Origin of the sequence: Pseudomonas sp. BC42 (genome assembly GCF_021560055.1) — a bacterium.
Classification (GTDB): Bacteria; Pseudomonadota; Gammaproteobacteria; order Pseudomonadales; family Pseudomonadaceae; genus Aquipseudomonas.
The window spans coordinates 4575295-4688801 of the sequence record NZ_CP091067.1; the positions used below are offsets into that span (position 1 = coordinate 4575295).

Here is a 113507-nt window from a genome sequence, read left to right on the forward strand (position 1 = left end):
TGACCGTCGCCGAAGAGCTGCACTTTGGCCGCGCCGCCCTGCGCCTGCACCTTGCGCAACCACCGCTGACGCGGCAGATTTCGGCACTGGAAGCCGAGCTCGGGTTTCGCCTGTTCGATCGCACCAGCCGCACCGTCAGCCTCACCGCCCAGGGCCGGCACTTCCTGCCTTATGCCCGGGCGGTGCTGGAGCAGGTGGACCTGACCCAGGTCATGGCCGGCAAGCTGGCCAAGGGTTGCGCCGGACAACTGGCCCTGGGCTACGCCAGCTCCATCGCCCTGTCGGACCTGTTCAGCCAGGCGATCCAGGCCTTCGCCCAGCGTTTTCCCGACGTGCAACTGACCCTAGTCGAAGGCGCGTCGGTCAGCCAGTGGTCGCAGATTGTCGACGGACGGATCGATATCGGCATGGGCCGGATGCGGCCGCCCTGCGAACAGAGCGAAATCCAGGCCCTGTCCCTGGGAGACGAACCCCTGGTGGCGGCCATCTCCAGCGACAGCCCCCTGGCCGCCCAGGATCAGGTGACCCTGGCCGAGCTCAGCGAGCATCCGTTGATTCTGTTTCCCGCCGACTACGGCTCGGGGCTCAACGAAGCAATCGAACAACTCTACCGGCGCAACAGCCTGCCTCTGCGCCCCGGCCCCAGCGGTCGGCAGATCACCTCGATCATCGCCCTGGTGGCGGCCGGCCAGGGCATTGCCCTGGTGCCGCGCTGCACCCAGACCCTGGCCAAAAAGGGCGTGACCTACCGCCCGCTGACGGACCCCGGCGCCACCGCGCAACTGTTGGTACTGACCCGCAGGCAGGGGCGCAGCCAACTGGTGGAAGCCTTCATGGGGGTGCTCGACGAACTGCTGCAGGCGCAGCCGGAGACGGCCGGGCGCTAGTCCGGGCGCGCCGGGCCCCGGGCGGCCCCGAACCCCATCGGCCGCATGACTGGCGCTCGGCGCCAGCCAGCGTGCCGCTATCCGCCCCCGCTAGCGGCAGACCACCCGGGCCTCTGCCCTCCCCTGGGCAATCATCAGGTCGTTGCCGTTGGCGTCGTTGCCGACAAACTCATTGCTCTGGGCATACACCTGCCGATAGGCCTGGCCGTCGTAACGGTAGTAACTCAGGTATTGCTCCCCGGCACTGACCCGGGCCTGGGTCATCAGGTCCGGCAGGCCGTTGCAGGTGGTTGTCAGCACCGCCACCGGGCCGTCTTCGACCGCCAGCAGCGGCTCGGGAGGCGTCTTGCGCGCCAGGAACAGCCATTGATCCGAATTGACCTGATTGCCGCTCAGGCCACAGCTGACCAGCAGCAACGGGCCCTGGGGGCCGCGGCACGTCTGGGCATTGACCTGGCTCTCGGCACAGGTCGCGCTGATGGCCCTGGCGGCGTCGGCCCCCAGCAGCGCCAGTGCCTTGCTGGCGGGCGTCTCCCGCGGGTCGGCGCTGCACAGCCCCTTGCCGCTGGGCCATTGCCGCCGGGCACCGAGGTACAGCGGCGCCAGAACGGCAATCACCCGATCCAGCTCCCGCGCCAGGCACTGCGTATCCCGGCAGCGACCGATGGCCCGCTGCTGCCGGGCGATCTGCTCGTCGAGCTGCCACGGGGTGTAGACCACCGCGAGAGTGGCGTGCTGAAGAAACCGTGCCTTGAACAGCTTCTCCACCAGGGCCCCATCCTCACAGGTGCCCGCCGGCAGGGCCTGGCGCGCTTCCACGGCGCTGCGCTGCGCGGTCTCGTCGTCCGCGAACCCCAGCGCGTCGATATCCGCACAAGGCTTGAGCAACAACTGCGAGGAGAGGTAACCGCCAGTGGCTTGCTCACTGTGCGGTATCAGCCGCTTGCCGTCGGCCCAGGCCGGTGCGGCCAGCGCCAGCGCACAGGCCAACAACATCATGTTGCGTTTCATTGCGGCATTACCGTCCATTGATTTGACAAGCGCCTTGGCGCGGCTTGAACCGGCCCCGCGGCCGGGTGCCCGATGCAGCGGCGAGTGGCGGCTAGAGGCGCGTCAGCCGGGCAGCGAAGCGCCACCATCGAGTGTGCGAGCCAGGTCCAGGTGCGTGGCGAAGCATTCGCCGACATCGATCATCGCGCGGTGGCTGTGCTGGACCGAACCCTCCCGAGTCCAGAGAAACGGGTAGAAGGAAAAGCACTGATCGGCACTCAATGCCTGCACCTCAGCCTGCCAGCCATCCCAACGCAGGTCCTGGTAGAAAACGGCCAACTGGTCGCTCAGGGCCCAGGCGAGAAAGTCGCTGTAGCCCACCTCCAACGGCTCCCATTGCAGCGTATCGGGCGCCCAGTAGTACATCGCCCCCACATCAGCGCCCAGGCCGCCACCGTTGATGGCAAAGAACCCTCCTACGGCGTCATCAGCCACCAGCAAGGCCCCCTGTACGCGCCCCTCATTCCAATCGGCAAGATTGCGCGACAAGTGCCCATGCCCCGAACCCAGCACCCGCAGCCAGCCGTGATCGATCAACAGCCCGCCGGTTTCGTAGGCCATCGCTCCCAAGGTTGATCGAGTCGTGACTTGCAGCGCAGACAGCACCCTGGCGTTTGCGCTGGATGGGGGCAGTAGCTGATGGTCCAGACGGGTTTCTTCCAGCATCGTCTTGATCAAAGGCAACGCAGAATCGCCGCTGTTTATCAGATCTTCCAAGCTTCTCATCGACCGTTCCCTGGAAAAAGGAACGGATTATATCCACCTGGATGCAAGTGCGGAGCGGGTCATTGCGCCGGGTTGTCGACCCGTCGCCAGCGCCTGGTGCCGATCTGCCCGCTCTCCTCGGCGGGCAGCCGTGCAAAGCATTTTTTGAAACCTTTCATCACTGCCCGGAATTGCCTGAAACTGCTTCAGGCGCTTGTTCAACTGCCTTTGGCGGTTTTACACCAACCGCCTCCGGCGCTTTTGGAGACTGCACAGGCACTTGCTCCTGCAAGACCCTGGCGCTCTTGCGCTGCTCCTGGGCTTCAATCCAGTAAGGCAGCGTCACCATCATCACCTTGATGGCCTCAAGCCCAGCCATCCCGCCCGCCAAGTGGACGGGTTGCTTGTCGACATCTTTCATCGCCAGTTTTTGCTGCTGGCGCTCTTGCGCCCTCACCTGCCGCAGATTCTCCCGGTAGTCCTTGTAGTCAAGCGAGTAAGGCAACGTCGCAAATAGAAGGTTTGCAGAAGGCCAACCCGCAATCACAAGCATCAAGAGGCAGGCGACGAACATAGGCATACGACCACGAAAACGCAGGATCAACATTGAGATCGACATGAAACACAAGGTATAGAGCTGGAACGGAACGAGAAGAATGGCCAGGGATTCGCAAACTTCCCAATGGCACAAGACCCACAACGTCATTAACACCGATCACTCTCCATCATCTGAACACCACGGACATCCAGAGACTGCCGGGCGGGCTGTTGCACCCAGCAGCAAGCATCAGTACGCCTTTCAAAGGGCAGGTACTGGATTCTGAACGTTGTGCATAAACGGCCGATCATTCCTTTTGATCTCCTTGCAATGGGCCGCGGATCTTAGCGCATCTGCAAAGCAGGCATCGGGCAGCTTGCAGCGCAAGACGCTCGTGAAGGCTGCACAGAGATGACACTCAACGTCAGAACTCCTTTAGCAGCTTGCCCTGGCGTCTACCACGCGGCGCGCCCGGTCGCACCGCCGCGGTTGCCCACGATCCCAATGCAGCGCAAATCTGCCCGCCGAAAGCCAAAACAGGCACAACCACAAGATCCGTGGACCCAGGTTGAACCCTCAAAGGGGCCAGGAAGGCTTCTGATGGAATGATGAAGAGACGCGGGGATGACATGGACTCAGGGCACAACCGTTGCACCTGTAGCCAAAGACCGGAAAAGATGATCAGAAAAGCGCGTGGATGCGCGATGGAGAAGGTAACGAGAGACGGCCGGAGGTCATCAGCCTGAAATCTTCGGCCCGGAGGCAGTTCCAGACCTGAACATCAGAGAAATCATCTGATCGCCTTGCGCGGATTTTGCGCATGCCCAAACGAAAAAAGAGATCAAGCCGCTACGTGCTTGATCTCTCTTTGAAATATGGTCGGGACGGAGTGATTCGAACACTCGACCCCTAGCACCCCATGCTAGTGCGCTACCGGACTGCGCTACGCCCCGACTAGGCGTGAAACCTGTTTCACTTCTCAGGAAACGTTGAGGAATATACCGCAAGCTTTTGAAAAGTGGAAGTATTTAAAACAGAGAATTACTTCTTAAGCACCACAAGCACATCTTCCAATTCGGAAATCATCTGACGGATCAGTTGCTTGTACTGGGTGGTGTCGTCTTTGGCCTCATCACCGGAAAGGCGCAAGCGTGCACCACCGATGGTGAATCCCTGATCGTAGAGCAGCGCGCGGATCTGCCGGATCATCAGCACATCCTGACGCTGATAATACCGGCGATTTCCGCGGCGCTTGACAGGGTTGAGTTGAGGAAACTCCTGCTCCCAATAACGCAGCACATGCGGTTTGACCGCACAGAGCTCGCTGACTTCACCGATGGTGAAGTAGCGTTTACCCGGGATCACCGGGAGCTCGTCGTTATGACTTGGTTCCAGCATATGCCTCAACTCGGGCCTTCAACTTCTGCCCTGGACGAAAGGTGACCACACGGCGAGCCGTGATCGGGATTTCTTCACCCGTTTTCGGGTTGCGGCCAGGACGCTGGCGTTTATCCCGAAGGTCGAAGTTACCGAAACCGGACAATTTGACCTGTTCGTTATCTTCGAGAGCATGCCTGATTTCTTCAAAGAACAGCTCGACCAATTCCTTGGCCTCGCGTTTATTCAGGCCTAGCTCTTCGTAGAGACGTTCGGCCATTTCAGCTTTCGTCAGAGCCCCCATACGTCACTTCCTTAACGTGGCGTTCAACCTTTGTTCGAGCGAGGTGAGGATATTTTGCGTCGTGGAGTTCACCTCATCGTCATTAAGAGTGCGCGATGGATGCTGCCAGGTCAAGCCGACGGCAAGGCTTTTTCTATGCGGATCAATGCCTTTACCCTGGTACACGTCAAATAGCCTGAGGTCTGTCAGCCATTCACCTGCATTTTCACGGATTACGTCCAGAACAGCGCTTGCCGCAACATCACGATCTGCCAGCAACGCCAGATCTCGACGCACTTCTGGGAAGCGGGACAACTCGTGGAACTTCGGCAAACGCCCCTGAGCCACTTCGCTCAGAACCAGCTCAAACACATAAACCGGACGGTCAAGGCCCAGGGTCTTTGCCAACTCTGGGTGAATCGCCCCCAAATAGCCGATCTCGCGACCATCTCGCTCGATACGCGCAGTCTGGCCAGGATGCAGCGCTGGATGCTTGCCCGGAACGAAAGTGAATGTATCCAGAGCCCCTGCAATCCCCAACACGGCCTCAACATCCGCCTTGACGTCAAAGAAGTCCACGACATCGCGGCCTTGTGCCCAGCCTTCAGGCAAGCGACTGCCACAAACGACGCCCGCAAGCATTGGCTGCTGCTTCAACCCCTCCAACTGGCCAACGAAACGCAAGCCGCTTTCAAACAAGCGGACACGATCCTGTTGACGGTTCAAGTTGTGCTGAAGTGCCTTGACCAGCCCAGGCCACAAGGAAGAACGCATGGCCGCCATGTCGGCCGAAATCGGGTTCGCCAGCAGTAGCGGTTCGACACCCGGATTGAACAGTTCAAAGAGTTTTGGATCGATGAAGCTGTAAGTGATCGCTTCCTGATAGCCACGAGCAACCAACAAACGCCGCAATGCGGGCAGATCACCTTGCGCTTCCGCCTTGGCCTGAGGAGCCAGACGAGCCTGCGGATAGCGAACCGGCAGACGGTTGTAACCATAGAGACGCGCCAACTCTTCGATCAAGTCGACTTCAAGACTGATATCGAAACGATGGCTCGGCACTTCAACACGCCATTGCCCTGCTCCATCGGTAGTCACTGCCAGGCCAAGCCCGGTGAGCAGACGCTCAACCTCAGAACCATCCATCGCCATGCCCAACATCTGGGTAATGCGTTCAGCACGCAAAGTTACAGGCGCTACAGACGGCAAGTGCTGCTCACTGACTGTTTCAATGATCGGGCCGGCGTCACCGCCAGTGATCTCCAGCAGCAGACCGGTCGCACGCTCCATAGCTTCGCGAGCCAGCTGCCAATCCACACCGCGCTCATAGCGATGGGATGCATCAGTGTGCAGACCATAGGAACGAGCCTTCCCGGCAACTGCGATCTGATCGAAGAACGCGCTTTCCAGGAATACATCACGTGTGTTGGCGGTGACGCCACTGTGCTCACCCCCCATCACACCGGCGATTGCCAGGGCGCGGGTATGGTCAGCGATCACCAGGGTATCGCTACGCAGTGTCACTTCCTGGCCATCGAGAAGTACCAGCTTCTCGCCCTCTTCTGCCATGCGCACGCGAATGCCACCGTTGATCTCAGCGAGATCAAAAGCATGCAACGGCTGCCCCAGCTCAAGCATCACATAGTTGGTGATGTCCACCGCAGCATCGATGCTGCGTACATCGGCGCGACGCAGGCGCTCAACCATCCACAGTGGGGTCGGCTTGGAAAGATCGACGTTACGGATGACCCGGCCCAGGTAGCGTGGACAGGCGGCTGGAGCCAGGACTTCCACAGGGCGGACTTCCTCGTGGGCGGCGGCCACTGCCTTCACGTCCGGACGCTGGACTTTCGCCGCGTATAGTGCGCCGACCTCACGGGCCAAGCCGGCCAGGGACAGGCAGTCACCGCGGTTTGGCGTCAGATCAACCTCGATACTGGCATCGTCAAGATTCAGGTAGGCACGAATGTCTTCCCCCACCGGGGCATCAGCCGGCAACTCCATCAGACCGTCATTGCCTTCGCCTATCTGCAGCTCTGCCTGCGAACACAACATGCCGTTGGACTCAACGCCACGCAGCTTGGCTTTCTTGATCTTGAAGTCGCCCGGCAGCTCGGCGCCAATCATCGCAAATGGGATCTTCAGCCCTGTACGCACGTTGGGTGCGCCGCAGACCACCTGGAAGGTTTCCGCGCCATTGCTGACCTCGCACACACGCAGCTTGTCGGCATCCGGGTGCTGCTCGGTGCTCAACACCTCACCCACCACTACCCCACTGAAATCTCCGGCGGCTGGCGTTACGCTATCAACCTCAAGACCGGCCATCGACAGACGAGCAACCAACTCGTCGCGACTTACTTGCGGGCTAACCCAGCCACGCAACCATTGTTCACTGAATTTCATCCTGCTCTCCTAATAGATTCGTTACGGACGCGCGACTAGCGAAATTGCGCAAGGAACCGCAAGTCGTTGTCGAAGAACAGGCGCAAGTCATTGACTCCGTAACGCAGCATGGCCAGACGCTCGGCGCCCATGCCGAAGGCAAAGCCCTGGAACTCTTCCGGGTCGATCCCGGACATGCGCAGCACGTTCGGGTGAACCATGCCGCAACCCATCACCTCCAGCCAGCCAGTCTGCTTGCAGACACGGCAGCCTTTACCGCTGCACATCACGCATTCCATATCAACTTCAGCGGAAGGCTCGGTGAACGGGAAGTAGGAAGGACGGAAACGTACGGCCAGTTCTTTTTCAAAGAACACCCGCAAGAACTCTTCAATGGTGCCTTTCAGGTCGGCGAAGTTGATATCGCGGTCGACCAGCAGGCCTTCGACCTGGTGGAACATTGGTGAGTGGGTGATATCGGAGTCGCTACGATACACACGGCCCGGGCAGACGATGCGAATCGGCGGCTGCTGCGATTCCATGGTGCGGACCTGTACCGGCGAGGTGTGGGTGCGCAACAACATGTTCGCATTGAAATAGAAGGTGTCATGCATCGACCGGGCCGGGTGATGGCCTGGGATGTTGAGCGCCTCAAAGTTGTGATAGTCGTCTTCGACCTCAGGGCCTTCGGCAATGCCATAGCCAATATGGGTGAAGAACTGTTCGATACGTTCCAGGGTCCGTGTAATCGGGTGCAGACCACCGGAGGTCTGGCCACGGCCCGGCAGGGTTACGTCAATGCATTCGGCGGCGAGCTTGGCGCTGAGTTCCGCCTCCTCGAAAGCGGCTTTGCGCGCATTGAGAACCTCTGTCACACGCTCCTTGGCCACGTTGATCAGCGCACCGACTTGCGGGCGCTCTTCGGCAGGGAGATTGCCCAGGGTCTTCATCACCTGAGTCAGCTCGCCCTTCTTGCCAAGGAAGTGAACCCGGATCTGCTCCAGGGCGTTGATGTCTTCAGCGTGTTGCACGGCCTCAAGTGCTTGAGAAACCAGCGCATCCAGGTTTTCCATGTACAGACTCCAGATACAAAATAGGGGAAGAGCTTGAAGGCTCTTCCCCTATTTATGACGTTTAACACCAGAGCCCACGATAGGTGAGCCCGGATGACTGTCGGGGGTACTTAAGCCAAGGTGGCTTTAGCTTTCTCGACAATCGCAGCAAACGCCGCTTTTTCGTTCACTGCCAGATCAGCCAGAACCTTACGGTCGATCTCGATGGACGCCTTTTTCAGGCCAGCGATCAAACGGCTGTAAGACAGACCGTTGGTACGAGCACCAGCGTTGATACGAGCGATCCACAGAGCGCGGAACTGACGTTTTTTCTGACGACGGTCACGGTAGGCGTATTGGCCTGCCTTGATTACCGCTTGCTTGGCAACACGGAATACGCGCGAGCGAGCGCCGTAGTAGCCTTTAGCAAGTTTCAGAATTTTTTTGTGACGTTTACGGGCAATGACGCCACGCTTTACACGAGCCATGAGTTACTTCCTCTATTCTTGATCCAAAAATTAACGAAGGCGCAGCATGCGCTCGACTTTTGCCACGTCAGACGGATGCAGCAAGCTGCTACCGCGCAGTTGACGCTTACGCTTGGTCGACATTTTGGTCAGGATGTGGCTCTTGAAAGCGTGCTTGTGCTTGATACCGTTAGCAGTTTTCAGAAACCGCTTAGCAGCACCACTTTTGGTTTTCATCTTTGGCATGTTCGGATACTCCGCATTCAGTTGATAAACATAATCAGAAGGCCTGCCGTGCCCTGTTGATTACTTCTTCTTTTTCGGGGCGATGACCATGATCAGCTGGCGTCCTTCCATCTTAGGATGCTGTTCGACCGAACCGTACTCTTGCAGGTCAGCTTCAACCCGCTTGAGGAGTTCCATCCCCAGCTCCTGGTGGGCCATCTCACGGCCGCGGAATCGCAAGGATACCTTGGCCCTGTCCCCGTCACTCAGGAAACGTACCAGGTTGCGCAGTTTTACCTGGTAATCCCCTTCCTCCGTCCCTGGACGAAACTTGATTTCTTTAACCTGAATCTGCTTCTGGTTCTTCTTCGCAGCGGCAATCTGCTTCTTCTTCTCGAAGATCGACTTGCCGTAATCCATCACCCGGCAAACAGGTGGGACTGCGTCGGCGGAAATTTCCACCAGATCCAGCTTGGCTTCTTCAGCTATACGAAGCGCTTCATCAATCGAGACGATGCCAATCTGCTCGCCGTCAGCGCCAATTAACCGAACCTCGCGTGCCGAGATATTCTCGTTGATCGGGGCTTTCGGTGCAGCTCGTTTATCTTGTCTCATATCACGCTTAATAATAATTACTCCGAATCTTGGCGACCACGCCGGGAAACCGCTTGTGCGAGGAACGCCGAGAATTGGTCCACAGGCATCGAGCCCAGGTCTTCACCTTCACGGGTACGCACAGCGACAGTCTGCATCTCGACCTCCCGATCTCCAATAACCAAGAGATAGGGAACCTTGAGCAAAGTATGCTCGCGGATTTTAAAGCCGATCTTTTCATTTCTCAAGTCGGACTTGGCACGAAATCCGCTTTGATTGAGTGTTTTTTCCACTTCGAGGGCAAAATCTGCCTGTTTATCAGTGATATTCATCACCACGGCCTGAGTCGGAGCCAGCCACGCAGGGAACGCACCCTCGTAATGCTCGATCAGAATCCCGACAAAACGCTCGAAGGAACCGAGGATAGCCCGGTGCAACATCACCGGATGCTTGCGGCTATTGTCTTCGGAAACGTATTCAGCGCCCAAACGAATAGGCAGGTTGAAGTCAAGCTGCAAGGTACCGCACTGCCAGACGCGCCCCAAGCAGTCCTTCAACGAAAATTCGATCTTCGGACCGTAGAACGCACCCTCACCCGGTTGCAGATCGTACGGCAAGCCTGCGCTATCCAAAGCGGCAGCCAAGGCATTTTCCGCGCGATCCCACAAGTCATCGGAACCCACGCGCTTTTCAGGACGAGTGGAGAGCTTCATTTCGATGTCTTTAAAGCCGAAGTCGGCATAGACATCCATGGTCAGCTTGATGAAAGCAGCAGACTCGGCCTGCATCTGATCTTCGGTACAGAAGATGTGCGCATCGTCCTGAGTGAAGCCCCGCACGCGCATGATGCCGTGCAACGCACCTGACGGCTCGTTACGGTGGCAGGCTCCGAATTCGGCCAGGCGCATCGGCAGCTCGCGGTAGCTCTTCAACCCCTGATTGAACACCTGCACATGGCAGGGGCAGTTCATTGGCTTGATCGCGTAGTCGCGGCTTTCCGACTCGGTGGTGAACATGTTCTCGGAATAGTTGGCCCAGTGTCCGGACTTTTCCCAAAGGCTACGATCGACCACTTGGGGCGTCTTGATTTCCAGGTAGCCGTTTTCACGCTGCACCTTGCGCATGTACTGCTCAAGCACCTGGTACAGAGTCCAGCCATTGGGATGCCAGAACACCATGCCCGGCGCTTCTTCCTGGGTATGGAACAGGCCCAGGCGCTTACCGATCTTGCGATGGTCGCGCTTCTCGGCCTCTTCGATACGCTGGATGTAGGCGGCGAGCTGCTTCTTGTCCGCCCAGGCGGTACCGTAGACCCGCTGCAACTGCTCGTTCTTGGCATCACCACGCCAGTAGGCGCCCGAAAGCTTGGTCAGCTTGAAGGATTTCAGGAAGCGCGTGTTCGGCACGTGCGGGCCGCGGCACATGTCGACATATTCTTCGTGATAGTACAGGCCCATTGCCTGCTCATTCGGCATGTCCTCCACCAGGCGCAACTTGTAGTCTTCGCCGCGGGATTTGAACACTTCGATGACTTCGGCTCGCGGCGTAACCTTCTTGATCACGTCGTAGTCTTTCTCGATCAACTGCTGCATGCGCTGCTCGATGGCAGCCATGTCCTCAGGAGTGAAAGGCCGTTCGTAAGCGATGTCGTAATAGAAGCCTTCATCGATGACCGGACCGATGACCATCTTGGCAGTCGGGTACAACTGCTTGACCGCATGCCCCACCAAGTGAGCGCAAGAGTGGCGAATGATCTCCAGCCCCTCTTCGTCCTTTGGCGTGATGATTTGCAGGGTTGCATCGCTGTCGATCACATCACAGGCATCGACGAGCTTGCCGTTGACCTTGCCGGCCAAGGTGGCCCTGGCCAAACCGGCACCGATGGATGCGGCGACCTCAGCTACGGAAACCGGGTGATCGAATGAACGTTGACTGCCGTCGGGAAGAGTAATAGTGGGCATGGCGCCTCCTCTCCTAGTGGTGACCCCTACCAAAGGTCACGTGGGTTGGGATGAGCCAGTACGCGATTCAGTCCAGCCGTTCTGTAACAAACGCCTGCCTCACAGTGGCAAGAGCCTTGCGGCCAACCGGGAAACCGAACCAGAGTGACTGGGGTTCACATCAAAAATTAATGAGGCATAGACTGCGAGGGAAGTGAGATACCCAAAGCTTGAAAACACCCAAGCCGGGCATGCTAGCACAGATAAATCCCAGCATCGCGCGGCATGTTTCACGCCAGCCACTTTCCAGCCTTTTGTTGGCAGGAAAGTGAACTTGCGATGTACGCCGAGCCTCAAATACATCGAGAATCGTCGTCCTAGCCATCGACCTCAGGAGAACCCGCCCCATGCGCCTCAACCAACTGCTCGCCCTCGCCGCCCCGCTTGCCCTGCTTCTGCCGTTGAGCGCCCAGGCTGCCTGGCCTGCCGGAGCTCGCGCCGACTACATGAAGGACTGCACCGCCGCAGCCAGCCAAAACATCGATGCCAAAAGCGCCGAGAAGCACTGCGCCTGCGGTGCAGACAAGCTGAATGAAAAATTCACCACCGAAGAAATCAAGGAGCTGATGAGCAAAACCAAGCAACCCAGCGCAGAACTCAGAACCCGAGCGCTGGACGCCATCGCCGCTTGCCGAGTGGTCAAATAACTCGCACGCGCCGGAAATAGGCCGTGTCCCGACTATTCAACGAGCTTGAAACGCGGCTTTTTTCACAATTTACACAGCTTTTACGGTTTTTTTATCACCATTTGTTTTCCGCAAAAGCCGCTTAAACCGCGGCCTGCAGCCAACTTGGAGAGCAAAATACAGCGGCACACCAGGCAAAGAACTCCTACAGGGGGCTCCCAAGTCGAACATTTCGACTATGATAGCTCGGTGTGCCCAGTTGGCCTGAGCAGCACAGTACTACTGAAAATATATGTTTCTTGGAGATACACCATGTCTAATCGCCAAACCGGCACCGTAAAATGGTTCAACGATGAAAAAGGCTTCGGCTTCATCACTCCTCAAGGTGGCGGTGACGACCTGTTCGTACACTTCAAAGCTATTGAAAGCGACGGTTTCAAAAGCCTGAAAGAAGGCCAAACCGTTTCCTTCGTGGCTGAGAAAGGCCAAAAGGGTATGCAAGCTGCACAAGTTCGTCCTGAGTAATTTCTCAGCGAGCTAAAAAAACCCCGTACATGTGACGGGGTTTTTTGTGGGCGGGTAAAAAGCTACTCAGCCACAATTGACCCGATTCACCACCAGGCTAGCGTCCGTGTTGAGGTTCAAGCGGTCGGAGCGGTATTCCAGCGTGATCATGTCGTTAGGCTTGAGGAAGCGCGCATATTGCGCCCCAGAACGACTGCGAGCCTGCTCCAGCAGCTCTGGAGAAGCCTTCTTACCGATGGCGAATTCGGCAGCCGATGCTTCACAACGCGTGTGCCCGGACTCAGAGGCCACAGGTTCCTTTGTCGACCCGGCGGTGCTGCATCCACTGAGGACAACGGCGGCCAACAAGGTTCCGAATGAAGCGAGCTTCCAAGGCATGAAGCCTCCTTTTCAAAATTAAGCAGAGTTCGTGCGACAGTCGATTTCACGTTTGGTTTCAAAAACCAATGGCCTTTTGCCCTGCCCCACGGCTGGCGGACAAGTCTGCCTCAGCCATCGCCCCACTTTCACAGGACAATCGTCACTGAATATGAACGGCACTCAATAGATGTCGATATAGTCAAACGCCGGCTTCGGCCAGTTCTGCTTGAGCGCATTGAAGATCTGCATCACCCAGACCTCATCGCTGGCCGCCACGTTGCCGACGTAACCGGATCCCGCCGCCCAGGTTTCCAGGCGAAACAATAGGCCCTCGATCTCGGCACCACCCACTACCCCCGAAGAGATGTAAGCAATTCCGCCCTTGGTGACACGCAACTGGGTATGCACGCTGTCACTGGCCGAAGCCAGAAGCTGACGCACCGCCTCCAGGGTCAGGGCATCAGGCTGGTTCAAATCGATTTGCACGGTGGCTTCCTTGAGCGCAGGAAAAGCGCCAGTGTCGCACAGCACCTGCCTGATGCCTAAGTCGCAGTGCCAAACACCCGGCAACATGCTTAACTCTGCGCCGTAGCAAACACCAGCCCAGGTCCGGACCTGAGGCCCGCCTTATCCGAATTCGTGAGACCTTCATGGCAACCGTGAGTATTGACGCCGACATCAAAGCCAAATGGCCCCAGGGCCAGTGCTCCTACAGCCCGGGAAGCCCGGAAGAGTTGGCAATCATTGGCATAGATCTGCTGGTCAAGGAGCTGGGAACCCAGTCCGCCCGTGCATTCATCGCGCAGGTATTCGAGAAGTACCCTGCCGACCACCTGGGCGCCCAGGCCCCGGAACGGGAATAGAGCCCCGCAGGTCACGCCTGCGGGGCGCGACTTACTTGAGACGGGCCAGACGCTCGGTGAGCAGATCGAAGAAGCCCTGAGCATCGCCATTCTCAACCCAGAACACGTTCTTTTCCTGCTTCAGGCCGTCGTACCAGTCGACGATGGTCTGGCCGAAGGTCGGCCCTTCGCGACTGTCGATGACCATGTTGGCCTGGCGCCCGGCGAACAACTCGGGTTTCAGGAGGTAGGCGATCACGGTAGCGTCATGCACCGGGCCACCTGGAATCCCGTAGTGCTCCATATCCCCCTTGACGTACTCGTTGAGGATATCCCCCACCACTTTGCTGGCATTGTTGTTCAGGGCCGCGATTTTCTGCAGCCGCGCGTCACTGGTCAGCACCTTGTGAGTCACATCCAGGGGCAGGTAGGTCAACTTGACGCCACTCTTGAGCACCACTTCAGCGGCCTGCGGGTCGGCGAACAGGTTGAACTCGGCCACCGGCGTGATGTTGCCGCCGTTGAAATGCGCACCGCCCATGACCACCACTTCCTTGATGCCCTGGGTGATGTCCGGAGCCTGGATCAGCGCCAGCGCCAGGTTGGTCTGCGGACCGAGCATGGCGATGGTGACGCTGTGAGGCTTGGCCGCGCGCAGGGTGTCGATCAGGTAGTTGACCGCATTGCCCTTGGCCAGCGGCGCCTTGGGCTCGTGCACGGTCACCCCGGAGATGCCCTCCTTGCCGTGGATATTCTCGGCGTAGATCGGCGTGCGCAGCAGCGGCTTGGGCGCTCCTGCATAGACCGGCACTTCATCACGCCCCGCCCACTCACGAGCCAGTCGGGCATTGCGCGAGGTCTTGTCCAGGCGCACGTTGCCCGCCACCGTGGTCAAGGCACGGATGTGCAGCTCTTCGGGCGAAGCCAGGGCGAACAGCAGGGCCACCACATCGTCGGCCCCCGGATCGGTATCGATGATCAGATCGATTTTTTCCGCCGCCTGAGCGCCGGTAGCAGTGAGCAGGGACAAAAGCAGCAGACTCCGGAACCAGTGATTGAATAGCTGAGCATAGCGGTGCATGGCGCACTCCTTGTGCAGGGTATGAAAAAGCCTAGAAGGTCACCCCGGCAACCAGGGCGATGTTGCAATAGGGCTGGCACTCTCCCGTGCGGACCACCGCCCGGGCCTGTCGACAGAGCACCTTGAAATCCTCGTGACTGAGCAGTTTGCGCGCCCCCAGCTGGCCACCGAGGTTCAGCTCATCGAGCCCCGACAGAGGCTGCGGCCGCTTGAGCAGAATCTCCTCGGCCAGCACATGACTCTCCACCTGCATCTCACTGAGCAGCACCTTCAGCGTGCCGAGAAAATCGGGAACGCCATGGGTCAGGGCCAGGTCGATCAACTCGACGCCCGGAGGAACGGGTAAACCGGCATCACCGATCACCACGATGTCGCCGTGCCCCAGGGAGGCGATCAAGCGTGACAGGGCAATGTTGAGCAAAGGGGTCTTTTTCATGAGGGAACAAACGCCTGAACGTCGGACAGCGTGGGAATGGAAGGTTGTGCGCCAGCCCGGGTCACCGACAACGCCGCGGCGGCCTGACCAAAGCGGATCGCTTCGACCTCGCTCTTGCCGGCAGCCAGGGCCGCGGCAAAACCACCGACAAAGGTATCCCCCGCGGCCGTGGTGTCGACGGCCTTGACCTTGGGTGCCGGGAAATACTCACAACTGCGGCCATCGGCAAACAGCGCGCCCTGCGCGCCCAAGGTAATGATGACCTTGCCGGCGCCGGCGGCGATCAAGCGCCCGGCCGCCGCCTCGGCGCTCTCCAGGGAGTCCACGGTCACCCCGCTGAGTGCCGAGGCTTCGCTTTCATTGGGAATCAGGTAATCGATCGAGCCATACCACTGGCCCGGAAGCGGCGCGCTGGCCGGCGCCGGATTGAGAATCACTGTCTTGCCCAGCTCGCGCCCGCGCTTGAGGGTGTAGCCCACCGTCGCCATGGGTACTTCCAACTGACAGATGATCACATCGGCCTCCTGCAGCACCCGATCGAATCCTGCGACCTTCTCGGGACTGAGCAGACCATTGCCGCCAGCGACAATGACAATGGCGTTCTGACTGCTGTCATCGACCACGATCAGGGCCACGCCGCTGGAGCCATCGACCACGCTGACGGCCTGGCAATCGATCTGCTCGGCGAGCAAGGCGCCACGCAGTTGCTCGCCATAGGCGTCATCGCCGACACAGCCGACCATCGAGACCTGCGCCCCGAGCCGGGCCGCGGCCACCGCCTGATTGGCCCCCTTGCCACCGGACACCGTGGCGAAGGACTTGCCAATCAGCGTCTCGCCCCCACGGGGCAGGCGCTCGGCCCGGGTGACCAGGTCCATATTGAGGCTTCCCACTACCACTACTTTTGCTGGCATACATCGATACTCAATCATTTGGGTTCAGCGGTATTCGGCAAAGGCGCCGCCAAGCGGCGCCGTCGATTCCCGCAAGACAATATTCGGCGTCACGATGCGCTGGTCGACCGGCAACTCCCGCGAGGCGATCCGGCGCAGCAGCAACTCTGCCGCGGTCTCGCCCAACTGCAGGATCGACTGGCCGACCGTGGTCAGCGCCGGGTAGACATAGCGGCTCATGAGAATGTCGTCGAAGCCAATCACCGAGAGCTGGCCGGGCACGCGGATATTGCGCTCCGCAGCCGCCCGCAACACGCCGATACCCATCATGTCGTTGCCGGCGAAGATCGCGCTGGGCCGGTTCGGGCTATCGAGCAGTTGCGCCGCCGCGAGATAACCGCCAGTGCTGCTGAAATCACTCTCCAGAAGGCGCGAGGCAGGGACTGCAACCCCCGCCTCGCCCAACGCCTGATGAAAACCCGCCAGACGCAACTGCGCCACGCTGGTCTGGGCTGGCCCGCCAATGCAGGCAATGTCACGATGCCCCAGGTCCAACAGGTGCCGGGTTGCCAGGTAGGCACCGTATTGGTGATCGATGCGCACCAGGTCGGCATCCACGCCCTCCAGCCCGCGGTCGACAATCACCATCGGCGTGCGCACCCCGGCCAGGCCCTGGGCCAGGCCGCTGTCGCCTCCGGCGGAGGTCACGATCAAGCCGTCGATGCGTTTTTCCAGCAACACCCGCAGGTAGTTGCGCTGCTTCTCCGGGTTGTCGTCGGAGTTGCAGAGAATCACGCAATAACCGTTGCGCTCGCAGTAGTCCTCGATCCCCCGCGCCAGCTCGGCGAAGTACGGGTTGAGGCTGTTGGGCACCAACAGGCCGATGGTCGCCGTGGTCTTGGCCTTGAGGGAGCGGGCCACTGCACTGGGCACGTAGTCCAGGCGCTTGATCGCCGCCTCGACCTTGACCCGTACCTCTTCACTGACCGGGCGCGTCTTGTTCAGTACATGGGACACCGTGGTGTAGGAAATCCCCGCCAGCGCCGCCACATCCTTGATTGTTGCCATGAATCAAACCCGCCGATTGGCGCGCTGGCTGCGATAGGTGTCCAGCACCACGGCAATCACGATGACTGCACCGGTGATGATGCGCTTGGTCGGTTCGGATGCGCCGATTTGCGCCAGGCCTGCAGCCAGCACGGAAATAATCAAGACGCCGAAGAAGGTGCTGATCACCGAACCGCGTCCGCCCATCAGGCTGGTGCCGCCGATCACCACCGCGGCGATGACCTGCAACTCCAGACCGGAGCCCGCATTCGGATCCGCCGCTTCCAGGCGAGAAATTTGAAACAGTGCGGCGATGCCCGCCAACAATCCCATCAGACTGAACACCAGGATCTTGTAGGGCTTGGGGTTGATCCCCGCCAGGCGCACCGCCTCTTCGTTGGTACCGATGCCGATCAGGTAGCGGCCGAACACCGTGCGCGTCAGCACCGCCTGGGCCAGAAAGATAATCAGCAGGGCAATGATAAACGACGGCGAAATGCCGAAGGCAATCGGATTCGACAGCCAGGCAAAGGCGTCGCCGATATAGGCCGTGCGCGAGCCGGTCATCTGGTAGGCCACGCCCCGGGCCATTTCCAGCACGCCCAGGGAAACGATGAACGACGGAATGCGCCAGGCCACGGTGATCGATCCGGTGACGGTTCCCGCCAGCGCCGCACACGCCATGCCCAGCAACGCCGCAGGCACCACGCTCCATCCCCAGCCGAGGATCGCCACACTGACCGTCGAGGCGGCCAGGGCCAGCACCGAGCCGACGGACAAATCGATGCCGCCGATGATCAGAACAAAGGTCATGCCCACCGCCAGCACCATCAGGTCGGGAATCTGGTTGGCCAGGGTGCTGAAAGTGTCATAGGAGAGGAAGTGGCTGCTGAGCAGGGAGAACAGGACGATCATCCCCAACAAGGCCCCCGCCAGCCCCAGGTAAGTGCCGAGGCCGTAGTAATGGCCGCCTCGCTTGCCGCTTGCAGGTGCAGTTTTCATGGTGCATTCCTAGGCGCCGCTTCATTGAGCAGCGCATCTCGTTTCTGATAGCCGGCAAAAGCGGCGGCGAGCAATTCGTCCTGGGTCCAGCTGTCACGCTCGAAGGTGTCGATCAGACGTCCCGCAGACAGCACGCCGATGCGATCGCAGATCAGCATCAACTCGCGCAAGTCGCTGGACACCACCACCAGAGCCTTGCCCTGGCGGGTCAACTCGCCCAACAAACCGTAGATATCGAACTTGGCTCCGACATCGATGCCGCGCGTGGGCTCGTCGAACAGCAGCACCGAACAGTCACGCTCCAGCCAACGACCGATCACCACTTTCTGCTGGTTGCCACCGGACAGTTCACTGACGGGTTGCGCCGGGCTGGAACTGCGGATACGCATCGCGTCGATCTGCCGCTGGGCCAGCTGTTCCTCGTCCTGGCCGCTGACCAGGCCGCGGCGGGAAATGGCCGGCATGTTGCCCAGGGCGATGTTGGCGCTGATCGACTGGGTCAGCAGCAGGCCTTCACCCTTGCGATCCTCGGTAATCAGGGCGATACCGTTGGCCACGGCATCCACCGGCGAGCGAATGCTCACGGGCCGCGCCGGGGTCCCCAGGGCGATGCTGCCGCTGTCGGCCAGGTCGGCGCCGAAGATCAGGCGCAGCAGCTCGGTACGCCCTGCCCCGATCAGCCCGGAAATGCCGAAGATCTCGCCACTGCGCACCTCAAACGACACATCGCGGACCTTGTCCGAACGGCAGAGGTTGCTCACGGTCAGCGCCGGAGCGCCGATCTTGCGCTCGCCCAGATCGATATGCTCGCCCAGCTCGCGCCCCACCATCAGGTTCACCAGCTGTTCGCTGTTGTAGTTGGCCATGGGTTCGACACAGACCAGGCAACCATCGCGCAATACGGCAATGCGCTGGGCGACCCGGGCCAGCTCTTCCAGGCGATGGGAGATATAGATGATCGATACGCCCCGGGCCTGCAGACGAGCGATCTGCTCAAAAAGCATCTCCACCTCGCGAGCCGTGAGCATGGCCGTGGGCTCATCGAGAATCAGCACACGGCAGTCGCCGATCAGGTTGCGCGCAATCTCTACCATTTGCTGGTGACCGATGCCCAACTCACCCACCAGGGTGTCGGGATCGATGGCGTCCAGGCCGACCTGGGCCATGGCCTCGATCGCCGCCTTGCGCAGTTGCTTGCGGCTGATCCAGCCGCCGTTACTGGGCAGGTTGTCGAGAAACAGGTTTTCGGCCACCGACAGGGTTGGCAGCAAGTTGAGCTCCTGCATGACCATGCGGATACCCAGGTCCTCGGCCTGGGTGCGGCTCGCGGGGCGATAGTCCTGCCCGTTGAACTGCATGCGCCCGGTGGTCGGACTGACCAGACCACCGATAATCTTCGACAGGGTGCTCTTGCCGGCACCGTTTTCCCCGGTCAGGGCCAGCACCTCCCCGCGCAGCAGCGTCAGGTCGATGCCGGTCAATACCGGTTGTGCATAGGTCTTGCCGATACCGCTGACCGAAAGGACAGCGTTCGCAGCGGAAACTGACATAGGAAACTCTCCATGCGCTCACCCTTGCGGGTGAGCGCCGTTGTGCCGTCGCAACGACTACTTGGTGACCAGCTCAACCGGAGTTTCGATCACGCCATTGGCACCGCTGTCGACCTTCTCGCCCTTGAGGATCTTCAGCGCCGTCTCGATACCGAACACCGCCTGCTTGGCGGCGAACTGATCGGCAGTGGCCAGGACCCGGCCATCCTTGAGCATCGGCTTGATGGCGTTGATATTGTCGTAGCCCACCACCTGGACCTTGCCCGCCTTGCCGGCGGCCCGCACAGCGGACACGGCCCCTACCGCCATGCTGTCGTTGCCGGCCAGCAATGCCTTGAGATTCGGATACTCGCTGAGCATGGCCGAGGCGACGCGGTTGCCGGCGTCTATCTCCCAATCGCCCGATTGCAGCGACACCACCTTGATCTGCGCAGCCTCCATTGCGTCCTTGAAGCCGGCGGTGCGCTGTTGCGCGTTGGTGGTGGTGGAGACGCCTTCGATGATGCCCACTTCATCCCCGGCCTTGAGTTGCTTGGCCAGGTACTCGCCCACCAGGCGTGCGCCCTTGCGGTTGTCGGGCCCGACGAATGGCACGCTGAGGTTCTTGCTCTTGAGCACCCCGGGATCGAGCTGGTTATCGATGTTGATCACCGTGATCCCGGCGTCCACCGCCTTCTTGATCACCGGCACCATCGCCTTGGAGTCGGCGGGCGCGATCACCAGGGCGTTGACCTTGGAAACAATCATCTGCTCGACGATACGGATCTGGTTGGCGGTATCGGTTTCGTCCTTGATGCCGTTGGACACCAGGTCGAAATCGCCGGAGTGCTCTTTCTGATAAGCCTTGGCACCGTCTTCCATGGTCAGGAAGAACTCGTTGGCCAGGGATTTCATGACCAGGGCGACCTTGGGTTTCTGCGGGGTGTCGGCCAGAGCCGAAGAGAGAGGAAGGGCGGCGGATGCAGCGACCAGAACGGCGACAGCGAGTAGACGTCCAGCAAAGGGCAGCTTCATGGGTTCACTCCGATCTTATGATTATTGTGAGCAGCGTTCGCCCGGCGGGGCCACCAGGTTTCCAGCGGCGCTGGCCGGCGCCATGCCGCGGAAAGATAGACGATCATCGCTTCCCGAGCACCGCGCAAACGTTTGCGTAAAACGAACTATGCGAACCTCGCCAGAGTTTGTCAACGCTGTTCAAAGTGTGATCAGAGAGAGTGAGCAGCCATCCGCAGCCGGCCGCTTGGAGAAAGACCTGCCCGGGAAATGCGCCCGGACAGGCTGATGGTTCAGGCGGTGGTATTCACCAGGCCACCGGAGGAGGAGGACTCCTTGGCCAACTCTCGCACCAGGTTGCCCGAGACCTCTGCCAGGGCACCGTTGGTTTCGGCGATCTGCCCTTGAATGGCCATGACTGTCGTCTGCTTGGCCTCGGGGGTTGGGTAGTTGGCGGCCTGGGCGGCAGCCAGCTGCTGTTGCTGCTCCCGAAGTTGCTGCTGCAATTCCTGCATGCGCTTGAGCAGCATCTTGACCACGATGCTGTGGTTGTCTTCGCTTGCGCCTTCGCTTTCAGACTGTTCGGCCTGCTTGCTGGAACCGACCCGCAAAGCGCCCGACTCGTCGGTGCCCAGCGCACTAGACGCCTGCTCGGCGGTGGCGTCGCTCAATGCATCGATGGTTGCGGGGGTCTTACCATTGATCAGAATGGCTCCTGCCCCTGGAAATCCGACTGACAGTGACATGGGAACTCCTGGTGAAAAATCCTAGAAGGATCATCGACCGCCGCAGAACATTCTTTAATGAAAGTGCAAGAAGCCGCGCCAGGACCGGCGACGAGCACTTTCGGATTGCCGAACACGGTGCTGCACAAATGTTCGGAAACCCGGACGCCGCCTGACTCAACGCGACCATAAACAGAAATAAAATTGATATAAATCAGTAACTTAAAATACTTATCCGACCAAGGTAGTGCTGGTACAGATCCTGCTCAACCCTCGCTGCCTCGGCGCAAACAGATCTGCCGCCGTGGTGTTTCTAGATGAACCTGCATCAGCACCGTCTCACTACTAGAGAGAAAATAATGAAATCTGCCTTCAAATCCTTCGCACCGGGCGCTTTGGCCCTCCTCCTGCTTCTGCCTGCCGCCCTGCAGGCCAAAGAAGCTGAAACCCAGCAGAAACTCGCCAACGTCGTGGTCCTCGCCACCGGCGGCACTATCGCCGGTGCCGGCGCCAGCGCAGCCAACAGCGCCACCTATCAGGCGGCCAAGGTCGGCATCGAGCAACTGATCGCCGGCATCCCGGAATTGAACCAGCTGGCCAACGTGCGTGGCGAGCAGGTCATGCAGATCGCCTCGGAAAGCATCACCAACGAAAACCTGCTGCAACTGGGTCGCCGCGTTGCCGAACTGGCCGACAGCAAGGACGTTGATGGCATCGTCATCACCCACGGCACCGACACCCTGGAAGAAACCGCCTACTTCCTCAACCTGGTGGAAAAGACCGACAAGCCAATCGTAGTGGTCGGCTCCATGCGCCCAGGCACCGCGATGTCGGCCGACGGCATGCTCAACCTGTACAACGCCGTCGCCGTCGCCGGTAGCAAGAATGCTCGTGGCAAAGGCGTACTGGTGACCATGAACGACGAAATCCAGTCCGGTCGCGATGTCAGCAAGATGATCAACATCAAGACTGAAGCCTTCAAGAGCCCATGGGGCCCGCTGGGCATGGTGGTGGAAGGCAAATCCTACTGGTTCCGCCTGCCGGCCAAGCGCCACACCATGGATTCGGAATTCGACATCAAGAACATCAAGAGCCTGCCTGACGTAGAAATCGCCTACGGCTACGGCAACGTCAGCGACACCGCCTACAAGGCCCTGGCCCAGGGCGGCGCCAAAGCCATCATCCACGCCGGCACCGGCAATGGCTCGGTGTCTTCCCGTGTGGTCCCTGCCCTGCAGGAACTGCGCAAGAACGGCGTACAGATCATTCGTTCTTCCCACGTCAATGCCGGTGGTTTCGTGCTGCGCAACGCCGAACAGCCTGACGACAAGTACGACTGGGTCGTGGCTCATGACCTGAACCCGCAGAAAGCCCGCATCCTGGCCATGGTCGCCCTGACCAAGACTCAGGACAGCAAGGAACTGCAACGCATGTTCTGGGAATACTGACAGAACCCCGCTCGACCGGCCCCGGTCGAGCGGTTTTGCAACCACTCGCCCGCCCGGGCGGGTGGTCCCGATACCGCCTCCTTCCTCCCAGTAAAAATATCTGCCCGCCTCGTGAGACAAATGCGTAAAGCGTTGTCAGAGGAACTTCTTGAATTTTAAGCAGTTGCGAAATGTCTTACAGTTAAATACTGTATGCACGTACAGCTTAATAAGGAATGTTCCGTGGCCAACACTCAAACACCCCTCAGCTCCTACGAACGCCTGGGTGTACGCATCCAGAAAATCATCAACTCCCCCACCGCACAGAAAGCCAAGGCCGCGCTGATCTTCCGCCTCGCCGACGAACCTCAGGACGAGTGGGAGCGCCTGCTGGAAGAAATCGCCGAAAACGACAACGTCACTCTCGCCTATCGCGACGATGGCGGCGTGCAGATTTTCTGGGTTGTGCCGAAGGAAGACTGAGTCAATGAGTGTTCGTTGTTTTGCCCTGCTGTTGCTGTTTCTCGCCTGTACCGCCCAAGCCGATGCGCCCCGTACCTTCAGCGAAGCCAAGAAAGTCGCCTGGAAGCTCTATGCCCCCCAATCCACCGAGTTCTATTGCGGCTGCAAGTACACCGGCAATCGGGTGAACCTGGCAGCCTGCGGCTATGTACCGCGCAAGAACGCCAAGCGCGCCGAACGCATCGAATGGGAACACATAGTGCCGGCCTGGCAGATCGGTCATCAGCGTCAGTGCTGGCAGCAAGGCGGACGCAAGAATTGCACGCGCACCGATGCGGTCTATCAGCGCGCCGAAGCCGACCTGCACAACCTGGTACCGAGCATTGGCGAAGTGAATGGCGACCGCAGCAACTTCAGCTTCGGCTGGCTGCCGGAGCAATCGGGCCAGTACGGTTCGTGCCTGACCCAGGTCGACTTCAAGGCCAAGAAGGTCATGCCCCGGCCTTCGATTCGCGGCATGATTGCCCGCACCTACTTCTACATGAGCAAGCAGTACGGCCTGCGCCTGTCCAAGCAGGACCGACAGCTCTTCGAAGCCTGGAACAAGACCTACCCGGTGCAAGACTGGGAACGCCAGCGCAATCAGAGCGTGGCCTGCGTCATGGGGCGCGGCAATGAATTCGTCGGCGCGGTCAACCTCAAGGCCTGTGGCTGAAAGCAGATCGCCCGCTGAACGCGGGCGATCCTGGATCCTGTGCAAACAGGTTTATTGCGCGGCTTGATGCTCGATGACAGTGACGTCGATATCGCGCTTCTTGGCCTTGACCAGCTTTTCAATCACTTCATTCTTCTTGGCCTCGGCTTCGGCCTGGGAAGCAAACGGGCCGACCACCACCAGGCGCTTGCCCTCAACGGTCACCACGTTGGAAATGATCCCGTGCTCGATCAGCCAGCCGGTCAGATCGCTTACCGCCTGAGGCAACTCGCTGCCCACCAGCACATCCCACTGCGGTGCACTGGAGGCCTGAACCGGTTGAACCTGCGCTGCCGCGGTCTTGTTCGCTTCGACCCGTTTGCCTTCGCCGCATCCGGCCAAGGCCAACACCGCCATCATCATCGCTACTGTGCGCACAACCCACCCCTAGAAAGTCTGAGGCGGCGATTTTAGCACTCCAGCCACGAGAGACCTCGTCACAAAATCAGGCCGAAACAGGAAGAATGATATTTATTGCCTCTGTATAGTTGCGCCTTGGGAATTAATAGATCGTCTGCGCGTCAGAAAGAGGCACCCACTCAGTGGAACTTCGCACTAATCTATACCTAAGACCGACCTCTGCACTGTTTGAATCTGGTGCCCTACAAAGCTATCAAGGAGAAGATCATGCTGATACTCACCCGCAAAGTCGGTGAAAGCATAAACATCGGTGACGACATTACGATCACCATTCTCGGCGTCAGCGGCCAACAGGTCCGCATCGGAATCAACGCGCCAAAAAATGTCGCGGTACACCGTGAAGAAATCTATCAACGCATTCAGGCCGGACTCACTGCCCCGGACAAGCGCGAAACCCCTTGAACACAATCAGCACCCGCTCCTCGCCTGCACCCCAAGGCTGGTGTGGCGCGTGCCTTGTTCAACCCGAGCTTCTCCCACAGAACCTTCGCCTGTCCTCAATGGATAGCGGCCACAGCAGATTCCCGCGCACCGGATGTTCGTCACCCACTGACTAACGCCCCTTTCTGGCATCCCATCCTACCGCTGCCTCCCGGCACGCGGCGCCGCAGCAATGCAGGCGTCGCCCCCGGGCACAGCGGTCAGGCGCCTGCTGACGGCTCCACCGGCTTGAACCCCAAGTCCTCGGTAAACCGCAGCAGGTAGCCATCAGGATCCTGCACCAGCAGGTTCAATTCACCATGCAGCAACTCATCATGGCGATACCAGCATTCCTGGATGTCCCTGCGCAAGGCGATACCGGCCTGCTTCAGCGACGCCGCCAGCTGGCGAATATCCGGGCACTCGATGGACAGGTTCATGCCGCGACCAAAGGGTGCCTGCAAGGGACCTACCCGCCACTCCGACTCCTCCCGATCATCCTGTTCCAGCATCAATTGCCCGCCGTTGAATGAAAGAAAGGCAAAGAAATGTTCGGGACGCTGATACTCCACCTTGAAACCCAGGGTATCGCGGTAAAAAGACAGGCTGCGCTCCAGATGACTGACCAGCATTTCCGGAACCAGGTTATTCATTTGAAACATCGCGGGCTTTCCTTGCTCATGTAATCGAGCCGCGAGCCTACTACCAAGCCAAGCCCAAAAGCAGCATCGCTTACCAATGATTACAACTGAGCCAAGCTCACGCGGGGCAACAGACCGGCGGCGATGACCCGCACCAGCGTCTGCGCAGGCGTGATACCAACCAACGAGGCAACCCGAGCAGCCCCGGAAAAACCCAAAAAGCGGCCCGCATTCGGATCGACAACATCCGCGCGGACCGCCCCATCATGCCCTCAGGCACTGACCTCTAGATCTCAAGCATGACGCTCCAGCAGCACCTTGCTCCACAGCGTGAATGCCACGGAAGGCGTCCACCCCGGGTTGGAGGTGTGCTCCTGAAGGCAGAGATAGCGATTGCCCTCATAAGTCACGCCCTCCTCCCTCCTATAGCGCTGGCTGGTACGCCACTCGGGAAAGCTCGGGTCGACCACGCCTCCCGCGGTCCTGACACTCAGGCTGCGACTGGGCAAGGATTCCCGGCCCTGAGTGTCTGTTGCCGTGACGAAGTAGCTGTACTGAGTATCCGCATTCAGCCCCTTGTCCTCATAGACCGCAGTCGCGGTCTTGCCCACCGCATTGCCATCGCGGTACAGGGTATAGAACTCCACCGGTCGCCGGCCGCCGGAAGCCCCCCAACTCAAGCTGACACTGCTGCGAGTGGTCCCCTGCACCAGCAGATTGCCCGGTGCCCCGGGCCTCTCCGGCTCGCCGCCATCGCCATGGATCAACGGCGCATAACGGTTGCGGAACTCCCAGTCGTAATGCACGCCCTGCCGATTGATTCCGGCATCCCAGTTCACCGACCAGGTCATCAAGCCCTTGATGGCGTGCCCCCTCTCCTGCAAACGCTTGAACGCATTGTTCAACGCCGCAGGCTCGATGACATAACCGGTGGCTGCCGCATCGACGTTGCTCGGCAAACCGATCACCAGCTTGTCCGCGGCAATCCGGGTGTAGCCACGGGTACCCGAGGCCAGACTGTCGGTCAGGTAGAACAGAAAGTCCTCCTTCATTGCGTCGTTGTTCTGGGCGATCCACGCCCCCTGCCCGCCATTGGCCTCCTGCACCCAGAGCCCATCGCCCCCCTGGTTGTAATACTGCGGCGCGACAAAGTCGTAGTAGCCCTCCAGGGCCTGCAGGTACGCCACGTATTTGCCATTGCTGGTCAGGTACGGAAACTCGGGCGCCATGCTGATGATGAAGTGCTTGCCCTGGCCGGCGTAATGATCCTTCACCAGCTTCAGCGCGGCCGGCAACACGCTCTTGTTGTCAGCGAAGTCGATAGCGCTCTGCTCCAGATCGATATCCAGGCCATCGAAACCGTAAGTCTCGACCAGGCGGATGATCTCGCTGGCCAGGGGTTGCTCGTTGCCCTTGTGCAATTCGATATGCGCATCGGCACCGCCCAGGGAGATCAGCACCGCCCGCCCCTGGCTGTTGAGCACGCCCACCTGACGCCGGAACTCTTCATCCGTCAGGTTGTAAGGCTTGAACGTAGGAATGCCGTGCCCCTTCATGAAGGCTACCGCCACCACGTTATATTCCTTGGGCACATCCAACAGATTGAGATTGGCAAACTGTCCCTGCTGGTAACCGTCAGCGGGACCGGCGGCCCAGTTGTGCCAGAAGCCCATGAGGATCTTCTTGCCGGCAATGCTCGGCATCAGGGATGCGGCATCCGCGGGCTGACTCTTGATCGATGTGAAGTCGATTTTATTCATGTTCTAATCCTTGAGAACGGATAAATAACTTTGCAAGCCCGCAACTTACTTGAAGTCCAGATCGAACGCCTGATAGAACCCATTGCCGGTATTGGCAACTATCCACACCAACACCACAACATGATGGCCTTTCTTGTTTTTCGGCAGTACAACTTCATGATGGGTCTTGGCCTTGAGCACCGAACCAAACTTGTCGAACGGGACTTCAGTATAAAAGTCCTGATAAAAAGCCTGGGGCTCCAGTTGTGCACGGCTGATACGCTGCTTCGGGTCCCAGCCATCTTTGGTGATGAACCAGCTGTAACCACGGGTGACGTGAGGCGCGGTGTATTCCCACTGCACACGAAAGACCTGACCCGGATCGACACTGAGCAGCGGCCAGTTGAATGCACGGTTAAGCTTCTTCGACATCTCATCGTTGGTGAAGTTGATGCAGTCGCGCTCATCAACCTTGCCACCGCTGAGAATATGGCCGTCTGCGGGTGGTACGGCGCTTGCCACATCGCTGTCGTAGGGTTTCGGGAAGGGACCGGCGACCAGGGACGGGAAGTTTTTCCCCCCTTCCATCTCATTCACCTGCCAGGTCCCCAGCAGCCCCAGTTCCACCGCGACCGAGCCACGACTGGAAGGCGACACGATGCGACCATGTTTAAGTTGAGCTTGTGGCTTATTCATATCTTTCACTCCATTGATTAATTAAGTTCGCTCCTCGTTGAGCACCTTTAACTTAGCGCACTTTTATCGACTTGTTTCACGCACCCGCAAACTAACCAATCAGGACAATATGCAAAAGCCGGCGCCAGCCCTATTAAACCCTGGACTTTCCGATTTGAACTGACAACTTGAAGAGTCAATGTATTACACGCTTTTCTACAGCAGGACTTGTTCTTTCACTTTATGAAAAACCCCAAACAGCCCAACTAACACCGAAAAAGCGCCCAGCAGAAAAAACAAACCCGGCCATTGCCGGGTTCGTCCTGAAAAACACCTGAAGCCATCCATTGTCTATAGGCAGGTTGCCAACGCCGCGAGACGGCGCTTCGAGACCGCGTTGTCCTCGACTGCGTAGTAGTGAACGGCGGTTCCAGAAGGCTCGACCTTGATGTCCACGAAGGATTCGGCGGCGCGGGTATACACCGTGTAGCCACCGCCCTTGCCCGGCTGCAGATAAGCCGCAGCATCAACACCGAAAACCGCTTCATCCTGCCAGGCGAACTGTACGCACTGCGCCACCAGTTGATCGGCCTTGGCCGAGCTCAGGGTCTTGTTGGGCGTTCTGGCCCGAGCGTCGTCCATGATGGAACCCGCACAGCCGGCCAACAAAACCGCAACCATCACCGCCATCAACACCCGCATGCTGCCACCTCGTCCATAAAACGCGAGAGTATCGCTCAGGCGACAGAAAAAAGGCGTCAGACAGAAGAAAAAACCTACTGCAAGGCAAGCGCCATCCTGACCGCCCTCAACCAAGGCCTGCAGCAACGGCCTCGCTCTCCCAGGCCATGGCTTTAACGGCCCCGCCACAAGGGCCGGCGTTGTTTATTCGGGACTCCCCATTATCATGGTCCAGCCGAAGGTTTAACCTTCGCGCCCCTTCCCACACTTTTGCCAAGGAGATCCACCATGCAACAGCTGATCACCCCTTGCAGGACGTGCCTGGTTTAAACGCTGTATCCGCTACCCGCTAGCGCCTTCGCTTAATCCCGCTTCGTCCTGCCACTACCTGACTATTTTTTTCCAATCAGGAATTGGACATGGACACTTGCATCCGTCATTTGTCGAACGGCGTCTCACTGATCGCCTCAGACACCACCTGGATCGAAGATAAAGCGCTCCAACAACTGCAAACCACCGCTCAACTACCCGGCATGCGCCAGGTGGTCGGCATGCCGGACCTGCACCCAGGCCGAGGCTACCCCGTGGGAGCAGCATTCTTTTCCACCGAGATGGCCTACCCGGCCCTGGTGGGCAACGACATCGGCTGCGGCATGACGCTGTGGCAAACCGACCTCTCCAGCAGCCGCCTCAACCTCGACAAGCTGGAGAAGAAAATCGGCAACATCGACCTCCCCCTGGATGAACAGTGGGATGAAGAGCGAGCGCAGTTGGGACTGCCCATCAACGGTCATGAACACTCACTGGGCACCATCGGTGGCGGCAATCACTTCGCCGAGCTGCAACAGCTCGATCAGGTGTACGACGCCAGTGCCCTGCAGGCCCTGGAGCTGAATCCCAAAGCCTTGTTGCTGCTGGTGCATAGCGGCTCCCGGGGCCTGGGAGAAGCCATCCTGCGGCGTCATGTGGACCAGCACGGGCACAACGGCCTGGTAATGGCCGGCGCCGCCGGCGCCCAGTACTTGCAAGAGCACGACGCCGCCCTGCGCTTCGCCGAGGCCAACCGGCGATTGATCGCCGAACGCCTGCTGTACAACCTGCGGGCCAAGGGACGCTCGATTCTGGACATCAACCACAACCTGGTATCGCCAGCGAATGTCGACGGTGTTACCGGCTGGCTGCATCGCAAGGGCGCTACGCCGTCGGACCAGGGGCCGGTGGTCATCCCGGGCTCCAGGGGCGACTACAGCTATCTGGTTCATCCGATACCGGCCACTGCCAGCCTCTACTCCCTGGCCCACGGCGCCGGGCGCAAATGGCTGCGCAGCGATTGCAAGGGCAGGCTGGCGGCGCGCTTCAGCTTCGACCAGCTCAAGCGCACTCAATTGGGCAGCCGGGTGATCTGCGAAGACCGCGGATTGATGTACGAGGAAGCCCCTGAAGCCTACAAGAGCATCGACAGCGTGGTCGGCAGCCTGAGGGATGCCGGCCTGGTGCAGATCATCGCGCGGCTCAAGCCGGTGCTGACCTACAAACGCCGGGGGTGCTGCTGATGCTGCTGTTACAGCTGTCTTCCGCTCAGGGCCCCGTCGAGTGCGAACTGGCGGTGACCAGGGCCCTGCAACTCTTGTATCGCGAAGCCGAGGCACAAAACGTGCGCACCAGCCTCGTCCAGCAGGTGGCCGGCCAGGGCCGCGGCACCTGCAGATCGGTACTGGTCAGCCTTGATGGGGAACAGGCTGCGGGACTGGCCGAACGCTGGACCGGCACCCTGCTCTGGACCTGCAAGAGCCCTTATCGCCCCGGACACAAACGCAAGAACTGGTATTTCGCCGGCCAACTGTTCAAGGCTCAAGAGGACAGCATGGACAGCGCCATCCGCTTTGAAGCCATGCGTGCATCAGGTCCGGGCGGGCAACACGTGAACACCACGGACTCCGCGGTGCGCGCCACACACCTGGCCAGTGGCATCAGCGTGAAAGTGCAGTCAGAACGCAGCCAGCACGACAACAAGCGCGTTGCGCGCCTGCTGATTCTGCAACGCCTGGCTGAGCGGCAACAGCAATCTGCCGAGGCGCTGCGCCTGCAACGCCGCGATGCCCACCACAGCGTGGAGCGCGGCAACCCGGTGCGCAGCTTCCACGGCGACAGGTTCACTCCTCAGAAATGATCATCCCTCCCCGGAGAGTCGTGCCTGACCACGACTCCCCGGCGCGGAACTGACGAGCACAGCGCTGAAAAGACCAGAGCGCACGTAAAAGATCTTCAACCCGCCCGACAACCGGCTCCACAGCAGGACGGGCACTTGCAACAGCGCCAACGACAAACAGCAGAACCTTTGAAGGCGAGGAACAACAGGAGTCTTTGCAGCCCCAGCTCCAACGCTTCGAGAGCGGCCGATAATCAACGGCATAGAAACGGGTGGATCAACCCACAGGACAATCCACAAACGCCAGGATGGGCGCCGCATGAAAAGGCCTCTCAGAATGCACCGAAGGAACTGATGCGACGAGCAGCCAGCAACATCGCCAAGCCGCTGATCAAGAATGGATAGGCGTTCTGCCAAATGCCCTGACGCTTCATCCCCAACCCGGCCTGCGCCCTCAAACTGCCTTCACCATCAGCAGCGCCATAAGAGGAAGACAGGAAGTGCAGCGAGGCACTGAACGGGTGTTGCGGCGCCGCAAAAAACGCACAAAACAAAAAAGGGGCTCACCTCTCGGTGAACCCCTTTTAGACCGCCCAGCAGAGCGGATTTTGTTTGGTAGGCGCGATTGGACTCGAACCAACGACCCCCACCATGTCAAGGTGGTGCTCTAACCAACTGAGCTACGTGCCTGCTGTGAGGCGGCATTCTACGGAATTCCAAAGGGGTGTCAACACCTTTTTTGCAGCTAAGCCTATGAATATGCGAATTTTTTAATTTCGGCGCCCGGAAGAAGTTTTTCCTTCTGTCTGGTAGCGCTTTTACAACTCAGGTAGCATCGACGCACTCGTAAAATATATTAAACACATGAGGTCGCAGGATGGCGCATATTCCCTACCCACAGTCCTACTACGCCGCATCCGCCAATGCAGCTCCGGAACGCCCGCTGCTGCAAGGCGAAGTGGAAACCGATATATGCGTGATCGGTGCGGGTTATACCGGTCTGTCCAGCGCCCTGTTTCTCCTGGAAAACGGCTTTCGCGTAACAGTGCTGGAAGCTGCCAAGGTGGGCTTTGGTGCCTCCGGGCGCAATGGCGGACAGATCGTCAACAGCTATAGCCGCGACATCGACGTGATCGAGCGCAGTGTCGGGCCCAAGCAAGCACAACTGTTGGGGCAAATGGCGTTCGAGGGCGGCCGGATCATTCGCGAGCGGGTAGCCAAGTACCAGATCCAGTGCGACCTGAAAGACGGCGGCGTGTTCGCTGCACTGACCAGCAAGCAGATGGGCCACCTGGAGTCGCAGAAGCGCCTCTGGGAGCGCTACGGCCACACTCAACTGGAATTGCTGGACGAGCGACGGATTCGCGAAGTCGTGGCCTGTGATCAATACAAGGGCGGCATGCTCGACATGAGCGGCGGCCACATCCACCCGCTGAACCTGGCACTGGGCGAAGCGGCGGCCGTGGAATCCCTGGGTGGCACCATCTATGAACAATCCCCGGCAGTACGCATCGAGCGCGGGGCCAATCCCGTCGTCCATACTCCACAGGGTAAAGTCCGCGCCAAGTTCATCATCGTCGCCGGCAACGCCTACCTGGGCAATCTGATCCCGGAACTGGCCGCCAAATCCATGCCTTGCGGCACTCAGGTGATCACTACCGAGCCCCTGGGCGACGAACTGGCAGCCAGCCTGCTCCCTCAGGACTACTGCGTCGAAGACTGCAACTACCTGCTGGACTATTACCGCCTCAGCGGCGACAAGCGCCTGATTTTCGGCGGCGGCGTGGTCTACGGCGCTCGCGACCCGGCCAACATCGAGGCGATCATCCGACCGAAGATGCTCAAGGCGTTCCCGCAACTGAAAAACGTCAAGATCGACTACGCCTGGACCGGCAACTTCCTGCTGACCTTGTCGCGCCTGCCCCAGGTGGGCCGCCTGGGCGACAACATCTACTACTCCCAAGGCTGCAGCGGCCACGGCGTGACCTATACCCACCTGGCGGGCAAAGTGCTGGCCGAAGCCTTGCGCGGCCAGGCAGAGCGCTTTGACGCTTTCGCCGACCTGCCCCACTACCCCTTCCCTGGCGGCCAACTGCTACGCACGCCATTCACCGCCCTGGGCGCCTGGTACTACAGCCTTCGCGACAAGCTTGGCTTCTGATAGCCCGAGCTTTTCGCAGCCACAAAAAAACCGCCGAACAGGCGGTTTTTTTATGCGCAAACAACAGGTATTGCAAAAAGGCAAATTCCGAAAACAAAAAACCCCGGTCTTTCGACCAGGGCTTTTGCTATCGATGCGAATCAAGCCTGTAGCTTGCTTCGTTGCTTCAAGGCGTTCAGTGGTCCTTGAGGCTGATATGGCGCAGCGGACGGGACTCGAACCCGCGACCCCCGGCGTGACAGGCCGGTATTCTAACCGACTGAACTACCGCTGCGTATCGCTTGGACTTGCGTCCATGTGAATCGTTTAAATCGTCTGAAAGAAGAGCTTCGAGGCTTTTCGATCTCAAACCAGGCGAGCCTGGCTTGGAAAATATGGCGCAGCGGACGGGACTCGAACCCGCGACCCCCGGCGTGACAGGCCGGTATTCTAACCGACTGAACTACCGCTGCGCGTCGGTTGGAGGCTTCCGTGGAAGCTTCCGTCTTTCTTGCGAAAGACACTCAGGAATGGTGGGTGATGACGGGATCGAACCGCCGACCCTCTGCTTGTAAGGCAGATGCTCTCCCGGCTGAGCTAATCACCCTTTGCTTCGCTGAGGCCGCGAAATTTACGCAGGTAACGAAGCTAAGTCAATAGCAGGCTTGAAGTTTTTTTAAAAAACAGCGGAAGCGCCCAACTGTCAGCTGCAAGAAAAAAGCGGCTGGCACGCAACCGCACTACCCACTTGCCGCTTAAAGCCTGGCGCAGCCCTAGGCCTGATAAATCATTTTCTTGGTCATGCCACCGTCCACCACAAACTCTTGGCCGGTGACAAAACCCGAATTGCGCGACAGCAGCCAGGCCACCATGGACGCCACATCCTCCACCGTCCCTACCCTGCCCGCAGGATGCTGGGCGTGATCGGCATCGGATAAGGGCTCGGCACGCCGCACCGCGGGATCACGCGCGTCGATCCAGCCAGGACTCACGGCATTGACCCGGATCTCCGGCCCCAGACTGATGGCCAGGGCATGGGTCAGGGCCAACAGACCGCCCTTGCTGGCCGCATAGGCTTCGCTATCGGGCTCCGATTGCCGAGCCCGGGTCGACGCCAGATTGACGATGGAACCGCCATGGGCGCGAAGATAAGGCGCGCAATGCTTGGCCAGCAGCATGGGACCACCGAGATTCACCGCCAGCACCCGATTCCAGTAAGCCAGATCCAGGCTTTCCAAAGTGATGTTGTGCGGATCAGCCACCGCGGCGTTGCACACCAGAGCGTCCAGGCGCCCGAACTGCCCCAGCACCTCGGCCACGCCCTGCGCCACCTGCTCCTCATCCGCCACATCCATGGTGATGAACCAGGCATTCTCGCCCATCACCCTGGACACCTTGGAGCCGCGCTCCCGGTCCACATCGGTCAGCACCACCTGCCAGCCTTCGCTGATCAGCCAGGCAGCGATACCCAGGCCAATGCCCCGTGCCGCACCAGTCACCAGCGCGACACGTCCGTTGCCGCCACCCTGAGGCGTGGACAACTCGATCACAAGGCTGCCAACCCACGAGCCAGGTCGGCCTGCAGATCAGCCACGTCCTCCAGGCCGACCGCAATACGGATCAGACTGTCGCGAATACCGGCCGCTTCACGTTCCTGCGGCGCCAGGCGGCCGTGGGATGTGGTGCTCGGGTGGGTGATGGTGGTTTTGCTGTCACCCAGGTTGGCGGTGATCGAAATCAGCCGAGTGGCATCGATAAAGCGCCAGGCGCCCTCTTTGCCACCCTTGACCTCGAAGCTCACCACCGCACCGAAACCACGCTGCTGACGCTTGGCCAGTTCGTGTTGCGGGTGGCTGGCAAGACCGGCGTAGTGCACCTTCTCGACACCGTCCTGCTGCTCAAGCCACTGCGCCAGGGCCAGAGCATTGGCACAGTGGGCACGCATCCGCAGACTCAGGGTTTCCAGGCCCTTGAGGAAGATCCAGGCATTGAACGGACTCAGGGTCGGCCCCGCAGTGCGCAGAAAGCCCACCACTTCTTTCATCTGCTCGCTGCGTCCAGCGACCACGCCCCCCATGCAACGACCCTGGCCGTCGATGAACTTGGTGGCCGAATGCACCACCACGTCCGCGCCCAGCTTCAAGGGTTGCTGCAAGGCTGGAGTGCAGAAGCAGTTGTCGACCACCAGCATCGCGCCCTTGGCATGCGCCAGTTCAGCCAAGGCGGTGATATCCACCAGCTCGGCCAGCGGATTGGAGGGGGATTCGACAAACAGCAGCTTGGTGTTGCTCTTGATCGCCGCATCCCACCCGGACAGGTCCGCCAGGGGCACGTAATCGACTTCAACACCAAAACGCTTGAAGTACTTCTCGAACAGGCTGATGGTCGAGCCGAACACGCTGCGCGATACCAGTACGTGATCGCCGGCACTGCACAGACTCATGACCACCGAGAGAATGGCCGCCATGCCGGTGGCCGTGGCGACCGCCTGTTCAGCGCCCTCCAGCGCCGCGATGCGCTCTTCGAACGAGCGCACCGTAGGGTTGGTGTAACGCGAATAGACGTTGCCCGGCACTTCGCCGGCGAACCGTGCAGCCGCGTCGGCGGCTGTACGGAACACATAGCTGGACGTGAAGAACATCGGATCACCGTGCTCGCCTTCCGGCGAACGGTGCTGGCCGGCGCGCACCGCCAGGGTATCGAACGCTACGCCTTCAAGGTCGCTGTCCAGCCGACCGGCATCCCAATCCTGACTCATGCCGCCTACTCCTAATGTCTTCTTAAATGCTCTGGATCAGTTGTTGTACAGATCGATGATGGCGCTGACCGCCTGGGTCTTGGCCTTGGACGCATCGTTGCGAGCGTTCTCGATCTTGTTCAGATAGGCCTCGTCGACATCGCCGGTGACGTACTTGCCGTCGAACACCGCGCAGTCGAAGTTCTCGATCTTGATCTTGCCGCCACCGACCGCCTCGATCAGGTCCGGCAGGTCCTGGTAGATCAGCCAGTCAGCGCCGATCAGGTCAGCCACGTCCTGGGTCGAGCGATTGTGAGCAATCAACTCGTGGGCGCTAGGCATGTCGATGCCGTAGACGTTCGGGTAACGAACTGCCGGAGCCGCCGAGCAGAAGTAGACGTTCTTCGCGCCGGCTTCACGGGCCATCTGGATGATCTGCTTGCAGGTGGTCCCGCGAACGATGGAGTCGTCCACCAGCATCACGTTCTTGCCGCGGAACTCCAGCTCGATGGCATTGAGCTTCTGGCGCACGGATTTTTTCCGCGCTGCCTGGCCCGGCATGATGAAGGTACGGCCGATGTAGCGGTTCTTGACGAAACCTTCGCGGAACTTGACCCCCAGGTGGTTGGCCAGCTCCAGCGCGGCGGTACGGCTGGTGTCGGGAATCGGAATCACCACGTCGATATCGTGCTGCGGACGCTCGCGCAGGATCTTCTCCGCCAGCTTCTCGCCCATGCGCAGCCGCGCCTTGTACACCGAGACACCGTCGATGATCGAGTCGGGACGGGCCAGGTAGACGTGTTCGAAGATGCATGGAGTGAGCTGCGGATTGGTCGCGCACTGGCGGGTGTAGAGCTTGCCCTCTTCAGTGATGTAGACCGCTTCGCCCGGAGCCAGGTCGCGAATCAGGGTAAAGCCCAATACATCCAGGGAAACGCTTTCCGAGGCGATCATGTATTCCACGCCCTCGTCGGTATGACGCTGGCCGAAAACGATCGGGCGGATGCCGTGGGGATCGCGGAAACCGACGATGCCGTAACCGGTGATCATGGCCACCACCGCGTAACCACCGACGCAACGGTTGTGCACGTCAGTCACCGCAGCAAACACGTCTTCCTCGGTCGGTTGCAGCTTGCCGCGCTGGGCCAGCTCGTGAGCGAACACGTTGAGCAACACTTCGGAGTCGGAGTTGGTGTTGACGTGGCGCAGGTCGGACTCGTAGATCTCCTTGGCCAATTGTTCAACATTGGTCAGGTTGCCGTTGTGCGCCAGGGTGATGCCATAAGGCGAGTTGACGTAGAACGGCTGGGCCTCGGCCGAGGTCGAGCTGCCCGCGGTTGGATAACGCACATGACCGATACCCATGTGACCCACCAGGCGCTGCATGTGCCTTTGCTGGAACACATCACGCACCAGGCCATTGTCCTTGCGCAGGAATAACCGGCCATCATGGCTGGTCACGATACCGGCAGCGTCCTGGCCGCGGTGCTGGAGGACGGTTAGCGCGTCATACAGCGCCTGATTGACGTTCGACTTACCGACGATACCGACGATGCCACACATGCGACGCAACCCCTACTTAATGAAACTGAACTGAACCCATCTTACTGAGGCGTTTTGGCCGGTAAGAGGTGCTCCTTGAACGGTATTTCAGCGGGTACGCTGATACCGCTGGCCAGCCACTGACTGCTCCACCCCAGGATGAGGTTCTTGGACCAGTCTGCAACCAATAGAAATTGTGGCACCAGCCGCGACTGCTGCCACCAGGAATCCTGCTGTACCGGCCCCAGGCTCAAGAGCCCGACCGCCACGACCACCAGCAGCGCGCCACGCGCCGCGCCGAAGGCCATGCCGAGGAATCGATCGGTCCCGGAGAGGCCGGTGACGCGAATCAATTCGCCGATGAGATAGTTGACCATTGCCCCCACCAGCAAGGTGGCGACAAACATGATTGCGCAGCCCGCGATCACGCGAGCCGAGGGAGTTTCGATATAACCGCCGAGGTACTCGGACAGTGAGCCACCAAACATCCAGGCAACGACTCCTGCGATGATCCAGGTAAGCAACGACAAGGCTTCTTTGACGAAACCGCGGCTCAAGCTGATCAAAGCGGAGATGGCGATTATTGCAACGATCGCCCAGTCAACCCAGGTAAATGGCACAGTGCAGCCTACAGACGGATAAGGCGGCGCATTTTAACAGAGCGCTTGGCTGTCGGTAAGCTGCGATTCACTGTGCTTTTGAAATCAGCCAGATAGCCTCAGCCACGCTCCGGCTGGAAGCGCACCACAAACCCCTTGAGGTTGTGCTGACGACCCAACAGGTCACGCAGACGATCAGCCTCGGCCCGCTCGATCAGCGGCCCGACGAATACCCGGTTCTTGCCTTCGGCGGAACGGATATATGCGTTATAGCCCTGACTGCGCAGGGTTTTCTGCAGGTTTTCCGCACCTTCCCGGCTCGACAGGCTGGCCAGCTGCACCGACCAGCTGATAGACAGGCCATTGGCATCGATCCGGCTCTGACTGGTGTCAGGCTTGGCGGCGGCAATCGGCTGGGCTGGCGCCGGGGTCGGCGCAGGCGCAGGCGCAGGCTTTGGCACCGGCTTGCTCGCCACGGCAGGCGCCGGAGCCACCGCCGGCGCACTCGGGGCAATCGGCATGGAAGGCGCAACCTGCTGCACCACCGGCTCCTCGACAGGCACCGGCTCCTGAGGCAAAGCCTTGGGCTCAGGAACCACCACCGGCTCAACCTGAACCTGCGGCATGGCCGAGGCCTGCGGCACAGGTGGCGCCTCAACTGCTACGTGGCGCTGCTCATCCTCGCGCGAAAACAGCATCGGCAGGAAGATCACGGCCAAGGCCACCAACACCAGTGCTCCAACCATTCGCTGCTTGTAGACGTTATCCAGCATTGCCATGTGCAGCTTCCTCCGTGGAGCGCCGGGCGAGCCACTCAAGCGCCTCGGCGACACAATAAAAAGATCCGAACAGCAGAATTTCATCATCCGTGGTCGCTTGCGCGCATTGCGCTTCCAATGCCGCTGCAACACTGGCGTAGGACGCTACCGAAGCGCCAAGGCTCTCCAGCGCGACCTGCAGATCCTGCGCCGGGCGCGCCCTGGGCGAATCCAGCGGTGCCACCGCCCAGCTCTGGACCGAAGACTGCAGACACCCCACCACCCCCGGCAGATCCTTGTCCGCCAGCAGGCCAAATACCGCCAGGCGCCGACCGTTCAGCGGTCGACGTGCCAGGCGCTCGGCCAGATACTGCGCGGCGTGGGGGTTGTGCCCCACATCCAGCAGCAGGTTCAGGCGCTTGCCCTGCCATTCGATCTGCCGACGATCCAGACGACCGGTCACCCGGGTCTGCTGCAGAGCCGCACCAATCTGCTCAGGCTGCCAGGGCAACCCGGTAAGCAGGTAAGCCTGCAAGGCCAGTGCCGCGTTCTCCATGGGCAGATCGAGCAGCGGCAGATCCCGCAGCTCGACCTGATGACCCTGGGCATCCAGACCGCGCCACTGCCAATGCTCTTCGGTCAGCGCCAGATCGAAATCCCGCCCCCGGAGGAAAAACGGACAACCCAGCTCCCGCGCCTTATCCAGCAGCGGTTGTGGCGGATTCAGGTCGCCACACAACGCGGGCGCACCGGCACGGAAGATCCCGGCCTTCTCAAAGGCCACCGACTCCCGGGAGTCCCCCAGGTACTCAATATGATCGACACCAATGCTGGTCACCAGCGCCAGGTCGGCATCCACCAGATTGACCGCATCCAGGCGCCCGCCCAGACCGACCTCCAGCACCACCGCATCCAGCGCCGCCCGCTGGAACAGCCAGAACGCCGCCAGCGTGCCCATTTCGAAATAGGTCAGGGAAGTGTCACCGCGTCCCGCCTCTACCGCCGCAAAGGCTTCACACAGCTGCTGATCGGAAGCCTCAAGACCATTGATCTGCACCCGCTCGTTGTAACGCAGCAGGTGCGGTGAGCTGTAGACCCCTACCTGCAAGCCCTGGGCTCGCAGCAGGGAGGCGACAAAGGCACAGGTAGAACCCTTGCCGTTGGTTCCGGTGACCGTGATCACCCGAGGCGCCGGCTTGCCCAGCCCCATCCGGGCCACTACCTGTTGCGAGCGCTCCAGCCCCATGTCGATGGCCGAAGGGTGCAACTGCTCAAGGTAGGCGAGCCAATCGCCCAGGGTGCGCTGGGTCATAGGTTTGCTGGAGCCGGCGGAACCACAATAGGTTCAACGGGTGCCGCGACAAACTCGGGCGTCGGCAGCCCCATCAGTTGAGCCAGCAGGTTGCCCAGGCGCGGACGCAACTCCTGACGGGAAATGATCATGTCGATCGCCCCATGCTCCAGGAGGAACTCACTGCGCTGGAAGCCCTCGGGCAGTTTTTCCCGCACGGTCTGCTCGATGACCCGCGGACCGGCAAAGCCCACCAGGGCCTTGGGCTCGGCGACAATCACGTCACCCAGCATGGCCAGGCTGGCGGATACCCCGCCGTAGACCGGGTCGGTCAGCACGGAGACGAAGGGAATGCCCTCTTCGCGCAGGCGCGCCAGCACCGCGGACGTCTTGGCCATCTGCATCAGGGAAATCAGCGCTTCCTGCATCCGCGCACCACCGGAGGCGGAGAAGCAGATCATCGGGCAACGGTTTTCCAGGGCGTAGTTGGCCGCACGAACGAAACGCTCGCCGACGATCGCCCCCATGGAGCCGCCCATGAAGGAGAACTCAAAGGCCGAGACCACCACCGGCATGCCCAGCAGGGTGCCGCTCATGGAAATCAGCGCGTCCTTCTCGCCAGTCTGCTTCTGTGCCGCGGTCAGGCGGTCCTTGTACTTCTTGCCGTCACGAAACTTCAGGCGATCCACTGGCTCCAGATCGGCGCCCAGCTCGGCACGCCCCTCGGCATCCAGGAAGATGTCGATGCGCGCCCGCGCGCCGATACGCATGTGGTGATTGCACTTGGGGCAAACATCCAGGGTCTTTTCCAGCTCCGGACGATAAAGCACCGCCTCGCAGGACGGGCACTTGTGCCACAGACCTTCAGGCACCGAGCTTTTCTTCACCTCGGAACGCATGATCGAAGGGATCAGTTTGTCTACTAACCAGTTGCTCATGCTTTCTTTCTCCAGTACCGGCGGCCCGAACGCTCTGGTTCGCAACCCCGCGTATGCCCTTGAGCTAAATTCATGTGTGCGGCGATGTTCACTTCGCTACCGCGGTCAGCACCGGGCTCGACCTGCCTGCAACGAAACGTTCCTCAGCCATCCCGACAACCCGCAATAGAGCGGTTGCCACTCGATTCCGGCCTCGCCTGAAGGCGACGCCTGCCTGTTTTGTACAGTGGTGTTATGGACGGCGGCAGACTGCCAGCCGTCACATCGACTCACTGCTGCGACGCACGGCCTGCATAAATGCCCGGATCTTGGCCGGATCCTTGATGCCCTTGCTCTGCTCGACTCCGCCACTGACATCCACCGCATAAGGACGAACCTGGGCAATGGCCTGGGCAACGTTCTCCGCACTGAGGCCGCCGGCCAGGATGATCGGCTTGCTCACTTCCCGAGGAACCAGTGACCAGTCAAAAGCCTCGCCAGTTCCCCCCGGCACGCCCTCGACATAGGTATCCAGCAGAATTCCGCTGGCCTGCGGATACGCCAGGCAGGCCGCGGCAATATCATCTCCGGCCTTGACCCGCAGCGCCTTGATATAGGGACGGTGATAGCCGGCGCAATCGGCCGCCGACTCATCGCCGTGAAACTGCAGCAGATCCAGCGGTACGGCATCGAGGATCTCCCCCAGCTCGCAACGACTGGCATTGACGAACAGCCCGACCGTGGTCACGAACGGCGGCAAGGCGGCAATGATCGCCCGCGCCTGGTGCACCGACACCGCCCGCGGACTTTTGGCATAGAACACCAGACCAATGGCGTCAGCCCCCGCCTCCACGGCCGCCAACGCGTCTTCTATGCGGGTAATCCCGCAAATCTTGCTGCGAACAGCTGACATGTCGTGTGAACCTCGGGGGCAAATTCGGAAAGTTCCGGATGGTAGCAAATGCTTTTCCGGGCGTCAGCCGTCAAGTTCAGGCCAACCGGTAAGGAAATGTGGCCCGATGTAGCGCTCTGGCAGCGCAAACTCGTCCTTGTACTCGACCTGAACCAGGTACAGGCCAAAAGGATGGGCGGTGACCCCGCCCGCGCGGCGAACCCGACTCTCCAGTACTTCCCGCGCCCACTCCACCGGGCGCTCGCCGGCACCAATGGTCATCAAGACCCCGGCAATATTGCGCACCATGTGATGCAGGAAGGCACTGGCACGAATGTCCAGGACGATCATCTTGCCGTGCCGGGTCACCCGCAGGTGATGAATCTCCTTGATCGGCGACTTGGCCTGGCACTGCCCCGCCCGAAAGGCACTGAAATCATGGGTGCCCAACAGAAACTGTGCGGCCTGGGCCATGCGCTCGGTATCCAGGGGGCGATGATTCCAGGTGACCTCTTCATTGAGATGAGCCGGACGGATCTGATCGTTGTAGATCACATAGCGATAACGCCGGGCTATGGCCTTGAACCGCGCATGAAAATGCGCGGGCATTTCCTGAGCCCAACTGACGCTGATGTCATGGGGCAGGTTGATATTGGCCCCCATGACCCATGCCTTCATCGAACGCACGGCCTGGGTGTCGAAATGCACCACCTGACCGCAGGCATGTACACCGGCATCAGTGCGCCCCGCACAGGACACCAGCACGGGAGAGTCCGCGACTCTGGACAAGGCTTTCTCCAGAGTTTCCTGGACGCTGGGCACACCCGTGGCCTGACGCTGCCAACCGCGATAGCGCGACCCCTTGTATTCAACACCCAGAGCAATGCGGGAAAAGCCTTCGGCTGCCATTTCGGCTGCCGGGTTATCTATATTTGCCAAGAACTTACAGCCTGCTGATATGCGCAAAGGCGCTCATTATAAGGCCGCCGGGGGCAGACGCCATGCACCGCCACGGTTTAGTTGAAGATTGAGCGCATCGACCGCCATTTCATCGCCCTCCTCGCTCAACACCGGACAAAGAGAGCAACGCCACGCCCGAGCAAAGCACTCCGATTCGAACAGCCCAAAAAACGGCACCAACAAAAACGGCAGCCTCATCGGCTGCCGTTCTGGTCAAGCGGTATTGGCTTCAGGCCAGTCGCGCCAGCATTTCCTGGGCTTCACTCTTCTGCCCTTCACTGCCTTCGCTGAGCACTTCGCCAAGGATGTCCCGCGCGCCGTCGTTGTCTCCCATATCGATATAGGCCTGAGCCAGATCGAGCTTGGTAGCCACTTCATCGCTGCCGGACAGGAAGTCGAAGTCGGCCTCTTCAGGCGCCGCCGCTGCATCTTCAGCCGTGAAACTCGGTACGGCCGGCTCAGGCTGATCCAGACTCTGAGCCAGACGATCCAGCTCGGCATTGACATCATCCAGCTCGGAAGCGAACGCATCCTTGGGCTCGGCGGCCGCATTCATCTCATCGGCCAGGGACAGATCGAAATCCGCCGACAAGTCCAGATCATCCAGAGCCGCCTCCGTAACCGTAGGCACATCGCCAGCCGGCACATCCTTGAGATCATCCTCAAGGCTCAGCAGGAAATCTTCATCGTTCTGGGTCGCCGCGGGCAGATCAGCCCCCAGGTCCAGATCGAAGTCCCCCAGGTCATCCAGGCTTTCCTGAGCGGCGGTCTGCTGCTCCAGGACCGAACCGAAACTCAGGTCGTCATCCAGCGGGAAGTCTTCCAGCTCGATCGCAGGCTCGGACGCCACGACCGCAGGTGAAGCCGCCTCAAGATCGTCCAGGCTCAGGTCGAAATCCGCATCCAGCCCCTCGACAGGCGCCGCAGGCTCAGGGGTTTGCGGCTCGTCCAGCAGCTCCTTGACGTACTGGGCATCCAGCTCAGCCGCCACCGCAGCCGCCGCCAGACCGGCCGTCGCAGCCACTGCGACCATCGCCGGGAAACGGCTTTTGAGTTGCTCGACCTGGGCATGGTTATCGCCATTGGCCACCAGTTGCCGCTCCTCGGCGACAAAGGCACTGCGATCACCCTGATGCGCGTAGACCTCCATCAACTTGAGGCGCAGATCACTGCGCTGCGGCTCCAGCTTGACTGCCTCTTCAAGCAGCGCAGCGGCCTGGTTCAGACGACCGGCGTCGATATGATTCTGTGCCTGGCCCAGCACGTCCGTGGCCCGCTCCACCGGTGCCGCAGGGATGGGTGCCACCACCGGAGCTGGAGCTGGGGCTGGGGCTGGGGCTGGGGCTGGAGCCAGCTTGACGCTGGGCGGTGGAACTTCAAGGCCTTCGAAACTGCCTTCCGGCAATTCCAGCTCCTCGGTGAAGTCATTGCTTTCCTCGGACAAGGCCCGCGCCATGCGCAGGTGCTTTTCCGCTTCCTGCTGGGCCTTGCGGCGACGGGCAAGCAACAGCAACAGCAACAGCACGGCCGCTACCGCACCGCCGCCGACCAGTCCCAGCAGGATCGGATTGGTCAGCAGATCGCCATATTTGTCTTCGTCGGTCTTGGCCAGCTCATCCACTGCCGGAGCGGCAGCCGGCTCACTGACTGGCGCCGCAGGAGCCACTGGCGCCACCGCCGGGGCCGCAGCCTCAGGCTTGGCCACCAGCTCGGCCGGCATCGCCGGTACAGGCTGAGCAGCCGGCGCCGCGCCCTCGGCCTGCAGCTTGGCCAACTGATTGTTCTTCAGTTCGATCAGACGCTGCAGCTTGTCCAGCTGACTCTGCAGATCCGCCATGCGCTCCTTGAGCTCGGCGTTGTCGCGACGGGTCGCGTCGAGACTTTCCTGGGTCACCGCCAGCTTGTTGTTCAGCGCCTTGCTGTCGCCTGCCGCCCCCTTGCCTCGCGCCTTGCCGCTTTCTGCCGAGATCAGACTCAAGTTGTCCTTGGTATTGACCTGCTTGGGTGCCTTGTCGGCACCGGCACGACGGGTGGCATCCACCTGCTGCTGACTGCGGGCCCCGGCCCGACGCCCCTGGCGCCAGGCCGCGTTTTGCGCAGCCACCTCGGCAATGGCCTTGGGCTGTGCCAACGCAGTGCTCTGCACTACGTCAGGCAGACGCAGGACCCTGCCAGCCTTCAGTCGATTGATGTTGCCATCGATAAAGGCATCCGGGTTCAACGCCTGGATCGCGAGCATGGTTTGCTGGATCGAGGCGCCATTGCGATTCTTCGCGGCGATTTCCCACAGCGTGTCACGGGCCGCAGTGGTGTATTGCGCAGGCTTGCTGACCTTGTTGCCACGGGTAACCGGGGCATTCACCGCGGGACCTGCGACCGGAGCAACCTGGGCAGCAGCGGCGGTTTGCGGGGAAAACTTCGAAGGATCAAGCAGCACGCTGTAATCGCGCAGCAGGCGGCCGTTGGGCCACATCACCTGCACCAGGAACTTGACCATCGGCTCAGACAGCGGCTGACTCGAAGTCACCCGCAGCACACTCTTGCCGCCGGGATTGAGAACGGGGGTAAAACTCAGGTCATTGAGAAAGGCCTGGCGATCGACGCCGGCCTTGGCGAACTCTTCTGCCGGGGCCAGGCTGGGCACCACTTCAGCGGCAGTCAGGTCCTTGATATCGAGCAATTCGATTTCGGCTACCAAAGGCTGGTTCAGACTCGACTTCAGGGTCAGCTCCCCAAGCCCAAGCGCCTGCGCCATACCGGAGGACAGCGCCGAGGCGGCCGCTATTGCTAACACCAGTTTGCGAACTTGAACCATAGCCTCATCCTTTGTTTGAACTTTCCTCGGCCAGCGAGAAGGTTTTGTAGCGGCTGCCATAAGGCACTGCGCGGAGGCCACGACCACCACGCGGGATTATTTTCTGCATGCCCCGGGAGCACCTGACGGCCACTCACCTCCAGCAACTTGCCAAGCATAGCGCCCGGCTAGATTCATTCTGCAAATTGTTGCCAAGTATCTTTTACAGCAGGTCTTTTATCAACAATTCAGCCAGCTGCACAGCGTTCAAGGCCGCACCTTTGCGGACGTTGTCCGAGGTCAGCCACAGATTCAGTTCCGTCGCATCATCGATGCCGGAACGAACCCGCCCCACATAGACTACGTCCTGGCCCACGGCGTCACCCACAGCGGTGGGATAATCACCGGCTTCCACCAATTCCAGGCCCGGAGCGGCCTCCAGCGCCGCGTTTACCGCCGCCAGATCGACATCGGCGCCCGACTGCAGAGTCACGCTATAGCTATCGCCAAAAAACACCGGCGCTTGAATGCAAGTGACAGAAATCTTTAATAAAGGCTGCCCCAGCACTTCACGCAGTTCCCTGACCAGACGCTTTTCCAGCAGGGTATGGCCCTGGGCATCCGGCACGCCAACCTGAGCCAGCAGATTGAAGGCCACCTGGCGGTCGAAGAAGCGCGGCTCCAGTGGACGTACATTCAACAACTCGGCAGTTTGTCGAGCCAGTTCGCTGACCGCCTCACGCCCCTGGCTGGAGATGGCCAGACTGGCGGTCAGGCTCACCCGCTGGATGTCCAGCAAGCCCTGCAAAGGCGCCAGAGCCACTGCCAAAGCGGTGGCCGCGGCACTGGGACTGCTCAGCTGCACGGGTTTGCTCAAACCGGCCAACACCTGGGCGTTGGCCTCAGGCACGACATTGGGCGCCTGGGCCGACGGCAAGGCGCCGGCAAGGTCGATCACTGCGCAGTTGGCCGCGGTGGCACGGGGCGCGAAGCTCAGGGTGACCGCTGGACCTGCGGCAAAAAATGCCAGTTGCACCTTGCTGAAATCGAATTCGTCGACCTCACGCACACGCACGTTCTTGCCGCGAAACGGCACCGAATGACCGGCCGACTCGCTGCTGGCCAGCAGGTGCAGGTTGGCAATCGGGAAATCGCGTTCTTCGAGTACCTGCACCAGGGTTTCGCCAACGGTACCGGTGGCACCGATCACGGCAATATCAAAGGATGGAGTCATGGCGCTACCTCAGGTGAAACGGGGGAGCGGCACTTTACCCGGCACGGGGTGACGAGGCAATTCGCGAGGGCCGGCGGCAGGAACGGGCCTCTTCGCCGGCCAGCCTGCCCCCGCGAAGGCAAGCATAAAAAAACCCGCGTCCTGGTTCGGGCGCGGGTTCTTTCAACCACTCAGCGGATCAACGTTCCAGAAGGATCCGCAGCATGCGCCGCAGCGGCTCGGCCGCGCCCCACAGCAACTGGTCGCCCACGGTGAAGGCACCGAGGAACTGCGAACCCATGTTCAGCTTGCGCAGACGGCCAACCGGGATATTCAGGGTGCCGGTGACCTTGGTCGGGCTCAGCTCCTGCATGCTGATGTCGCGCTGGTTCGGCACCAGCTTGACCCAGGGGTTGTGCTGGCTGATCAGCCCTTCGATATCGGCGATCGGCACGTCCTTGTTGAGCTTGATGGTCAGCGCCTGGCTGTGGCAGCGCATGGCGCCGATACGCACGCAGATGCCGTCCACCGGAATCGGGTTCTTGAAGCGACCGAGGATCTTGTTGGTTTCGGCCTGGGCCTTCCACTCTTCGCGGCTCTGGCCGTTGGGCAGTTCCTTGTCGATCCACGGAATCAGGCTGCCGGCCAGCGGCACGCCAAAGTTCTCGGTCGGGTAGGCATCGCTGCGCATGGCCTCGGCTACCTTGCGGTCGATATCGAGGATGGCGCTGGCCGGGTTCGCCAGGTCATCGGCAACGGCCGCGTGAGTCGCGCCCATCTGCTTGATCAGCTCACGCATGTTCTGCGCGCCGGCACCGGAGGCCGCCTGGTAGGTCATGGCGCTCATCCACTCCACCAAGCCGGCTTCGAACAGGCCGCCCAGGCCCATCAGCATCAGGCTGACGGTGCAGTTGCCGCCGATGTAGTTCTTGGTCCCGGCATCCAGCTGCTGGTCGATGACCTTGCGGTTCACCGGGTCGAGGATGATCACCGCGTCATCCTGCATGCGCAGGCTGGATGCGGCGTCGATCCAGTAGCCCTGCCAGCCGGCTTCGCGCAGCTTGGGGAAGACTTCACTGGTGTAGTCGCCACCCTGGCAGGTCAGAATCACGTCGAGGGTTTTCAACTCTTCAATGCTGTAGGCGTCCTTCAGCGGAGCAATATCCTTGCCCACCGACGGCCCTTGGCCACCGACATTGGAAGTGGTGAAAAACACCGGTTCAATAAGATCGAAGTCCTGCTCTTCCAGCATCCGCTGCATGAGCACGGAACCGACCATACCGCGCCAACCGATCAGACCTACACGTTTCATCGCAACTACACCTTTACAAAAGTGGGCCACTGTCTATGCAGTGGGCCCGAAAGATTACAGATTCCGCAGCGCGGCGACTACTGCATCGCCCATTTCCTGCGTACCGACTTTGGTGCAACCGGCCGACCAGATGTCCCCGGTGCGCAAACCCTGATCCAGCACCCGGCTCACCGCCTGCTCGATGGCGTCCGCCGCCTCGGTCAGGTTGAAGCTGTAGCGCAGCATCATCGACACCGAGAGGATGGTCGCCAGCGGGTTGGCAATGCCCTGCCCGGCGATGTCCGGCGCCGAACCGTGGCACGGCTCGTACATGCCCTTGTTGTTGGCGTCCAGGGACGCCGACGGCAGCATGCCGATGGAGCCGGTGAGCATCGAGGCTTCATCGGAAAGAATGTCGCCGAACATGTTGTCGGTGACGATCACGTCGAACTGTTTCGGCGCACGCACCAGTTGCATGGCGGCGTTGTCGACATACATATGGCTCAGCTCGACATCCGGGTAGTCCTGGGCGACTTGCTCGACCACTTCACGCCACAGCTGGCTGGAGGCCAGGACGTTGGCCTTGTCAACCGAGCACAGCTTCTTGCCGCGCACACGGGCCATGTCGAAGCCGACCCGGGCGATGCGGCGGATTTCACTCTCGCTGTAAGGCAGGGTGTCGTAGGACTGGCGCTCGCCGTTTTCCAGCTCGCGGGTGCCACGAGGGGCGCCAAAGTAAATGCCGCCGGTCAGCTCGCGAACGATGAGGATGTCCAGGCCGGAAACGATCTCCGGCTTCAGGCTCGAGGCATCCGCCAGTTGCGGGTAGAGAATCGCCGGACGCAGGTTGCCGAACAGGCCCAGTTGCGCGCGGATCTTCAACAGGCCGCGCTCAGGGCGAATATCGCGCTCGATCTTGTCCCATTTCGGCCCACCCACCGCACCCAGCAACACCGCATCGGCGGCACGGGCACGATCCAGGGTTTCGTCAGCCAGAGGCACGCCATGCTTGTCGATGGCCGCGCCACCAATCACATCGTGGCTCAGCTCGAAGCCCAGGCCGTACTTGTCGTTGGCCAACTCCAGCACCTTGACCGCCTCGGCCATGATTTCCGGACCAATGCCATCACCTGGGAGAATCAGAATCTGCTTGCTCATGCGTTCCTCGTTTGCTCTGTCGGCCGGCCCCTGGGCGCAACCGGAAAAGTTCTATCGCTCCGCCCACAGCACCAGTACATCTGTACTGAACGAACCATCGGCCTCAATCTCAAAATATTCGCGCACTTCGTTGCCCATCGCCTGCTGCAGCTCGCGGATCGCCACCCGCAGCGGCTCGGGGGTGCGCATGCGTTCGACCCAGGAGTGGTACTCCAGGCGCAGTCTTTGCCGAGCGGTGCTGCGGGTGTGCAACCCGGCCTCGCTGACCTGGCGCAGCCATTCACCCGCCGAATAATCGCGTACATGACTGGTGTCACGCAGCACTTCGACGCTTTGCAGGTAAGTGTCCAGCAGCGGACTACCCGGCGACAAGACATCGATGAACGCCGCCACGCCACCGGGCTTGAGCACCCGGCGCACTTCCCGCAGGGCCAGGCCCAGGTCGCTCCAGTGGTGAGCCGAGTAGCGACTGAAGACAAAATCGAACTCGCAGTCGGCAAACGGCAAGCGTTCGGCAGCCCCTTTCACGCTGCGGATGTTGTGCAGATTACGCTCCTGGGCGGCTGCCGACACCACATCCAGCATCTGCTGGGAGAGGTCGTAGGCCACCACTTCCCTGACCAGCGGCGCGACATGGAAGCTGACATGGCCGGCACCGCACCCCAGGTCGAGGACCCGCGCCCGCTCCTGGCCCGCCACCTCGGCCTGTAGCAGGGCGAATTCGGCGCCTTGAGCGTGTACAGCGCTGCTCAGGTAGGCCGAAGCCTGCTCACCAAATTGCTTCTGTACTACCTGGCTGTGGGCGTTGCTGGTCATGGCACGATCCTTCTGGACAAGGGAAACAGCGTTCGCTGGCAAGCCAGCTCCTGCAAGGCCGGCACCTGCGCAATTTTGCAGGCACCGGCTTGCCGGCGGTCAGGCGTCGCGAAACAACCAGGGCTGGCTGGCCCGGTGCTTGGCTTCAAAGGCGGCGATGGCGTCGCCGTCCTGCAAGGTCAGGCCGATATCGTCAAGACCGTTGAGCAGGCAGTGCTTGCGGAAGGCATCGATCTCGAACTTCAGCACCTTGCCGTCAGGACGGGTCACGGTTTGCGCCTCAAGGTCGATATGCAACTGGTAACCCGGGGTGGCTTCGACCTGCTGAAACAGTTCATCGACTTCCGCATCGCTGAGGATGATCGGCAACAAGCCGTTCTTGAAGCTGTTGTTGAAGAAGATGTCGGCATAGCTCGGGGCGATGATGCTGCGAAAACCGTACTCTTCCAGCGCCCACGGCGCGTGCTCGCGACTGGAACCGCAACCGAAGTTCTCCCGCGCCAGCAACACGCTGGCACCTTGGTAACGCTCGGCGTTGAGAACGAAATCCTTGTTCAACGGACGCTTGGAGTTGTCCTGGTACGGCTGCCCCACATCCAGGTAACGCCACTCGTCGAACAGGTTGGGGCCGAAGCCGGTGCGCTTGATCGACTTGAGGAACTGCTTGGGGATGATCTGGTCGGTGTCGACGTTGGCACGATCCAAAGGCGCGACCAAACCATTGTGCTGAGTGAAAGCTTTCATGCTGCGCTCCTTAGATCAATTCACGGACGTCGACGAAACGACCGCTGACAGCGGCGGCGGCGGCCATGGCCGGGCTCACCAGGTGGGTACGCCCACCCGCGCCCTGACGCCCTTCGAAGTTGCGGTTCGAGGTGGAAGCGCAATGCTCACCGGACTCCAAGCGGTCCGGGTTCATCGCCAGGCACATCGAGCAGCCCGGCTCGCGCCATTCGAAACCGGCCTCGAGGAAGATCTTGTCCAGGCCTTCCGATTCGGCCTGGGCCTTCACCAGGCCCGAGCCCGGCACCACGATCGCCTGCTTGATGGTGGAAGCCACTTTGCGGCCCTTGGCGATGACCGCGGCGGCGCGCAGGTCTTCGATCCGCGAGTTGGTGCAGGAGCCGATGAACACCCGGTCCAGCTGAATGTCGGTGATTGCCTGGTTGGCGCTCAAGCCCATGTATTTCAAGGCGCGGACGATGGAGTCGCGCTTGACCAGGTCCATTTCCTGGGCCGGATCCGGCACCCGCTGATCCACGGCCAGGACCATTTCCGGCGAGGTGCCCCAGCTGACCTGCGGCTTGATCTGCGCCGCGTCGAGCTCGACCACGGTGTCGAATTTGGCGTCGGCATCCGACACCAGATCCTTCCAGGCTTCGACCGCCAAGTCCCATTCGGCGCCTTTGGGGGCGAACGGACGGCCCTTGACGTAGGCCACGGTCTTGTCATCCGCCGCCACCAGGCCGACACGAGCACCGGCTTCGATGGACATGTTGCAGATGGTCATGCGGCCTTCGATGGACAGGTCGCGAATCGCGCTGCCGGCGAACTCGATGGCGTGCCCGTTGCCACCGGCGGTGCCGATCTTGCCGATAACCGCCAGAACGATGTCCTTGGCGGTCACGCCGAAAGGCAAGGTGCCTTCCACGCGCACCAGCATGTTCTTCATCTTCTTGGCCACCAGGCACTGGGTGGCGAGCACGTGCTCCACCTCGGAGGTGCCGATACCGTGGGCCAGCGCGCCGAACGCGCCATGGGTCGAGGTATGGGAGTCGCCGCAGACCACGGTCATGCCCGGCAAGGTGGCGCCCTGCTCCGGACCGATCACGTGGACGATGCCCTGGCGCACGTCGTTCATCTTGAATTCGACAATGCCGTATTCGTCACAGTTGTCATCGAGGGTCTGCACCTGCAGACGGGAAACCTGGTCGACAATCGCTTCGATCCCACCCTTGCGCTCGGGGGTGGTCGGTACGTTGTGGTCCGGGGTGGCGATGTTGGCATCAATGCGCCAAGGCTTGCGCCCGGCCAGACGCAGGCCTTCGAAAGCTTGTGGCGAGGTCACTTCGTGGATGATGTGACGATCGATATAGATCAGCGCCGAACCATCGTCGCGCTGCTTGACCAAATGCGAATCCCAGAGCTTGTCGTAAAGCGTCTTACCGGCCATCGGACCATTCCTCATCAGCTTGTTTCTATGCCCCGGGCCCTGATCGCGAGCCGATCAATAACCCCTTGGCTTGTGAGGCTGATGCTATGGCGTTAGATTAAATAACTCAAATTCATATTTTTCATGCTTTGGATAACCAACTGGAATACAACCATGGACCTGGCCAACCTCAACGCCTTTATTGCCATTGCCGAAACCGGCAGCTTTTCCGGCGCCGGTGAACGCCTGCACCTGACCCAGCCCGCCATCAGCAAACGCATCGCCGGCCTGGAGCAGCAGCTCAATGTGCGGCTGTTCGACCGCCTGGGCCGGGAAATCGGCCTGACCGAGGCCGGACGCGCCCTGCTGCCCCGGGCCTATCAGATCATCAACGTGCTGGACGACACCCGCCGCGCCCTGACCAACCTCAACGGCGAAGTCAGCGGCCGCTTGACCCTGGCCACCAGCCATCACATCGGCCTGCATCGCCTACCGCCGCTGTTGCGGGCCTTTACCCGGCGCTACCCGCAAGTGGCGCTGGACATTCAATTCCTCGATTCAGAGGTGGCCTACGAGGAAATCCTCCATGGCCGGGCCGAGCTGGCAGTGATCACCCTGGCGCCAGAGCCCCACAGCCTGATCAGGGCCAGCGCCGTCTGGGACGACCCGCTGGACTTCGTTGCCGCCCCGGAGCATCCGTTGGTCAGCAATGGCCAGGTCAGCCTGGCGGACATCGCCCTGCATCCGGCGGTATTTCCCGGCGGCAACACCTTTACTCACCACATCGTCCAACGCCTGTTCGAGGCCCAGGGCCTGACACCGAACATCGCGATGAGCACTAACTATCTGGAAACTATAAAGATGATGGTGTCCATCGGCCTGGCCTGGAGCGTGCTGCCGCGCACGATGCTCGATGATCAGGTGGCGCGCATCCCTTTACCGGGCATACAACTGCGACGCCAGCTAGGCTATATCCTGCACACCGAACGGACGCTGTCGAACGCTGCGCGGGCTTTCATGGCCCTACTGGATGCACAAGTCGATTGGCCAGGGAACCCGGCATAGCTTTTCCGGGTAGTGCCCGTGCCACGCCGCACCGCCATGAGTTCCTCGCGTAAAACGAATGACTCAGCTCAAGGCCTGACCCCCATGCCAAAACCCGCTGATCGTATTCCACCCATGCCGCGCATCCATGCCATCGACCCAAAGGAGTCGGAGCAAAGCTGGGAAAGCGCGCCACAACTGCTTGCCGCCCTCAATGGTGCTCGATTGGGGGCCTGGTATTGGGATATTGAAAGCGGGCAGATCAGCTGGTCCCGGGGCACCCAGGCGCTGTTTGGCTTCGACCCGCGCCAGCCGCTGCCGGAAAACCTCGAATACCTTGACCTGTTGCCCATCGAGGACCGGGCCAGGACAGTGCGCGCCTTTCATTCGGTGCTGGCGGGCGCCCCGCTGGAACACGCCATGCACCACCGCATTCGCTGGCCCGATGGCAGCCTGCACTGGCTGGAGATCAACGGCAGCGTACTGCCGGACAAGCACGGCAAACCCCGCATGATCGGGGTGATCCGCGAGATCACCCACCAGCGCCAACGCGAGGAAGCCCTCAGCAACTCGGAAAAGCGCTTCGCCACCCTGTTTCACCTGTGCCCCAATACGGTGCTGCTGACTCGCTTGGAAGATGGCCTGATCAGTGAGGCCAACCAGTACTTCGAAAGCCAGTTCGGCTGGCCCGCCGAACATGTGATCGGCCGTACCACCCTGGAGATCGGCCTGTGGGTCAATCCCGAGCAGCGCGCCCAACTGATCAAGGCCGTCCAGAAGAAAGGCCAGGCCGCCAGCCTCGAAGTGCAGTTCCGCGCCAGCAACGGCCAGATCCACGACGGCATCCTCAGCGCGCAGAAGATCGAACTGGAAGGCAAGCCCTACCTGCTCAGCACCTTTCTCGACACCAGCGAGCGCAAAAGGGCTGAACAGGCGCTCAAGGACAGCCAGGAACGCCTCGACCTGGCCCTGGACTCGGCACAACTGGGCACCTGGGACTGGCACATTCCCAGCGGCATGCTGTACGGCTCTGCGCGCGCCGCGCAATTGCACGGCCTGGCCCCGGCGCCCTTCCACGAATCCTTCGAGGCCTTTTTCGAGGGCGTACCCACCGAAGAGCGCGACAGCATGCGCGATGCCTATCGCAGCCTGCGCGAAGGCCCGGCGGGCAACTACCAGCTGACCTACCGGGTGCAACTGGCGGACGGCAGCTCGCGCTACCTCGAAAGCCGCGCCCGCCTCTATCGCGACGACTCGGGCAATCCCCTGCGCATGGCCGGGACGCTGCTGGACATTACCGAGCAGGTGGAGCGCGAACAGCGCCTGATCACCTCCGAGGAGAAATTCGCCAGTCTGTTCCAGGTCAGCCCGGACCCCATCTGCCTGACCCTGCTGGAAACCGGCCAGTTCATCGAGATCAATTCAAGCTTCACCCAGACCTTTGGCTGGACCCAGGACGACGTGATCAACCGCAGCGCCGAGCAGATCGGCTTCTGGGAGGATCCTGCCCCGCGCCTGCGGCGGATCGAGCAGGTGATTCGCGAACAGGCGCTGAACAACGTGGCGGTGATGGTCAACCACAAGGACGGCCATTCGCTGACCTGCATCATTTCCAGCCGCCTGATTACCGTCGACAAACAGCCGTGCATCGTCACCACGCTGCGGGACATCACCCAGCAGCAGCGCTCCGAGGCCGCCCTCAAGGCCAGCGAGGAGAAGTTCGCCAAGGCCTTCCACTCCAGCCCCGACGCCATCACCATCACCGAGCGCGAGACCGGCCGCTATCTGGAGGTCAACGACGGCTTCTGCCGCCTGACCGGCTACCGCACCGATGAAGTGCTCGGCCACACCATGTACCAGGTCGGCATCTGGGCCGAAGAAGGCCAGCTCGCCACGCTGCTGGCGGAACTCAGACTCAAGGGGCGCGTGCACCACCTGGAAATGCTCGGGCGAAACAAGCGCGGGGAAATACTCACCCTGGAGGTGTCGGTGGAGCCGATCATCCTCAACGAAACCCCCTGCCTGCTGCTCACCGCCCGGGATGTCAGCCTGCTGAAGAATGCCCAGGCGCAGATCCGCCACCTGGCCTACCACGACCCGTTGACCAACCTGCCCAACCGCGCCCTGCTGATGGACCGCCTGAGCCAGCAGATCGCCCTGCTCAAGCGCCACAACCTGCGGGGCGCCCTATTGTTCCTCGACCTGGACCACTTCAAGCACATCAACGATTCCCTGGGCCACCCGGTGGGCGACACCGTGCTGAAGATCATCACCGCCAGGCTGGAAGCCAGCGTGCGCATGGAGGACACCGTGGCGCGCCTGGGCGGCGATGAATTCGTGGTGCTGCTCAGCGGCCTGGAAGGCTCGCGCAACGAGGTCAGCGAACAGGTACGGCACCTGGCGGGAACCCTGCGCGAACTGCTCTCGGAACCGATGTTCCTCGACGGCCAGCGCCTGCAGGTCACCCCCAGTATCGGCGTGGCGCTGATTCCCGATCACGGCTCGACCCCCACCGACCTGCTCAAGCGCGCCGACATCGCCCTTTACCGGGCCAAGGACTCCGGGCGCAACACCACGCAGATGTATCACAACACCATGCAGAAGGCCGCCAGCGAGCGCCTGCGCATGGAAACCGATCTGCGCCTGGCCCTGTCCCGCGGCGAATTCAGCGTGCACTTCCAACCCCAGGTCGACGCCCGCGACAACCGCATCGTCGGCGCCGAGGCCCTGGTGCGCTGGCAGCATCCGGAACTGGGCGCCCAATCACCGACCGAATTCATCAAGGTGCTGGAGGACAGCGGCCTGATCCTTGAAGTCGGCACCTGGATTCTCGATGAAGCCTGCCTGGCCTTCAGCCAACTGATGGAAGAGGGTCTGGTGGATCCTTATCACTTCAGCCTGTGCGTCAACATCAGTCCGCGCCAATTCCGCCAGACCGACTTTGTCGAGAAAATCGAACACAGCCTGACCGAGTACGCTTTGCCCTCATCGCTGCTCAAGCTGGAAATCACCGAGGGCATCGTGATCCAGAACCTGGACGACACCATCAGCAAGATGCGCCGCCTGAAAAAGCTCGGCGTCAGCTTCGCCATGGATGACTTCGGCACCGGTTATTCGTCCCTGACCTACCTCAAGCGCCTGCCGGTGGACACCCTGAAGATCGACCAGTCCTTCGTCCGCGACGCCACCCATGACCCCAACGATGCGGAAATCATCCGCGCCATCGTCGCCATGGCCCGCAGCCTGAACCTGAAGGTCATCGCCGAAGGCGTGGAAACCCCGCAGCAACTGGAGTTCCTCCAGGGGCTGGAATGCCATCTGTACCAGGGCTACCTGCACAGCCGGCCGCTGCCTCTTGGCGAATTCAAGAAACTGCTGAAATGACGGGCACGAAAAAGGGCGCCACCAGGGCGCCCTTTTTTTGCAGCGGTCTTAGTGTTGCAGAGCCGGCTGCTGCGCACCGTTGATCGGGATGCGCTTTGGCTTGGCCTCTTCCGGCACAACCCGCAGCAGGTCGATGTTCAACAGACCGTTGCTCAGGGCCGCGGCCTTGACCTCGATATGGTCGGCCAGGCGGAAGGACAGCTTGAATGCACGCTGGGCAATGCCCTGGTGCAGGTAGGTGACACTTTCATTGGCATCACGCTTGCCACCGCTCACGGTCAACACGCCTTTCTCCACTTGCAGTTCCAGGTCTTCTTCCTGGAAACCGGCAGCCGCGATGACGATGCGGTATTGGTCGTCGGCGTGTTTTTCTACGTTGTAGGGTGGATAGCTGCTGCCCGGCTCATTGCGCAACGCCGATTCGAACAGGTCGTTGAAACGGTCGAAGCCAACAGAGGAACGGAACAGTGGAGCCAGGGAAAATGCAGTACTCATGGGTCTATCTCCTGATATTTCAGCGAGTGGTTATCTCCGCGACCCGAATTCGGCGTCGCGTACCCAAGAGATAGGGATCGGCCCTGGCATTTCAAGAGCCCTTTTTTGAATTTTTTTACGCCGCCTCGCTGCGCGGTACACCCAGCAGGCGCCCCACCTGGTCCAGGTCGGTTTCCCGGCGCAGAGCGGTAAACAACTCCACCGCCTCCGGGTAGTTGCGGGTCAGCATGGCCAGCCACTGCTTGAGCCGCCCCGGCGCCGAACGCGGCGTCAATTGCACCACCACCTGGGCCCAGAAGTCCTGGAGCAGGGGCTGCAGATCGGCCCAGGACATGGCCACCACCTCTTCGCCCGCCCGGGCAGCGGCGATCTGTCGTGCCAGGTCCGGACGCGACACCAAGCCTCGGCCGAGCATGATGTCCTCGACACCACTGATCTCCCGGCAGCGCCGCCAATCCTCGACGCTCCAGATATCACCGTTGGCGAACACCGGCACCTTGACCACCTCCTGGACCCGGGGAATCCACTCCCAGTGAGCCGGCGGCTTGTAGCCATCGACCTTGGTCCGGGCGTGAACCACGATATGCTCGGCACCGCCCTCGGCCAACGCGGTCGCACACACCAGCGAGCCGTCCGGACTGTCGAAACCCAGCCGCATTTTTGCCGTGACCGGAATATGCGCCGGCACCGCGCGCCGCACATGCTCGACGATCTGGTTCAGCAGCTCGGGCTCCTTGAGCAGCACCGCGCCGCCCCGGGACTTGTTGACGGTCTTGGCCGGGCAACCGAAGTTCAAATCGATAACCTCGCTGCCCAGCTCACAGGCCAGCGCGGCGTTCTCGGCCAGACACACCGGATCCGAACCCAGCAACTGCACGCGCAACGGCACGCCGGCAGCCGTATGCGCACCGTGCAGCAACTCGGGAGCGAGCTTGTGGAAATAGGCAGGCGTCAGCAGACGGTCGTTGACGCGGATGAACTCGGTGACACACCAGTCGATCCCGCCAACACGAGTCAACACATCCCGCAGAATGTTGTCGACCAACCCTTCCATGGGCGCCAGGGCAATTTGCATGAAACACACTCAACGAAAAAACGGGCGAAAAAACGTGCGCCAGTTTACTGGGTTTCGCCCTTGAGCAGGAGTTTTGTAGGGACCTGTAGGTCGCGAACGAGCCTTGGTGGACGCCTTCGTTACGCTACGGGCACAGGCAGGCGTCAGGCGCCTTGCAGGGCCGGGCCGTAGCCTTCGAGGAACTCGGCGGGCATGCGCTTGGGTTTGCCGCTGGACAGCTCGATGCAGACGAAGGTGGTCTGAGCCCGCAACAAGGTGCTGCCATCGCTCGGGCGAACCAACTGGAAACGCCGGGTCATCTTCAGACGCTGATCCCAATCGACGATCCAGGTGGCCAGTTGCAACTCATCCCCTTCGTAAGCCGCAGCCAGGTAGTCGATCTCGTGTCGCACCACGGCCATCGCCCGATCCAACCGGCGATACTCCGCCAGGTCCAGCCCCAGGCGCTGGGAGTGCCGCCAGGCACAACGCTCCAGCCACGAGACATAAACCGCGTTGTTGGCGTGCCCCAGTCCATCGATATCCTCGGCCGCCACCTGCAGATCGATGACGAATGGCGTTGCCAGATCCCAACTCATGCCCGACTCCCGGTCAGATTTTTGACCGGGGCAGTGTAACGGATGCTCAGGCGGATTGGCGCGCTTGCAGATGACGCCCCGCGACCAGGGCAATCACCGCTTCGACCACCCGCGGATCGGCCAGCACCCGCTGATGACCGCCCTCGCTCAAGCGCAACAGGCGACTGTCGAACCAGGCTTGATGGATCAGCTCCGACTCCTTGACCGGCACGAAGCGATCATCCTCCGCGTGAACGATCAGGCCAGGCATGTCCAGTTGATACTGGGCCACATCCAGGCTCGCCGCGCGCATGCCGACCTCTTTCTCCACCTGACGAATAAAGGCCGAGCGTGCCCTGGGCGGCAAGCCCATGTATCGGGCAAAACCTCGCAATACGCCGAGGATGCGAGCGGGCGCGGCAATGCTGACCAGGGTTTCGCTACGCAGCCCCAATTGCACCGCGAGCATGGCGCTGGCACCCCCCATGGAATGGCCGATCACTGCACGCAACGGCGGCAACTCTGCTGCGGCCTCCAGCATCGCTCGGGCGAACAGCACCACATTGGCCTCATCCCCCGGAGAGCGACCATGGGCCGGCCCCTCCAGCGCCACCGCGGTATAACCGGCCGCCACCAGCGCCTCGATCAGGCTGGCGAACTGGGTGGGTCGCCCTTCCCAGCCATGCATCAGCATGACCGTTGGCCCCTGCCCCCAACGCAAGGCAGAAAGCCCAAAGCGCAGGGTCAGTCGCTCGGCGCGCTCCAGCAGCGGCAGCTCCCATTCCCGCGGCGGCAGCTCGCGAGGCGTCATGAACAGCTGGCGCATCCGATTCGCCGCCCATTGAGGCGCCACCCAGCCAAGGGTGCCATTGACGCCACGAATCCAGCTCAATCCGTTCATCTCTCGCTACCTCGCAACCGAACTTCAGGTCATTGAATTGCCGACTTGGCGGCACGCAACAAACGATCGGACAACTCCCCCGGGCCCAGGGCCCGCGCCAGGGATAACCCTCCCACCATCAACGCCATGTCCGCCAGGGCCTTGTCCGTGTCCTCAGGGCAAGTGGCCAACTGCGCCACCATCAACTCCACGTGTTCAGTCAAGGCCTTGCGGAAACTCTCGGGCAAGCGCCCAAACTCGCCCACGGACGCCGGAATCGGGCAGGCCTGTTCCGTGGAGTCGCGATGCTTGCGCGACAGGTAGAAAGCCGCTGTCAGCGCCCTGCGCTCCTCGCCACTGAGGCTTGAGTCCATCTCGTCGAGCAAGCCGCGACGATGGGAGAGCAATTGGGTGAAGGCTTCGAGCATCAACGCATCCTTGCTCTCAAAGTGCGCATAGAAGCCGCCCACGGTCAGCCCGGCCGCGCCCATGACTTCCCCCACACTGGGCTCTGCCGGGCCCCGCTGAATCAGCGCGGAACTGGCGGCCTGGAGAATGCGTTCGCGGGTTTGAGCTTTTTTGTCGTTCATCGTTGCCTCCGAATATTACGGAAAAAATATTATACTCATAATAATTTTCCGCAAGTCGCCAGTGTGACCATCGGTCAGAAGTACAGGTTCAGGAAGAAAGCGGGAACTGGCTGGGCGCCAGAAAAACAAAAGGGCCATTCAATAATTGAATGACCCTTAAAAATCCCGCAGAGCGGGTAATCGTGGCGTCCCCTAGGGGACTCGAACCCCTGTTACCGCCGTGAAAGGGCGGTGTCCTAGGCCACTAGACGAAGGGGACACAAACCTTCTGACAGCTGACCAGCGCTGAGTACTGGTCGATTCAAGGCCGGTGTGGCCAGACCTTGAACTGTAAAAATTGGTGGAGCTAGACGGGATCGAACCGTCGACCTCTTGCATGCCATGCAAGCGCTCTCCCAGCTGAGCTATAGCCCCGGGTTTTCGCCTCGCGGCGCAGCGACATCTTGCAACATCGCTTGTGTGAAACTGGCGTCCCCTAGGGGACTCGAACCCCTGTTACCGCCGTGAAAGGGCGGTGTCCTAGGCCACTAGACGAAGGGGACACAAACCCTTCTAAACAACTGATCGGCGCTGAGTACCGATCGATTCAAGGCCGGTGTGGCCAAACCTTGAACTGTAAATTGGTGGAGCTAGACGGGATCGAACCGTCGACCTCTTGCATGCCATGCAAGCGCTCTCCCAGCTGAGCTATAGCCCCGGATTTTCGCCTCGCGGCGCAGCGACATCTTGCAACATCGCTTGTGTGAAACTGGCGTCCCCTAGGGGACTCGAACCCCTGTTACCGCCGTGAAAGGGCGGTGTCCTAGGCCACTAGACGAAGGGGACGCAAACCCTTCTATACAACTGACCAGTGCTGAGTACTGATCGATTCAAGGCCGATGTGGCCAGGCCTTGAACTGTAAATTGGTGGAGCTAGACGGGATCGAACCGTCGACCTCTTGCATGCCATGCAAGCGCTCTCCCAGCTGAGCTATAGCCCCTCGTCGGTGAGGACGGGGCGAATCTTAAGGGGGGATCTGAAGGCTGTCAATTTTTTTTCCGCTTTTTGAAAAAAAATTTGCCGGGATAACAACCACTTACCGCCCCGCCCCGAAAACCCTGGCTTTTGCGGCCTTGTCGACCCGCATCAACCCCCGCAAAAGGTTCGTTACAGGCCGACAGAAAACGCCAAGGGCGACGATCAAACCGTCTGCGCCTGGATTTCAAGCGTAGCCGAAAAGATCGCCGCCCTTGGCGCAACCGTCCTGCAAAGGCGTCTTAGCCGATGGCGCCCAGCAGTTTTTCCCATTCCTTGTTCTCTTTCTTCGACACACCACCGAGCAGATCGATGGCCTGACGCAGACGGAAACGCGTCAGGTCCGGCCCCAGAATCTCCATGGCATCGAGTACCGATACCGAACTGGCCTGGCCAGTGATGGCCGCGAACATCAGTGGCATGGCGTCGCGCAGCTTCAGTTCCAGGGATTCAACCACAGCCTGAATGGTCGCGGTGATGCTGTCTTTCTCCCACTGACGCAGGCTTTCGAGCTTCCACAGGATCAACTGCATCAGCTGCCGCACCTGATCACCCGAAAGTTTCTTGGATTCGAACAACTTGGCATCCGGGGTCACGCCACCCGCGAAGAAGAAGCCGGCCAACGGTGCGATCTGGCTGAAGGTCTCGACCCGGCCCTGCACATGGGGCGCGATCTTCATCAGGTACTCGGGGTTCAGCGCCCAGGTCTGAACCCGGCTGGCGAACTCTTCCACCGGCAGATCCCGCAGCCACTGGCCATTGAGCCAGGACAGCTTCTCGATATCGAAGATCGGCCCACCCAGGGATACCCGCGACAGGTCGAAGTTATCGACCATTTCCTGCAACGAGAACTTCTCGCGCTCGTCCGGCATCGACCAGCCCATGCGCCCCAGGTAGTTGAGCATGGCCTCGGGCATGAAGCCCATGCGCTCGTAGAAGGTCACCGAGGTCGGGTTCTTGCGCTTGGACAGCTTGCTCTTGTCCGGGTTGCGCAGCAGCGGCATGTAGCACAGCTGCGGCTGCTCCCAACCGAAGTATTCGTACAGCAGGATCAGTTTCGGCGCCGAAGGCAGCCATTCCTCACCACGCAGCACGTGGGTGATGCCCATCAGGTGGTCATCGACCACGTTGGCCAGGAAGTAGGTCGGCAGGCCGTCGGTCTTCATCAGCACTTGCATGTCCATGCGATCCCACGGGATCTCGACGTCGCCACGCAACATGTCCGGCACCACGCAGACGCCTTCGGTCGGCACCTTCATGCGGATCACGTGGGGCTCACCGGCCGCCAGGCGCCGGGCCACTTCCTCCTTGGACAACAGCAGCGCACGGCCGTCGTAACGCGGGGTTTCGCCACGAGCCATCTGCTCGGCACGCATCTGGTCCAGCTCTTCGGCGGTGCAGAAGCACGGGAAGGCGTGGCCCAGGTCCACCAGTTGCTGGGCGTACTTCTGGTAGATGTCACCGCGCTCGCTCTGGCGATACGGGCCGTGAGGGCCGCCGACATCCGGGCCTTCGCTCCAATTGATGCCCAACCAGCGCAAGGCGTCGAAGATCTGCTGCTCGGACTCGCGAGTCGAGCGCAACTGATCGGTGTCTTCGATACGCAGAATGAACTCACCGCCATGCTGCTTGGCAAAGCAGTAGTTGAACAAAGCGATGTAAGCGGTACCTACGTGGGGGTCCCCGGTAGGCGATGGCGCGATGCGCGTGCGAACGGTGGTCATGGCTGGTCTCGAACAGATAGAAAAACGAGGAATAAAACAGGGGGCGAATGGTAACAGGCGACACCAGCACCGCTCCAGTGAGGAGGGCATTTAAGCCAAGGTTGCGACTACAGGCCGCTGCCAGCCCGCTGAATGGCCAATAATCAACAAGCGGCATTTACCACCCAGTGGCTATATGCCAGATTCGCCGGCTGATAGATTTCCTTACACTTTTCTCGACTACAGTCTGCCCATGCCTGCCCAACTCAAGCGTCGCCTGTTTGTTTTCCTGTCTCTGGTCCTGCTGATCGCCCTGGGACTGCTCGCCCATTGGTGGTTCCACGGCCGTTTTTATGAAACCACCGACAACGCCTACGTCCAGGGCGAAATCACCCGGGTTTCCAGCCAACTCAGCGCACGGATTGAAGAAGTGCGCGTGCAGGACAACCAGCACGTAGAGCAAGGCCAATTGCTGATACGCCTGGAAGGTCAGGACTTCCAGCTGGCGGTGGACCGCGCCCAGGCCGCCCTCGCCACCCGCGAGGCCGAACGCCTGCAGGCCCAGAGCAAACTGACCCAACAAGCCAGCCTGATCGCCGCCAGCCAGGCCCAGGTGGCATCGAGCCAGGCCAGCCTCGGTCGCTCGCAGATCGACCTGTCCCGGGCCCAGACCCTGCGCAAGCCCGGTTATGTCTCCGAAGAACGGGTCACCACCCTTTCCGCCGACAACCACATCGCTCGCTCCCAAGTAGCCAAGGCTGAAGCCGACCTGCAAGGCCAGCGCCAACAGGTCAACGCCCTGAACGCCGAGATCAAGCGCCTCGACGCACAGATTGCCAATGCCCGGGCCGACCTGGCCCAGGCGCAATTGAACCTGAGCCGCAGCGAAATCCACGCCCCCATCAGCGGCATCATCGGCCAGCGTGCAGCGCGCAACGGCCAGGTGGTACAGGCCGGCGCCTACCTGCTGTCGATCGTTCCGGACCAGGACATCTGGGTTCAGGCCAACTTCAAGGAGACTCAGATCGGTCACATGCAACCCGGGCAACAGGCCGAGCTGACCTTCGACGCCTACGGCGACACCCCGATCCAGGCCCGGGTCGACAGCCTATTCGCCGCGTCCGGTGCACAGTTCAGCCTGCTGCCACCGGACAACGCCACCGGCAACTTCACCAAGGTGGTACAACGCATTCCGGTAAAGCTGACCTTCGCCCCCGACAATCCCCTACAGGGCAAGATCCGTCCGGGCATGTCGGTCACGGTCAAAGTGAACGTCAAAGACCCTGTCGATGGCCGGTGATCAACTGCTGCGCCCGCTGGCGGAGCCCAGCCGGCGCGACTGGATAGCGGTCATGAGCGCCATGCTCGGCGCCTTCATGGCGGTGCTCGACATCCAGATCACCAACTCCTCGCTGAAGGACATCCAGGGCGCCCTCTCCGCCACCCTTGAGGAAGGCTCGTGGATCTCCACCTCCTACCTGGTGGCGGAGATCATCATGATCCCCCTCACCGCCTGGCTGGTGCAGCTGCTCTCGGCCCGGCGGCTGGCGACCTGGGTTTCGGTGGGTTTCCTGATCGCCTCCCTGCTCTGCTCCATGGCCTGGAGCCTGGAAAGCATGATCGTGTTCCGCGCCCTGCAGGGCTTTACCGGCGGCGCGCTGATTCCCCTGGCATTCACCCTGACCCTGATCAAGCTCCCCGAGCACCACCGGGCCAAGGGCATGGCCATGTTCGCCATGACCGCCACCTTCGCCCCCTCCATCGGCCCGACCCTGGGTGGCTGGCTGACGGAAAACTGGGGCTGGGAATACATCTTCTATATCAACGTGCCGCCGGGCCTGCTGATGATCGCCGGCCTGCTGTACGGTCTGGAAAAGAAGGAAGCCCACTGGGAACTGCTCAAAAGCACCGACTACACCGGCATCCTGACCCTCGGCCTGGGCCTGGGCTGCCTGCAGGTGTTTCTTGAAGAGGGCCACCGCAAGGACTGGCTGGAGTCGAACCTGATCGTGACCCTGGGCAGCATCGCCCTGGTCAGCCTGATCACCTTCGTCATCGTCCAGGTTTCCAAGCCCAATCCACTGATCAACCTGGGCATCCTGCGCAATCGCAACTTCGGCCTGTCGAGCATTTCCAGCCTGGGCATGGGGGTTGGCCTGTACGGCTCGATCTACCTGCTGCCGCTGTACCTGGCGCAGATCCAGAACTACAACGCCCTGCAGATCGGCGAAGTGATCATGTGGATGGGGATACCGCAGCTGTTCCTGATTCCGCTGGTGCCCAAGCTGATGCAGTTCATCTCGCCCAAATGGCTATGCGCCCTGGGGTTCGGCCTGTTCGGGCTGGCGAGTTTCTCGTCAGGCGTGCTCAATCCGGACTTCGCCGGACCGCAGTTCAACCAGATCCAGATCATCCGCGCCCTGGGCCAGCCGCTGATCATGGTCACCATCTCGCTGATCGCCACGGCTTACATACAGCCCCAGGACGCGGGCTCGGCGTCGAGCCTGTTCAACATCCTGCGCAACCTGGGAGGCGCCATCGGCATCGCCTTGCTGGCGACCCTGCTGGATGCCCGCACCAAGACCTATTTCGACTACCTGCGTGAAGCGCTGGTGCCCAGCAACCCGCAGGTGGCGGAACGCCTGGCGACCCTCACCGACAAGTTCGGCAGCGAGTCCGCGGCCCTTGGCAAGCTCAGCGAGATCACCCACCAGCAGGCGCAGATCATGGCCTACAACGACGCCTTCCATTTTGTCGGCATCGCCCTGGGCATCAGCATGCTGGCGGTCCTGCTGACCAAGGCCCTGCCCAAGGGCTTGAAGGCAGGAGAAGCCCACTGACCCACGAATTGCCTGTAGGAGCTGGCTTGCCAGCGAATAGGCTCCCAGCCCTTGCACAGGATTTGAGGGCCTCTTCGCTGGCAAGCCGGCTCCTACGAGGGATCGAGCGTCGTTAGACGGTCAGCAGGCGCTCGCGCAGCTTGGCGATTTCGTCGCGCATCTGCGCCGCGGCCTCGAACTCCAGGTCGCGGGCCAACTGGTACATCTTCTCTTCGAGCTGACGGATGCGCTTGCTGATTTCGCTCGGCGAACGCAGTTCGTTTTCGTAGCGGGCACTTTCCTCGGCCGCCTTGGCCATGCCCTTGCGCTTCTTGCTGCGCGAGCCCGGCACGGTGGCGCCTTCCATGATGTCGGCAACGTCCTTGAACACCCCTTTGGGGGTGATGCCATTGGCCAGGTTGAAGGCGATCTGCTTGTCGCGCCGACGCTCGGTTTCGCCAATCGCCCGCTCCATGGAGCCGGTGATGCGGTCGGCATAGAGAATCGCCCGGCCATTGAGGTTGCGCGCAGCCCGACCGATGGTCTGGATCAATGAGCGCTCGGAGCGCAGGAAGCCTTCCTTGTCGGCGTCGAGAATCGCCACCAGGGACACTTCCGGCATGTCCAGGCCTTCACGCAACAGGTTGATCCCCACCAGCACGTCGAAAGTGCCCAGGCGCAGGTCGCGGATGATTTCCACCCGTTCCACGGTGTCGATGTCCGAGTGCAGGTAGCGCACGCGCACGCCGTGGTCGGCCAGGTAATCGGTCAGGTCCTCGGCCATGCGCTTGGTCAGGGTAGTGACCAGCACCCGCTCCTCCAGCGCCACGCGCTTGGTGATTTCCGACAGCAGGTCGTCCACCTGGGTCAGGGCCGGGCGCACTTCCACTTGCGGGTCCACCAGGCCGGTGGGGCGCACCACCTGCTCCACCACGCGCCCGGCGTGTTCCGCCTCGTAGTTGCCCGGAGTGGCGGAGACAAAGATGGTCTGCGGGCTGACCCCTTCCCACTCGTCGAAGCGCATCGGCCGGTTATCCAGCGCCGATGGCAGACGGAAGCCGTACTCCACCAGGGTTTCCTTGCGCGAACGGTCGCCCTTATACATGGCGCCGACCTGGGGCACGCTGACGTGGGATTCGTCGATCACCAACAGCGCGTCCGCCGGCAGGTAGTCGTACAAGGTGGGCGGCGCGGCCCCGGCGGGACGGCCCGAGAGATAGCGCGAGTAGTTTTCGATACCGTTGCAGTAGCCCAGCTCGAGGATCATCTCCAGGTCAAAACGGGTGCGTTGCTCCAGGCGCTGGGCTTCTACCAGCTTGTTGTTGGAGCGCAGGTATTCCAGACGCTCCTGCAGCTCCACCTTGATGCCCTCGATCGCATCCAGCAGGGTTTCCCGTGGCGTCACATAGTGGCTCTTGGGATAGAAGGTGAAACGCGGCAGCTTGCGGATCACTTCGCCGGTCAGCGGGTCGAAGGCGCTGATGCTTTCCACCTCGTCGTCGAACAGCTCGATGCGGATCGCCTCAAGGTCGGATTCCGCCGGATAGATGTCGATCACGTCTCCCCGCACGCGGAAGGTGGCACGGGCAAAGTCCATGTCGTTGCGGGTGTATTGCAGGTCCGCCAGGCGGCGCAGCAAGGCACGCTGATCGAGCTTGTCGCCGCGGTCCACGTGCAGAACCATTTTCAGGTAGGTTTCCGGGCTGCCCAGACCATAGATGCAGGACACCGTAGTGACGATGATCGCGTCCTTGCGCTCCAGCAGCGCCTTGGTCGCCGACAGGCGCATCTGCTCGATGTGGTCGTTGATCGAGGCATCCTTCTCGATAAAGGTATCCGAGGAGGGCACATAGGCTTCGGGCTGGTAGTAGTCGTAGTAGGAAACGAAGTACTCCACCGCGTTGTTCGGGAAGAACGCCTTGAACTCGCCGTACAACTGGGCTGCCAGGGTCTTGTTCGGCGCCAGTACCAGGGTTGGGCGCTGCACCTGAGCGATGACGTTGGCGATGCTGAAGGTCTTGCCCGAGCCGGTCACGCCGAGCAGGGTCTGGTGGGCCAGTCCGGCCTCGATGCCTTCGACCAGCAGGCGGATGGCTTCCGGCTGGTCGCCGGCGGGCTGGAAGCGAGTGACTAGCTGGAATTCGGACATATCTACCTCTGGGATCGTTCATGCGCGGCCATACCGTACAGGAACGAGAAACACCGCGTACGACCCATGTCGCCGAGGAAAAAAACCGGAATGAGCTGGATGTGGAGGCAGATACCACGGCTTTCAAGGTAAAGGTCTTACACCCGTTAACACCCGGAAGGTTGCAATAAGACTAACGGTCGAAAAATAAAGCGAAAAACTTGTCGCAAAAGGTCAATCGGCTGTCGCCCCCCGCGATGATGGCCTCTATACTAGCTCCCCGTTTGTGCACCGCTCTAGTGCATTCGGCTGGAGCGCGACACGTCCCTCCACACTCCATTCAGAGCCGCCGTAAAAATGAGCCTGTTCTCCGCTGTCGAAATGGCACCACGCGATCCAATCCTGGGCCTCAACGAAGCATTCAACGCCGACACCCGTACCAACAAGGTCAACCTTGGGGTGGGCGTGTACTGCAACGAGGAGGGACGCATTCCACTCCTGCGCGCCGTTGTCGAAGCCGAGACAATTCGCGCCGCTCAACACGCTTCCCGTGGCTACCTGCCGATCGACGGCATTGCCGCCTACGACCAGGCGGTACAAAAGCTGCTGTTCGGCAACGACTCGCCACTGCTGGCCGCTGGCCGCGTGGTCACCACCCAGGCCGTTGGCGGTACTGGCGCCCTGAAAATCGGTGCCGACTTCCTCAAGCAACTGCTGCCCAACGCCGTGGTCGCCATCAGCGATCCGAGCTGGGAAAACCACCGCGCACTGTTTGAAACAGCCGGTTTCCCGGTGCGGAACTACCGCTACTACGACGCCGCCACCCACGACGTGAACCGTGCCGGCCTGCTGGAAGACCTCAACGCCCTGCCGGCCCAGTCGATCGTGGTGCTGCACGCCTGCTGCCACAACCCGACCGGTGTCGACCTGAGCCCGCAGGACTGGAAAAACGTCCTGGAAGTGGTCAAGGCGAAAAACCTCGTGCCATTCCTCGACATGGCCTACCAGGGCTTCGGCGACGGCATCGATGAAGACGCCGCGGCCGTGCGCCTGTTCGCCGAGTCGGGCCTGACCTTCTTCGTTTCCAGCTCGTTCTCCAAGTCGTTCTCGCTGTACGGCGAGCGCGTTGGCGCCCTGTCCATCGTCAGCAGCTCCAAGGAGGAAAGCGCTCGCGTGCTGTCCCAGGTCAAGCGCGTGATCCGCACCAACTACTCCAACCCGCCGACTCACGGTGCAACCATCGTCGCCGCGGTGCTGAACAACCCGGAACTGCGCGCCCAGTGGGAGCAGGAACTGGCGGAAATGCGCCTGCGGATTCGCGGCATGCGCACCCAGATGGTCGACTTGCTGGCCAAAGGCGCCCCTGAGCACGACTTCAGCTTCGTCGGTCGCCAGCGCGGCATGTTCTCCTACTCCGGCCTGACCGTCGAGCAAGTGACCCGCCTGCGCAACGAGTTCGGCATCTACGCCCTGGACACCGGCCGCATCTGCGTTGCCGCGCTGAACCAGAGCAACATCGAGGCAGTGACCAAGGCCATCCTCCAGGTGATCTGATCCGCACCCGTAGTAAAAAAAGGGAAGCCAGCCGGCTTCCCTTTTTTGTGGGCGCTCAGCTATTGCCCGGCCCTGCACCCTCTAGACTGTGACCTTGTTTCCCCTGCTGATCGAGAAACCGATGAAAAACGATGACCTGCGGGCCGACCGCGACGAACTTGAGCACTATCTGCCCCGCTCGCAGAAACGCGAGAAGAGCCTGGTACTGCAAATTGCCCTCGGCGTGTTTCTCGGCGGGCTGGCCCTGTGGCTGGTGCAACTGGCGGCCACGTCGCTGATGGCCAAACTGATGCTCGGCAGCCTGACCTTCGGCGGTTGAGCAGCCTCAGCCCGTCAGTTCAGCCAAGCGTTGACTGGCGGCATCATCAAACGCCACGTACAACGCCTCGGCCACCTGGCTCTTGATGGCCTTGGCGCTTTCCAGCCCGAGGACAAAACCTTCGGCCTTGCCGCCGGCACGCTGCAGATCGGGCGCCGACCCGGCCTGGGTGATGGCGTCCAACAGCTTGCTGGCCTGAGGCCCTACCCCTTTGGGCAGGCTGATCTGCTCGATGCTCATGACAGTACCCCGCAGCAAGGCGGGAACAACCGGGAAGGAACCCGGGATAAATCGAAGCGGATCATAAAGGCTTACCTGTGTGACTGGAGGCCGGTAGCGCGTGAAACCACTTCCGGGCAGCCATGGTAGCCCCTATCGGCTCACGTATCGGCCCGCCAGCCGATAAAACCCTCGAAGTCATGCCGGCAGTTGATTCAGATTCGCGCCGTGCTTAAAAAAATCTCCCAAGCTTGTTGACTTCCCTTTTTGAATCAGTAAGATACGGCGCATTCCGCGATAGCTCAGTTGGTAGAGCAAGTGACTGTTAATCACTGGGTCCCTGGTTCGAGTCCAGGTCGTGGAGCCATCTTCCTGCACTGATTTGCCTCACACCCAACAAGAGCGCCCTGCTCTTGCGGCAAATCAGACCAAGCGCATACCCCCTGTTAGTTTCCCGACCCGCATGTCAGTCCGGCATGCGGGAAAAGTGCGTTGCCGGACCGAATGTGTCATGCCAAGGTCTGGTTGCCTTGGCGCAATGGCCTGACGTAGGCTGTGCGCCTACTTTTCCGGCCAGTCAGACCACGATGTTCCTGCCAGCACAGTCCCCGTGCCTCTCCCCTTCGATGAGCCCTTCGGCAACCCTGGCCGTTGCCCAGCATGATTGCGCGATCAACCGTCGACGCCGCAGCGTCCTGTTCGCCTTCACCTTCTCCCCGCACCAGGGACGTCGCTAACCACGATTGAGCCCGGTGCCGCCGGCCGAATCTGGCTGACCAGCAAAGACGTCTCGAAGTGCCCCCCACTTCATTGAGCGCTTCGCCTGCAGCCGGCCCCGACGCCAAGGGCACAGGCCCGGCTATCGCCCATATCTCGGCGGATGCTGTCACGCGGCGCCCGCAACACCTCTATTTTTTCAGCGCCTGAAGTTGCCGGCGCAGGTCTTGAACATGAACAAAGCCTTGTTAGCCGCCCTGATCCTGGGCATTTCCATTGTCGGCCTGAGCATAGGTTCCACGGTGCCGATCCTTGCCCTGCGCCTGTATCAGGCCGGCGCTTCGAACAACCAGATCGGCATCATGTCGGCACTGCCCGCGGCGGGCATGATGCTCTCGGCCTTTCTGGTCAATGCCCTGGGCCAGCGCCTGACCCGACGCCAGATCTACCTGCTGTGCTTCAGCCTCTGCGCGCTGAGCGTGGCCGCCCTGGAACTGCCCGACGCCAGTCTCTACAGCCTGGGCCTGGCCCGGGTCGCCATGGGACTGGGTGCCGGGCTGATCATCATTATCGGGGAAACCTGGGTCAATGAAATGGCCGAGGACACCAGTCGCGGACGACTGGTGGCGGTCTACACCACTTGCTTCACTTTCTTCCAACTGCTGGGCCCAGGGCTGGTGTCTTTGCTGGGCACCGAGGGGCCGGCGGTACTGGCGATCGTCAGCGTCGGCTACGCCATCGCGATTGCCGTGGTCTGGCTGACCCTGCCCCAGACAGACGCCTCGGACGTCCATGAGCAAAGCCGGAGCTTCTCGGTTCTGGGCTTTATCCGCATCGCCCCGGCCTTGTGCGTGGGCATCCTGTTCTTCGCCTTTTTCGACAGCGTGGTGCTGTCGCTGTTTCCGGTGTACGCAGCCGGCCACGGCTACAGCATCAAGCTGGCGGCGCTGATGGTGACCATCATTCTCCTGGGGGATACGGCGTTCCAGTTTCCCCTGGGCTGGCTCTCGGACAAGCTGGGACGCCCCGGCATCTACCTGGGTTGCGGCTGCATCGCCCTGCTGATCGGCCTGTGCCTGCCACTGCTGATGAGCGCCCCCGGCCTGCTCTGGCCGAGCCTGGTCATCCTGGGAGCGGCGGCAGGCGGTATCTACACCCTGGCCATCGTGCTGATCGGTCAATCCTTCAGCGGCGCGGATCTGGTCACCGCCAATGCCAGTGCCGGCCTGCTCTGGGGCATCGGCAGCCTGCTCGGCCCTCTACTCAGTGGCGCGGCCATGAGCGGTGGCAGCTATGGCCTGCCCCTGACCCTGTCGGTGGCCGCGGCGGTGGTCGTGGGGTTTGCCGTGTCCCTGGTGCGCCAGGAACAACTCGACAACGTTGCGCAATAGCAGGACTGTCCTCTGCCGACGCGGCCCTGGTCATTCCCAGGCCGCGTTTTTGTCATTACCATCGCGCCCTTCGAATCCCCCCAACGGATAACCCTGCAATGGACCGAGCCCTGCGCCTCCTGCCTCTATGTGGACTGCTGTCACTGCTGCCGCTGCCGGCCATGGCCAGCCCGCCGGTGGATTGCGCCGCCCTGAGTGACAACGCCTCCCTGGAGGCCGGCCAATACCGCCCGCCCCTGGAGGCCAAGGTGATCGGTGAAGGACGGCTGCACTTGCACAGCGGACCAGACGCCGCCTGCATCAACAAGAAACTCTATGTGATCCCTGGCGACGGCCTGACGGTGTACGCCTCCAGCGACAGTGGCTGGGCCCAGGTCATGTACATCGCCAAGGACGGCGAGGACTACAGCGGCTGGGTCGAGGAAAAGCGCCTGCAACTGGGCAGTCATTACGGCGGCCCACAACTTCCCGGCGAGGTCACGACCTTTATCCAGCGCCACGAGGATTGCCTGCACTTTGCCGGCGAGGAGGCCTACGACGAAGAGCGCCGGGCCGAACTGGAGAAGGCCGTCAATGAAGTCTGCGTCGGCCACGATCGCCAACTCGCCGCCCTGCGCAGCCAGTACCAGGACAACCCGGAGGTCCTGCAAGCCCTGGAGCCCCTCGAAAACCTCGAATAACCACGCCTCGATAAAAAACGGCGCCTTCAGGGCGCCGTTTCTTCATGCCGCGACACTCGCACTCAATGCGTGACCTCGGCACTGCCGCGGGCATGGCTTGGCGCAGAACCGTCTCCGGGCTGCGGCGACGACTGGCCGGCAACCTCAGCCACCAGCGGAACCTCATTGCCTTCGGCATCGTGTAGCTTGCCGCCGCTGAAATAGTCCCCTTCACGCAACGCAGCAATGTCCTGGAAGCGCAGGCTGCGCTCGGTGCCGGCAACGAACACCGACTGCTGGTCGGAGTTGCCTGCGGTGAAGTGGTTGAACGCCAGGTTGAGCACGATCGCCATGATCGCCGAGGAACTGATGCCCGAATGGAAGATCGTCGCGAACCAGCTGGGGAAATGGTCGTAGAAGCTTGGTGCGGCAATCGGGATCATGCCGAAGCCGATCGAGGTGGCAACGATGATCAGGTTCATGTTGTTGCGGTAGTCGACCTTGGACAAGGTGCGGATGCCACTGGCAGCCACAGTGCCGAACAGGACGATACCGGCCCCGCCCAGCACCGAGGTCGGCACCGCGGCAATCACCCGCCCCATGAACGGCAGCAGACCGAGAACCACCAGGAACAGCCCGCCAGTGGCGACCACGAACCGGCTCTTGATCCCGGTGACCGCCACCAGCCCGACGTTCTGGGCAAAGGCGCTCTGAGTGAAGGAGCCGAAGATCGGCGCGATCATGCTCGACAGCATGTCGGCACGCAGGCCGTCGCCCAAACGCTTGGAGTCGACTTTGGTGTGGATGATTTCACCTACCGCAAGGATATCCGCCGAGGTTTCCACCAGCGTCACCATGACCACGATGCACATCGACAGGATCGCCGCGACATGGAAGGTCGGCATGCCGAAATGGAAAGGCGTGGGCAGCCCGAACATCGGCCCCTGGGTGACGCCGGAAAAGTCCGCCATGCCCAGGAACACCGCGACCACGGTGCCGATGATCATGGCCAGGAGAATCGACAGCCGGGAAATCGCCGCACTGCCGATCTTGCTCAGCAGCAGCACCAGGGCCAGCGTCAGGGCCGCCAGGCCGATGTTCGACATGCTGCCAAAGTCCGCCGCGCGACTGTTGCCGCCCATGGCCCAGCGCGCCGCGACCGGCATCAGCGTCAGGCCGATGGTGGTGATGACAATGCCGGTCACCAGGGGAGGAAAGAACTTGGTGATCCGGGAGAACACCGGGGTGATCAGCAGACCGATCAGCGAGGCGGCGATCACGGCCCCGAGCACCGACTGGAAGCCGCCTTCCCCGGTACTGGTGACAATCGCCACCATGGTTGAAACACCCGCAAAGGACACCCCTTGCACCAGCGGCAGCTTGCAACCGAAAAACGGCACGCCGAGGGTTTGCAGCAAGGTAGCCAGCCCCCCCGCGAACAACGAGGCCGCAATCAGCAGGCCGATCTCCGCCGGCGACAGACCGGCCGCCTGGCCGATGATCAAGGGCACTGCAACGATACCGCCGTACATGGTCAGCACGTGTTGCAGGCCATAAGCCATATTCGCGCCAATACCCAAATTTTCATCTTCGGGCCGTTGCTGTGAAACCTGGGGCGTATTCATGGTGTGGGGTTCCCTGTTTTTGTTATGCGCACACTGTATGCAACATCCAAGACAACTGTCCATAGGATTGTATACAGTTTGACCTTCATGATTTCCGCCGACCCCGTCAACGGACAACCCGCGCAAAGCCCTCGACCCTCGCCCCTCCACTCGCCTGAAAAGCCGCCCCAGAGCCGTCGCTCAACTCAGCGCCGGCCAGGAGCGGCGCCCGCTCGCAGGTTTTTTCAAGCCGTTCCAGGGATTGAAAAACAGCATGAAAAAAGCCGATCCGCTGACCGGATCGGCTCGGGCCTCGCACCCGAGGAACAATTACTGGGCCGGAACCCGGATCTTGTACACATTGGGTGCGACACGAACCCACTGATCACTGACCAGTGGATAGACCTTGGTCCGCGCCGACAGGCGCAGCAATTGCGAGTTGATGGTGGCCAGGGTCTTGACGTTGCCATCACGCGTATAGCTCAGCATGTTGTCCCGCAGATTGACGATGGTGTTCCAGGTGTCCGCGTTGTTGATGATGTACTGGGCGTTGCGCTCGAACGCCTCGCCCGGGTCATCATTGCGGCCGTTTGGCCCGAGGAACAGGTTCCACGGCATCCAGGTGTAGAAACCGTGGAAGGTGTCCCAGCCCAGGGGCCGTGGCGGCACGCCGGCGTTGGCCCGCACCACGCCCCGGCCGATCTCTTCAAGCAGGGTCTTGGCCTGGTCGTAGTCGGCCTGTACCGCCGGGGTGACATTGACCTGGTTGTCCCGTCCATAGCTGGGCAAGCGCCCGCCAAAGCCGTCCCAGAACCCTTTCAGCTCCTTGAGGTGCCCGCGCTGCACCACGGACATGTAGAAATCCCGCAGTTGGTTGTAGGCAATGATGTGATGGCGACTGACCGGGACGGTGTACGCCGCTCCAACACCGGAAGCCGTGAGATCGGCGTTGTAGTTGTTCGACGGTGGATAGGGTGAGCCGGCACGGGCGTCCATGCTCAGGTTGTAGTTGCCGTCGGGATTGGGTACGGCGTAGCTGGCGCTGGAGCACAGGCCGAGCACGACCAGCAGGGCTGCGAGCAGCCCTGCCTGGAATCGCCTCAGCGCGGCACCAGTGCTGTCGAACAGGCTTGAACGGGGTGTTTTGTGCATGATTCTCTCCTTGAGAAATGACCGGCTTGCCGGTGAAGTCTAAGGAGCAGGACCCTGCATATTTAACCGGGAATCGATTCCGCAGCGGCCCTGGCGGGCACCGTAAAGCCGGGAAAATCAGGACTCGAGCAATTGCCCGATCACCCGCGGCAACTCGGGATGGTTGGGCAGGCGCAAGGCGAACTCGTCCTGCAGCAGGCTCATCAGTTCCCCGGCCTCGGTGATCTCCCGTCGCTCGCTGGGCTGTCCCATGCGATGCAGGGCGTAGCTGCCGTTGTTCAGCGTGCGGCGCACTCCCGGCCCTATCAGCGCCACCTTCAGTTGGCCAAGGAAGGGTGAATCCGGGTGGGTGGAGACATACCAGTTGCCCATCTCGTAATCCACGTCGCCCTGCACCTGCAGATCGAAGACATAGAGAGCCCGCCATTGCTCCGCGACCTTGGCGCGCAGGGTGTAACTACCCTCGCGCCGGGTGATGCAATAGGGCTCATGGGGCGTGGCCTGCTCTGCCTCGGTGTCCAGCAGCAAAGGCGTGGTGGGTACCATGCCGCCAAAGCCGACGTCGGCGATGTAGCGTTGCCCGTCCAGATGCAACAGGGTCAGCCGATGGCTGCGAGCGGTGAGCGCATCCTCCGGCCCTCCCATCACCACCCGCCCGGTGATGCCCCGGGCCTCGTAGCCCAGGTGTTGCAGCAATGCCAGGAAGCTCTGGTTGAGCTCGTAGCAGTAGCCGCCGCGGCCCTCGTGGAGAATCTTGCGCTCCACGGATGCCAGATCGATGGGCACCGGCACCCGCAACAGGGTCGAAAGACTTTCGAAGGCAAAACGACAGACATGACGCCATTGCAGCTCCCGCAGGCTTTCCAGGGTCGGCGCCGGGGCGCGCAGGTAACCGAGTTGCTGCAGGTACAGGTCAAAGTTCATCAGGTGCGGCTGGCTCATGCACAAATCCTTGAAATGAGGGTCGCCCAGGGCCACAACCAACCCTGGCAGGTCGGGGTTATGTATAAGCCAGAAGCGGGGAATCCAGACAATGAATTCGCTCGATATTTTTTATTGCATTGGCCGTGGATTGGCCCTTGCCAGGCGCCTGGAACGCCCCTGTAATAGGCCCCCTTGGTGAGGCTGCGCAGCTTCTTCAACACCACCATGCCTTTGCACACATGGCCCCAGTGACGACACTCCGCCAGCACCTGCAACAACGCCTCAGCCGATCCTGAACCCTCAATCCAGCCCCGTTTACAAGGATGTAGCCATGCCGGTCGACTTCACTCTACGCCACGCTGAGCGCGGGGATGCGCTGTGCATCAGCGGCCTGGCCACCCAGGTCTTTCTCGACACCTACGCCACCGATGGCATGCGCAGCGACCTGGCCGAGGAGGCCCTGAGCGTCTACGCCCCGGAGCAGTTCCGCCAGCGCCTCGAAGATCCCGCCAGGACCCTCTTGCTGGCTGAGCGCAACGGGCACCTGCTGGGGTTCGCCGAACTCAGCCGCCAGGCCCGAGCGCCGCTCCCCGAGTTATCCGATGCCGTGGAACTGGTGCGCCTCTACGTGCAACGTCACGCTCACCGGCAAGGCGTTGGCCAGGCGCTTCTGCAACAGGTGGAAAGCCTGGTGAAAAACAGCGATACCCCCTGCCTGTGGCTCGCCGTGTGGTCAGAGAACCACCGGGCACAGGCCTTTTATCAAGCCCAGGGATATGCCTGCGTCGGCCACACCGCCTACGAGTTTGCGGGCAACGCCTACGCCAATCAGGTGTTCTGCAAGCGTTTCTAGCCCCCTCAACGATCGGAGCGCTGCAAGAGCTCCCCGGCGCGCTCCGCTGGCAAGGCCATGACACGGTTGCGGCCCATGGCCTTGGCCTGGTAGAGCGCCTCGTCCGCGCGCTCGATAAACATCTCGATACTGTCGCGCCCGGTGGGCACGAAGGAATAACAGCCCAGGCTGACCGTCACGCACCCCACCGGGGACCCGGAATGGGCAATGTCGCGCTGCATGACACTGCAGCGAATCTGCTCGGCCATGGCCAGCGCGCCATGGATATCGGTATCGGGCAGCAACACCGCAAACTCTTCACCGCCGTAGCGCACAGCCAGATCGGCCTTGCGCTGGCAGCAGCCCTTCAGGGCCTGGGCCACTTCCATCAGGCAGTGATCGCCCGCCACATGGCCATAGGTATCGTTGTAGCGCTTGAAATAATCGATATCGACCATGATCAGGCTCAACGCGCTGTGTTGCCGGGCACCCCGGCCGAACTCGATCATCAGGGAGCGCTCGAACAAACGTCGATTGGCCAGGCCGGTGAGGCTGTCATGGGTGGCGATCACCTCCAGCGCCTCTTGGGCATTGCGCAGGTCCGTCTCGATCCGCTCGTTGTTGCGCACCTGACTGACGAACACCCAACCGAACAGCCCCACCCCCAACAGCACCAGAGCGACGATGGCCGAGGATTGATAGGCCGAGGCGTACCAGCCCCTGAGAATCGAATCCTTGGAGTTTGCCGCAGCCACCACCAGCGGGTAGGCCTGCAACTGGCGATAGCCGTACAGGCGTGTCACCCCATCGACGATCGAGGTGATCATGGCATTGCCGGAAGTGGCCTCGGGCAGGTACTTGCTGAAGATCTCGCCGCGGGACAGGGACGCGCCGATCTGCCGCTCCTCGAATGGCCGCCGCGCAATCAGGGTGCCATCGGACAGGGCCAGGAACATCGCGCCCTGCTCATCGATATTGAAGCTTTTGAAGAACTGATCGAAGTACGCCAGCTTGATACCGGCCATCAGCACGCCCTGGAAATTGCCGTCGCGGTCATTGATCCGGCGCGAGATGGGGATGATCCACTCACCGTTGGCGCGACTGCGAATCGCCGGGCTGATATGAGCCTGCAGCGAGACGTTCTGCTGGTGAAAGCGGAAGTAGTCGCGATCGGCGACATCCTTGCCGTGGGGCGAATCGTTGAACGAACTGACCACCCACTGGCCTTGCTTGTCGTAGAGAAAGACCCCGCTCAACTGGGTCAGGGCCTGTACCCGCCGGGCAAAGATCTGCTGCAGGCGCGGGCGCTGCCGGGGCCCGTCCCCCAGGGCCTGGATCCACTCGGACAGGCTCATCAACACCAGGTCGGCCTCCATGAAGGTGTCCTCGGCCTGCTGGGCAATGGCCCGGGTCAGGTTGGTGGAGTTGACCTCGGCCTGAGCCAGGTCATGACGCCAGGACTGCTCCAACTGCAGGAACAGCAAACCGCACAGGCACAGGAATACCGTGGCAATGAAGGCGACCGCGGCCTTGAGCAGCGGCAGACGCTTGAGGTTGCCACCGGGGGCATGCTGAGGATCGTAGATGGGGACAGGCAATAGTGTCTTCCTGACGGGAAAGGCCTTTGCAACAAGGCACATCCCTGATTGTTTTCGAGACTGGCGCAACGGCCAGCACCCTGCGAAGCATCATTTGCGTGACGTTTGAACACAGGCAAGGCTCCGACGCAAGTGCATGCAGCCTGCCCCACGCTGGGGTTATCGGCCGCAAAGGGCGATGCATGAAGCGCGCAACGTCGACTGCAACAACATTCGATAATTCGCCGACACAGGACCGCCATCAGCGCCCGATCCGCCCTGAGCCCCCTGAACGCGCGAAACCGGGCATCGGACAGCGGCGGCGATATTACTCGGACAAAACCCGGCCAGCCGCCATGGGGGAGCACCGCGAAGCCTGATAGCCCCCCACGCCGAATGTCCGCAGAAGAGCGTAGTCGTAAGCTAGGCGACAAATACACGACTGCTTTTCAATGGCATTACCACTGGACGCGCGGCTAAACAGTTAGTACGACCAAGCCCTCCGTGCCGTAAAGGCCCGCGTGAAGAAAAAGCAGAGACTCAAGGCATACGCAAATGCCCACAGCCCAGCCATGGCCTGGTGACATGGCGCTCCGGAATGAGATGGCAAGCAACCTCAATCGCACGTCCCCGACACAAACAACCTCAACGGCCGGTTTTCGGGCGAAGGTTTGAGTCTCTTGGTAAACTCGCGCCCATAGCAAACCACACTTGACTGTGCCGAATGGCCGACGCGGCCATCGGTGCGTTGGCGCCCCTGATCATGACAATCGCCTTGTAATACAAGCGAAAAGCCATTGCCGCTTGAACCAACGCCCTTCAGAAAGCGCCCACTTATCCCCTAGAACACGCATTAAACACGTAGAGCAAAATGGTCCAGAATTCAGCTACAACCCCAGTAAACTCAAGCCCTACGCTGTCCCGGCGGTTTAGCGTTGCACCCATGATGGATTGGACGGACCGCCACTGCCGCTACTTCTTGCGCCTGCTGTCCAAGCACACCCTGCTCTATACCGAAATGGTCACCACCGGTGCGCTGCTCAATGGTGATCATGAGCGTTTTCTGCGCTACCACCAGAGCGAGCATCCGTTGGCGCTGCAATTGGGGGGCAGTACTCCGGGGGATCTGGCGGCCTGTGCACGAATGGTCCAGGAACATGGCTATGACGAGGTCAACCTGAATGTCGGCTGCCCTAGCGATCGGGTGCAGAACAATATGATCGGCGCCTGCCTGATGGGGCACCCGGCTCTGGTGGCCGATTGCGTGAAGGCCATGCGCGATGCGGTGTCGATTCCAGTGACGGTCAAACATCGGATCGGCATCAACGGCCGTGACAGTTATGCCGAGCTGTGTGATTTCGTCGGCCAGGTCCATGAGGCTGGTTGCAACAGTTTTACCGTGCATGCGCGCATTGCGATCCTTGAGGGGCTGTCGCCCAAGGAAAACCGGGATATTCCGCCGCTGCGCTACGATGTGGCTGCGCAATTGAAGGCGGACTTCCCGCAGTTGGAGGTGATACTCAACGGCGGCATCAAGACCCTGGAGGCCTGCCATGAGCATCTACAGACCTTTGACGGGGTGATGTTGGGGCGTGAGGCCTATCACAATCCCTACCTGCTGGCCCAGGTGGACCAACAGCTGTTCGGCAGCGGCGCGCCGGTGATTTCCCGTGCCGAGGCGCTGGCGCAATTGCGGCCCTATATCGCCGAACATCTGGCAAGCGGCGGCGCCATGCATCACATCACTCGCCATGTACTGGGACTGGGGACCGGCTTCCCCGGAGCACGCAAGTTCCGCCAGTTGTTGTCGGTGGATATCCACAAGACCCAGGACCCATTGGGCCTGCTGGATCAGGCCGGGCAACTGCTTGAGGGACGTTAACCGTCAACCGGATTGAACCTGATGCGGCTTTTGATATCTGAATAACCTGAAATCTGTCCCGCATTCAGACAGCTGTTTTCAGGTCGCCGCCCCCGGCGGCACCACAAGCCTTTCGCGCCCTTGAGCGCCTGCCAGCGCTCGGGTAATGTCACCAGACCCATAGGACAGAGCACGCTCATGACTTCCAAGCTGGAACAACTGAAGAAAATCACCACCGTGGTGGCCGATACCGGCGACTTCGAGGCCATTGCCCGGGTCAAGCCGGTGGACGCCACTACCAACCCCTCGCTGCTGCTCAAGGCCGCGGCCATTCCTGGTTATGCCGATCTGCTGAATGCCTGCGTCAGCGATTGCAAAGGCGATGTCGGCCTGGCCAGCGATCGTTTTGGCGTAGCGGTAGGCCAAGAGATCCTCAAGGTCATTCCCGGCCGCATTTCCACCGAAGTGGATGCCCGCCTGTCGTTCGACACCGAGGCCATGCTCAAGCGTGCCCATCGCCTGATCGAACTCTATGAGAAAGCTGGTGTGGGTCGCGACCGGGTACTGATCAAGATCGCCTCCACCTGGGAAGGCATCCGCGCCGCCGAGCAACTGGAGCGCGAAGGCATCCAGACCAACCTGACCTTGCTGTTCTCCTTCGCCCAGGCCGTTGCCTGCGCCGAAGCCGGCGTGTTCCTGATCTCGCCATTCGTGGGACGGATCTACGACTGGTACAAGAAAGCCACCGGCAACGATTACCTCGGCGCCGACGATCCTGGCGTGCAGTCGGTTACCCGCATCTACAACTACTACAAGGCCAATGACTACAAGACCGTGGTCATGGGCGCCAGCTTCCGCAACCTGAACCAGATCGAGCAACTGGCTGGCTGCGATCGCCTGACCATCAGCCCGGACCTGATCGAGAAGCTGGCCGCCGACACCGGCAAGCTGGAGCGCAAGTTGAGTCCGGGCAAGACCGGTGAGGCCCGTCAGAGCCTGAACGAAGCGCAGTTCCGCTGGGCTTCCAACGAAGACGCCATGGCCACCGAAAAACTGGCCGAGGGCATTCGCCAGTTCGCCCGCGACCAGGAGAAGCTCGAAGCCCTGCTGGCAGCCAAGTTCTGATAGCTTCGCAGCAATGCAAAAAGGGCGAACCCTCACAGGTTCGCCCTTTTTTTTAATGCGCGAGCGCCTCAGTCGATCAATGACGCTCCAAAGCGTTCACCAGATCATGGAACGCTTCGCGATTGGAGTCATTGAGGCCCATGAGGATCTTGTGCGCCTCCAGGACCTTGATCCGCACCACTTCCTCGGATTGGTCCTGGGACGGCAAGTCGGTCAGGCATTCCGGGCAAGGTATCGGACGATCGACGATGTTGAACACCTGATCGAAGCCCATGGACTGCAACAGCCGGGTAATGTCTTCGTGGGTGGTGACGACAGTGGGCAACAGACCGACTTTTTGCCGTGACAGGATCGACAGCTTGGCCAGCAGGCCCAGGGTGGTGCTGTCGATGCTACGGGTTTCGGTCAGATCGATGACGATCGCCGAAAAATTCAGCGCAGTGAAAATCCGCTCAATAGTCGCATCCAGCGCCGAACACAGGGTCAGGCGCACTTCACCGATGAACTTCAGGACGAAGGTGCCATCCTGCTCGGCGAACTGGATTCTACCGGTACTCATTAAAGGTTCCTGCTCAACACTAACAGGGCGATATCATCCGGCATCTCCCCTAGCGTGGCCAATCCAAAAACTTGCCGCAGGCCATCCAGGCTGCCGCCCGCCGCTCTCACCCGTTCGGGCAAGGCCGCTTCTTTTTCTTTGAGTGTAGGCTCGGACAAAAGGTCCAGAATCCCGTCGGACATCAGCGTCAGGCTGAACACCGGCGGCAACTCCAGAACATGGTCCTCATAGGTCGCCTCGTTGAACAGGCCCACCGGCAAACCACGCCCTTCCAGATAACGCACACTGTCCGGGGTGTACAACACCGGCAACGGCAAATGCCCGCCAATGCTATAGGTCAACAAACCGGTCTCCTCGTCGATGACTCCACCGACCATCGTGACATGTTTGCCCAGCTTACAGCTGATCAGACCACGGTTGATATGGCCCAGCACTTCCGAAGGCTTGAATTCCGGCAAGGTGCCGTTGCGCTTGGATTCGAACAACAGCCGCGTGGTCATGAACTTCAACAGCACGGTGACAAAGGCTGATGAGGCGCCATGACCGGAAACATCCGCCAGATAGAAGGCGACGCGACGCTCATCGACACGGAAGTAGTCGACGAAATCTCCCGACAGGTACAGCGACGGGATGATCTGGTGCGCAAAATTGAACTCGTCGATCGACCAGGGGCTGGTGGGCAGCATGTTCATCTGCACTTGGCGACCGGCATTCTGGTCTTCCTGAAGCAAATTGAGGCTTGCTTCAAGTTCGCGATTAGCGGCTTCGAGCTTTTCCCGATAACGCTGGTTTTCCAGGAGCAGGCGCGCTCGATCAAGGGCCCGGCGCACAGAGTGCTCGAGCACGGCCAGATCTTCCAGCGGCTTGATCAGGTAGTCAGCCGCCCCCAGACGAAGGGCTTCGACTGCATCGTTCATCACGCCCGCGCCCGAAACCACAATCACCGGGGTTTGCGGAGACTGCTCGGTTACTTGACGGATCAGTTCGAGACCGCCCATCTGCGGCATGCGCAGATCGCAGATCACCAGATCGGGATGGACGTGCTGGAATACCTGAAGACCCTGCTGGCCGTTGGCAGCCTGCAGTACGCTGAAGCCACTGTCTTCCAAATAGGCCGCGAGACTTGCGCGTACTACTTCGTCGTCATCGATTATCAGCAGCGTGGCACTGGTTTTTTGCATGTGGGCAAACGGCGCCAGAATTAGGTTGGCGTAGCTGGCTTGGCCTGGGGCCTGGCGCACGCTACTGGATTCGCTTTCTAGCCACTCTGGAAATGCAGCCAGGACCTTCAGCCCTGCACGCCCGCCTACCAGAGGTGCCCTTCTAAGGCGCAGACGGTACTCCCATCCGCGGGGCGTTTCAAGCTCATGCCGATGGTCGCCTGACGTCTTTACATCGCAAATCACCGGGAGTTATAAAAACCGCCAAAACCGCAACTCAATCGCAGGATGGAACCCATGAATCAAAACCAGCGTGACTACAGTGAAAAGCGCGATTACATCCGGATGCGGGTGGATGCCGAGGTCACGCTAATCCACCAGGGACAGGTGATTGAAGCGGTCTGTATCGACCTTTCCAGCAGCGGCATGCAGGTTCAGGCGCCCCGCTCATTCCAGGTCGGTGATCGCTTGAGCGTACGTATCGACTCCGAACATGCAGCCTTGAGAGGACTGGAAGCAGAGACCGAAGTGGTCTGGGTCAATGGGCTGGAGGGAGGCGGTCAGAAACTTGGGCTTACAATCCTTAAAATGAAGTAAAAGTCTCCCCCATGAAAAAGGCGGCCCAATGGCCGCCTTTTTAGTTGCTACCGGACAGCTGCTCGATCAGAAATCGTCTTCGACCTTACCGTCCTTGACCTTGAATTCACGATTCTGCAGGTAGGCATTACGAATGAACGTGTACTTGTCGCCACGTATCAGCTTGTCCGCGGACAGCAGACTGGCACGGGTATCGATGATGTCCACGCCAATAGTGGTGTTACGCGCAGGAATATCATTCATGTAGCGATAGGGTTCGGTGTAGCTGTCGACATACTTGGCTGGCGCGTCACGCAAAGTGCTTGGGCCCAGGAACGGCAGCATCACGTAAGGGCCGCTGCCCAAGCCCCAGTAACCGAGGGTCTGGCCGAAATCTTCATCGTTGCGCTGCAGGCCCATCTTGGTGCCAACATCAAAAAAACCCGCGACCCCCAGGGTGGTGTTCATCAACAGGCGCGCCGTATCCACACCGGCTGCACGCGGCTTGGCCTGGAGGATGTCGTTGGCCAGGTTGCCGACGTCACCGAGGTTGCGGAACATGTTGTGGATGCCGTCTTCAAGAAACTGCGGCGTGACTGCCTGGTAGCCCTGGGCCAATGGCTTCAGGGCATAAGTGTCGAGGGTATCGTTGAAGGTGAAGATGGGACGGTTGATGCTCTCCCACGGATCCTCTTCAGCCGCCTGGGCGACCAGGGGAGCCAGCGTCACACCGGCACTCATACATAGCGGAACTAGATAACGGCTCCAGCGCATAGCAGGAAACTCCTTGGGTTGTTCTCTCTTGGGGCTATGCCCTGAGGTTAGGCTCGGGAGTATAAATCGGATACGCCGGTTTAGGCAGCATCACTGCAATCAGGCTGAACGCGCCGGACCGCCAGTACCGCTCACGTTCACCCGACTGTCACCTGCATGTCATCTTGTCCCGCTAGCCTCGCCGGGTATTTCAAGGACGTTGATATGCCCCAAGCCGACGCCTCACCCCAGATTGCCACGCCCTTGACCGCCGTACTCTTCGGCCTCAGCGGCTGCCTGGTGGATTTTGGCGCTCATACGCGCCTGCACAGCTCCAACAGGCCCGGCCCGGAACAGGCCCAAGCCACACCGGGCGCCCTGGCAACCCTGCAGCACCTGCAACAGCAAGGCATTCCCTGCGCATGGCTGGAGCAGCTACCGCCTGCCAGTACCCGCGAGCTAGCCGCAGCCCTGCCGGATTGGATCAAGCCCACCCCTGCCGTCCCCGCTCACTGGCCTGCACCCGATGCCTGCTGGCAGGCGCTGATGTCGCTCAAGGTGTCGCGCCTTGAGGGCTGCGTGCTGGTCAGCGGCGAACCACAGCTGCTGCAGTCGGGGCTCAACGCCGGCCTCTGGACCATAGGCCTGGCCTCCTGTGGCTCGCTGTGCGGCATGACGCCCAGCGAATGGCAGGCGCTGAGCCAACAGGAGCGCGAGCTCAAACGGGGCAAGGCCACGGTGCAGCTGTTCGGCCTGGGCGTGCACTCGGTGATTGACCACCTGGGGGAATTGCAGACCTGCCTGGCGGACATCGAACACCGTCGACTCAAGGGTGAAAAGCCCTGACATAAGCCTGTTGATCAGGATCATGCACAGCGCCTGGTAGTGGATTACTCTAAGCCGTGGGCATGGATCTTTGCTTCAATCGCGCGGTCCATCCCTGTGCCTATCAATGAAGGGAGAACGCCATGCCTGCCCGCGAACTGCAAGAACAACTCGATACCCTGCGCGAGCAATTGGAGCAGAACCCACCGCTTTCGGAAGCCGAGCGCGCCAACCTGCATGACCTGATGCAGCAGATCGAGCTGCAACTCAAGCTGGAGACCAGCACCCATGACGCCAGCCTCGCTGACGGCGTCAATCTGGCGGTGGAGCGTTTCGAGCTGGAACACCCGGCCATCGCCGGAACCCTGCGCAACATCGTCCAGACCCTGGGCAACATCGGCATCTAAGCAGCGCCCGATAACACCCTCCCCTTGAAACCAAAGCCCCGCACGGTGTGCGGGGCTTCTGTTTACTGGCGAACCAGTCGCTGATTGGCGAAATCCGCCGTTTCAGTGCTGCGGTACGGGTTGATATCCAGCCCGCCACGACGCACGTATCGCGCGTAGACAGTGAGCTTTTCCGGCTTGAGCAGACGTTGCAGGTCCAGGAAAATCCGCTCCACGCACTGCTCATGGAAATCCGAGTGCTGACGGAAGCTCACCAGATAGGCCAGCAGGCTGGCGTGATCCAGGGCCGCTCCCCGGTACTCCACCACCACGCTGCCCCAATCCGGCTGGCTGGTCACCGGACAGTTGGACTTGAGCAGATGGCTGTGCACGCTTTCCTCAACCACTCGCGAGGCATCACACCGCAGCAGCTCCGAACGCGGATGCTCATAGCTGTCGACGCTGATGTCCAGGTCGTCGATGCACACCCCTGGCAGAGCCACCACACCTTCCGCCTCGACCTCACCCAGGCTGCGGATACGCACAGCCACCGGCTTGCCTGCCGCGGCGGAAAGGTCCTCGCGCAAGGTCGCTTCAAGCGCCGCCCGATCGACGAACGGCGTCTGGTTCAGCGAATTGAGGTAGAGCTTGAAGGACTTGGACTCGATGATATTCGGCGAATCCGCAGGAATACTGAACTCACCGATGGCCACCACCGGCTTACCCGACGGCAGCAGCCAGGACAACTCGAAGCAATTCCAGAAATCCACACCTTTATAAGGCAGGGTATCGGCGCTCAAGCCCAGCTCGGCCCATTTCGCCGCCCGAGGAATCGGGAACAGCAGGGACGGAGTGTATGTGGAGACGTATTCACTGGACTTGCCCAGCGGCGAATGTTCGGCTGCGGGATGCATGGCGGAAACCTGACTGAAGAATCAGCGGATTCTACCAGCCTTTGCTCCCGCCTTTGAGCCCCCGACCCTCAGGGAGTGACCGTCAGCTTGCCGACCATCCCGGCTTGATAGTGCCCGGGAATGTTGCAGGCGAACTCCAGGCTGCCGCTCTTGGTAAAGGTCCAGGTCAACTCGGCCTGCTTGCCCGGCTCCACCAGCACGCTGTTGGGATCATCATGCTGCATTCCATGCTCCATGCCCGCCATCGAGCCGTGCCCCATGGCAGAGTGATCCATCGCCTGCATCGCGGTGGGCGTGAGCATCCCGCTTTGCTGCATCTTGAGCATTTCCTGCTGGTGCTCGGCATGCATTGCCGCATCACCCAGGTTGAACTCGTGCAGCAACTGGCCCTTGTTGATCAACACAAAACGCACGGTTTCGCCCGCCTTGACCGCCAGAGCCTTGGGACTGAACGACATATCGCCCATCACCACCTCGACGGTGCGGGTGGCCGTGGCTGCCGCTGCCGGCCGCCCAAAATCATAGGACCCCGCCGGCGAGGCCCAGAGCGGCGCACTCAACAACATCAGGCAGCCGCCGAGAATCGAGCGGCTTCGCAACAGCAGATTTTGCGCTTTCATTATCAGACTCCAAAAACCGGTTTGAGCATATGGCACACTCTGGCGAGCCACCGCTGCCAGTCAGCTGACAGCCAGATTACAACTTTGTCAGCTTGACCTGCCCGGCCTCCCTGCACGGTATAAAGCCCGGGTTCCATAAGCCATGAGTCGCGCCATGAAACTGCTGATCGTCGAAGACCAACCGAAAACCGGCCACTACCTGCGCCAGGGCCTGAGCGAAGCCGGCTTCAATGTCGAACTGGTGGCCGATGGCGACACCGGCCAGCACCTGGCGCTGACTGGGGACTACGCCCTGCTGATTCTCGACGTGATGCTCCCAGGGCGCGACGGCTGGCAGATCCTTCAGGCGGTACGCGGTGCCGGCCTGGAAATCCCGGTGCTGTTCCTGACCGCCCGAGATGCCGTGGAAGACCGGGTGCATGGCCTGGAGCTGGGGGCCGACGACTACCTGGTCAAGCCCTTCGCCTTCTCCGAACTGCTGGCCCGGGTCCGCAGCCTGCTGCGGCGCGGCAGCAGCGGCGCCCAAGAAACCGCCCTGCAACTGGCGGACCTGCGCCTGGACCTGATCCGCCGTCGGGTGGAACGCGGTGGCCAACGCATCGACCTGACCGCCAAGGAGTTCGCCCTGCTGGAGATGCTCCTGCGGCGCCAGGGCGAAGTGCTGCCCAAATCGCTGATCGCCTCCCAAGTCTGGGACATGAATTTCGACAGCGACACCAATGTCATCGAAGTAGCAATCCGCCGTCTGCGCCTGAAGGTCGATGACGACTACCCGAACAAGCTGATCCACACGGTGCGCGGCATGGGCTACGTGCTCGAAGAGCGCCAGGCCTGATGCGCCGCCTGTCGCTGAGCGGACGCCTGGCGCTGCTGTTCGCCGCCTGCACCGCGGCGGTGTCGCTGGTGGCCGGCGTACTGTTCAGCCGGGCCAGCGAGGCCCACTTCATCGAACTGGACCAGCAATTGCTGGACAGCAAACTGATCGCCCTGCGCAGTGTGCTGCAGGATGTCCAGCAGGCCGCGGACTTCCCCCGGCTGCAGGGCCGACTGCACCACGAACTGAGCCGGCAGCCGGACTTGGCGTTGCGGATCCACGGCGCCGACGGCCAACTCTGGTTCGACAGCGCCCCGGGCCTGCCCGCCGCCCCGGCCGACACCAAGGGCCTGCACAGCCTGAGCCGGGGCGACGCCGCCTACCGAGTCTACGAAGTAGCGCTGAGGCCCGAGCGCAGCGACTCGCCGCAACTGACCTTGCTGCTGGACATCACCCACCATCAGCACTTCCTGCAGCGCATGCAGTACCTGATCTGGCTCACCGTTGGCCTGTCGGCCCTGGCCACTGCCCTGCTGGGCGCCTGGGCGGCCCGCAGCGGCCTGCGGCCATTGCGGCGCATGAGCGCGGTGGCCGCCGGCGTATCGGCCAACTCCCTGACCCAACGCTTGCCCCAGGAACAGATGCCCGCCGAACTGGCAGAACTGGCCAGCAGTTTCAACGCCATGCTCGCGCGCCTCGAAGAGTCATTCCAGCGCCTCTCGGCGTTTTCCGCCGACATTGCTCATGAACTGCGCACGCCGCTGTCAAACCTGCTGACCCACACCCAGGTCACCCTGACCCGACCCAGGCCGCTTGAGGATTACCGCGAAGCCCTGCACAGCAACCTCGAAGAACTGCAGTGGATGGCGCAATTGGTCAACGACATGCTCTATCTGGCCAAGGCCGACCACGGCCTGCTGAACCCCAGGCGCGAAGCGCTGGAGCTGGCTCAGGAGATCGACATGCTGCTGGAGTTCTATGCGCCGCTGGCCGAAGACGTCCAGGTCGAACTGACCCGCGAAGGCCATGCCGGCTTTGCCGGCGACCGCAGCATGCTGCGCCGTGCGCTGTCCAATCTGCTGGACAACGCCCTGCGTTTCACCCCGGCCGGAGGCTCGATCAAGGTGCGGATCGACGACAGCGCCCAGTACGTGAGCCTGAGTGTCGAGAACAGCGGCGAAGGCATTGCCCAAGAGGCCCTGCCACGCCTGTTCGACCGTTTCTACCGGGCGGACCCGGCGCGGCGCGAAGGCAGCAGCGAACATGCGGGATTGGGACTGGCGATCACGCAATCGATCATTCGCGCCCATGGCGGGCAGATTCGTTGCGAATCGGCGCTCGGTTGGACGCGCTTTGTGATCGAGTTGCCGAAAAGAGATTGAGGGCCTGTTCGCCGGCAAGCCGGCTCCTACACTCATCAGGCAGGAGCCGGCTTGCCGGCGACAGCGAATATCAGGAGTAGCGCAAGGCGTGGGCCGGCTCGACCTTGGATGCGCGCCAGGCTGGATACACGGTGGCCAGGAAGCTCAGGACAAAGCCGGCGCCGCAGATCAAGGCGACATCGCCGCCCTGCAACTCGGAAGGCAGGTTGCTGACGAAATACACGTCGGAGCTGAAGATCTGCTGACCGCTGATCCGCTCCAGCCAACCCACCAGTTCGCTGACGTTCAACGCCGCAATCACCCCCAGCACCCCGCCGATCAGGGTGCCGACAATCCCGATCACCGTGCCCTGGACCATGAAGATCGCCATCACCTGCCGCGGTGTGGCGCCGATGGTACGCAGGATCGCGATATCCGCGCCCTTGTCGTTCACCACCATGATCAGGGTGGCGATGATGTTGAACGCCGCCACTGCAACGATCATCAGCAACAGCAGGCCGATCATGGTCTTTTCCATCTTCATCGCGCTGAACAGGCTGCCCTGGGTGTGGGTCCAGTCATCGGCGCGGAAATCCGCGCCCAGGCCCTTGGCGATGTCCGCCGAAACCTGCGGCGCGGCATACAGGTCCTTGACCGCCAGGCGCACGCTCTGCACCTGGTTCGGCTGCCAGTGCTGCATCTCGGCGGCATCGGCCACGTGGATCAGGCCCATGGACCCATCCAGCTCGGCACCGACCTTGAACACACCGACAACGTTGAGACGCTGCATGCGCGGGGTAATGCCTCCTGGCGCGCTACTCACCTCAGGCACGATCAGGGTCAGTTTGTCGCCGACATTCAAACGAAAGCGCCGGGCGGTGATCTCGCCAATGACCACACCGAACTCACCGGGCTTCAGGTCCTGCAGGCTGCCCTGGACGATGTGCTGGGTGACGATGGAGACCTTGCCTTCCTGGGCCGGGTCGATGCCGCTGATCTGGATCGGTTGCATCGCGCCCTTGTAGGAGAGCATGCCTTCCATCTCGGTGAAGGGCACTGCCGCGGTAACTTCCGGGTTCTTCAGGGCCGCTGCGGCCACCGGCTGCCAGTCGTCGATGGGCTTGACCCCGACGATGGTGGCGTGCGGCACCATGCCGAGAATCCGCGAACTCATCTCCCGCTGGAAGCCGTTCATCACCGACAGCACCACGATCATCGCCAGCACGCCCAGGGCGAGGCCGATCATCGAGGTCATGGAAATGAACGAGACAAAACGATTGCGCCGCTTGGCGCGGGTGTAGCGCGTGCCGATAAAGATCGATAAGGGTCTGAACATGGGCAAGGCACCCTGGAAAAATTAATAACCCGGCGTCGGCGGGCCAGCCGCCAACGCCGCGTGCGGCCGCATCAGATGGCGACCAGGTGACCTTCTTGCAGGTGCAGGACGCGGTCCATCTGCCGGGCCAGGTTCATGTCGTGGGTCACCACCAGGAAGGCGGTACGCATCGACGTACTGAGTTCCAGCATCAAGTCCTGAATCCCCTGGGCGGTGTGCGAGTCGAGGTTGCCGGTGGGCTCGTCGAGCATCACCAGCCCCGGCTTGTTCACCAGGGCCCGGGCAATGGCCACCCGCTGGCGCTCGCCACCGGACAGTTCGGCCGGTTTGTGTTCCAGGCGATGGCCAAGGCCGACCCGCTCCAGCAGCGCGGTCGCACGCTGACGGGCTTCGGGAATCGGTGTCCGGCCGATCAGCAGCGGCATGCAGACGTTCTCCAGCGCGGTGAACTCCGGCAGCAGGTGGTGGAACTGGTAGACGAAGCCCAGGGCGCGATTGCGCAGCTGACCGCGAGCCTTCTCGCCCAGGGCCGAGAGCTCCTCGCCAGCCAGCCAGACGCTGCCCTTGGACGGCGTATCCAGGCCGCCCAGCAAGTTGAGCAAGGTACTCTTGCCGGAGCCGGACGTACCGACGATGGCCACCCGCTCCCCCGGATGCAGTTCCAGTTGCAGGCCGGACAGGACCACCACCGACTCCGGGCCTTCCTCGTAGGACTTGCCCAGGTCACGGCAGCTCAGGATTGCTTTTTCACTCATGCCCAACTCACTCATAACGTAGCGCCTCCGCAGGCTGGGTGCGCGCCGCACGCCAGGCTGGATACAGGGTGGCGAGGAAACTCAGGACCAATGCCGCGCCGCAGACCATCAACACGTCCTCGGCCATCAGTTGCGACGGCAGGTAGTCGATGAAGTACACGTCGGCATTCAGGAATTTATGGCCGATCAGGCCTTCGAGGGCGGAGATCGCGGCACTGACATTCAACGCTGCGAGCATCCCCAGCACCGCGCCGATCAGGGTGCCGACCACGCCGATCACCGTGCCCTGGACCATGAAGATCGCCATGATGGTGCCCGGAGTGGCACCCAGGGTACGGAGGATGGCGATGTCGCCCTTCTTGTCGTTCACCACCATCACCAGGGTCGAGATGATGTTGAACGCGGCCACCGCGACGATCAGCAGCAACAACAGGCCGATCATGGCTTTTTCCATGCGGATGGCCTGGTACAGGTTGCCGTGGGTACGGGTCCAGTCGCGGGCGTAGAAATGGTTCTCCCCCAGCTGCTGGGCAATTTCCCAAGCGGTACGCGGGGCCTGGAACAGGTCGTCGAACTTCAGCCGCAGGCCCTGGACCTGATCCGGCTTCCAGCGGTGCAGGCGGCCCAGGTCTTCCAGGTTGGTCAGGCCCAGGTAGCCGTCGATCTCGCCCGCGCCGACGTGGAAGATGCCCACCACGGTGAAGCGCTTCATACGCGGGAACATGCCGGCCGGGGTCACCGTGACTTCCGGCGCGACGAAGGTCAGCTTGTCGCCGAGGCCGACGCCCAGCTTGGCGGCCGCCTTGTCGCCGATGACGATGCCGAAACTGCCGGGCGCCAGCGCATCCAGCTGCCCCTGCTGCATGAAGTGGTCGATGATCGACACCTGCCGTTCCTGCGCGGGGTCGATGGCATTGAGCAGCACTTTCTGCACCTGGCCGTTGTTGGTCAGCAGCCCCTGCATCTGAGTGAATGGCGCCACCGCCAGCACTTTCGGGTTCTGCCTGACCTTGTCGGCCAGGCTTTGCCAGTCGCTGATGGGCTCGCCGGACTCGATGGTGGCGTGGGGCACCATGCCCAGCACGCGGGTGCGCATTTCATGATCGAAGCCGTTCATCACCGACAGCACCACGATCATCACGATCACGCCAAGGGCGAGTCCGATCATCGAGGTCAGGGAAATGAATGACACAAAATGATTGCGACGCTTTGCACGGGTATAACGCGTGCCGATAAAAGCAAACAGAGGTCTGAACATGTCGGGGCTTGTGCAGAGGAAAAGAAGACGTCCTTGTGGCGGGGCCTGGTAAGCAGCTTTACACTCAGACCACTGCCTCTACCATGGGTTCGCCATGTCGACATTAGATGAAGAAGATCGCCGCGAATACTACCGTATCGAGGACGCGATCGCACTGGAAATTAGCCCCTTGTCCGCCCACGACGCGGCGAGCAAGGAAGTGTTGCAGGATGAGTCCCCGCTGTTCAATCTGCTCAGCGAACTGCACCTGAGCGAATTCGAATCCCAGCACCTGCTGCGCCAGGTCAGCGAGCGGGATCGCACCCTGGCCAGCTACCTCAAGGCCATGAACAAACGCATCGACCTGCTCAGCCAAGTGGTGGCGCAGACCGTATTCGGCAAGTTCGGCGAACCACAGCGGGTGATCCTTTCCGAAGGTGGCATCGAGTTCAACCACCATCTGAGCTACGCCAAGGGCAGCCACCTGGCCGTGAAACTGCTGCTGATGCCCCAGGCCCTGGGCCTGCTGCTGCGGGCCAAGGTCATCCACTGCGAGCCCCAGAGTTTCGGTACCTTCGAGATCGGCACCGAATTCGAAGCATTGACCGACGCCCAACGCCAGTTGCTGGCACGCTATATCCTGCAAAAACAGGCCCAGCAACGCCGCCAGGCCCGGGAGCAGAGCGACCCCGCCGCCGGTTGAGCAACACGCCCGCCCCACCTCTTGTGAAACAACATCCGTGAAGGAGCAATTGTGACCCTGATCTATGGCCATCGCGGCGCTAAAGGCGAAGCACCGGAAAACACCCTGACCAGCTTTCAGGAATGTCTCAAGCACGGCGTGCGCCGTTGCGAGCTCGACCTGCACCTGTCCATGGACGGCGAGTTGATGGTGATTCACGACCCGACCCTCAAGCGCACCACCGACCGGCGCGGCAAGGTGGTGGAGCATTCCGCCGCCGAGCTGGTGACCTACGACGCGCGCAAGGGCGGCCCGGGCTGGGTCAGCCCCTGCCCCATTCCACGCCTTGAAGAGCTGTTCGAGAAATGCGACTTCGAGCACTGGCAGCTGGAAGTCAAGAGCGCCTCACGCACTCGCGCCGCCACTACCGTGCTGGCGATTCGGGAAATGGCCCAGCGCTTCGGCCTGCTGGACAAGGTCACCGTGACCTCAAGCTCGCGGGAAGTGCTGAAAGCGGCGGTCGAGCTGACCCCGGACCTGTCTCGCGGACTGGTCGCCGAGTACGCCTGGCTCGACCCGTTGAAGGTCGCCCAGAGCTACGGCTGCGAGATTCTTGCGCTGAACTGGACCCTGTGCACCCCGGAGCGTCTGCAGCGAGCGCAGCGTCAGGGCCTGCATGTGTCGGTGTGGACGGTCAACGAGCCCGCGCTGATGCGCAGGCTCGCCGACTTCGGCGTAGATAGCCTGATTACAGACTTTCCCGGTTTGGCCAGCGCCACTCTCGAGAATTACTGAAATCGGTCTCCCCGGCCGGCTCAGGCCACCGGCCGGAGCCGCTCAAAAAAGCCGGTTGAGGCCGTCGTATGCCGCTACCCGATAGGCTTCGGCCATGGTCGGGTAGTTGAAGGTGGTGTTGACGAAGTACTTCAGGGTGTTGTGCTCACCCGGCTGACTCATGATCGCCTGGCCGATGTGGACGATCTCCGAAGCCTGGTAGCCGAAGCAGTGCACGCCGAGGACTTCCAGGGTTTCCCGGTGGAACAGGATCTTCAGCATGCCTTGCGGCTCGCCGGCGATCTGCGCGCGGGCCATGCCCTTGAAGAACGCCTTGCCCACTTCATAGGGCACCTTGGCCTGGGTCAGTTCCTGCTCGTTCTTGCCGATCGAGCTGATCTCCGGAATGGTGTAGATCCCGGTCGGCACGTCGTTGACGAAGCGCCAGCTGCCATTGTCGACGATGCTGCCGGCGGCCGAGCGTCCCTGGTCATGGGCGGCACTGGCCAGGCTTGGCCAGCCGATCACGTCACCGGCACCGTAGATGTTCGGCACGCAGGTGCGGTAGTTCTCGTCGACCTCGATCTGGCCGCGGCTGTTGACCTTGACCCCGATGTTCTCCATGCCCAGCTTGTCGGTGTTGCCAGTCCGGCCGTTGCACCAGAGCAAGGCGTCGGCCTTGATCTTCTTGCCGGATTTCAAGTGCAGGATCACCCCGTTGTCGACGCCTTCAACCCGGTCGTATTCCTCGTTGTGGCGCACGGTGATGTTGTTGTTGCTGAAGTGGTAGCTCAGGGCCTGGGAAATCTCCGAGTCCAGGAAGCTCAGCAACTGGCCACGGTTGTCCACCAGCTCCACCAGCACCCCCAGACCACTGAAGATCGAGGCGTATTCGCAGCCGATGACCCCGGCGCCGTAGACGATGAGTTTGCGCGGGGTATGGCCGAGGCTGAGGATGGTGTCGCTATCGTAGATACGCGGGTGGCTGAAATCGATGTCCGCCGGGCGATAGGGGCGTGAGCCGGTGGCGATGATGATGTGCTTGGCGACCAGCTTTTCCACCACGCCGTTGGCGCAGACCACTTCCACGGTCTGCTCGTCGGCGAAGCTGCCAGTGCCGAAGAACACGTCGACCCGGTTGCGAGCGTAGTAGCCGGTGCGCGAAGCCACTTGCTTGGAGATGACCTTCTCGGCGCTCTTGAGCACGTCCGGGAAGGAGAACCAGCGCGGCTCGCCGATGGCCCGGAACATCGGGTTGGTGTTGAACTGCATGATCTGCCGGACCGAGTGACGCAGGGCCTTGGACGGAATGGTACCCAGGTGGGTGCAGTTGCCGCCGACCTGGCGACGGCTATCGACCATCGCCACTTTGCGTCCTGCTTTCGCGGCGTTCATCGCCGCACCTTCTCCAGCGGGGCCCGAGCCCAGCACCACTACGTCGTAGTTGTAGACAGCCATGCGTACTCCTCAGAACAGGCCGAGATACCCTTCTGGCATCTCCGGCTAAATCATGCCGCGGCCAGCGGCATGAAGGATCAATTTGGCTCGGTTACGAACCCGGGCACAGTCTATAGAAGCGTCAACGCCGCGCACATTAACCCTTGGTCGCGTCGTAGGCTACTTTTGCCTGCACTACAGCGTTCGCGAAGCGTGCCGGTTTATTGTTTTGCCCCCGCCGACAACGCATCGAAGGCCGGGTTGCTGCGTGTGACGAAGCCTGTATCGGCACGCATCACAAAAAATGCGGCGATCCGGTGTTTTTCCGCGTAGTCCCAACCCGCCTCCGGGCCGAGAATCAGCAACAGCGTCGACAGGCCATCGGCCATGAGCGCCGAAGGATGAATCACCGTCACCGACGCCAGCCTGTGGTTTATGGGCCTGCCGATTCGCGCGTCGAAGGTGTGGGAGTAGCGCCGCCCATCCTGCTCGAAGTAGTTACGGTAGTCGCCGGACGTGGATACACCATAACCATCCAGCGCCAACACCCGCTGGGCCACTTGCCGGTCATCCCGGGGCTCTTCCAGGGCGACGCGCCAAGGTGAGCCGTCCGGCTTGCGCCCCACTGCCTTGAGTTCACCGGTGGCCTCAGCCAGGAAACTGTCGACCCCCAACTGCACCAGCCGGGCAGCAATACGATCCACGGCATAGCCGGCGGCGATGCTGTTGAAATCCACCTCCACTGCCGCGTCCTTGCACAACTGCCCAGCGTCGATATGCAGGTGGCCATGCCCGACCCGCTGCCGCACTTGCGCCAGCGCCGGGGCGCTCGGCACCTTCTCCTCGCGTCCCTGGGGACCAAAGCCCCAGAGATTGAGCAGCGGCTCCACGGTCAGATCAAAGGCGCCATCACTGTCACGAGACAACTGCTCCCCCACGCGCACCAACTGCAGTACCGGTTCGGGCATCGGCTGACAGCTGTTGGCCGGCAAATCGTTGAAGCGCTCGATATCCGAGTCAGCGCGATAGGTGGACATCTGCCGATCGACCTCGGCGAGAATGCCCTCGACTTCGCTCTTGACCCGAGACGCTGCCGGGCCATTGGCGTGCCGCACATACTGCACCGAATAGGTACTGCCCATGGTCGGCCCGGAAACACTCTCCACGCGCTCGCCCCCACAACCGGCCAACAGCGCTGTCGCCGCCCACAACCCGGCGCCCCGCCAGAAATGGCTTGCCCACACAATCCACTCTCCCAATCAAGTGCCCCGCAGGGCTACGTCACGATGCAAAACGCCATTATGTGACAGACGACGGCCGCCCACCCACCCGGAGCCCCGTCTCGCTCACGGCCAGAACCCCGTTCCAGAGCCTGCGCGGCCCAACCAAGAGATTTAGTTGCCTGACAGCCTTCATACACATATCGTTACAAAACTGTTCAGCGTGCAGCCTCGTGCCCCGACTTTGCAGTAAGGGACGCATAACGACCAGGGATTGCTAACAAGACAGCCAAAGTGAGTGAAAAAAATGTCCACGACCACGGGCAAAGGCAAGGCGATCTTTCGCGTTGTCAGCGGCAACTTCCTCGAGATGTTCGACTTCATGGTCTACGGCTTCTACGCCACGGCAATCGCCAAGACCTTCTTCCCTGCCGACAGTGCCTTCGCCTCGCTGATGCTGTCCCTGGCGACCTTCGGCGCCGGCTTCCTGATGCGCCCCCTGGGGGCGATCTTCCTCGGCGCCTACATTGACCGCCACGGTCGTCGCCAGGGCCTGATCATCACCCTGGCGCTGATGGCCGCAGGCACCGTACTGATCGCCTGCGTGCCGGGCTACGCCACCCTCGGCGTGGCCGCGCCCCTGCTGGTGTTGCTGGGCCGGCTGCTGCAAGGCTTCTCCGCGGGCGTCGAACTGGGTGGGGTATCGGTGTACCTGGCCGAAATCTCCACTCCGGGCCGCAAGGGCTTCTTCGTCAGCTGGCAGTCGGCCAGCCAACAGGCGGCGGTGGTGTTCGCCGGCTTGCTGGGTGTGGGCCTGAACCACTGGCTGAGCCCCGAGCAGATGGGTGACTGGGGCTGGCGCGTGCCGTTCCTGGTGGGCTGCATGATTGTTCCGGCGATCTTCATCATCCGCCGCTCCCTGGAGGAAACCCCGGAGTTCCAGGCCCGCAAGCATCGCCCTTCGCTGCAGGAGATCGTCCGCTCCATCGGTCAGAACTTCGGCATCGTCATCGCCGGCATGGCCCTGGTGGTCATGACCACCGTGTCCTTCTACCTGATCACCGCCTACACCCCGACCTTCGGCAAAGCCGAGCTGCACCTGTCGGATTTCGACGCCCTGCTGGTGACCGTGTGCATCGGCCTGTCGAACTTCTTCTGGCTGCCGGTGATGGGCGCGCTGTCGGACAAGGTCGGGCGCAAGCCGCTGCTGCTGGGCGCAACCATCCTGGCGATCTTCACCGCTTACCCGGCGCTGTCCTGGCTGGTGGCCAACCCCAGCTTCAGTCACCTGCTGATCGTCGAGTTGTGGCTGTCCTTCCTTTATGGCTCGTATAACGGCGCCATGGTGGTGGCCCTGACCGAGATCATGCCAGTGGAAGTGCGCACCACGGGCTTCTCCCTGGCCTACAGCCTGGCGACCGCAACCTTCGGCGGCTTCACCCCGGCGGCCTGTACCTACCTGATCCACGTCCTGGGCAACCAGGCAGCTCCGGGCATCTGGCTCAGCGGCGCGGCGGTACTGGGACTGATCGCCACCCTGGTGCTGTTCCGTGGCAACCGCCACGAACTGCGTACCGCGCAAGCGGCTGGCGGCGCCTGAGACAAAGCGTCGCCGGCAAGCCGGTACCGCCCCGGCTGACCGGCGAAAGCCACAAACAAAAACGCCCCGACGAGTCGGGGCGTTTTCATTTCAGCTATCGCTTAGCGTGGGAACGCTGGCGGGTTGACCCCGGCCATGTCTTCCATCACGCGCACGACCTGGCAGCTGTAACCGAACTCGTTGTCGTACCAGACATACAGAACAACGCGGTTGTCCTGAACGATGGTGGCTTCAGCGTCGACCACACCGGCGTGGCGCGAACCGACGAAGTCGGTGGAGACCACTTCCTGCGAATTGACGAAGTCGATCTGCTTGTGCAGGTCGGAGTGCAGCGCCATGTAGCGCAGGTACTCGTTCATCTCTTCACGGGTGGCGGCTTTCTCGAGGTTCAGGTTGAGAATGGCCATCGACACGTTTGGCGTTGGAACGCGGATCGCGTTGCCGGTCAGCTTGCCGGCCAGTTCAGGCAGGGCCTTGGCAGCAGCAGTGGCAGCACCGGTTTCGGTGATGACCATGTTCAGCGCGGCGCTACGGCCACGGCGATCGCCCTTGTGGAAGTTGTCGATCAGGTTCTGGTCGTTGGTGTACGAGTGAACGGTTTCGACGTGACCGTTGATGATGCCGAACTTGTCATTCACAGCCTTGAGCACCGGCACGATGGCGTTGGTGGTGCAGGAAGCGGCGGACACGATCTTGTCTTCAGCGGTGATTTCGTTGTGGTTGATACCGTGAACGATGTTCTTCAGCTTGCCTTTGCCAGGCGCAGTCAGAACCACGCGGTCGATACCCGGGCAGGCCAGGTGCTGGCCCAGGCCGTCGGCGTCACGCCATACACCGGTGTTGTCCACCAGCAGCGCGTTCTTGATCCCGTATTGGGTGTAGTCCACCTCGGTCGGGTTCTTCGCGTAGATCACCTGGATCAGGTTGCCGTTGGCGGTGATGGTGTTGTTTTCTTCGTCGATGGTGATGGTGCCGTTGAACGAACCGTGCACCGAGTCGCGACGCAGCAGGCTGGCGCGCTTGGTCAGGTCGTTTTCGGCGCCTTTGCGCACCACGATGGCCCGCAGGCGCAGGCCGTCGCCACCACCGGTTTTCTCGATCAGGATGCGCGCCAGCAGACGGCCGATACGACCGAAGCCGTACAGGACAACGTCAGTGCCTTTGCGGGCCGAAGCGTTTTGCTGGCCAACCACGTCAGCCATTTCTTCGCGAACGAACTGCTCGGCGCTGCGGCCATTGCCTTCGTTGCGGAATTTGAACGCCAACTTGCCCAGGTCTACCGAAGCCGCGCCGAGCTTGAGCTCGCTCATGGCCTTGAGCAGTGGGAATGTTTCGTGGACGGAGAGTTCGCTGTCGTCGGAGGAGCGATGGCGAGCAAAGCGATGAGCCTTGAGAATCGCGATGACAGACTGGTTGATCAGGCTGCGGCCATAGATCGAGCTCACCACATTGTTATTGCGGTAGAGCTGACCGATAAGCGGAATCATCGCTTCTGCGAGTGCTTCACGGTCGATCCATTCACCAAGACACTGGTCGGGCTTCTGAGTCACGGGAACCTTCCACATGTAGGGGCAGAAAAAAGGGGCTACATTATGCCGCCCTGTTCTTGTCGTAGCAATGCGCGCCTGTCGTGCGGAACGTAACAAAAAGCCCTTGCAAAAAAACACCACTGTGCTGGAGGCCAGTAAAACCGCGGCTTCCAGCAGCGTCAATTTTTTGGACAGTTCTACAGGCTGTCTGTAACCCTCCGTAACACCAGCCGGATTCGGCACTACATTTGCGCCCAAAAAGCACATTTTGTTGTCATAGCCACTACATTTGCCCGGACCGGCGTAATAGACGCATCAGCCACTGACAGTGGCCACCCGGGGCCGTTACAATTACCGACTTTCGTCGCAACGCTTGGAGCTTGACCGTCCGTGCCCGTCCTGCGTCTACCGCTACTCCCCGCCGCCGCCGGTAAACAGCATTGGGGCAACCTGCCCGGTGCCGCCCTGAGCCTGGCCATCGCCGAAGCCGCCAGCGCTGCCAAGCGCTTTACCCTCCTGCTGACCGCCGACAGCCAAAGCGCTGACCGGCTGGAACAGGAGCTGAGCTTCTTCGCCCCGGACTTGCCGGTGCTGCATTTCCCCGATTGGGAAACCCTGCCCTACGACCTGTTCTCGCCGCACCAGGACATCATTTCCCAGCGCATCGCCAGCCTCTACCGGCTGCCGGAGCTGGAGCACGGCGTGCTGGTGGTGCCGATCACCACCGCCCTGCATCGCCTGGCGCCAACCCAGTTCCTGCTGGGCAGCAGCCTGGTGCTGGATGTCGGCCAGAAGCTCGATGTGGAACAGATGCGTACGCGCCTGGAGGCCAGCGGCTACCGCTACGTCGACACGGTCTACGAGCACGGCGAATTCACCGTGCGCGGCGCGCTGATCGACCTGTTCCCCATGGGCAGCAAGCTGCCGTACCGCATCGATCTGTTCGACGACGAAATCGAAACCCTGCGCACCTTCGACCCGGAGAACCAGCGCTCCATCGACAAGGTCGACTCGGTGCGCCTGCTGCCGGCCAAGGAATTCCCCCTGCAGAAAGAAGCGGTAACCCGTTTCAAGGCACGCTTTCGCGAACGCTTCGACGTGGACTTCCGCCGCTGCCCGATCTTCCAGGACCTGAGCAGCGGGATTACCCCGGCCGGTATCGAGTACTACCTGCCGCTGTTCTTCGAAGAGACCTCGACCCTGTTCGACTACCTGCCCCAGGACACCCAGGTGTTCTCCCTGCCGGGCATCGAACAGGCCGCGGAAAACTTCTGGAACGATGTACGCAACCGTTACGAAGAACGCCGCGTCGACCCTTCGCGCCCGCTCCTGCCGCCGGCCGAACTGTTCCTGCCGGTGGAAGACTGCTTCGCCCGCCTGAAGAACTGGCCACGGGTGGTGGCCAGCCAGCAGGACATCGAAACCGGCGTCGGTCGCGAGCGCTTTCCGGCCCACGAACTGCCCAACCTGGCCATCGAAGCCAAGGCCAACCAGCCGCTGGCGGCGCTCTCGGGCTTCCTCGACGAGTTCCCCGGCCGGGTGCTGTTCACCGCCGAATCCGCCGGCCGCCGGGAAGTGCTGCTGGAGTTGCTGGAACGCCTCAAGCTGCGCCCCAAGACCGTCGACAGCTGGCCGGACTTCGTCGCCAGCAAGGAACGCCTGGCGATCACCATCGCGCCCCTGGACGAAGGCCTGGTGCTGGACGATCCAGCCCTGGCCCTGGTGGCCGAGAGCCCACTGTTCGGCCAGCGGGTGATGCAGCGCCGGCGTCGGGAAAAACGCGCCGACGCCAATAACGATGCAGTGATCAAGAACCTCACCGAGCTGCGTGAAGGCGCGCCGGTGGTGCACATCGACCACGGTGTCGGCCGCTACCTGGGCCTGGCGACCCTGGAGATCGACAACCAGGCCGCCGAGTTCCTGACCCTGGAGTACGCCGAGGGCGCCAAGCTCTACGTGCCCGTGGCCAACCTGCACCTGATCGCCCGCTACACCGGCAGCGACGACGCCCTGGCGCCGTTGCACCGCCTGGGCTCGGAAGCCTGGCAGAAAGCCAAGCGCAAGGCCGCCGAGCAAGTCCGCGATGTGGCCGCCGAGCTGCTGGACATCTATGCCCGCCGCGCCGCCCGCGAAGGCTACGCGTTCGCCGATCCGAAGGCCGACTACGCCACCTTCAGCGCCGGCTTCCCCTTCGAGGAAACCCCGGACCAGCAGAGCACCATCGAAGCGGTGCGCGAGGACATGCTCTCGGGCAAGCCGATGGACCGCCTGGTGTGCGGCGACGTCGGCTTCGGCAAGACCGAAGTGGCCATGCGCGCCGCGTTCATTGCGGTCCACGGCGGCAAGCAGGTGGCGATCCTGGTGCCCACCACCCTGCTCGCCCAACAGCACTACAACAGCTTCCGCGACCGCTTCGCCGACTGGCCGGTGACCGTGGAAGTGATGAGCCGCTTCAAGTCGGCCAAGGAAGTGAACGCCGCGGTGGCGGACCTGGCCGAAGGCAAGATCGACATCGTCATCGGCACCCACAAGCTGTTGCAGGACGATGTGAAGATCAAGAACCTGGGGCTGGTGATCATCGACGAAGAACACCGTTTCGGCGTGCGCCAGAAAGAACAGCTCAAGGCCCTGCGCAGCGAAGTCGACATCCTCACCCTGACCGCCACGCCGATCCCGCGGACCCTGAACATGGCAGTCTCGGGCATGCGCGACCTGTCGATCATCGCCACCCCGCCGGCCCGCCGCCTGTCGGTACGGACCTTCGTCATGGAGCAGAACAAGAGCACGGTCAAAGAGGCCCTGCTGCGCGAACTGCTGCGTGGCGGCCAGGTGTACTACCTGCACAACGACGTGAAGACCATCGAGAAATGCGCCGCCGAGCTGGCCGAACTGGTGCCCGAAGCCCGGATCGGCATCGGCCACGGGCAGATGCGCGAACGCGAACTCGAACAGGTGATGAGCGACTTCTACCACAAGCGCTTCAACGTGCTGATCGCCTCGACCATCATCGAGACCGGGATCGACGTGCCCAGCGCCAACACCATCATCATCGAGCGCGCCGACAAGTTCGGCCTGGCCCAACTGCACCAGTTGCGCGGCCGGGTCGGACGCAGCCACCACCAGGCCTACGCGTACCTCTTGACGCCACCGCGCCAGCAGATCACCCCGGACGCGGAAAAGCGCCTGGAAGCCATCGCCAATACCCAGGACCTGGGGGCCGGCTTTGTCCTGGCCACCAACGACCTGGAGATCCGCGGCGCCGGCGAACTGCTGGGCGACGGCCAGAGCGGGCAGATCCAGGCGGTGGGCTTCACCCTTTATATGGAGATGCTCGAGCGCGCGGTAAAAGCCATCCGCAAGGGCGAGCAGCCGAACCTCGACCAGCCCCTGGGCGGCGGGCCGGAAATCAACCTGCGCCTGCCGGCGCTGATTCCCGAGGACTACCTGCCGGATGTGCACGCGCGCCTGATTCTCTACAAGCGCATCGCCTCCGCCACCGACGAAGACGGCCTGAAGGACCTGCAGGTGGAAATGATCGACCGCTTCGGCCTGCTGCCCGAGCCGACCAAGAACCTGATCCGCCTGACCCTGCTGAAGCTCCAGGCCGAGACCCTGGGGATCAAGAAGGTCGATGGCGGCCCGCAAGGCGGGCGTATCGAATTCGCCGCGGACACTCCGGTAGACCCCTTGGCGCTGATCAAGCTGATCCAGAGCCAACCCAAACGCTACAAATTCGAAGGCGCAACCCTGTTCAAGTTCATGGTGCCGATGGAGCGCCCGGAAGAGCGCTTTAATACATTGGAGGCACTGTTTGAACGCCTCACCCCGAAAACTGCTTGAAGGACGCCCCATGCGCCTGTTCCGCTCCCTGACCCTGCTCCTGACCCTGGTCGCGCCCCTGGCGTTTGCCGACGACCTGTATCAGGTGGAAATGATCCTTGTCCGGCAGAACGCCGAGCCGCAGATCCTCAGCCGCGCCGCTCCCGAAGACTGGGCCGCCGGCGCTCAACACCTGAGCCCCGACAGCCAGCGCACGCCCGCCCTGGGCGGGATCGTCGACAAGCTCAACGCCAGTGGCAACTACAGCGTGCTGCTGCACAAGGCCTGGCAGCAGACCCTGGGGGAAACCCCGGTCAAGGTGGCCCTCAGCGACGGTCCGGAACAGTTCGGCCAGTTCCCCATCGAAGGCACCCTGAACCTCAAGCTCGGGCGCTTCACCGATGTCGACGCGGACTTCTGGATCAACCAGATCGACAGCAATGGCCTGGTCACCCGCAGCGAACGCCTGAAACAGCAAAGCCACACCAAGAACGGCCAGCTCAACTACCTGGACAACGGCCATCTGGCCCTGCTGATCAAGATCACCTCGCTCACCGCACCGGCACCCCGCCCCGCTCCAACTGAAATACCGGACTGATCGAAGTCCCTATGAGCCCGCCCCTGACCAAACCCCTGGCCCCGTCCTGGGTCAACCGCTTCAAGGAACAAACCTTGGAGCGCGGCCGGCGTTATGCCCTGGAAAAGCGCGTGCGCATCGTCAGCGCCGCAGACAGCGCTATCACCGCCAGTTGCGAGGGTTCCAGTGGCAATGTCTACCGACAGAGCATCAACTTGCGCGAGTCGAGCAAGGGCAGCCTGCTGCTGATCGACACCCATTGCACCTGCCCGGTACGCAGCAACTGCAAACATGTGGTCGCCGTCTTGCTGCAAGTGGAAGAAACCCTGGCCTACCCGGCGGCAGCCAAGGACGCCGAACTGCTGGAGAAACTCTCTGCCGTGCTCGACAGCCGTCGCCCCGCCGCCCTGCCCCAGGTGCTGCTGGAGGACGTGCGTCCAGTGCCGCGCCTGTGGCTGGCCAGCATCGAGTTCAGTGCCTTCGAACCGCGCAACGGCAAGATGCAGCGCTACATCCAGCACCGCGCCGCGCTGTCGTTCAACTACGGGGGCGAGTACGTCAGCGGCCCGAAGAATGCCGATGTGATCATCCGCCAGGAACACCAGAGCCTGCGCATCAAGCGCCAGCCAGAACTGGAGCAAGGCTGGCGCGAACAGTTGCGCAGCCTGGGCTTCAAGATCGCCACCCGGCAGAGCAAGGCCCTGCCGGAAAGTGCCGGCGAACTGTTCGAGATGGTCAACGACAGCGCCTGGCTGACCTTCACCCTCAATGAACTGCCCAAACTGCGCAGCCAGGGCTGGGAACTGCAGATCGACGATGGCTTCGGCTTCGACCTGACCGCAGTGGACGACTGGTATGCCAGCGTCGACGAAGCCCCCGGGCGCGACTGGTTCGACCTGGAACTGGGGATCATCGTCAATGGCGAACGCCTGAGCCTGCTGCCGATCCTGCTCAACCTGATGCGCTCCCACACCGAGATCCTCAACCCTGAACGCCTGGCCAAGCGCCGCGACGACGAGCTGATCCTGGTGAACATTCCCCACCGCCCCAACTCCTTGCACGGCCCGCTGCAAGTGGCGCTGCCCTATGGGCGCCTGAAGCCGGTGCTGGCCACTCTGGGGGAGTTCTACCTGCAAGAGCCCGGCGAAACCACCCTGCGCCTGAGCAGCGCCGACGCCACCCGCCTCAACCCGCTGCAGGACCTGCCGCTGCTCTGGGAAGGTGGCGAGCATATCCGCACCTTTGCCCAGCGCCTGCGCGACATCAAGGACTACTCGGCGCCGGTGCCAGAAGGGTTGAATGCCACCCTGCGCCCCTATCAGCAGGAAGGCTTGAGCTGGATGCAGTCCCTGCGCCAGCTGGAAGTGGGCGGCATCCTGGCCGATGACATGGGCCTGGGCAAAACCCTGCAGACCCTGGCGCATATCCTCAGCGAGAAGAATGCCGGGCGCCTGGACCGGCCGTGCATGGTGGTGATGCCCACCAGCCTGATTCCCAACTGGCTGGACGAGGCGGCGCACTTCACCCCGCAACTCAAGGTTCTGGCGCTGTATGGCGCGGGGCGCAAGAAACACTTCGCGCAACTGGCCGACTACGACCTGCTGCTGACCACCTACGCGCTGCTGCCCAAGGACGTCGAACTGCTGGCCGCGCAACCCTTGCATGTGCTGATTCTCGATGAGGCGCAGTACATCAAGAACCCGTCGAGCAAGGCCGCCCAGGCCGCTCGCGAACTCAATGCCCGGCAGCGCCTGTGCCTGTCCGGCACGCCTTTGGAAAACCATCTGGGGGAGCTCTGGTCACTGTTTCACTTCCTGTTGCCGGGCTGGCTTGGCGATGCCAAGAGCTTCAACCGCGACTACCGGGTGCCGATCGAAAAGCACGCCAGCGACGTGCGCCTGCAACACCTCAACGGCCGGATCAAACCCTTCCTGCTGCGCCGCACCAAGGAGCAAGTGGCCACTGAGCTGCCGCCCAAGACCGAGATCATCCACTGGGTCGAACTCAACGAGGCGCAACGGGACGTCTACGAAACCATGCGCCTGGCCATGGACAAGAAAGTCCGCGACGAAATCACCCGCAAGGGCGTGGCCCGCAGCCAGATCATCATCCTCGAAGCCCTGCTCAAACTGCGCCAGGTGTGCTGCGACCTGCGCCTGGTCAATGACTCGCCACCGGCGCGCGGCAGCTCCTCGGGCAAGCTGGACAGCCTGATGGAGATGCTCGAGGAGCTGTTTGAGGAAGGTCGACGCATTCTGCTGTTTTCCCAGTTCACCTCGATGCTGAGCCTGATCGAGGCCGAACTGAAACGACGCAACGTTGCCTACGCCCTGCTCACCGGCCAGACCCGGGATCGGCGCACGCCGGTGCGGGATTTCCAGAGCGGCAAGCTGCAGATCTTCCTGATCAGCCTCAAGGCCGGCGGCGTGGGTCTCAACCTGACCGAGGCCGACACCGTGATCCACTACGATCCGTGGTGGAACCCGGCGACCGAGAGCCAGGCCACCGATCGCGCCTACCGCATTGGCCAGGAAAAGCCGGTATTCGTCTACAAGCTGATCGCCCGCGGCACTGTGGAAGAGAAGATCCAACACCTGCAACAGGAGAAATCGGACCTGGCGGCAGGCGTGCTGGACGGGCGCACGGCCGGCGACTGGAAGCTGCAGAGCGAAGACATCGAAGCCCTGTTCGCGCCCTTGCCGGACAAGAAAACCGGCCGCTGAGGCCGGTCAATGCACGGGCACCGGGCAACATGCGGTGCCGTGCCATACCACCTCAATCGATCAACTGCGCGGCCTTCAGCGCTTCAAGAGCCGCGAGCCAGCGCGGGTCCTGCTTGTATTCGAGATTGGCGAACGCCTGGCCGCGCATCCGGGCCAGGCGTGGCGACGGCTGCACCTTCAGGCGCTGGGCGGCGCTCAGGGCCAGCTCGGCCGCGGCGCGATCGTTGCACACCAGCCCCATGTCACAACCGGCCGCCAGGGCCGCCTCGATCCGGCTTGCCGCATCGCCGACGACATGGGCACCGGCCATGGACAGGTCGTCGCTGAAGATGACCCCGTCGAACTGCAACTCGCCACGCAGGATGCCCTGCAGCCAGCGTCGGGAGAAACCGGCCGGCTGCGAGTCGACCTGCGGATAGATCACATGGGCCGGCATCACTGCCGCCAACTGCTTGCTCAAGCGGGCGAACGGCAGCAGGTCCTTGGCGCGGATCTCGTCCAGGCTGCGCTCGTCATTGGGAATCGCCACATGGGAGTCGGCCTCGGCCCAGCCATGCCCGGGGAAATGCTTGCCGGTGGCCGCCATCCCGGCGCTGTTCATGCCGCGGATAAAGGCACCGGCCAACAGCGCCGCGCGCTCCGGATCGCCCTCGAAAGCCCGGCTGCCCACCACCGCGCTGCGCTGGTGATCCAGATCCAGGACTGGGGCAAAGCTCAGGTCCAGGCCCACTGCCAGGACCTCGGTGGCCATGATCCAGCCACACTGTTCGGCCAGGTACTCGGCATTCGGGTTGTCGGCCAGGGCACGCATCGCCGGCAGACGGACAAAGCCCTGACGCAATCGCTGCACCCGGCCACCTTCCTGATCCACCGCCAGCAGCAGGTCCGGGCGGATCGCCCGGATCGCCGCACTCAGTTCGCGCACCTGGCGTGGGTGCTCGATATTCCGAGCGAAAATGATCAGCCCGCCCACCTGCGGCTGACGCAGGAGTTGGCGATCTTCAGCCGTCAGCCAGGTACCGGCGACGTCCACCATCAAGGAGCCTTGCAGGCCAGCGGTCATAGAAATTCCTTAAGCACTACGATGCCTTCCAGGCAACGCCGACGAGGCCACACCCACGGGGATGCAGCCGGAGCAAGCAGCGTCGGCACAAGGAAGGCACGGGGATATGAAACGAGAATCGGCATGGGCGGCTAGCTTAGCGGATGTAAGCAGTCGCGCCCACCCGTGGGGTCACGCCTTGGCAGCTGCCGGAGCGGTTTTGCTGCGCGGCTTGAGCTGGGCGCTGGCCATGGCTTCGTCGGTGACGCCAGTTTCGGCACGCATGCCGGCGGCGAGGAAAGGCACCATCAAGCGCATCACCTGTTCGATGGAGGTGTTGACCCCGAAATCGGTTTCGGCAATCGCCCGCAACGCCTTGATTCCGGACATGCTGAACGCCGCGGCACCCAGCATGAAATGCACGCGCCAGAACAATTCGATGGGCGGAATACGTGGCGCCGCCTCGTTGACCAGTTGCATGTAGCGGCGAAACACCTTGCCGTACATATCTTCCAGATAACGCCGCAGATGCCCCTGGCTCTGGCTGAAAGCCAGCCCCAGCAAACGCATGAAAATCGACAGGTCGTTGCCGCTGCGTGGCTGCACCACCAACGCCTGCTCGACCAGGATCTCCAGTAGTTCTTCCAGGCTCGGCTTACTATCCGGCTTGGACTGACGCCGCTCCAGCTCACGATCGAGACTGACGCAGAACGGCCCGAGGAAGCGCGAGAACACCGCCTGAATCAGGGCCTTTTTGGAACCGAAATGATAGTTGACCGCTGCCAGGTTGACCCCGGCCTTGCTGGTAATCAGCCGCAACGAGGTTTCGGCAAAACCTTTTTCCGCGAACAACTGCTCGGCAGCATCGAGAATGCGTTCAACGGTTTCCGACTGGGCCATGGCTACTCCGCCTGACAAACACTTGTTTGAAACATACGTTTCAGGCTCATCAATGTCAAGTCCGCGCGCCCCTGCGAAGGCCGTCCGGCGCGCTATTTAATCATACCTGCCGCGGTCTGTAGCCAGCCTTGAGTGCTGGATTGCTACCCCGCAATGACAACCGCCCGGCTGACCACGGCAAATGGAGGATTGCCAAGCGACGTTCACTGTATATAATCCCAGTCACTGTATAAAAAGACAGAGCGATCGACATGCTAAAACTGACGCCACGCCAAGCTGAGATTCTGGCTTTTATCAAACGCTGCCTTGAAGACAACGGCTATCCGCCCACCCGCGCCGAGATCGCCCAGGAGCTGGGTTTCAAGTCGCCCAACGCCGCCGAAGAACACCTCAAGGCCCTGGCCCGCAAAGGCGCCATCGAGATGACCCCTGGAGCCTCTCGCGGCATCCGCATCCCGGGCTTCGAAGCCAAGCCCGACGACACGCTGCCCATCATCGGCCGCGTTGCCGCTGGCGCCCCCATCCTCGCCCAGCAGCACATTGAAGAATCCTGCAACATCAACCCGACCTTCTTCCATCCGCGCGCCGACTACCTGCTTCGGGTCAACGGCATGAGCATGAAGGACATTGGCATCTTCGACGGTGACCTGCTGGCAGTGCATACCACCCGCGAGGCCCGCAACGGCCAGGTGGTGGTGGCACGCATCGGCGATGAAGTCACGGTCAAGCGCTTCAAGCGCGAAGGCAGCAAAGTCTGGCTGATCGCCGAAAACCCTGATTTCGCCCCCATCGAAGTCAACCTGAAAGATCAGGAGCTGGTGATCGAAGGCTTGAGTGTCGGCGTCATTCGCCGCTAAAGGAGGCTCCATGCAGTTCCCCCATACACCACAGCAAGCCCAACTGCCGTTGTTTGAAGCGTTCCTGGCCCAGCCATTGGCGCCTGCGCTCAAAGAAGTGGCCGAGTCGCCCTGGAATAAAGATCCAGAGGCTTTCAGCGAACTGTCGTTACGCGGCGCCGCCGGGAACTGCCTGAACCTCCTGGCACCCATCCTCAGAGAGTTGAGCCAGGAACAGGACGCCCGGTGGCTGACCTTGATCGCCCCGCCCTCAAGCCTGACCCAAAGCTGGCTGCGGGATGCCGGCCTGAATCGCGAACGCATCCTGCTGCTTCACCCCCGAGGCTCTCAGAGCCCACAGCAACTGGCTTGCGAAGCCCTGCGCCTGGGGCGCAGCCACACAGTGGTCAGTTGGCTGAACCCATTGAGCACTAGCGCACGGCAACAGTTGATCAGCGCCGCACGCACGGGCGATGCGCAAAGCCTGAATATTCGCCTGGGATAAACACCGGGAAGTCACTGCACAATGCGCTTGAAAAGCACGAGGCTTCTCCAGGATTGAGAAGCCGAAAAAAATATAACGAACAACCGGAAGAAAACCGATAAACGGGCTTAGTGAAGAACCCGCGGACCGTCTTCCTTGTCGATTTCACCCTCCACCAGGCGTCCGGCCATCTGCACACCGACGCTCAACATGGCCTTGGCCACCTCGACATGCTGACCTTGCAAAAAGGCTTTGGCATCCTCGGAGAAATCCAAAGTAACCAGAGAACCCTCGTCCTCAGCTCTGCGCAGCTCGATACGGCCGTCTGGCAACTCGACAATTTCTAGAAAGGACGTTGGCATAAAGGTCTGGTCTCCACGAAAGGCGGGGATTATATCAGTCATCACCCCCGCCCCGCTCAGGATCTTGCACCAGACGTGGCGCTGCTCAACAGGCACGAGCCCCTGCTCCCTTCAAGAAATGCGGCACTCCATCCTTCAAAACACCGTGCCAGCCCGCCTCAGAAATTCGGCTTGTATTCAAAACCCGCCGAAGCCTGGCTGTCGGAAAATGGCGTGATCAGCGACTTGTTCAAGCTCAACCGATTAACCAAGGAACCGGGGAACATCTGAATGGAGTTGTTGAAATGCTCCACATTCAGGTTGAACAGAGTGATGGCTCCACCGATATTGCCTTCCTGCTCGGCAACCTCACGCATCAGGTTGCTCAACAGGGTGGCGGACTTGAGATCCGGATAGGCCTCAAACGCCAGGTTCAAGCCCCCCAACAGGGCTTTGCTGCCCTCGTCGACCGACTTCAACGCATCGCCATCGGCAGCAGATGGCAAGCTGCCAATGGCGCTACGCAAGCCAACGATCTTCTCCAGCAGTTGGCTCTCATACGCCTGAAAACCGGCCACTTGCGGTTCCAGCAGATCCAGCACCTTGATTCGCTGCCGCTGGTAGGTCAGCACGTCCGACCAGGCTCGCTGGGCGCGGTTGTGTGCGCTGACGATCTTGTTGTAGTGCACATAGGCCAGAACGCCCAAGGCGATCGCAATGACCAACAACAACTCCATACCCTATTGCTCCATTTCATCAGCGACCTTCATCGGAAGGTCGAAATTGTTGTCATGCAATTCCGCCAGTTCATGCACCAGCGCCAGCACCGGAAACAGACCCGGCAACTCCAGTCCCTGCTTGATATTGGCGTAGAAGCCCGATAAGTCCTCGAAGGTTCCAGGATCCTTATAGGCCATGACCTCGGCGTCATCGAAGCTCAGGCACAGACGCCCCTCATTGGAAAATTCCAGGTTCACCTTCTTCATCCGCCGGCACAGCCTCAGCAAAAAAGCCAGGGTGGTAGGGGTCGCGAACTTGGCACAGGCCAGCTCACTGTCACCGGTAAAAATGAAGTTTCTGTTGAAGTCATCAGAAGTGGTCTCGAAGACTTTACGCTTTGTACGCTTTTTCTTCGGCAGATCACTGCACACCATCACGCCCGTGACCCAGGGAAAATCCACCACCAGGCTGAAACGATCGAAGCTCTCGTAAACCCGTTCACTTTCGCCATCGGATTTGGATTTGTAGTGGGAATTCACATAACGCAAGTGGTGAAAGACAAAGGGCAACTGATGGCGCGCACCCTGGTAGGTTCCCCCGGCGGAGTCCACGATGCGGCGGCTGTCGTTACCGCGCTCATAGTCCTCGAACTCGCCGCTCAGTTGCGTGAAACGCTCTTCAGCTGTTCCACCCGGGTCCGAAAGGCCATTACTGAGGAATGAACATCGACGAGCGATCCTCTTAGGCAACTCATCAACAGCGGCTTTACGACTCATCCAGATGATCAGACCGGCAACGCCTAAACACGCCGCGATGAACCACATCACCACCACGCCTGCCATGGCCGGGATCGCCGCAACAATCGCCAGCATCACCAGCACCAGGGGCTGGGCATGATCGAACTTCAAGCCGCCCTTGAAGGATTGGAGCCTGCCGATGACCTGCAACAGGTCGTCGTTGGTCCTGGCCCGCGCCACCTCGGCGTCGCAAGTGGCCAACAACCGGACCAGCTCGGCATCATGCTTGAGAAACTGCATCACTCTTCCTTGATCAATTCGCTGGAGTCCACAACCTGTGGGACGACAGCAGCAACAGCATGACCGTCGTGCTGCCAGGCCAGTCGCTCTATCAACCCCAACAGCGGATACAGCTTCGGCAACTCGATGCCCGCCTCGATCCGCTCACGAAAGACCGTCAGATCACTCAACGCCCCCGGATCGGCATGGGCCATGATGTCTTCGTTGTTGAAGCTCAGGCAGAGCCGTCCCTGGCCAGAGAACTCCAGATTGACCCCATGAAGCTGACGCGAAAGTTCCAGCAGCAGGTCCAGCGTCGCAGGCGTGGCGAAGCGTTCACAAGAGGCCGGGTCATTGCCGCGCAGCACAAAGGTCTGATTGAAATCCTCGCGATCGGTCTTGAAGGGCTGCCCCGACAGCTGTATTTCCAGGGGGCTGGATCGAAGTGCAATCTCTCTCACCCAGGGAAAATCCACCACCAGACTGTAGCGCTGGTAGTTCGTGTAAACCGTCTTGAGGTCTCCACCGGCCCCGCGCTCCCAACTGGAGATCACATATCGCAGCTGGTGATACTCGAATGCCAGCGAATGTCGCTCTCCTCGATACACTCCCTGGAGCG

107 protein-coding genes and 12 tRNA genes (2 of these 119 only partly in view) are annotated in these 113507 nt (G+C 61.3%); 36 read left to right on the forward strand and 83 right to left on the reverse strand.

What is annotated here, in order from left to right; all coding sequences use genetic code 11:
- On the forward strand, positions 1 to 887 hold the 3' portion of the coding sequence (locus L1O02_RS20440; RefSeq protein WP_060838443.1) for a LysR family transcriptional regulator. Its footprint begins 31 nt before the window's first position; only the last 887 of its 918 coding nucleotides appear in the window; the start codon falls outside the window, past its left edge; the stop codon is at positions 885 to 887.
- A 90-nt stretch (positions 888 to 977) separates the two neighbouring features.
- Here the strand turns inward: L1O02_RS20440 and L1O02_RS20445 are convergent, their stop codons facing one another.
- The 12 genes from L1O02_RS20445 to thrS all read right to left on the reverse strand — a co-directional run bounded on the left by L1O02_RS20445 (position 978) and on the right by thrS (position 11521).
- Positions 978 to 1898 carry a hypothetical protein gene (locus L1O02_RS20445; protein WP_235758620.1) on the reverse strand — a complete coding sequence of 307 codons (921 nt, stop codon included), beginning with the start codon at positions 1896 to 1898 and terminating at the stop codon, positions 978 to 980.
- A 102-nt stretch (positions 1899 to 2000) separates the two neighbouring features.
- On the reverse strand, positions 2001 to 2663 hold the full coding sequence (locus tag L1O02_RS20450; RefSeq protein ID WP_060843016.1) for a DUF2625 domain-containing protein: 663 nt from the start codon (positions 2661 to 2663) through the stop codon (positions 2001 to 2003).
- 157 nt (positions 2664 to 2820) lie between these two features.
- Positions 2821 to 3354, reverse strand: a complete 534-nt coding sequence (locus L1O02_RS20455; protein WP_146189230.1) for a hypothetical protein — start codon at positions 3352 to 3354, stop codon at positions 2821 to 2823.
- A 702-nt stretch (positions 3355 to 4056) separates the two neighbouring features.
- Positions 4057 to 4133 (reverse strand) — tRNA-Pro (locus L1O02_RS20460).
- A gap of 88 nt (positions 4134 to 4221) precedes the next feature.
- Entirely contained in the window at positions 4222 to 4578 is a 357-nt protein-coding gene (locus L1O02_RS20465) for a MerR family transcriptional regulator (RefSeq protein WP_007920509.1), read from the reverse strand.
- A complete protein-coding gene (gene ihfA / locus L1O02_RS20470) occupies positions 4559 to 4861 on the reverse strand; it encodes an integration host factor subunit alpha (RefSeq protein ID WP_002553164.1) in 303 nt (100 codons plus the stop codon). Before ihfA ends, L1O02_RS20465 begins: the two co-directional genes overlap by 20 nt.
- Positions 4862 to 4864: 3 nt before the next feature.
- Complete coding sequence (pheT, locus tag L1O02_RS20475) at positions 4865 to 7243, reverse strand: phenylalanine--tRNA ligase subunit beta (protein ID WP_108546296.1); 2379 nt, start codon at positions 7241 to 7243, stop codon at positions 4865 to 4867.
- A gap of 35 nt (positions 7244 to 7278) precedes the next feature.
- The gene (pheS, locus tag L1O02_RS20480; protein WP_011060419.1) at positions 7279 to 8295 is read right to left on the reverse strand and encodes a phenylalanine--tRNA ligase subunit alpha; all 1017 of its coding nucleotides are present in this window, start codon (positions 8293 to 8295) and stop codon (positions 7279 to 7281) included.
- A 110-nt stretch (positions 8296 to 8405) separates the two neighbouring features.
- A complete protein-coding gene (gene rplT, locus L1O02_RS20485; RefSeq protein ID WP_016963673.1) occupies positions 8406 to 8762 on the reverse strand; it encodes a 50S ribosomal protein L20 in 357 nt (118 codons plus the stop codon).
- A 30-nt stretch (positions 8763 to 8792) separates the two neighbouring features.
- Entirely contained in the window at positions 8793 to 8987 is a 195-nt protein-coding gene (rpmI, locus tag L1O02_RS20490) for a 50S ribosomal protein L35 (RefSeq protein ID WP_002553160.1), read from the reverse strand.
- A 60-nt stretch (positions 8988 to 9047) separates the two neighbouring features.
- Positions 9048 to 9599 (reverse strand): translation initiation factor IF-3, encoded by a 552-nt coding sequence (gene infC, locus L1O02_RS20495; protein ID WP_169893379.1) that lies wholly within the window; start codon positions 9597 to 9599, stop codon positions 9048 to 9050.
- Positions 9599 to 11521: a threonine--tRNA ligase gene (gene thrS, locus L1O02_RS20500; protein WP_108546295.1), complete on the reverse strand. Its 1923-nt coding sequence runs from the start codon at positions 11519 to 11521 to the stop codon at positions 9599 to 9601. The genes infC and thrS overlap by 1 nt, the downstream gene beginning before the upstream one ends.
- Positions 11522 to 11907: 386 nt before the next feature.
- Between thrS and L1O02_RS20505 the strand changes: the two genes are divergently transcribed.
- A complete protein-coding gene (locus L1O02_RS20505; RefSeq protein WP_060838436.1) occupies positions 11908 to 12207 on the forward strand; it encodes a hypothetical protein in 300 nt (99 codons plus the stop codon).
- A 291-nt stretch (positions 12208 to 12498) separates the two neighbouring features.
- Complete coding sequence (locus tag L1O02_RS20510) at positions 12499 to 12711, forward strand: cold-shock protein (protein ID WP_003179963.1); 213 nt, start codon at positions 12499 to 12501, stop codon at positions 12709 to 12711.
- Between the two features lie 66 nt (positions 12712 to 12777).
- Here L1O02_RS20510 and L1O02_RS20515 read toward each other — a convergent pair whose 3' ends face one another.
- Positions 12778 to 13089 carry an I78 family peptidase inhibitor gene (locus L1O02_RS20515; RefSeq protein ID WP_060838435.1) on the reverse strand — a complete coding sequence of 104 codons (312 nt, stop codon included), beginning with the start codon at positions 13087 to 13089 and terminating at the stop codon, positions 12778 to 12780.
- A gap of 162 nt (positions 13090 to 13251) precedes the next feature.
- Complete coding sequence (locus L1O02_RS20520; RefSeq protein WP_060838434.1) at positions 13252 to 13557, reverse strand: hypothetical protein; 306 nt, start codon at positions 13555 to 13557, stop codon at positions 13252 to 13254.
- A gap of 164 nt (positions 13558 to 13721) precedes the next feature.
- On the opposite strand from L1O02_RS20520, the gene L1O02_RS20525 reads away from it, so the two are divergent.
- Entirely contained in the window at positions 13722 to 13934 is a 213-nt protein-coding gene (locus L1O02_RS20525; protein ID WP_060838433.1) for a hypothetical protein, read from the forward strand.
- Between the two features lie 31 nt (positions 13935 to 13965).
- Here L1O02_RS20525 and L1O02_RS20530 read toward each other — a convergent pair whose 3' ends face one another.
- From L1O02_RS20530 to L1O02_RS20565, 8 genes are all read right to left on the reverse strand, one after another.
- On the reverse strand, positions 13966 to 14994 hold the full coding sequence (locus tag L1O02_RS20530) for a nucleoside hydrolase (RefSeq protein ID WP_235758622.1): 1029 nt from the start codon (positions 14992 to 14994) through the stop codon (positions 13966 to 13968).
- Positions 14995 to 15025: 31 nt separating this feature from the next.
- Positions 15026 to 15430, reverse strand: coding sequence for a D-ribose pyranase (gene rbsD, locus L1O02_RS20535; protein WP_060838431.1), 405 nt, complete (start codon positions 15428 to 15430; stop codon positions 15026 to 15028).
- Complete coding sequence (gene rbsK, locus L1O02_RS20540; protein WP_235758624.1) at positions 15427 to 16344, reverse strand: ribokinase; 918 nt, start codon at positions 16342 to 16344, stop codon at positions 15427 to 15429. The genes rbsD and rbsK overlap by 4 nt, the downstream gene beginning before the upstream one ends.
- 24 nt (positions 16345 to 16368) lie before the next feature.
- Positions 16369 to 17391 carry a LacI family DNA-binding transcriptional regulator gene (locus L1O02_RS20545; RefSeq protein ID WP_060838429.1) on the reverse strand — a complete coding sequence of 341 codons (1023 nt, stop codon included), beginning with the start codon at positions 17389 to 17391 and terminating at the stop codon, positions 16369 to 16371.
- A 3-nt stretch (positions 17392 to 17394) separates the two neighbouring features.
- Positions 17395 to 18372 (reverse strand): ABC transporter permease, encoded by a 978-nt coding sequence (locus L1O02_RS20550; protein ID WP_060838428.1) that lies wholly within the window; start codon positions 18370 to 18372, stop codon positions 17395 to 17397.
- The gene (locus tag L1O02_RS20555) at positions 18369 to 19922 is read right to left on the reverse strand and encodes a sugar ABC transporter ATP-binding protein (protein WP_235758626.1); all 1554 of its coding nucleotides are present in this window, start codon (positions 19920 to 19922) and stop codon (positions 18369 to 18371) included. Before L1O02_RS20555 ends, L1O02_RS20550 begins: the two co-directional genes overlap by 4 nt.
- A 57-nt stretch (positions 19923 to 19979) precedes the next feature.
- Positions 19980 to 20936, reverse strand: a complete 957-nt coding sequence (locus L1O02_RS20560; protein WP_235758628.1) for a sugar ABC transporter substrate-binding protein — start codon at positions 20934 to 20936, stop codon at positions 19980 to 19982.
- Between the two features lie 272 nt (positions 20937 to 21208).
- On the reverse strand, positions 21209 to 21661 hold the full coding sequence (locus L1O02_RS20565; protein ID WP_060843012.1) for a hypothetical protein: 453 nt from the start codon (positions 21659 to 21661) through the stop codon (positions 21209 to 21211).
- Positions 21662 to 21999: 338 nt separating this feature from the next.
- On the opposite strand from L1O02_RS20565, the gene L1O02_RS20570 reads away from it, so the two are divergent.
- From L1O02_RS20570 to L1O02_RS20580, 3 genes are all read left to right on the forward strand, one after another.
- Positions 22000 to 23088 (forward strand): asparaginase, encoded by a 1089-nt coding sequence (locus L1O02_RS20570; RefSeq protein WP_047303134.1) that lies wholly within the window; start codon positions 22000 to 22002, stop codon positions 23086 to 23088.
- A gap of 192 nt (positions 23089 to 23280) precedes the next feature.
- Positions 23281 to 23550 (forward strand): DUF1654 domain-containing protein, encoded by a 270-nt coding sequence (locus L1O02_RS20575; RefSeq protein WP_060838424.1) that lies wholly within the window; start codon positions 23281 to 23283, stop codon positions 23548 to 23550.
- Between the two features lie 4 nt (positions 23551 to 23554).
- A complete protein-coding gene (locus L1O02_RS20580) occupies positions 23555 to 24244 on the forward strand; it encodes an endonuclease I family protein (protein ID WP_016963688.1) in 690 nt (229 codons plus the stop codon).
- Positions 24245 to 24295: 51 nt separating this feature from the next.
- Here L1O02_RS20580 and L1O02_RS20585 read toward each other — a convergent pair whose 3' ends face one another.
- A complete protein-coding gene (locus tag L1O02_RS20585; RefSeq protein WP_060838423.1) occupies positions 24296 to 24646 on the reverse strand; it encodes a hypothetical protein in 351 nt (116 codons plus the stop codon).
- A gap of 264 nt (positions 24647 to 24910) precedes the next feature.
- Here L1O02_RS20585 and csrA point away from each other — a divergent pair, with 264 nt between their 5' ends.
- On the forward strand, positions 24911 to 25105 hold the full coding sequence (csrA, locus tag L1O02_RS20590; RefSeq protein ID WP_060838422.1) for a carbon storage regulator CsrA: 195 nt from the start codon (positions 24911 to 24913) through the stop codon (positions 25103 to 25105).
- Between the two features lie 239 nt (positions 25106 to 25344).
- Here csrA and L1O02_RS20595 read toward each other — a convergent pair whose 3' ends face one another.
- The 4 genes from L1O02_RS20595 to L1O02_RS20610 form a co-directional block, all read right to left on the reverse strand.
- Positions 25345 to 25785 (reverse strand): VOC family protein, encoded by a 441-nt coding sequence (locus tag L1O02_RS20595; protein ID WP_060838421.1) that lies wholly within the window; start codon positions 25783 to 25785, stop codon positions 25345 to 25347.
- A gap of 272 nt (positions 25786 to 26057) precedes the next feature.
- Complete coding sequence (locus L1O02_RS20600) at positions 26058 to 27524, reverse strand: glycosyl hydrolase family 18 protein (protein WP_235758630.1); 1467 nt, start codon at positions 27522 to 27524, stop codon at positions 26058 to 26060.
- Positions 27525 to 27569: 45 nt separating this feature from the next.
- Complete coding sequence (locus L1O02_RS20605; RefSeq protein ID WP_060838419.1) at positions 27570 to 28199, reverse strand: lytic polysaccharide monooxygenase auxiliary activity family 9 protein; 630 nt, start codon at positions 28197 to 28199, stop codon at positions 27570 to 27572.
- A 330-nt stretch (positions 28200 to 28529) separates the two neighbouring features.
- Positions 28530 to 28880, reverse strand: a complete 351-nt coding sequence (locus L1O02_RS20610; RefSeq protein WP_129406664.1) for a hypothetical protein — start codon at positions 28878 to 28880, stop codon at positions 28530 to 28532.
- Between the two features lie 398 nt (positions 28881 to 29278).
- Between L1O02_RS20610 and L1O02_RS20615 the strand changes: the two genes are divergently transcribed.
- Both L1O02_RS20615 and prfH read left to right on the forward strand, forming a co-directional pair.
- Positions 29279 to 30412 carry an RNA ligase RtcB family protein gene (locus L1O02_RS20615; RefSeq protein ID WP_235758632.1) on the forward strand — a complete coding sequence of 378 codons (1134 nt, stop codon included), beginning with the start codon at positions 29279 to 29281 and terminating at the stop codon, positions 30410 to 30412.
- On the forward strand, positions 30412 to 31029 hold the full coding sequence (gene prfH / locus L1O02_RS20620) for a peptide chain release factor H (RefSeq protein ID WP_235758634.1): 618 nt from the start codon (positions 30412 to 30414) through the stop codon (positions 31027 to 31029). The genes L1O02_RS20615 and prfH overlap by 1 nt, the downstream gene beginning before the upstream one ends.
- 311 nt (positions 31030 to 31340) lie before the next feature.
- On the opposite strand, the gene L1O02_RS20625 is transcribed toward prfH, so the two are convergent.
- Together L1O02_RS20625 and L1O02_RS20630 are read right to left on the reverse strand one after the other, a co-directional pair.
- Complete coding sequence (locus L1O02_RS20625; protein ID WP_146189229.1) at positions 31341 to 31562, reverse strand: hypothetical protein; 222 nt, start codon at positions 31560 to 31562, stop codon at positions 31341 to 31343.
- Positions 31563 to 31621: 59 nt separating this feature from the next.
- A tRNA-Val gene (locus tag L1O02_RS20630) sits at positions 31622 to 31698 on the reverse strand.
- A gap of 187 nt (positions 31699 to 31885) precedes the next feature.
- Between L1O02_RS20630 and L1O02_RS20635 the strand changes: the two genes are divergently transcribed.
- On the forward strand, positions 31886 to 33169 hold the full coding sequence (locus L1O02_RS20635) for an FAD-binding oxidoreductase (protein WP_060838416.1): 1284 nt from the start codon (positions 31886 to 31888) through the stop codon (positions 33167 to 33169).
- Positions 33170 to 33366: 197 nt separating this feature from the next.
- On the opposite strand, the gene L1O02_RS20640 is transcribed toward L1O02_RS20635, so the two are convergent.
- The 19 genes from L1O02_RS20640 to leuC all read right to left on the reverse strand — a co-directional run bounded on the left by L1O02_RS20640 (position 33367) and on the right by leuC (position 52289).
- Positions 33367 to 33443, reverse strand: a tRNA-Asp gene (locus L1O02_RS20640).
- A 101-nt stretch (positions 33444 to 33544) separates the two neighbouring features.
- A tRNA-Asp gene (locus L1O02_RS20645) sits at positions 33545 to 33621 on the reverse strand.
- Between the two features lie 58 nt (positions 33622 to 33679).
- A tRNA-Val gene (locus L1O02_RS20650) sits at positions 33680 to 33755 on the reverse strand.
- Between the two features lie 166 nt (positions 33756 to 33921).
- Positions 33922 to 34698, reverse strand: coding sequence for an SDR family oxidoreductase (locus L1O02_RS20655; RefSeq protein WP_060838415.1), 777 nt, complete (start codon positions 34696 to 34698; stop codon positions 33922 to 33924).
- Positions 34695 to 35906: an O-succinylhomoserine sulfhydrylase gene (locus L1O02_RS20660; RefSeq protein WP_108544879.1), complete on the reverse strand. Its 1212-nt coding sequence runs from the start codon at positions 35904 to 35906 to the stop codon at positions 34695 to 34697. The genes L1O02_RS20655 and L1O02_RS20660 overlap by 4 nt, the downstream gene beginning before the upstream one ends.
- 36 nt (positions 35907 to 35942) lie before the next feature.
- Positions 35943 to 37448 carry an amidophosphoribosyltransferase gene (gene purF, locus L1O02_RS20665; protein ID WP_060838413.1) on the reverse strand — a complete coding sequence of 502 codons (1506 nt, stop codon included), beginning with the start codon at positions 37446 to 37448 and terminating at the stop codon, positions 35943 to 35945.
- 41 nt (positions 37449 to 37489) lie between these two features.
- On the reverse strand, positions 37490 to 38047 hold the full coding sequence (locus L1O02_RS20670; RefSeq protein WP_016968003.1) for a CvpA family protein: 558 nt from the start codon (positions 38045 to 38047) through the stop codon (positions 37490 to 37492).
- A 98-nt stretch (positions 38048 to 38145) separates the two neighbouring features.
- Positions 38146 to 38805, reverse strand: coding sequence for an SPOR domain-containing protein (locus tag L1O02_RS20675; protein WP_235758636.1), 660 nt, complete (start codon positions 38803 to 38805; stop codon positions 38146 to 38148).
- Positions 38789 to 40096: a bifunctional tetrahydrofolate synthase/dihydrofolate synthase gene (folC, locus tag L1O02_RS20680; RefSeq protein WP_108544877.1), complete on the reverse strand. Its 1308-nt coding sequence runs from the start codon at positions 40094 to 40096 to the stop codon at positions 38789 to 38791. The genes L1O02_RS20675 and folC overlap by 17 nt, the downstream gene beginning before the upstream one ends.
- Complete coding sequence (gene accD, locus L1O02_RS20685) at positions 40093 to 41013, reverse strand: acetyl-CoA carboxylase, carboxyltransferase subunit beta (protein ID WP_060838410.1); 921 nt, start codon at positions 41011 to 41013, stop codon at positions 40093 to 40095. The genes folC and accD overlap by 4 nt, the downstream gene beginning before the upstream one ends.
- A gap of 259 nt (positions 41014 to 41272) precedes the next feature.
- Complete coding sequence (locus L1O02_RS20690; RefSeq protein WP_108544876.1) at positions 41273 to 41905, reverse strand: phosphoribosylanthranilate isomerase; 633 nt, start codon at positions 41903 to 41905, stop codon at positions 41273 to 41275.
- Positions 41906 to 41968: 63 nt separating this feature from the next.
- Positions 41969 to 42793, reverse strand: a complete 825-nt coding sequence (gene truA / locus L1O02_RS20695) for a tRNA pseudouridine(38-40) synthase TruA (protein ID WP_060838408.1) — start codon at positions 42791 to 42793, stop codon at positions 41969 to 41971.
- A 280-nt stretch (positions 42794 to 43073) separates the two neighbouring features.
- On the reverse strand, positions 43074 to 45659 hold the full coding sequence (locus L1O02_RS20700; RefSeq protein ID WP_235758638.1) for a FimV/HubP family polar landmark protein: 2586 nt from the start codon (positions 45657 to 45659) through the stop codon (positions 43074 to 43076).
- Between the two features lie 202 nt (positions 45660 to 45861).
- Positions 45862 to 46872, reverse strand: a complete 1011-nt coding sequence (locus L1O02_RS20705; protein ID WP_108544874.1) for an aspartate-semialdehyde dehydrogenase — start codon at positions 46870 to 46872, stop codon at positions 45862 to 45864.
- 178 nt (positions 46873 to 47050) lie between these two features.
- Positions 47051 to 48163 (reverse strand): aspartate-semialdehyde dehydrogenase, encoded by a 1113-nt coding sequence (gene asd, locus L1O02_RS20710; RefSeq protein WP_047303115.1) that lies wholly within the window; start codon positions 48161 to 48163, stop codon positions 47051 to 47053.
- Positions 48164 to 48217: 54 nt separating this feature from the next.
- Positions 48218 to 49300 (reverse strand): 3-isopropylmalate dehydrogenase, encoded by a 1083-nt coding sequence (leuB, locus tag L1O02_RS20715; RefSeq protein WP_060838404.1) that lies wholly within the window; start codon positions 49298 to 49300, stop codon positions 48218 to 48220.
- Positions 49301 to 49351: 51 nt separating this feature from the next.
- Positions 49352 to 50116 carry a class I SAM-dependent methyltransferase gene (locus L1O02_RS20720; RefSeq protein WP_108544873.1) on the reverse strand — a complete coding sequence of 255 codons (765 nt, stop codon included), beginning with the start codon at positions 50114 to 50116 and terminating at the stop codon, positions 49352 to 49354.
- A 99-nt stretch (positions 50117 to 50215) separates the two neighbouring features.
- Positions 50216 to 50860 (reverse strand): 3-isopropylmalate dehydratase small subunit, encoded by a 645-nt coding sequence (leuD, locus tag L1O02_RS20725; protein ID WP_016967984.1) that lies wholly within the window; start codon positions 50858 to 50860, stop codon positions 50216 to 50218.
- Between the two features lie 10 nt (positions 50861 to 50870).
- Positions 50871 to 52289, reverse strand: a complete 1419-nt coding sequence (gene leuC, locus L1O02_RS20730) for a 3-isopropylmalate dehydratase large subunit (protein WP_060842999.1) — start codon at positions 52287 to 52289, stop codon at positions 50871 to 50873.
- A 153-nt stretch (positions 52290 to 52442) separates the two neighbouring features.
- Between leuC and L1O02_RS20735 the strand changes: the two genes are divergently transcribed.
- Positions 52443 to 53333, forward strand: a complete 891-nt coding sequence (locus L1O02_RS20735; protein WP_060838401.1) for a LysR family transcriptional regulator — start codon at positions 52443 to 52445, stop codon at positions 53331 to 53333.
- An 84-nt stretch (positions 53334 to 53417) separates the two neighbouring features.
- A complete protein-coding gene (locus L1O02_RS20740) occupies positions 53418 to 56696 on the forward strand; it encodes an EAL domain-containing protein (RefSeq protein WP_060838400.1) in 3279 nt (1092 codons plus the stop codon).
- 48 nt (positions 56697 to 56744) lie between these two features.
- On the opposite strand, the gene L1O02_RS20745 is transcribed toward L1O02_RS20740, so the two are convergent.
- From L1O02_RS20745 to gltX, 12 genes are all read right to left on the reverse strand, one after another.
- Positions 56745 to 57191 (reverse strand): Hsp20 family protein, encoded by a 447-nt coding sequence (locus tag L1O02_RS20745; RefSeq protein WP_060838399.1) that lies wholly within the window; start codon positions 57189 to 57191, stop codon positions 56745 to 56747.
- Positions 57192 to 57306: 115 nt separating this feature from the next.
- A complete protein-coding gene (locus tag L1O02_RS20750) occupies positions 57307 to 58266 on the reverse strand; it encodes a tRNA-dihydrouridine synthase (protein ID WP_060838398.1) in 960 nt (319 codons plus the stop codon).
- A 143-nt stretch (positions 58267 to 58409) separates the two neighbouring features.
- Positions 58410 to 58844, reverse strand: coding sequence for a thioesterase family protein (locus L1O02_RS20755; RefSeq protein WP_060842998.1), 435 nt, complete (start codon positions 58842 to 58844; stop codon positions 58410 to 58412).
- A gap of 46 nt (positions 58845 to 58890) precedes the next feature.
- Positions 58891 to 59724 carry an alpha/beta hydrolase gene (locus tag L1O02_RS20760; RefSeq protein WP_060838396.1) on the reverse strand — a complete coding sequence of 278 codons (834 nt, stop codon included), beginning with the start codon at positions 59722 to 59724 and terminating at the stop codon, positions 58891 to 58893.
- Positions 59725 to 59753: 29 nt separating this feature from the next.
- On the reverse strand, positions 59754 to 60293 hold the full coding sequence (locus tag L1O02_RS20765) for a TetR/AcrR family transcriptional regulator (protein ID WP_235758640.1): 540 nt from the start codon (positions 60291 to 60293) through the stop codon (positions 59754 to 59756).
- A 183-nt stretch (positions 60294 to 60476) separates the two neighbouring features.
- Positions 60477 to 60552: transfer RNA gene (locus L1O02_RS20770), tRNA-Glu, on the reverse strand.
- 79 nt (positions 60553 to 60631) lie between these two features.
- Positions 60632 to 60707 (reverse strand) — tRNA-Ala (locus L1O02_RS20775).
- Positions 60708 to 60759: 52 nt separating this feature from the next.
- Positions 60760 to 60835, reverse strand: a tRNA-Glu gene (locus tag L1O02_RS20780).
- Positions 60836 to 60914: 79 nt separating this feature from the next.
- Positions 60915 to 60990, reverse strand: a tRNA-Ala gene (locus tag L1O02_RS20785).
- Positions 60991 to 61042: 52 nt separating this feature from the next.
- Positions 61043 to 61118, reverse strand: a tRNA-Glu gene (locus tag L1O02_RS20790).
- Between the two features lie 79 nt (positions 61119 to 61197).
- Positions 61198 to 61273: transfer RNA gene (locus L1O02_RS20795), tRNA-Ala, on the reverse strand.
- 277 nt (positions 61274 to 61550) lie between these two features.
- Positions 61551 to 63032 (reverse strand): glutamate--tRNA ligase, encoded by a 1482-nt coding sequence (gene gltX, locus L1O02_RS20800; RefSeq protein WP_016965547.1) that lies wholly within the window; start codon positions 63030 to 63032, stop codon positions 61551 to 61553.
- Between the two features lie 232 nt (positions 63033 to 63264).
- Here gltX and L1O02_RS20805 point away from each other — a divergent pair, with 232 nt between their 5' ends.
- Both L1O02_RS20805 and L1O02_RS20810 read left to right on the forward strand, forming a co-directional pair.
- Positions 63265 to 64311, forward strand: a complete 1047-nt coding sequence (locus L1O02_RS20805) for an HlyD family secretion protein (RefSeq protein ID WP_060838394.1) — start codon at positions 63265 to 63267, stop codon at positions 64309 to 64311.
- Positions 64301 to 65851, forward strand: a complete 1551-nt coding sequence (locus L1O02_RS20810; protein WP_060842995.1) for an MDR family MFS transporter — start codon at positions 64301 to 64303, stop codon at positions 65849 to 65851. The genes L1O02_RS20805 and L1O02_RS20810 overlap by 11 nt, the downstream gene beginning before the upstream one ends.
- A 112-nt stretch (positions 65852 to 65963) precedes the next feature.
- Here L1O02_RS20810 and uvrB read toward each other — a convergent pair whose 3' ends face one another.
- Entirely contained in the window at positions 65964 to 67979 is a 2016-nt protein-coding gene (gene uvrB, locus L1O02_RS20815; RefSeq protein WP_060842994.1) for an excinuclease ABC subunit UvrB, read from the reverse strand.
- A 336-nt stretch (positions 67980 to 68315) separates the two neighbouring features.
- Between uvrB and L1O02_RS20820 the strand changes: the two genes are divergently transcribed.
- The gene (locus tag L1O02_RS20820) at positions 68316 to 69512 is read left to right on the forward strand and encodes an amino acid aminotransferase (RefSeq protein ID WP_060842993.1); all 1197 of its coding nucleotides are present in this window, start codon (positions 68316 to 68318) and stop codon (positions 69510 to 69512) included.
- A 121-nt stretch (positions 69513 to 69633) separates the two neighbouring features.
- Positions 69634 to 69831 carry a hypothetical protein gene (locus L1O02_RS20825; RefSeq protein WP_060841907.1) on the forward strand — a complete coding sequence of 66 codons (198 nt, stop codon included), beginning with the start codon at positions 69634 to 69636 and terminating at the stop codon, positions 69829 to 69831.
- A gap of 6 nt (positions 69832 to 69837) precedes the next feature.
- Here L1O02_RS20825 and L1O02_RS20830 read toward each other — a convergent pair whose 3' ends face one another.
- Entirely contained in the window at positions 69838 to 70071 is a 234-nt protein-coding gene (locus tag L1O02_RS20830) for a hypothetical protein (RefSeq protein ID WP_060838390.1), read from the reverse strand.
- Positions 70072 to 70341: 270 nt separating this feature from the next.
- Here L1O02_RS20830 and L1O02_RS20835 point away from each other — a divergent pair.
- The 3 genes from L1O02_RS20835 (at position 70342) to L1O02_RS20845 (ending at position 72838) form a co-directional block, all read left to right on the forward strand.
- Positions 70342 to 70417 (forward strand) — tRNA-Asn (locus L1O02_RS20835).
- A gap of 583 nt (positions 70418 to 71000) precedes the next feature.
- Positions 71001 to 72158, forward strand: coding sequence for an MFS transporter (locus L1O02_RS20840; protein ID WP_108544871.1), 1158 nt, complete (start codon positions 71001 to 71003; stop codon positions 72156 to 72158).
- Between the two features lie 98 nt (positions 72159 to 72256).
- Positions 72257 to 72838 (forward strand): SH3 domain-containing protein, encoded by a 582-nt coding sequence (locus tag L1O02_RS20845; RefSeq protein ID WP_108544870.1) that lies wholly within the window; start codon positions 72257 to 72259, stop codon positions 72836 to 72838.
- A gap of 62 nt (positions 72839 to 72900) precedes the next feature.
- On the opposite strand, the gene L1O02_RS20850 is transcribed toward L1O02_RS20845, so the two are convergent.
- The 3 genes from L1O02_RS20850 to L1O02_RS20860 all read right to left on the reverse strand — a co-directional run bounded on the left by L1O02_RS20850 (position 72901) and on the right by L1O02_RS20860 (position 76515).
- On the reverse strand, positions 72901 to 74442 hold the full coding sequence (locus L1O02_RS20850) for a nucleobase:cation symporter-2 family protein (RefSeq protein WP_060838387.1): 1542 nt from the start codon (positions 74440 to 74442) through the stop codon (positions 72901 to 72903).
- Positions 74443 to 74751: 309 nt separating this feature from the next.
- Positions 74752 to 75573, reverse strand: coding sequence for a hypothetical protein (locus L1O02_RS20855; RefSeq protein WP_060838386.1), 822 nt, complete (start codon positions 75571 to 75573; stop codon positions 74752 to 74754).
- A 117-nt stretch (positions 75574 to 75690) separates the two neighbouring features.
- On the reverse strand, positions 75691 to 76515 hold the full coding sequence (locus L1O02_RS20860; RefSeq protein ID WP_108544869.1) for an arylamine N-acetyltransferase: 825 nt from the start codon (positions 76513 to 76515) through the stop codon (positions 75691 to 75693).
- A gap of 313 nt (positions 76516 to 76828) precedes the next feature.
- Between L1O02_RS20860 and L1O02_RS20865 the strand changes: the two genes are divergently transcribed.
- Entirely contained in the window at positions 76829 to 77350 is a 522-nt protein-coding gene (locus tag L1O02_RS20865; protein ID WP_060838384.1) for a GNAT family N-acetyltransferase, read from the forward strand.
- Between the two features lie 5 nt (positions 77351 to 77355).
- On the opposite strand, the gene L1O02_RS20870 is transcribed toward L1O02_RS20865, so the two are convergent.
- Complete coding sequence (locus L1O02_RS20870) at positions 77356 to 78927, reverse strand: diguanylate cyclase (RefSeq protein ID WP_235758641.1); 1572 nt, start codon at positions 78925 to 78927, stop codon at positions 77356 to 77358.
- 850 nt (positions 78928 to 79777) lie between these two features.
- Here L1O02_RS20870 and dusA point away from each other — a divergent pair.
- Both dusA and tal read left to right on the forward strand, forming a co-directional pair.
- The gene (gene dusA, locus L1O02_RS20875) at positions 79778 to 80788 is read left to right on the forward strand and encodes a tRNA dihydrouridine(20/20a) synthase DusA (RefSeq protein WP_235758643.1); all 1011 of its coding nucleotides are present in this window, start codon (positions 79778 to 79780) and stop codon (positions 80786 to 80788) included.
- Positions 80789 to 80965: 177 nt separating this feature from the next.
- On the forward strand, positions 80966 to 81892 hold the full coding sequence (tal, locus tag L1O02_RS20880; RefSeq protein ID WP_108544866.1) for a transaldolase: 927 nt from the start codon (positions 80966 to 80968) through the stop codon (positions 81890 to 81892).
- A gap of 76 nt (positions 81893 to 81968) precedes the next feature.
- Here tal and rssC read toward each other — a convergent pair whose 3' ends face one another.
- Positions 81969 to 82451, reverse strand: coding sequence for an anti-sigma factor antagonist RssC (rssC, locus tag L1O02_RS20885; protein WP_016968051.1), 483 nt, complete (start codon positions 82449 to 82451; stop codon positions 81969 to 81971).
- Entirely contained in the window at positions 82451 to 83632 is a 1182-nt protein-coding gene (gene rssB / locus L1O02_RS20890) for a two-component system response regulator RssB (protein ID WP_108544912.1), read from the reverse strand. The genes rssC and rssB overlap by 1 nt, the downstream gene beginning before the upstream one ends.
- A gap of 276 nt (positions 83633 to 83908) precedes the next feature.
- Between rssB and L1O02_RS20895 the strand changes: the two genes are divergently transcribed.
- Entirely contained in the window at positions 83909 to 84208 is a 300-nt protein-coding gene (locus L1O02_RS20895; protein ID WP_060838373.1) for a PilZ domain-containing protein, read from the forward strand.
- A gap of 66 nt (positions 84209 to 84274) precedes the next feature.
- Here L1O02_RS20895 and L1O02_RS20900 read toward each other — a convergent pair whose 3' ends face one another.
- On the reverse strand, positions 84275 to 84961 hold the full coding sequence (locus L1O02_RS20900; RefSeq protein WP_060838372.1) for a VacJ family lipoprotein: 687 nt from the start codon (positions 84959 to 84961) through the stop codon (positions 84275 to 84277).
- A 204-nt stretch (positions 84962 to 85165) separates the two neighbouring features.
- On the opposite strand from L1O02_RS20900, the gene L1O02_RS20905 reads away from it, so the two are divergent.
- Both L1O02_RS20905 and L1O02_RS20910 read left to right on the forward strand, forming a co-directional pair.
- Positions 85166 to 85786 carry a phosphatase gene (locus L1O02_RS20905; RefSeq protein WP_108544865.1) on the forward strand — a complete coding sequence of 207 codons (621 nt, stop codon included), beginning with the start codon at positions 85166 to 85168 and terminating at the stop codon, positions 85784 to 85786.
- Positions 85787 to 85908: 122 nt separating this feature from the next.
- A complete protein-coding gene (locus L1O02_RS20910) occupies positions 85909 to 86172 on the forward strand; it encodes a DUF4404 family protein (protein ID WP_016968042.1) in 264 nt (87 codons plus the stop codon).
- A 62-nt stretch (positions 86173 to 86234) separates the two neighbouring features.
- On the opposite strand, the gene queF is transcribed toward L1O02_RS20910, so the two are convergent.
- Both queF and L1O02_RS20920 read right to left on the reverse strand, forming a co-directional pair.
- Positions 86235 to 87065, reverse strand: a complete 831-nt coding sequence (gene queF / locus L1O02_RS20915) for an NADPH-dependent 7-cyano-7-deazaguanine reductase QueF (RefSeq protein WP_108544864.1) — start codon at positions 87063 to 87065, stop codon at positions 86235 to 86237.
- A 68-nt stretch (positions 87066 to 87133) separates the two neighbouring features.
- Positions 87134 to 87685, reverse strand: a complete 552-nt coding sequence (locus tag L1O02_RS20920; RefSeq protein WP_060838369.1) for a cupredoxin family protein — start codon at positions 87683 to 87685, stop codon at positions 87134 to 87136.
- A 154-nt stretch (positions 87686 to 87839) separates the two neighbouring features.
- On the opposite strand from L1O02_RS20920, the gene L1O02_RS20925 reads away from it, so the two are divergent.
- On the forward strand, positions 87840 to 88520 hold the full coding sequence (locus L1O02_RS20925) for a heavy metal response regulator transcription factor (RefSeq protein WP_060838368.1): 681 nt from the start codon (positions 87840 to 87842) through the stop codon (positions 88518 to 88520).
- Positions 88520 to 89881 carry a heavy metal sensor histidine kinase gene (locus L1O02_RS20930; protein ID WP_060838367.1) on the forward strand — a complete coding sequence of 454 codons (1362 nt, stop codon included), beginning with the start codon at positions 88520 to 88522 and terminating at the stop codon, positions 89879 to 89881. The genes L1O02_RS20925 and L1O02_RS20930 overlap by 1 nt, the downstream gene beginning before the upstream one ends.
- Positions 89882 to 89951: 70 nt before the next feature.
- Here the strand turns inward: L1O02_RS20930 and L1O02_RS20935 are convergent, their stop codons facing one another.
- The 3 genes from L1O02_RS20935 to L1O02_RS20945 form a co-directional block, all read right to left on the reverse strand.
- A complete protein-coding gene (locus tag L1O02_RS20935) occupies positions 89952 to 91196 on the reverse strand; it encodes a lipoprotein-releasing ABC transporter permease subunit (RefSeq protein ID WP_060838366.1) in 1245 nt (414 codons plus the stop codon).
- A gap of 71 nt (positions 91197 to 91267) precedes the next feature.
- Positions 91268 to 91951: a lipoprotein-releasing ABC transporter ATP-binding protein LolD gene (gene lolD, locus L1O02_RS20940; protein ID WP_015634822.1), complete on the reverse strand. Its 684-nt coding sequence runs from the start codon at positions 91949 to 91951 to the stop codon at positions 91268 to 91270.
- A gap of 7 nt (positions 91952 to 91958) precedes the next feature.
- Positions 91959 to 93209: a lipoprotein-releasing ABC transporter permease subunit gene (locus L1O02_RS20945; protein ID WP_060838365.1), complete on the reverse strand. Its 1251-nt coding sequence runs from the start codon at positions 93207 to 93209 to the stop codon at positions 91959 to 91961.
- A gap of 94 nt (positions 93210 to 93303) precedes the next feature.
- On the opposite strand from L1O02_RS20945, the gene L1O02_RS20950 reads away from it, so the two are divergent.
- Complete coding sequence (locus L1O02_RS20950; protein ID WP_060838364.1) at positions 93304 to 93891, forward strand: PilZ domain-containing protein; 588 nt, start codon at positions 93304 to 93306, stop codon at positions 93889 to 93891.
- A 51-nt stretch (positions 93892 to 93942) separates the two neighbouring features.
- The gene (locus L1O02_RS20955; protein ID WP_016967735.1) at positions 93943 to 94665 is read left to right on the forward strand and encodes a glycerophosphodiester phosphodiesterase family protein; all 723 of its coding nucleotides are present in this window, start codon (positions 93943 to 93945) and stop codon (positions 94663 to 94665) included.
- Between the two features lie 42 nt (positions 94666 to 94707).
- Here L1O02_RS20955 and sthA read toward each other — a convergent pair whose 3' ends face one another.
- Together sthA and L1O02_RS20965 are read right to left on the reverse strand one after the other, a co-directional pair.
- Complete coding sequence (gene sthA / locus L1O02_RS20960; protein WP_016967736.1) at positions 94708 to 96102, reverse strand: Si-specific NAD(P)(+) transhydrogenase; 1395 nt, start codon at positions 96100 to 96102, stop codon at positions 94708 to 94710.
- A 200-nt stretch (positions 96103 to 96302) separates the two neighbouring features.
- The gene (locus L1O02_RS20965) at positions 96303 to 97223 is read right to left on the reverse strand and encodes an FAD:protein FMN transferase (protein WP_181321585.1); all 921 of its coding nucleotides are present in this window, start codon (positions 97221 to 97223) and stop codon (positions 96303 to 96305) included.
- A gap of 385 nt (positions 97224 to 97608) precedes the next feature.
- Here L1O02_RS20965 and L1O02_RS20970 point away from each other — a divergent pair, with 385 nt between their 5' ends.
- On the forward strand, positions 97609 to 98901 hold the full coding sequence (locus tag L1O02_RS20970) for an MFS transporter (RefSeq protein WP_060838362.1): 1293 nt from the start codon (positions 97609 to 97611) through the stop codon (positions 98899 to 98901).
- A gap of 101 nt (positions 98902 to 99002) precedes the next feature.
- Here L1O02_RS20970 and L1O02_RS20975 read toward each other — a convergent pair whose 3' ends face one another.
- Entirely contained in the window at positions 99003 to 100466 is a 1464-nt protein-coding gene (locus tag L1O02_RS20975) for a glyceraldehyde-3-phosphate dehydrogenase (RefSeq protein ID WP_016967095.1), read from the reverse strand.
- A gap of 354 nt (positions 100467 to 100820) precedes the next feature.
- Here L1O02_RS20975 and mfd point away from each other — a divergent pair, with 354 nt between their 5' ends.
- Genes mfd through L1O02_RS20990 form a run of 3 tightly spaced genes read left to right on the forward strand, consistent with a single transcriptional unit; the run spans position 100821 to position 107549 of the window.
- Positions 100821 to 104270, forward strand: a complete 3450-nt coding sequence (mfd, locus tag L1O02_RS20980; RefSeq protein ID WP_016967096.1) for a transcription-repair coupling factor — start codon at positions 100821 to 100823, stop codon at positions 104268 to 104270.
- Between the two features lie 10 nt (positions 104271 to 104280).
- Positions 104281 to 104847, forward strand: a complete 567-nt coding sequence (locus tag L1O02_RS20985; RefSeq protein ID WP_060842980.1) for a CsiV family protein — start codon at positions 104281 to 104283, stop codon at positions 104845 to 104847.
- Positions 104848 to 104858: 11 nt separating this feature from the next.
- Positions 104859 to 107549 carry a DEAD/DEAH box helicase gene (locus L1O02_RS20990; RefSeq protein ID WP_060838360.1) on the forward strand — a complete coding sequence of 897 codons (2691 nt, stop codon included), beginning with the start codon at positions 104859 to 104861 and terminating at the stop codon, positions 107547 to 107549.
- Positions 107550 to 107601: 52 nt separating this feature from the next.
- On the opposite strand, the gene nagZ is transcribed toward L1O02_RS20990, so the two are convergent.
- Positions 107602 to 108600: a beta-N-acetylhexosaminidase gene (nagZ, locus tag L1O02_RS20995; RefSeq protein WP_181321584.1), complete on the reverse strand. Its 999-nt coding sequence runs from the start codon at positions 108598 to 108600 to the stop codon at positions 107602 to 107604.
- Positions 108601 to 108783: 183 nt separating this feature from the next.
- On the reverse strand, positions 108784 to 109491 hold the full coding sequence (locus L1O02_RS21000; protein ID WP_108544860.1) for a TetR/AcrR family transcriptional regulator: 708 nt from the start codon (positions 109489 to 109491) through the stop codon (positions 108784 to 108786).
- Positions 109492 to 109742: 251 nt separating this feature from the next.
- On the opposite strand from L1O02_RS21000, the gene lexA reads away from it, so the two are divergent.
- On the forward strand, positions 109743 to 110348 hold the full coding sequence (gene lexA, locus L1O02_RS21005; protein ID WP_060838357.1) for a transcriptional repressor LexA: 606 nt from the start codon (positions 109743 to 109745) through the stop codon (positions 110346 to 110348).
- Positions 110349 to 110358: 10 nt separating this feature from the next.
- Complete coding sequence (gene sulA, locus L1O02_RS21010; protein WP_060838356.1) at positions 110359 to 110832, forward strand: SOS-induced cell division inhibitor SulA; 474 nt, start codon at positions 110359 to 110361, stop codon at positions 110830 to 110832.
- A 107-nt stretch (positions 110833 to 110939) separates the two neighbouring features.
- On the opposite strand, the gene L1O02_RS21015 is transcribed toward sulA, so the two are convergent.
- The 4 genes from L1O02_RS21015 to L1O02_RS21030 all read right to left on the reverse strand — a co-directional run.
- On the reverse strand, positions 110940 to 111173 hold the full coding sequence (locus L1O02_RS21015; protein ID WP_011060267.1) for a hypothetical protein: 234 nt from the start codon (positions 111171 to 111173) through the stop codon (positions 110940 to 110942).
- A 158-nt stretch (positions 111174 to 111331) separates the two neighbouring features.
- Complete coding sequence (locus tag L1O02_RS21020) at positions 111332 to 111889, reverse strand: LemA family protein (RefSeq protein ID WP_060838355.1); 558 nt, start codon at positions 111887 to 111889, stop codon at positions 111332 to 111334.
- A gap of 3 nt (positions 111890 to 111892) precedes the next feature.
- A complete protein-coding gene (locus tag L1O02_RS21025) occupies positions 111893 to 112909 on the reverse strand; it encodes a hypothetical protein (RefSeq protein ID WP_108544859.1) in 1017 nt (338 codons plus the stop codon).
- Positions 112909 to 113507: the 3' portion of a hypothetical protein gene (locus L1O02_RS21030; protein ID WP_060842977.1), read on the reverse strand. 445 nt of this gene lie beyond the right edge of the window; only the last 599 of its 1044 coding nucleotides appear in the window; its start codon lies off the right edge, out of view; the stop codon is at positions 112909 to 112911. The genes L1O02_RS21025 and L1O02_RS21030 overlap by 1 nt, the downstream gene beginning before the upstream one ends.

Bases quoted from the DNA above. Each gene is read 5' to 3' on its own strand.
- L1O02_RS20445 (WP_235758620.1), bottom strand. From the start codon at position 1,898: ATGAAACGCAACATGATGTTGTTGGCCTGTGCGCTGGCGCTGGCCGCA.
- L1O02_RS20450 (WP_060843016.1), bottom strand. From the start codon at position 2,663: ATGAGAAGCTTGGAAGATCTGATAAACAGCGGCGATTCTGCGTTGCCT.
- L1O02_RS20465 (WP_007920509.1), bottom strand. From the start codon at position 4,578: ATGCTGGAACCAAGTCATAACGACGAGCTCCCGGTGATCCCGGGTAAA.
- ihfA (WP_002553164.1), bottom strand. From the start codon at position 4,861: ATGGGGGCTCTGACGAAAGCTGAAATGGCCGAACGTCTCTACGAAGAG.
- pheT (WP_108546296.1), bottom strand. From the start codon at position 7,243: ATGAAATTCAGTGAACAATGGTTGCGTGGCTGGGTTAGCCCGCAAGTA.
- pheS (WP_011060419.1), bottom strand. From the start codon at position 8,295: ATGGAAAACCTGGATGCGCTGGTTTCTCAAGCACTTGAGGCCGTGCAA.
- rplT (WP_016963673.1), bottom strand. From the start codon at position 8,762: ATGGCTCGTGTAAAGCGTGGCGTCATTGCCCGTAAACGTCACAAAAAA.
- rpmI (WP_002553160.1), bottom strand. From the start codon at position 8,987: ATGCCAAAGATGAAAACCAAAAGTGGTGCTGCTAAGCGGTTTCTGAAA.
- thrS (WP_108546295.1), bottom strand. From the start codon at position 11,521: ATGCCCACTATTACTCTTCCCGACGGCAGTCAACGTTCATTCGATCAC.
- L1O02_RS20505 (WP_060838436.1), top strand. From the start codon at position 11,908: ATGCGCCTCAACCAACTGCTCGCCCTCGCCGCCCCGCTTGCCCTGCTT.
- L1O02_RS20510 (WP_003179963.1), top strand. From the start codon at position 12,499: ATGTCTAATCGCCAAACCGGCACCGTAAAATGGTTCAACGATGAAAAA.
- L1O02_RS20515 (WP_060838435.1), bottom strand. From the start codon at position 13,089: ATGCCTTGGAAGCTCGCTTCATTCGGAACCTTGTTGGCCGCCGTTGTC.
- L1O02_RS20525 (WP_060838433.1), top strand. From the start codon at position 13,722: ATGGCAACCGTGAGTATTGACGCCGACATCAAAGCCAAATGGCCCCAG.
- L1O02_RS20530 (WP_235758622.1), bottom strand. From the start codon at position 14,994: ATGCACCGCTATGCTCAGCTATTCAATCACTGGTTCCGGAGTCTGCTG.
- rbsD (WP_060838431.1), bottom strand. From the start codon at position 15,430: ATGAAAAAGACCCCTTTGCTCAACATTGCCCTGTCACGCTTGATCGCC.
- rbsK (WP_235758624.1), bottom strand. From the start codon at position 16,344: ATGCCAGCAAAAGTAGTGGTAGTGGGAAGCCTCAATATGGACCTGGTC.
- L1O02_RS20545 (WP_060838429.1), bottom strand. From the start codon at position 17,391: ATGGCAACAATCAAGGATGTGGCGGCGCTGGCGGGGATTTCCTACACC.
- L1O02_RS20550 (WP_060838428.1), bottom strand. From the start codon at position 18,372: ATGAAAACTGCACCTGCAAGCGGCAAGCGAGGCGGCCATTACTACGGC.
- L1O02_RS20555 (WP_235758626.1), bottom strand. From the start codon at position 19,922: ATGTCAGTTTCCGCTGCGAACGCTGTCCTTTCGGTCAGCGGTATCGGC.
- L1O02_RS20560 (WP_235758628.1), bottom strand. From the start codon at position 20,936: ATGAAGCTGCCCTTTGCTGGACGTCTACTCGCTGTCGCCGTTCTGGTC.
- L1O02_RS20565 (WP_060843012.1), bottom strand. From the start codon at position 21,661: ATGTCACTGTCAGTCGGATTTCCAGGGGCAGGAGCCATTCTGATCAAT.
- L1O02_RS20570 (WP_047303134.1), top strand. From the start codon at position 22,000: ATGAAATCTGCCTTCAAATCCTTCGCACCGGGCGCTTTGGCCCTCCTC.
- L1O02_RS20575 (WP_060838424.1), top strand. From the start codon at position 23,281: ATGCACGTACAGCTTAATAAGGAATGTTCCGTGGCCAACACTCAAACA.
- L1O02_RS20580 (WP_016963688.1), top strand. From the start codon at position 23,555: ATGAGTGTTCGTTGTTTTGCCCTGCTGTTGCTGTTTCTCGCCTGTACC.
- L1O02_RS20585 (WP_060838423.1), bottom strand. From the start codon at position 24,646: ATGATGATGGCGGTGTTGGCCTTGGCCGGATGCGGCGAAGGCAAACGG.
- csrA (WP_060838422.1), top strand. From the start codon at position 24,911: ATGCTGATACTCACCCGCAAAGTCGGTGAAAGCATAAACATCGGTGAC.
- L1O02_RS20595 (WP_060838421.1), bottom strand. From the start codon at position 25,785: ATGTTTCAAATGAATAACCTGGTTCCGGAAATGCTGGTCAGTCATCTG.
- L1O02_RS20600 (WP_235758630.1), bottom strand. From the start codon at position 27,524: ATGAATAAAATCGACTTCACATCGATCAAGAGTCAGCCCGCGGATGCC.
- L1O02_RS20605 (WP_060838419.1), bottom strand. From the start codon at position 28,199: ATGAATAAGCCACAAGCTCAACTTAAACATGGTCGCATCGTGTCGCCT.
- L1O02_RS20610 (WP_129406664.1), bottom strand. From the start codon at position 28,880: ATGCGGGTGTTGATGGCGGTGATGGTTGCGGTTTTGTTGGCCGGCTGT.
- L1O02_RS20615 (WP_235758632.1), top strand. From the start codon at position 29,279: ATGGACACTTGCATCCGTCATTTGTCGAACGGCGTCTCACTGATCGCC.
- prfH (WP_235758634.1), top strand. From the start codon at position 30,412: ATGCTGCTGTTACAGCTGTCTTCCGCTCAGGGCCCCGTCGAGTGCGAA.
- L1O02_RS20635 (WP_060838416.1), top strand. From the start codon at position 31,886: ATGGCGCATATTCCCTACCCACAGTCCTACTACGCCGCATCCGCCAAT.
- L1O02_RS20660 (WP_108544879.1), bottom strand. From the start codon at position 35,906: ATGAGTCAGGATTGGGATGCCGGTCGGCTGGACAGCGACCTTGAAGGC.
- purF (WP_060838413.1), bottom strand. From the start codon at position 37,448: ATGTGTGGCATCGTCGGTATCGTCGGTAAGTCGAACGTCAATCAGGCG.
- L1O02_RS20675 (WP_235758636.1), bottom strand. From the start codon at position 38,805: ATGGCAATGCTGGATAACGTCTACAAGCAGCGAATGGTTGGAGCACTG.
- folC (WP_108544877.1), bottom strand. From the start codon at position 40,096: ATGACCCAGCGCACCCTGGGCGATTGGCTCGCCTACCTTGAGCAGTTG.
- accD (WP_060838410.1), bottom strand. From the start codon at position 41,013: ATGAGCAACTGGTTAGTAGACAAACTGATCCCTTCGATCATGCGTTCC.
- L1O02_RS20690 (WP_108544876.1), bottom strand. From the start codon at position 41,905: ATGTCAGCTGTTCGCAGCAAGATTTGCGGGATTACCCGCATAGAAGAC.
- truA (WP_060838408.1), bottom strand. From the start codon at position 42,793: ATGGCAGCCGAAGGCTTTTCCCGCATTGCTCTGGGTGTTGAATACAAG.
- L1O02_RS20700 (WP_235758638.1), bottom strand. From the start codon at position 45,659: ATGGTTCAAGTTCGCAAACTGGTGTTAGCAATAGCGGCCGCCTCGGCG.
- L1O02_RS20705 (WP_108544874.1), bottom strand. From the start codon at position 46,872: ATGACTCCATCCTTTGATATTGCCGTGATCGGTGCCACCGGTACCGTT.
- asd (WP_047303115.1), bottom strand. From the start codon at position 48,163: ATGAAACGTGTAGGTCTGATCGGTTGGCGCGGTATGGTCGGTTCCGTG.
- leuB (WP_060838404.1), bottom strand. From the start codon at position 49,300: ATGAGCAAGCAGATTCTGATTCTCCCAGGTGATGGCATTGGTCCGGAA.
- L1O02_RS20720 (WP_108544873.1), bottom strand. From the start codon at position 50,116: ATGACCAGCAACGCCCACAGCCAGGTAGTACAGAAGCAATTTGGTGAG.
- leuD (WP_016967984.1), bottom strand. From the start codon at position 50,860: ATGAAAGCTTTCACTCAGCACAATGGTTTGGTCGCGCCTTTGGATCGT.
- leuC (WP_060842999.1), bottom strand. From the start codon at position 52,289: ATGGCCGGTAAGACGCTTTACGACAAGCTCTGGGATTCGCATTTGGTC.
- L1O02_RS20735 (WP_060838401.1), top strand. From the start codon at position 52,443: ATGGACCTGGCCAACCTCAACGCCTTTATTGCCATTGCCGAAACCGGC.
- L1O02_RS20740 (WP_060838400.1), top strand. From the start codon at position 53,418: ATGCCAAAACCCGCTGATCGTATTCCACCCATGCCGCGCATCCATGCC.
- L1O02_RS20745 (WP_060838399.1), bottom strand. From the start codon at position 57,191: ATGAGTACTGCATTTTCCCTGGCTCCACTGTTCCGTTCCTCTGTTGGC.
- L1O02_RS20750 (WP_060838398.1), bottom strand. From the start codon at position 58,266: ATGCAAATTGCCCTGGCGCCCATGGAAGGGTTGGTCGACAACATTCTG.
- L1O02_RS20755 (WP_060842998.1), bottom strand. From the start codon at position 58,844: ATGAGTTGGGATCTGGCAACGCCATTCGTCATCGATCTGCAGGTGGCG.
- L1O02_RS20760 (WP_060838396.1), bottom strand. From the start codon at position 59,724: ATGAACGGATTGAGCTGGATTCGTGGCGTCAATGGCACCCTTGGCTGG.
- L1O02_RS20765 (WP_235758640.1), bottom strand. From the start codon at position 60,293: ATGAACGACAAAAAAGCTCAAACCCGCGAACGCATTCTCCAGGCCGCC.
- gltX (WP_016965547.1), bottom strand. From the start codon at position 63,032: ATGACCACCGTTCGCACGCGCATCGCGCCATCGCCTACCGGGGACCCC.
- L1O02_RS20805 (WP_060838394.1), top strand. From the start codon at position 63,265: ATGCCTGCCCAACTCAAGCGTCGCCTGTTTGTTTTCCTGTCTCTGGTC.
- L1O02_RS20810 (WP_060842995.1), top strand. From the start codon at position 64,301: ATGGCCGGTGATCAACTGCTGCGCCCGCTGGCGGAGCCCAGCCGGCGC.
- uvrB (WP_060842994.1), bottom strand. From the start codon at position 67,979: ATGTCCGAATTCCAGCTAGTCACTCGCTTCCAGCCCGCCGGCGACCAG.
- L1O02_RS20820 (WP_060842993.1), top strand. From the start codon at position 68,316: ATGAGCCTGTTCTCCGCTGTCGAAATGGCACCACGCGATCCAATCCTG.
- L1O02_RS20825 (WP_060841907.1), top strand. From the start codon at position 69,634: ATGAAAAACGATGACCTGCGGGCCGACCGCGACGAACTTGAGCACTAT.
- L1O02_RS20830 (WP_060838390.1), bottom strand. From the start codon at position 70,071: ATGAGCATCGAGCAGATCAGCCTGCCCAAAGGGGTAGGGCCTCAGGCC.
- L1O02_RS20840 (WP_108544871.1), top strand. From the start codon at position 71,001: ATGAACAAAGCCTTGTTAGCCGCCCTGATCCTGGGCATTTCCATTGTC.
- L1O02_RS20845 (WP_108544870.1), top strand. From the start codon at position 72,257: ATGGACCGAGCCCTGCGCCTCCTGCCTCTATGTGGACTGCTGTCACTG.
- L1O02_RS20850 (WP_060838387.1), bottom strand. From the start codon at position 74,442: ATGAATACGCCCCAGGTTTCACAGCAACGGCCCGAAGATGAAAATTTG.
- L1O02_RS20855 (WP_060838386.1), bottom strand. From the start codon at position 75,573: ATGCACAAAACACCCCGTTCAAGCCTGTTCGACAGCACTGGTGCCGCG.
- L1O02_RS20860 (WP_108544869.1), bottom strand. From the start codon at position 76,515: ATGAGCCAGCCGCACCTGATGAACTTTGACCTGTACCTGCAGCAACTC.
- L1O02_RS20865 (WP_060838384.1), top strand. From the start codon at position 76,829: ATGCCGGTCGACTTCACTCTACGCCACGCTGAGCGCGGGGATGCGCTG.
- dusA (WP_235758643.1), top strand. From the start codon at position 79,778: ATGGTCCAGAATTCAGCTACAACCCCAGTAAACTCAAGCCCTACGCTG.
- tal (WP_108544866.1), top strand. From the start codon at position 80,966: ATGACTTCCAAGCTGGAACAACTGAAGAAAATCACCACCGTGGTGGCC.
- rssC (WP_016968051.1), bottom strand. From the start codon at position 82,451: ATGAGTACCGGTAGAATCCAGTTCGCCGAGCAGGATGGCACCTTCGTC.
- rssB (WP_108544912.1), bottom strand. From the start codon at position 83,632: ATGCAAAAAACCAGTGCCACGCTGCTGATAATCGATGACGACGAAGTA.
- L1O02_RS20895 (WP_060838373.1), top strand. From the start codon at position 83,909: ATGAATCAAAACCAGCGTGACTACAGTGAAAAGCGCGATTACATCCGG.
- L1O02_RS20900 (WP_060838372.1), bottom strand. From the start codon at position 84,961: ATGCGCTGGAGCCGTTATCTAGTTCCGCTATGTATGAGTGCCGGTGTG.
- L1O02_RS20905 (WP_108544865.1), top strand. From the start codon at position 85,166: ATGCCCCAAGCCGACGCCTCACCCCAGATTGCCACGCCCTTGACCGCC.
- L1O02_RS20910 (WP_016968042.1), top strand. From the start codon at position 85,909: ATGCCTGCCCGCGAACTGCAAGAACAACTCGATACCCTGCGCGAGCAA.
- queF (WP_108544864.1), bottom strand. From the start codon at position 87,065: ATGCATCCCGCAGCCGAACATTCGCCGCTGGGCAAGTCCAGTGAATAC.
- L1O02_RS20920 (WP_060838369.1), bottom strand. From the start codon at position 87,685: ATGAAAGCGCAAAATCTGCTGTTGCGAAGCCGCTCGATTCTCGGCGGC.
- L1O02_RS20925 (WP_060838368.1), top strand. From the start codon at position 87,840: ATGAAACTGCTGATCGTCGAAGACCAACCGAAAACCGGCCACTACCTG.
- L1O02_RS20930 (WP_060838367.1), top strand. From the start codon at position 88,520: ATGCGCCGCCTGTCGCTGAGCGGACGCCTGGCGCTGCTGTTCGCCGCC.
- L1O02_RS20935 (WP_060838366.1), bottom strand. From the start codon at position 91,196: ATGTTCAGACCCTTATCGATCTTTATCGGCACGCGCTACACCCGCGCC.
- lolD (WP_015634822.1), bottom strand. From the start codon at position 91,951: ATGAGTGAAAAAGCAATCCTGAGCTGCCGTGACCTGGGCAAGTCCTAC.
- L1O02_RS20945 (WP_060838365.1), bottom strand. From the start codon at position 93,209: ATGTTCAGACCTCTGTTTGCTTTTATCGGCACGCGTTATACCCGTGCA.
- L1O02_RS20950 (WP_060838364.1), top strand. From the start codon at position 93,304: ATGTCGACATTAGATGAAGAAGATCGCCGCGAATACTACCGTATCGAG.
- sthA (WP_016967736.1), bottom strand. From the start codon at position 96,102: ATGGCTGTCTACAACTACGACGTAGTGGTGCTGGGCTCGGGCCCCGCT.
- L1O02_RS20965 (WP_181321585.1), bottom strand. From the start codon at position 97,223: ATGGGCAGTACCTATTCGGTGCAGTATGTGCGGCACGCCAATGGCCCG.
- L1O02_RS20970 (WP_060838362.1), top strand. From the start codon at position 97,609: ATGTCCACGACCACGGGCAAAGGCAAGGCGATCTTTCGCGTTGTCAGC.
- L1O02_RS20975 (WP_016967095.1), bottom strand. From the start codon at position 100,466: ATGTGGAAGGTTCCCGTGACTCAGAAGCCCGACCAGTGTCTTGGTGAA.
- L1O02_RS20985 (WP_060842980.1), top strand. From the start codon at position 104,281: ATGCGCCTGTTCCGCTCCCTGACCCTGCTCCTGACCCTGGTCGCGCCC.
- L1O02_RS20990 (WP_060838360.1), top strand. From the start codon at position 104,859: ATGAGCCCGCCCCTGACCAAACCCCTGGCCCCGTCCTGGGTCAACCGC.
- L1O02_RS21000 (WP_108544860.1), bottom strand. From the start codon at position 109,491: ATGGCCCAGTCGGAAACCGTTGAACGCATTCTCGATGCTGCCGAGCAG.
- lexA (WP_060838357.1), top strand. From the start codon at position 109,743: ATGCTAAAACTGACGCCACGCCAAGCTGAGATTCTGGCTTTTATCAAA.
- sulA (WP_060838356.1), top strand. From the start codon at position 110,359: ATGCAGTTCCCCCATACACCACAGCAAGCCCAACTGCCGTTGTTTGAA.
- L1O02_RS21015 (WP_011060267.1), bottom strand. From the start codon at position 111,173: ATGCCAACGTCCTTTCTAGAAATTGTCGAGTTGCCAGACGGCCGTATC.
- L1O02_RS21020 (WP_060838355.1), bottom strand. From the start codon at position 111,889: ATGGAGTTGTTGTTGGTCATTGCGATCGCCTTGGGCGTTCTGGCCTAT.
- L1O02_RS21025 (WP_108544859.1), bottom strand. From the start codon at position 112,909: ATGCAGTTTCTCAAGCATGATGCCGAGCTGGTCCGGTTGTTGGCCACT.